General features: G+C 74.1%; 96 protein-coding genes, 1 tRNA gene and 3 rRNA genes (2 of these 100 cut by a window edge). 65 read left to right on the forward strand and 35 right to left on the reverse strand.

The annotated features are described in order from the left end of the window. From ACZCLJ_RS16665 to ACZCLJ_RS16700, 8 genes are all read left to right on the forward strand, one after another. Positions 1-512, forward strand: the 3' portion of a protein-coding gene (locus tag ACZCLJ_RS16665; protein WP_251150051.1) for a glycosyltransferase family 2 protein. 481 nt of this gene lie to the left of the window's left edge; 512 of the gene's 993 nt are visible here — the last part of the coding sequence; its start codon lies beyond the left edge, outside the window; the stop codon is at positions 510-512. A 23-nt stretch (positions 513-535) separates the two neighbouring features. Next, positions 536-1,345 carry an O-fucosyltransferase family protein gene (locus ACZCLJ_RS16670; protein ID WP_251150052.1) on the forward strand — a complete coding sequence of 270 codons (810 nt, stop codon included), beginning with the start codon at positions 536-538 and terminating at the stop codon, positions 1,343-1,345. Further along, positions 1,342-2,388 (forward strand): glycosyltransferase, encoded by a 1,047-nt coding sequence (locus tag ACZCLJ_RS16675; protein WP_463104562.1) that lies wholly within the window; start codon positions 1,342-1,344, stop codon positions 2,386-2,388. Before ACZCLJ_RS16670 ends, ACZCLJ_RS16675 begins: the two co-directional genes overlap by 4 nt. Beyond that, positions 2,366-3,871, forward strand: coding sequence for a lipopolysaccharide biosynthesis protein (locus ACZCLJ_RS16680; RefSeq protein WP_463104563.1), 1,506 nt, complete (start codon positions 2,366-2,368; stop codon positions 3,869-3,871). Before ACZCLJ_RS16675 ends, ACZCLJ_RS16680 begins: the two co-directional genes overlap by 23 nt. After that, positions 3,864-4,787 (forward strand): polysaccharide pyruvyl transferase family protein, encoded by a 924-nt coding sequence (locus ACZCLJ_RS16685; protein ID WP_463104564.1) that lies wholly within the window; start codon positions 3,864-3,866, stop codon positions 4,785-4,787. Before ACZCLJ_RS16680 ends, ACZCLJ_RS16685 begins: the two co-directional genes overlap by 8 nt. Next, complete coding sequence (locus ACZCLJ_RS16690) at positions 4,774-6,366, forward strand: tyrosine-protein kinase domain-containing protein (RefSeq protein WP_463104565.1); 1,593 nt, start codon at positions 4,774-4,776, stop codon at positions 6,364-6,366. Before ACZCLJ_RS16685 ends, ACZCLJ_RS16690 begins: the two co-directional genes overlap by 14 nt. 70 nt (positions 6,367-6,436) lie before the next feature. Continuing rightward, positions 6,437-7,753 (forward strand): UDP-glucose dehydrogenase family protein, encoded by a 1,317-nt coding sequence (locus ACZCLJ_RS16695; RefSeq protein WP_251150057.1) that lies wholly within the window; start codon positions 6,437-6,439, stop codon positions 7,751-7,753. Next, entirely contained in the window at positions 7,750-8,310 is a 561-nt protein-coding gene (locus tag ACZCLJ_RS16700; protein ID WP_463104566.1) for a CAP domain-containing protein, read from the forward strand. The genes ACZCLJ_RS16695 and ACZCLJ_RS16700 overlap by 4 nt, the downstream gene beginning before the upstream one ends. Before the next feature lie 34 nt (positions 8,311-8,344). Here the strand turns inward: ACZCLJ_RS16700 and ACZCLJ_RS16705 are convergent, their stop codons facing one another. The 4 genes from ACZCLJ_RS16705 to ACZCLJ_RS16720 all read right to left on the reverse strand — a co-directional run bounded on the left by ACZCLJ_RS16705 (position 8,345) and on the right by ACZCLJ_RS16720 (position 12,944). Beyond that, entirely contained in the window at positions 8,345-9,328 is a 984-nt protein-coding gene (locus ACZCLJ_RS16705) for a Gfo/Idh/MocA family protein (protein WP_463104567.1), read from the reverse strand. A gap of 103 nt (positions 9,329-9,431) precedes the next feature. Further along, positions 9,432-9,508 (reverse strand) — tRNA-Pro (locus ACZCLJ_RS16710). 173 nt (positions 9,509-9,681) lie between these two features. Further along, positions 9,682-10,617: a metallophosphoesterase gene (locus ACZCLJ_RS16715; protein WP_463106422.1), complete on the reverse strand. Its 936-nt coding sequence runs from the start codon at positions 10,615-10,617 to the stop codon at positions 9,682-9,684. Continuing rightward, positions 10,614-12,944, reverse strand: coding sequence for a transglycosylase domain-containing protein (locus ACZCLJ_RS16720; protein ID WP_463104568.1), 2,331 nt, complete (start codon positions 12,942-12,944; stop codon positions 10,614-10,616). Before ACZCLJ_RS16720 ends, ACZCLJ_RS16715 begins: the two co-directional genes overlap by 4 nt. A 203-nt stretch (positions 12,945-13,147) precedes the next feature. On the opposite strand from ACZCLJ_RS16720, the gene ACZCLJ_RS16725 reads away from it, so the two are divergent. Both ACZCLJ_RS16725 and ACZCLJ_RS16730 read left to right on the forward strand, forming a co-directional pair. Continuing rightward, positions 13,148-13,312: a hypothetical protein gene (locus ACZCLJ_RS16725; protein ID WP_021481786.1), complete on the forward strand. Its 165-nt coding sequence runs from the start codon at positions 13,148-13,150 to the stop codon at positions 13,310-13,312. Further along, a complete protein-coding gene (locus ACZCLJ_RS16730) occupies positions 13,312-13,800 on the forward strand; it encodes a RidA family protein (RefSeq protein WP_463104569.1) in 489 nt (162 codons plus the stop codon). The genes ACZCLJ_RS16725 and ACZCLJ_RS16730 overlap by 1 nt, the downstream gene beginning before the upstream one ends. A 118-nt stretch (positions 13,801-13,918) precedes the next feature. Here the strand turns inward: ACZCLJ_RS16730 and ACZCLJ_RS16735 are convergent, their stop codons facing one another. Further along, positions 13,919-14,596, reverse strand: a complete 678-nt coding sequence (locus ACZCLJ_RS16735; RefSeq protein ID WP_285821092.1) for a Crp/Fnr family transcriptional regulator — start codon at positions 14,594-14,596, stop codon at positions 13,919-13,921. A gap of 120 nt (positions 14,597-14,716) precedes the next feature. On the opposite strand from ACZCLJ_RS16735, the gene nth reads away from it, so the two are divergent. Further along, complete coding sequence (gene nth, locus ACZCLJ_RS16740; protein ID WP_463104570.1) at positions 14,717-15,457, forward strand: endonuclease III; 741 nt, start codon at positions 14,717-14,719, stop codon at positions 15,455-15,457. A 73-nt stretch (positions 15,458-15,530) separates the two neighbouring features. Here nth and ACZCLJ_RS16745 read toward each other — a convergent pair whose 3' ends face one another. Both ACZCLJ_RS16745 and ACZCLJ_RS16750 read right to left on the reverse strand, forming a co-directional pair. Further along, on the reverse strand, positions 15,531-16,469 hold the full coding sequence (locus tag ACZCLJ_RS16745) for an alpha/beta fold hydrolase (protein WP_463104571.1): 939 nt from the start codon (positions 16,467-16,469) through the stop codon (positions 15,531-15,533). Continuing rightward, a complete protein-coding gene (locus ACZCLJ_RS16750; protein WP_251150063.1) occupies positions 16,466-17,245 on the reverse strand; it encodes a winged helix-turn-helix transcriptional regulator in 780 nt (259 codons plus the stop codon). The genes ACZCLJ_RS16745 and ACZCLJ_RS16750 overlap by 4 nt, the downstream gene beginning before the upstream one ends. A 310-nt stretch (positions 17,246-17,555) precedes the next feature. Between ACZCLJ_RS16750 and ACZCLJ_RS16755 the strand changes: the two genes are divergently transcribed. The 3 genes from ACZCLJ_RS16755 to ACZCLJ_RS16765 all read left to right on the forward strand — a co-directional run bounded on the left by ACZCLJ_RS16755 (position 17,556) and on the right by ACZCLJ_RS16765 (position 19,423). Continuing rightward, positions 17,556-18,290, forward strand: a complete 735-nt coding sequence (locus ACZCLJ_RS16755; protein WP_251150064.1) for a hypothetical protein — start codon at positions 17,556-17,558, stop codon at positions 18,288-18,290. Beyond that, positions 18,287-18,784 carry a thioredoxin family protein gene (locus ACZCLJ_RS16760; protein WP_463104572.1) on the forward strand — a complete coding sequence of 166 codons (498 nt, stop codon included), beginning with the start codon at positions 18,287-18,289 and terminating at the stop codon, positions 18,782-18,784. The genes ACZCLJ_RS16755 and ACZCLJ_RS16760 overlap by 4 nt, the downstream gene beginning before the upstream one ends. Before the next feature lie 153 nt (positions 18,785-18,937). Then, a complete protein-coding gene (locus tag ACZCLJ_RS16765; protein ID WP_251150066.1) occupies positions 18,938-19,423 on the forward strand; it encodes a DUF4395 domain-containing protein in 486 nt (161 codons plus the stop codon). Positions 19,424-19,441: 18 nt separating this feature from the next. Here the strand turns inward: ACZCLJ_RS16765 and ACZCLJ_RS16770 are convergent, their stop codons facing one another. Further along, positions 19,442-19,840 carry a DsrE family protein gene (locus ACZCLJ_RS16770; protein ID WP_463104573.1) on the reverse strand — a complete coding sequence of 133 codons (399 nt, stop codon included), beginning with the start codon at positions 19,838-19,840 and terminating at the stop codon, positions 19,442-19,444. 255 nt (positions 19,841-20,095) lie between these two features. On the opposite strand from ACZCLJ_RS16770, the gene ACZCLJ_RS16775 reads away from it, so the two are divergent. From ACZCLJ_RS16775 to dtd, 8 genes are all read left to right on the forward strand, one after another. After that, the gene (locus ACZCLJ_RS16775; protein WP_463104574.1) at positions 20,096-20,692 is read left to right on the forward strand and encodes a heme-binding beta-barrel domain-containing protein; all 597 of its coding nucleotides are present in this window, start codon (positions 20,096-20,098) and stop codon (positions 20,690-20,692) included. A 57-nt stretch (positions 20,693-20,749) separates the two neighbouring features. Then, a complete protein-coding gene (ygfZ, locus tag ACZCLJ_RS16780; RefSeq protein ID WP_251150069.1) occupies positions 20,750-21,892 on the forward strand; it encodes a CAF17-like 4Fe-4S cluster assembly/insertion protein YgfZ in 1,143 nt (380 codons plus the stop codon). Positions 21,893-21,922: 30 nt separating this feature from the next. Then, the gene (locus ACZCLJ_RS16785; RefSeq protein WP_463104575.1) at positions 21,923-23,071 is read left to right on the forward strand and encodes an FUSC family protein; all 1,149 of its coding nucleotides are present in this window, start codon (positions 21,923-21,925) and stop codon (positions 23,069-23,071) included. Between the two features lie 69 nt (positions 23,072-23,140). After that, positions 23,141-23,452 carry a type II toxin-antitoxin system Phd/YefM family antitoxin gene (locus ACZCLJ_RS16790; RefSeq protein ID WP_463104576.1) on the forward strand — a complete coding sequence of 104 codons (312 nt, stop codon included), beginning with the start codon at positions 23,141-23,143 and terminating at the stop codon, positions 23,450-23,452. Positions 23,453-23,457: 5 nt separating this feature from the next. Then, positions 23,458-23,877, forward strand: a complete 420-nt coding sequence (locus ACZCLJ_RS16795) for a type II toxin-antitoxin system VapC family toxin (RefSeq protein WP_251150072.1) — start codon at positions 23,458-23,460, stop codon at positions 23,875-23,877. Positions 23,878-23,961: 84 nt separating this feature from the next. Further along, entirely contained in the window at positions 23,962-24,303 is a 342-nt protein-coding gene (locus tag ACZCLJ_RS16800) for a DUF2516 family protein (protein ID WP_251150073.1), read from the forward strand. A gap of 5 nt (positions 24,304-24,308) precedes the next feature. After that, positions 24,309-25,334 (forward strand): asparaginase, encoded by a 1,026-nt coding sequence (locus ACZCLJ_RS16805; RefSeq protein ID WP_463104577.1) that lies wholly within the window; start codon positions 24,309-24,311, stop codon positions 25,332-25,334. Further along, entirely contained in the window at positions 25,331-25,780 is a 450-nt protein-coding gene (dtd, locus tag ACZCLJ_RS16810; protein ID WP_251150075.1) for a D-aminoacyl-tRNA deacylase, read from the forward strand. The genes ACZCLJ_RS16805 and dtd overlap by 4 nt, the downstream gene beginning before the upstream one ends. A 6-nt stretch (positions 25,781-25,786) precedes the next feature. Here the strand turns inward: dtd and ACZCLJ_RS16815 are convergent, their stop codons facing one another. Further along, entirely contained in the window at positions 25,787-26,788 is a 1,002-nt protein-coding gene (locus ACZCLJ_RS16815) for a CorA family divalent cation transporter (RefSeq protein ID WP_463104578.1), read from the reverse strand. Next, positions 26,785-26,961 (reverse strand): hypothetical protein, encoded by a 177-nt coding sequence (locus tag ACZCLJ_RS16820; RefSeq protein ID WP_463104579.1) that lies wholly within the window; start codon positions 26,959-26,961, stop codon positions 26,785-26,787. The genes ACZCLJ_RS16815 and ACZCLJ_RS16820 overlap by 4 nt, the downstream gene beginning before the upstream one ends. Before the next feature lie 512 nt (positions 26,962-27,473). On the opposite strand from ACZCLJ_RS16820, the gene ACZCLJ_RS16825 reads away from it, so the two are divergent. From ACZCLJ_RS16825 to ACZCLJ_RS16835, 3 genes are all read left to right on the forward strand, one after another. Beyond that, positions 27,474-30,485, forward strand: coding sequence for a helix-turn-helix transcriptional regulator (locus tag ACZCLJ_RS16825; RefSeq protein ID WP_463104580.1), 3,012 nt, complete (start codon positions 27,474-27,476; stop codon positions 30,483-30,485). A 408-nt stretch (positions 30,486-30,893) separates the two neighbouring features. Continuing rightward, positions 30,894-32,852 carry a glycosyl hydrolase family 18 protein gene (locus ACZCLJ_RS16830; RefSeq protein WP_463104581.1) on the forward strand — a complete coding sequence of 653 codons (1,959 nt, stop codon included), beginning with the start codon at positions 30,894-30,896 and terminating at the stop codon, positions 32,850-32,852. A gap of 177 nt (positions 32,853-33,029) precedes the next feature. Continuing rightward, positions 33,030-33,782, forward strand: coding sequence for a hypothetical protein (locus tag ACZCLJ_RS16835; RefSeq protein ID WP_463104582.1), 753 nt, complete (start codon positions 33,030-33,032; stop codon positions 33,780-33,782). Between the two features lie 90 nt (positions 33,783-33,872). Here the strand turns inward: ACZCLJ_RS16835 and ACZCLJ_RS16840 are convergent, their stop codons facing one another. Together ACZCLJ_RS16840 and ACZCLJ_RS16845 are read right to left on the reverse strand one after the other, a co-directional pair. Further along, complete coding sequence (locus ACZCLJ_RS16840) at positions 33,873-34,559, reverse strand: peptidase (protein ID WP_251150081.1); 687 nt, start codon at positions 34,557-34,559, stop codon at positions 33,873-33,875. A gap of 312 nt (positions 34,560-34,871) precedes the next feature. Next, positions 34,872-36,719, reverse strand: coding sequence for a DUF4012 domain-containing protein (locus tag ACZCLJ_RS16845; RefSeq protein WP_463104583.1), 1,848 nt, complete (start codon positions 36,717-36,719; stop codon positions 34,872-34,874). A gap of 225 nt (positions 36,720-36,944) precedes the next feature. Here ACZCLJ_RS16845 and ACZCLJ_RS16850 point away from each other — a divergent pair, with 225 nt between their 5' ends. From ACZCLJ_RS16850 to ACZCLJ_RS16890, 9 genes are all read left to right on the forward strand, one after another. Then, positions 36,945-37,559, forward strand: coding sequence for a sigma-70 family RNA polymerase sigma factor (locus tag ACZCLJ_RS16850; RefSeq protein ID WP_353050402.1), 615 nt, complete (start codon positions 36,945-36,947; stop codon positions 37,557-37,559). A 64-nt stretch (positions 37,560-37,623) separates the two neighbouring features. After that, positions 37,624-39,174 carry a hypothetical protein gene (locus tag ACZCLJ_RS16855; RefSeq protein WP_463104584.1) on the forward strand — a complete coding sequence of 517 codons (1,551 nt, stop codon included), beginning with the start codon at positions 37,624-37,626 and terminating at the stop codon, positions 39,172-39,174. A gap of 312 nt (positions 39,175-39,486) precedes the next feature. Then, positions 39,487-40,737: an inositol-3-phosphate synthase gene (locus ACZCLJ_RS16860; RefSeq protein ID WP_463104585.1), complete on the forward strand. Its 1,251-nt coding sequence runs from the start codon at positions 39,487-39,489 to the stop codon at positions 40,735-40,737. Then, positions 40,734-41,672, forward strand: coding sequence for an SCO3242 family prenyltransferase (locus ACZCLJ_RS16865; protein ID WP_463104586.1), 939 nt, complete (start codon positions 40,734-40,736; stop codon positions 41,670-41,672). The genes ACZCLJ_RS16860 and ACZCLJ_RS16865 overlap by 4 nt, the downstream gene beginning before the upstream one ends. Beyond that, complete coding sequence (locus ACZCLJ_RS16870; RefSeq protein WP_463104587.1) at positions 41,669-42,592, forward strand: sugar phosphate isomerase/epimerase family protein; 924 nt, start codon at positions 41,669-41,671, stop codon at positions 42,590-42,592. The genes ACZCLJ_RS16865 and ACZCLJ_RS16870 overlap by 4 nt, the downstream gene beginning before the upstream one ends. Further along, entirely contained in the window at positions 42,589-43,314 is a 726-nt protein-coding gene (locus tag ACZCLJ_RS16875; protein WP_463104588.1) for an EboA domain-containing protein, read from the forward strand. Before ACZCLJ_RS16870 ends, ACZCLJ_RS16875 begins: the two co-directional genes overlap by 4 nt. Beyond that, positions 43,314-44,192: a TatD family hydrolase gene (locus ACZCLJ_RS16880; RefSeq protein WP_251150575.1), complete on the forward strand. Its 879-nt coding sequence runs from the start codon at positions 43,314-43,316 to the stop codon at positions 44,190-44,192. Before ACZCLJ_RS16875 ends, ACZCLJ_RS16880 begins: the two co-directional genes overlap by 1 nt. Position 44,193: 1 nt before the next feature. Next, the gene (gene eboE, locus ACZCLJ_RS16885; protein WP_463104589.1) at positions 44,194-45,501 is read left to right on the forward strand and encodes a metabolite traffic protein EboE; all 1,308 of its coding nucleotides are present in this window, start codon (positions 44,194-44,196) and stop codon (positions 45,499-45,501) included. Next, entirely contained in the window at positions 45,498-46,916 is a 1,419-nt protein-coding gene (locus tag ACZCLJ_RS16890) for an alkaline phosphatase family protein (RefSeq protein ID WP_463104590.1), read from the forward strand. Before eboE ends, ACZCLJ_RS16890 begins: the two co-directional genes overlap by 4 nt. Positions 46,917-47,507: 591 nt before the next feature. On the opposite strand, the gene ACZCLJ_RS16895 is transcribed toward ACZCLJ_RS16890, so the two are convergent. Further along, positions 47,508-51,134, reverse strand: coding sequence for a S8 family peptidase (locus ACZCLJ_RS16895; RefSeq protein WP_463104591.1), 3,627 nt, complete (start codon positions 51,132-51,134; stop codon positions 47,508-47,510). A gap of 279 nt (positions 51,135-51,413) precedes the next feature. Between ACZCLJ_RS16895 and ACZCLJ_RS16900 the strand changes: the two genes are divergently transcribed. Then, positions 51,414-52,109 carry a hypothetical protein gene (locus ACZCLJ_RS16900; RefSeq protein ID WP_463104592.1) on the forward strand — a complete coding sequence of 232 codons (696 nt, stop codon included), beginning with the start codon at positions 51,414-51,416 and terminating at the stop codon, positions 52,107-52,109. Positions 52,110-52,113: 4 nt separating this feature from the next. Here ACZCLJ_RS16900 and ACZCLJ_RS16905 read toward each other — a convergent pair whose 3' ends face one another. From ACZCLJ_RS16905 to pnuC, 7 genes are all read right to left on the reverse strand, one after another. Continuing rightward, the gene (locus ACZCLJ_RS16905) at positions 52,114-53,715 is read right to left on the reverse strand and encodes an acyl-CoA synthetase family protein (protein ID WP_463104593.1); all 1,602 of its coding nucleotides are present in this window, start codon (positions 53,713-53,715) and stop codon (positions 52,114-52,116) included. A gap of 29 nt (positions 53,716-53,744) precedes the next feature. Next, entirely contained in the window at positions 53,745-54,368 is a 624-nt protein-coding gene (locus tag ACZCLJ_RS16910; protein ID WP_463104594.1) for a hypothetical protein, read from the reverse strand. Then, positions 54,358-56,334 carry a hypothetical protein gene (locus ACZCLJ_RS16915; RefSeq protein ID WP_463104595.1) on the reverse strand — a complete coding sequence of 659 codons (1,977 nt, stop codon included), beginning with the start codon at positions 56,332-56,334 and terminating at the stop codon, positions 54,358-54,360. The genes ACZCLJ_RS16910 and ACZCLJ_RS16915 overlap by 11 nt, the downstream gene beginning before the upstream one ends. Beyond that, positions 56,331-57,620 (reverse strand): hypothetical protein, encoded by a 1,290-nt coding sequence (locus tag ACZCLJ_RS16920; protein WP_463104596.1) that lies wholly within the window; start codon positions 57,618-57,620, stop codon positions 56,331-56,333. The genes ACZCLJ_RS16915 and ACZCLJ_RS16920 overlap by 4 nt, the downstream gene beginning before the upstream one ends. After that, positions 57,617-59,224 carry a MoxR family ATPase gene (locus tag ACZCLJ_RS16925; protein WP_463104597.1) on the reverse strand — a complete coding sequence of 536 codons (1,608 nt, stop codon included), beginning with the start codon at positions 59,222-59,224 and terminating at the stop codon, positions 57,617-57,619. Before ACZCLJ_RS16925 ends, ACZCLJ_RS16920 begins: the two co-directional genes overlap by 4 nt. Before the next feature lie 672 nt (positions 59,225-59,896). Continuing rightward, positions 59,897-61,024 (reverse strand): AAA family ATPase, encoded by a 1,128-nt coding sequence (locus ACZCLJ_RS16930; protein WP_463104598.1) that lies wholly within the window; start codon positions 61,022-61,024, stop codon positions 59,897-59,899. Next, on the reverse strand, positions 61,021-61,647 hold the full coding sequence (gene pnuC, locus ACZCLJ_RS16935) for a nicotinamide riboside transporter PnuC (RefSeq protein WP_463104599.1): 627 nt from the start codon (positions 61,645-61,647) through the stop codon (positions 61,021-61,023). Before pnuC ends, ACZCLJ_RS16930 begins: the two co-directional genes overlap by 4 nt. 107 nt (positions 61,648-61,754) lie before the next feature. Between pnuC and ACZCLJ_RS16940 the strand changes: the two genes are divergently transcribed. Further along, a complete protein-coding gene (locus ACZCLJ_RS16940) occupies positions 61,755-62,198 on the forward strand; it encodes an OsmC family peroxiredoxin (protein WP_251150097.1) in 444 nt (147 codons plus the stop codon). A gap of 118 nt (positions 62,199-62,316) precedes the next feature. Here ACZCLJ_RS16940 and ACZCLJ_RS16945 read toward each other — a convergent pair whose 3' ends face one another. Both ACZCLJ_RS16945 and ACZCLJ_RS16950 read right to left on the reverse strand, forming a co-directional pair. Beyond that, the gene (locus ACZCLJ_RS16945; RefSeq protein WP_463104600.1) at positions 62,317-63,360 is read right to left on the reverse strand and encodes an NAD-dependent epimerase/dehydratase family protein; all 1,044 of its coding nucleotides are present in this window, start codon (positions 63,358-63,360) and stop codon (positions 62,317-62,319) included. Positions 63,361-63,401: 41 nt separating this feature from the next. Then, complete coding sequence (locus ACZCLJ_RS16950) at positions 63,402-64,073, reverse strand: TetR/AcrR family transcriptional regulator (protein ID WP_463104601.1); 672 nt, start codon at positions 64,071-64,073, stop codon at positions 63,402-63,404. Positions 64,074-64,246: 173 nt separating this feature from the next. On the opposite strand from ACZCLJ_RS16950, the gene ACZCLJ_RS16955 reads away from it, so the two are divergent. The 3 genes from ACZCLJ_RS16955 (at position 64,247) to ACZCLJ_RS16965 (ending at position 70,346) form a co-directional block, all read left to right on the forward strand. Then, positions 64,247-64,942: a hypothetical protein gene (locus ACZCLJ_RS16955; protein WP_463104602.1), complete on the forward strand. Its 696-nt coding sequence runs from the start codon at positions 64,247-64,249 to the stop codon at positions 64,940-64,942. Further along, on the forward strand, positions 64,939-67,077 hold the full coding sequence (locus ACZCLJ_RS16960; protein WP_463104603.1) for a YhgE/Pip family protein: 2,139 nt from the start codon (positions 64,939-64,941) through the stop codon (positions 67,075-67,077). The genes ACZCLJ_RS16955 and ACZCLJ_RS16960 overlap by 4 nt, the downstream gene beginning before the upstream one ends. Positions 67,078-67,379: 302 nt before the next feature. Further along, positions 67,380-70,346, forward strand: a complete 2,967-nt coding sequence (locus ACZCLJ_RS16965; protein ID WP_463106423.1) for an FAD-binding and (Fe-S)-binding domain-containing protein — start codon at positions 67,380-67,382, stop codon at positions 70,344-70,346. Between the two features lie 40 nt (positions 70,347-70,386). Here the strand turns inward: ACZCLJ_RS16965 and ACZCLJ_RS16970 are convergent, their stop codons facing one another. Both ACZCLJ_RS16970 and ACZCLJ_RS16975 read right to left on the reverse strand, forming a co-directional pair. Then, positions 70,387-71,412, reverse strand: a complete 1,026-nt coding sequence (locus ACZCLJ_RS16970) for an NADP-dependent oxidoreductase (protein ID WP_463104604.1) — start codon at positions 71,410-71,412, stop codon at positions 70,387-70,389. Between the two features lie 94 nt (positions 71,413-71,506). Continuing rightward, positions 71,507-71,893 carry a DUF1304 domain-containing protein gene (locus tag ACZCLJ_RS16975; protein WP_463104605.1) on the reverse strand — a complete coding sequence of 129 codons (387 nt, stop codon included), beginning with the start codon at positions 71,891-71,893 and terminating at the stop codon, positions 71,507-71,509. A 102-nt stretch (positions 71,894-71,995) separates the two neighbouring features. Here ACZCLJ_RS16975 and ACZCLJ_RS16980 point away from each other — a divergent pair, with 102 nt between their 5' ends. After that, positions 71,996-72,601 (forward strand): TetR/AcrR family transcriptional regulator, encoded by a 606-nt coding sequence (locus ACZCLJ_RS16980; protein WP_251150104.1) that lies wholly within the window; start codon positions 71,996-71,998, stop codon positions 72,599-72,601. Between the two features lie 10 nt (positions 72,602-72,611). On the opposite strand, the gene pdxR is transcribed toward ACZCLJ_RS16980, so the two are convergent. Continuing rightward, positions 72,612-74,168 (reverse strand): MocR-like pyridoxine biosynthesis transcription factor PdxR, encoded by a 1,557-nt coding sequence (pdxR, locus tag ACZCLJ_RS16985; RefSeq protein ID WP_463104606.1) that lies wholly within the window; start codon positions 74,166-74,168, stop codon positions 72,612-72,614. Between the two features lie 81 nt (positions 74,169-74,249). Here pdxR and ACZCLJ_RS16990 point away from each other — a divergent pair, with 81 nt between their 5' ends. Further along, a complete protein-coding gene (locus ACZCLJ_RS16990; RefSeq protein WP_463104607.1) occupies positions 74,250-75,233 on the forward strand; it encodes an aldo/keto reductase in 984 nt (327 codons plus the stop codon). 121 nt (positions 75,234-75,354) lie between these two features. Next, on the forward strand, positions 75,355-75,966 hold the full coding sequence (locus ACZCLJ_RS16995; protein WP_463104608.1) for a nitroreductase family protein: 612 nt from the start codon (positions 75,355-75,357) through the stop codon (positions 75,964-75,966). On the opposite strand, the gene ACZCLJ_RS17000 is transcribed toward ACZCLJ_RS16995, so the two are convergent. Further along, entirely contained in the window at positions 75,963-76,811 is an 849-nt protein-coding gene (locus ACZCLJ_RS17000) for a CofC family guanylyltransferase (protein ID WP_463104609.1), read from the reverse strand. The two genes, ACZCLJ_RS16995 and ACZCLJ_RS17000, sit on opposite strands and share 4 nt — an antisense overlap. Further along, positions 76,804-77,748 (reverse strand): 2-phospho-L-lactate transferase, encoded by a 945-nt coding sequence (gene cofD / locus ACZCLJ_RS17005; RefSeq protein ID WP_463104610.1) that lies wholly within the window; start codon positions 77,746-77,748, stop codon positions 76,804-76,806. Before cofD ends, ACZCLJ_RS17000 begins: the two co-directional genes overlap by 8 nt. A gap of 55 nt (positions 77,749-77,803) precedes the next feature. Here cofD and ACZCLJ_RS17010 point away from each other — a divergent pair, with 55 nt between their 5' ends. Both ACZCLJ_RS17010 and ACZCLJ_RS17015 read left to right on the forward strand, forming a co-directional pair. Further along, entirely contained in the window at positions 77,804-78,124 is a 321-nt protein-coding gene (locus tag ACZCLJ_RS17010; RefSeq protein ID WP_251150110.1) for an MTH1187 family thiamine-binding protein, read from the forward strand. Positions 78,125-78,251: 127 nt separating this feature from the next. Further along, a complete protein-coding gene (locus tag ACZCLJ_RS17015; RefSeq protein WP_463104611.1) occupies positions 78,252-79,712 on the forward strand; it encodes a restriction system modified-DNA reader domain-containing protein in 1,461 nt (486 codons plus the stop codon). A gap of 95 nt (positions 79,713-79,807) precedes the next feature. Here ACZCLJ_RS17015 and ACZCLJ_RS17020 read toward each other — a convergent pair whose 3' ends face one another. Together ACZCLJ_RS17020 and ACZCLJ_RS17025 are read right to left on the reverse strand one after the other, a co-directional pair. Then, a complete protein-coding gene (locus ACZCLJ_RS17020) occupies positions 79,808-80,641 on the reverse strand; it encodes an ABC transporter permease (RefSeq protein ID WP_463104612.1) in 834 nt (277 codons plus the stop codon). Then, the gene (locus ACZCLJ_RS17025; protein WP_463104613.1) at positions 80,638-81,708 is read right to left on the reverse strand and encodes an ATP-binding cassette domain-containing protein; all 1,071 of its coding nucleotides are present in this window, start codon (positions 81,706-81,708) and stop codon (positions 80,638-80,640) included. Before ACZCLJ_RS17025 ends, ACZCLJ_RS17020 begins: the two co-directional genes overlap by 4 nt. Before the next feature lie 130 nt (positions 81,709-81,838). On the opposite strand from ACZCLJ_RS17025, the gene ACZCLJ_RS17030 reads away from it, so the two are divergent. The 4 genes from ACZCLJ_RS17030 to rrf all read left to right on the forward strand — a co-directional run bounded on the left by ACZCLJ_RS17030 (position 81,839) and on the right by rrf (position 88,770). Beyond that, positions 81,839-82,864: a helix-turn-helix transcriptional regulator gene (locus ACZCLJ_RS17030; protein WP_463104614.1), complete on the forward strand. Its 1,026-nt coding sequence runs from the start codon at positions 81,839-81,841 to the stop codon at positions 82,862-82,864. Positions 82,865-83,434: 570 nt separating this feature from the next. Further along, positions 83,435-84,958 (forward strand): 16S ribosomal RNA (locus tag ACZCLJ_RS17035). Positions 84,959-85,442: 484 nt separating this feature from the next. Beyond that, a 23S ribosomal RNA gene (locus ACZCLJ_RS17040) occupies positions 85,443-88,550 on the forward strand. Between the two features lie 103 nt (positions 88,551-88,653). Further along, positions 88,654-88,770, forward strand: a 5S ribosomal RNA gene (gene rrf, locus ACZCLJ_RS17045). The 16S, 23S and 5S rRNA genes sit together here, the layout of an rRNA operon. Positions 88,771-88,865: 95 nt before the next feature. Here rrf and ACZCLJ_RS17050 read toward each other — a convergent pair. From ACZCLJ_RS17050 to ACZCLJ_RS17065, 4 genes are all read right to left on the reverse strand, one after another. Continuing rightward, complete coding sequence (locus ACZCLJ_RS17050; RefSeq protein WP_463104615.1) at positions 88,866-89,840, reverse strand: alpha/beta hydrolase; 975 nt, start codon at positions 89,838-89,840, stop codon at positions 88,866-88,868. 20 nt (positions 89,841-89,860) lie between these two features. Further along, positions 89,861-90,571, reverse strand: coding sequence for a maleylpyruvate isomerase N-terminal domain-containing protein (locus ACZCLJ_RS17055; protein WP_463104616.1), 711 nt, complete (start codon positions 90,569-90,571; stop codon positions 89,861-89,863). A 64-nt stretch (positions 90,572-90,635) separates the two neighbouring features. Beyond that, complete coding sequence (gene metX, locus ACZCLJ_RS17060) at positions 90,636-91,868, reverse strand: homoserine O-acetyltransferase MetX (RefSeq protein WP_463104617.1); 1,233 nt, start codon at positions 91,866-91,868, stop codon at positions 90,636-90,638. Between the two features lie 85 nt (positions 91,869-91,953). Continuing rightward, a complete protein-coding gene (locus tag ACZCLJ_RS17065; protein WP_463104618.1) occupies positions 91,954-93,291 on the reverse strand; it encodes a bifunctional o-acetylhomoserine/o-acetylserine sulfhydrylase in 1,338 nt (445 codons plus the stop codon). 468 nt (positions 93,292-93,759) lie between these two features. Here ACZCLJ_RS17065 and ACZCLJ_RS17070 point away from each other — a divergent pair, with 468 nt between their 5' ends. Then, positions 93,760-95,220, forward strand: a complete 1,461-nt coding sequence (locus ACZCLJ_RS17070; RefSeq protein WP_463104619.1) for a C40 family peptidase — start codon at positions 93,760-93,762, stop codon at positions 95,218-95,220. A 21-nt stretch (positions 95,221-95,241) separates the two neighbouring features. On the opposite strand, the gene ACZCLJ_RS17075 is transcribed toward ACZCLJ_RS17070, so the two are convergent. Beyond that, positions 95,242-96,231, reverse strand: a complete 990-nt coding sequence (locus ACZCLJ_RS17075) for an SDR family NAD(P)-dependent oxidoreductase (RefSeq protein WP_251150121.1) — start codon at positions 96,229-96,231, stop codon at positions 95,242-95,244. An 85-nt stretch (positions 96,232-96,316) separates the two neighbouring features. On the opposite strand from ACZCLJ_RS17075, the gene ACZCLJ_RS17080 reads away from it, so the two are divergent. After that, the gene (locus tag ACZCLJ_RS17080) at positions 96,317-96,874 is read left to right on the forward strand and encodes a TetR/AcrR family transcriptional regulator (protein ID WP_251150122.1); all 558 of its coding nucleotides are present in this window, start codon (positions 96,317-96,319) and stop codon (positions 96,872-96,874) included. 57 nt (positions 96,875-96,931) lie between these two features. Here the strand turns inward: ACZCLJ_RS17080 and ACZCLJ_RS17085 are convergent, their stop codons facing one another. Continuing rightward, positions 96,932-97,435 (reverse strand): inorganic diphosphatase, encoded by a 504-nt coding sequence (locus ACZCLJ_RS17085; protein WP_251150123.1) that lies wholly within the window; start codon positions 97,433-97,435, stop codon positions 96,932-96,934. A gap of 233 nt (positions 97,436-97,668) precedes the next feature. Between ACZCLJ_RS17085 and dacB the strand changes: the two genes are divergently transcribed. From dacB to ACZCLJ_RS17160, 15 genes are all read left to right on the forward strand, one after another. Further along, positions 97,669-99,081, forward strand: a complete 1,413-nt coding sequence (dacB, locus tag ACZCLJ_RS17090; protein WP_463104620.1) for a D-alanyl-D-alanine carboxypeptidase/D-alanyl-D-alanine endopeptidase — start codon at positions 97,669-97,671, stop codon at positions 99,079-99,081. A 211-nt stretch (positions 99,082-99,292) separates the two neighbouring features. After that, on the forward strand, positions 99,293-100,414 hold the full coding sequence (locus ACZCLJ_RS17095) for a zinc-dependent metalloprotease (protein ID WP_463104621.1): 1,122 nt from the start codon (positions 99,293-99,295) through the stop codon (positions 100,412-100,414). Between the two features lie 4 nt (positions 100,415-100,418). Next, the gene (gene tilS, locus ACZCLJ_RS17100) at positions 100,419-101,585 is read left to right on the forward strand and encodes a tRNA lysidine(34) synthetase TilS (RefSeq protein ID WP_463104622.1); all 1,167 of its coding nucleotides are present in this window, start codon (positions 100,419-100,421) and stop codon (positions 101,583-101,585) included. A gap of 11 nt (positions 101,586-101,596) precedes the next feature. After that, positions 101,597-102,151, forward strand: a complete 555-nt coding sequence (gene hpt / locus ACZCLJ_RS17105) for a hypoxanthine phosphoribosyltransferase (protein WP_251150127.1) — start codon at positions 101,597-101,599, stop codon at positions 102,149-102,151. Between the two features lie 175 nt (positions 102,152-102,326). Next, complete coding sequence (gene ftsH / locus ACZCLJ_RS17110) at positions 102,327-104,432, forward strand: ATP-dependent zinc metalloprotease FtsH (RefSeq protein ID WP_251150128.1); 2,106 nt, start codon at positions 102,327-102,329, stop codon at positions 104,430-104,432. Then, positions 104,432-105,073 (forward strand): GTP cyclohydrolase I FolE, encoded by a 642-nt coding sequence (gene folE, locus ACZCLJ_RS17115; RefSeq protein ID WP_463104623.1) that lies wholly within the window; start codon positions 104,432-104,434, stop codon positions 105,071-105,073. Before ftsH ends, folE begins: the two co-directional genes overlap by 1 nt. A 5-nt stretch (positions 105,074-105,078) precedes the next feature. Further along, positions 105,079-106,017 carry a dihydropteroate synthase gene (gene folP, locus ACZCLJ_RS17120; RefSeq protein ID WP_463104624.1) on the forward strand — a complete coding sequence of 313 codons (939 nt, stop codon included), beginning with the start codon at positions 105,079-105,081 and terminating at the stop codon, positions 106,015-106,017. A 156-nt stretch (positions 106,018-106,173) separates the two neighbouring features. Continuing rightward, positions 106,174-108,768 carry a 2-amino-4-hydroxy-6-hydroxymethyldihydropteridine diphosphokinase gene (gene folK, locus ACZCLJ_RS17125; RefSeq protein ID WP_463104625.1) on the forward strand — a complete coding sequence of 865 codons (2,595 nt, stop codon included), beginning with the start codon at positions 106,174-106,176 and terminating at the stop codon, positions 108,766-108,768. After that, positions 108,768-109,277: a DUF3180 domain-containing protein gene (locus tag ACZCLJ_RS17130; RefSeq protein ID WP_251150132.1), complete on the forward strand. Its 510-nt coding sequence runs from the start codon at positions 108,768-108,770 to the stop codon at positions 109,275-109,277. Before folK ends, ACZCLJ_RS17130 begins: the two co-directional genes overlap by 1 nt. Before the next feature lie 40 nt (positions 109,278-109,317). Further along, on the forward strand, positions 109,318-109,836 hold the full coding sequence (locus ACZCLJ_RS17135) for a PH domain-containing protein (RefSeq protein WP_463104626.1): 519 nt from the start codon (positions 109,318-109,320) through the stop codon (positions 109,834-109,836). Next, complete coding sequence (locus ACZCLJ_RS17140) at positions 109,833-111,446, forward strand: PH domain-containing protein (protein WP_463104627.1); 1,614 nt, start codon at positions 109,833-109,835, stop codon at positions 111,444-111,446. The genes ACZCLJ_RS17135 and ACZCLJ_RS17140 overlap by 4 nt, the downstream gene beginning before the upstream one ends. Beyond that, positions 111,443-112,453: a Rossmann-like and DUF2520 domain-containing protein gene (locus ACZCLJ_RS17145; RefSeq protein WP_463104628.1), complete on the forward strand. Its 1,011-nt coding sequence runs from the start codon at positions 111,443-111,445 to the stop codon at positions 112,451-112,453. Before ACZCLJ_RS17140 ends, ACZCLJ_RS17145 begins: the two co-directional genes overlap by 4 nt. Then, positions 112,450-113,472 carry a pantoate--beta-alanine ligase gene (gene panC, locus ACZCLJ_RS17150; protein ID WP_463104629.1) on the forward strand — a complete coding sequence of 341 codons (1,023 nt, stop codon included), beginning with the start codon at positions 112,450-112,452 and terminating at the stop codon, positions 113,470-113,472. Before ACZCLJ_RS17145 ends, panC begins: the two co-directional genes overlap by 4 nt. A gap of 53 nt (positions 113,473-113,525) precedes the next feature. After that, entirely contained in the window at positions 113,526-114,038 is a 513-nt protein-coding gene (gene panD / locus ACZCLJ_RS17155) for an aspartate 1-decarboxylase (protein ID WP_463106424.1), read from the forward strand. Next, positions 114,035-115,343 carry the 5' portion of an L-aspartate oxidase gene (locus tag ACZCLJ_RS17160; RefSeq protein WP_463104630.1) on the forward strand. It continues 371 nt past the right edge of the window, so the window shows 1,309 of its 1,680 coding nt (coding positions 1-1,309); its start codon is at positions 114,035-114,037; the stop codon falls past the right edge of the window. Before panD ends, ACZCLJ_RS17160 begins: the two co-directional genes overlap by 4 nt.

The following is a 115,343-nucleotide window of genomic DNA, read 5'->3' on the forward strand; positions in this document are numbered from 1 at the left end:
CGCGCCCTTCGATCTACACGTCGACCCTCGTCGCGCGCAGGGAGGTCGCGCTGCGGTCGCCCTGGCGCGAGGGTCTGCCGAGGCACCAGGACTGGGAGTGGCTGCGCTCCGTGCAGGCCTCCGGACACGTCGTGCGTCAGTCGGCGCACCTCGGTGCACGCATCCAGATGGGATCCGTCGGCTCCATCTCGGCGACGAGCGACTGGCGGACGTCCCTGGAGTGGGGTCGGAGCTGGCGACGGGAGGCCAGTCGCGCCGTGTACGCCGACTTCGTCGCCGGGCAGCCGTTGCGCTACGCCATGCAGGCGCGGTCGTCGGCCGGTGTCCGGGCCTGCGTGCGCGAGCTCTCGTCGGCGGGTGCCTGGCCCTCGCTCGGCACGCTGGCTCTGGGACTGGGCGGTGCGCTGCCTCGGGGCGTCGCCCTCCGGGCGGTGACGCTGGCGGCTCGCGTGCGCGGGCCGCGTGGTCGGCGAGCTGGCGTCCTGGCGACGGCGGAAGGGGTCTCGCCGTGACGGGGCCGGTGACCGTCCACGTGATGAGTGGTCTCGGCAACCGCATGCGTGCCCTGTGCGGCGCGGCCGTGCTCGCCGACCGGTGGGGTCGCCGGCTGGAGTACCGCTGGCCGGTCGGTCGTGGGTTCGAGCCGCGGTTGGACCAGCTGTGGACGACTCCGTGGACGCCGGTCGGACCCGCGCGCGCTCTGACGCGCCGGCTCGGTGGCGAACGGCACACGGAGCGTCTGGAAGCGCTCGACACCACGACGTCTCGCCCGCTGTACATCCGCACGAAGCACGCGCTCCGGCTGCCGGCCGGGTTCGACGACTGGGGGACGGCGCTGCGGCGGGCCGCCGTCGTGGAGGAGGTCGCGCGACGGGTCGAGACGACCTGGGCCGGCCTGCAGGCGGAGCCGTACGTCGGTGTCATGGTCCGGGCGCACGCGCTCGCGCACGACAAGACGAAGGACGCCTCACCGATCGGCTGGTACGTGGATCGTCTCCGCCGGATCCGGGAGGAGCATCCGTCGATCCCGTTCTTCGTCTCGACCGATGATCCGAGCGCCGTCTCCCTCCTGGCCGACGAGTTCGACGACGTGCGGGCTCAGGACGACAAGGGCCGGTACAACTCGGTGGAGGGTGTCCAGGCAGCGGTGGCCGACCTCTACCTGCTCGCTTCCTCCGCCCACATCGTGGGGCCGTACTGGTCGAGCTTCGTGACGATGGCAGAGAAGCTCGCGCCCGGTGTGGGCTCGGAGAACAGCCGAGGGCTGACGGGGCCCAGCATGCCGGGTCCGGGGGCGCTCACGCGCGCGGCTGATCCTCTGCGGCCCTGGGAGAGGGCCGGATGACGCCCGACCGACCTCGCACCCGTGTCCTCCTGTCCGCGGCACGTCCGGCATCGAGCGGAAATCCCTACGTGCGCCTGCTCGCCGAGTCGCTGCGTCCCGAGGCGGACGTCCGCTTCTTCGACTGGCGGGTCGCGCTCTTCTCCCGGTACGACGTCTTCCACGTCCACTGGCCGGAACACCTGACGCGGGGGGCCGGCTTCCTGCGGACCGCAGCCAAGAGTGCGTTGTTCGCCCTCCTTCTCGTCGTGATCATGTGCCGGAAGACCGTCGTCGTCCGGACCCTGCACAACCGGGCACCGCACGAGCAGGGGTCGCCGGTCGAGAAGCTGCTCCACCGGACGCTCGACGCGATCACGGGCTCGACCATCCACCTGGTGCCGCCGAGCGCAGACGGCATGGTGGGGTTGCGCGACGTCGTGGTTCCCCACGGGCACTACCGCTCCGAGTACCTGCCGGTGGAACCGCTCAGGAGGGCGACCGGCACGCTCCTGTACTTCGGCCATGTCCGCCCGTACAAGGGCGTGCCGAGGCTGTGCGCGCAGTTCAGGTCTCTCCGACGCGAGGACCTGCGTCTCGAGGTGGTCGGACGTCCCATGAACCGGCGGATCGCCGACGAGGTCCGAGCCGCGGCGGGTGACGAGCGACGGATCCGGTTGACGCTGGCGGAGCTCTCGGCCGACGACCTCTCGCGGGCTCTCCGCGACGCGACCCTCGTCGTCCTGCCCTTCGAGGAGTTCCACAACTCCGGTTCGGTCCTCCTCGCACTCTCGCTGAACCGCCCCGTCCTCGTCCCGAGGAGCGAGGCGAGCGTTCTCCTCCAGCGCGAGGTGGGCGCCGAGTGGGTGCACACCTTCACCGGTCCTCTCACGGCCGAGGTGATCGGGCGGACGTACGACGCGGTCGCCGACCACGCGGAGGAGCAAGGTTTCGCTGCCGTGCGCTTTGACGGCCGCGACTGGTCGGAGGTCGCCGCATCGCACCTCGACGTCTATCGGCACGCGGCCAGGGACGGGGAGGGACATGTCCGCTCAGACCATCCCTGACCGTGCCCGCCGCGCGGCGAGCGGCGCGCGAGCCGTCGCCCTCGGGCAGGCGTGCCGATTCCTGCTGCAGCTTGCCGGTCTGACCGCCCTCGCGCGCCTCTTGACGCCGGCCGACTTCGGCCTCGTCGCGATGGTCACCGCGGTCGTCGGCATCGGCGAGGTGCTGCGGGACTTCGGCCTGTCCTCCGCAGCGATCCAGGCGAGGCAGCTGAGCCGCCAGCAACGGGACAACCTCTTCTGGTTGAACGCCGGGATCGGCGCGGCCCTGGCGCTCGGGCTCGTCGTCTGCGCCCCGCTCGTCCAGAGCTTCTACGGGCAGGACGGGTTGTCGAGCGTCGTGATGATGCTCGCGCCCGCTGTGCTCCTCAACGCTCTCTCCACCCAGTACCGCGCCGGGCTGACGCGCGATCTCCGGTTCACCGCGCTGGCCGTGAGCGACGTCGTCGCCCAGGCGGTCGCCGTCGCCGTCGCCGTCACCGTCGCCCTCACGCGAGGCGACTATCTCGCTCTCGTCGGTCAGCAGCTCGCGCTCGCGCTGGCAGGCCTCGTCATGCTCGCCGTCTGGTCACGGTGGGTGCCGGGGCTGCCGAGGCGCGCCGACGGCACGTCGCGGCTCGTGCGCTTCGGCGGGAACGTCGCGGCGACGCAGCTCCTCGGCTACCTGAGTCGGAACGTCGACACCCTGGTGATCGGACGGGCGTTCGGCGAGGCCGCCGTCGGGCTGTACGGCCGGGCCTTCCAGCTGCTCATGCTGCCGCTCAGCCAGATCAACGGCCCCGCGACGAGCGTCGCCCTGCCTGTCCTGTCCCGCAGCCAGGACGATCCGGCCGACTTCCGCAGGATGATCCTCCGCAGCCAGACGGTGCTCCTGACGTTGGTGCTCGCGGCGATCTCCCTGTTGTTCACGACGGCTCCGCTCGTCGTCGCCACCTTTCTCGGGGACCAGTGGGACGCCGTCGTGCCCGTCATGCGCGTCCTCTGCCTCGGCGGCGCGTTCCAGGCAGCCGGTTACGTGTCCTACTGGTGCTTCGTCGCTCTCGGCCGCACAGGCTCGCACCTGCGCTTCACCCTCGTGAGCCGACCTCTCCTCGTCGGGGCGGTCGTCGTGGGGTCTGCGGGTGGTGTGCTGGGAGTGGCAGGCGCCTACGGGCTCGGAGTGATGGTGGTCTGGTTCGGCGGCCTGTGGTGGCTGCGGGCCGAGGCAGCCGTGCCCACACGACAGATGCTCACCGACGGACTGGTCCTCGTGACGGTCTTCGGCGTGAGCGCCGGGGTCGGTGCCGGGGTGTCGACGTCGTCCGGCCAGAGCGGTCTCGTGGCCGCCGCGGCACTCGGCGTCGGCGCACAGCTCCTCACCCTCGCCGTCGCGTACCTGACGGTGCGCAGGTTCCGCGCGAGCGCGCGTGCCACCGCGGAGTTCGTCCGCCTGGCCGTCCGACGCCCGCCCCGCCCGAAGAGTCCGAGGAGGACCGACGATGGTTGAGATCGTGCACTGGAACCCGGTAAGGCGCCGGCGGCGGGGCTTGGCCGGCCTCCTCACGCGCCCTCGCCCCGTCGACAACTTCGGGGATCTCCTGGGCCCGCTCGTCGTTCGGGAGATCGTGCGTCGCGGGGGCGGGGATCCCGAGGCGCGTCGGGACGGGCGACTCCTGACGGTCGGTTCGATCCTCTCGATGGCTCGGGCCGGCGACGTGGTCTGGGGAACGGGTGCGAACGGCAAGCTCCTCCACGAGGACTACGACCTGTCGCGGGTGGACGTCCGTGCCGTGAGAGGCCCGCTGACTCGCGCCTTCGCCCAGAGCAAGGGCGCCTCGGTCCCGGAGGTCTACGGCGACCCCGGCCTGCTCGTCGGACACCTGTGGACCCGAGCGGAGCTGGCCGGGGACCGGCCCGAGACGTCACGCCTCGTGGTCCCGAACTTCCACGACCTCGCCTCCGTCAGAGGTCGCCATCCGACGCTGTCGCCGCTCTCGCCCCTCGGGGACTGCCTCGGTGCGATCGCAGCGAGCGAGATCGTCGTCGGTTCGTCCTTGCACGGTGTCGTCATCGCCGACGCCCTCGGGGTGCCTGCCCGCTTCGTCAGATCGGCGACAGAGCCGGAGTTCAAGTATCGGGACTATCTCTCCGGGACGGGGCGGTCGGGCACCGCGATCGCCGACTCGGTCGACGAGGCGCTGGCGATGGGCCCGCACCCCGCTCCGTGCTGGGACCGGGACGCGTTGCTGAGAGCCTTTCCCGCCGGGCTGTGGGGGATCGAGACTCCGTCGCGGACGTCGGAGAGCCGGAGATCGGTCACGACGACAGGCGAGTCGGGTCTCGAACGGGGACCATGGGCAGTGCAACGCACCCACGAGACGTCCGGTGCGGAACAGGGGGCAGGATCAGATGGATCTTCGTGACTACGTCGCGCTTCTGCGCAAGCGGTGGGTCTCCATCGCGCTGATCGCCGTGACCGGTGCAGGGTGCGGCGTCCTTGCGTCGCTCGCGACGACGGCGACCTACGAGGCTCGCGCTCAGGTCTTCGTCTCCGTGCGAGGGTCGGACACGACGAGCGACCTGCTGCAGGGGTCGAACTTCACGGTGCGGCAGGTGAAGTCGTACACCGAGCTCGTGACGAGCCCGCGGGTGCTCGAGCCGGTGGTCGAGGAGCTCGGGCTGACCGACGACGCCGCCTCGCTCGCGGCACGCGTCCGGGCCGAGTCGCCGCTCGACACCGTGCTCATCGACGTCACGGCGACGGACGAGTCGCCGCAGCTGGCCGCGGCGATCGCGAACGCCACCGCCGGTTCGCTGGCGGACGTCGTCGGGGAGCTGGAGACGCCGGCCGCGGGGGGTGACTCGCCCGTCCAGATCAGCACCGTCCGGACCGCGACCGTGCCGTCGTCGCCGTCGTCGCCGAACGTCACGCTCAACCTCGCGCTCGGCCTCGTCGTCGGCCTGGCGCTCGGCGTCGGGCTCGCGGTCGCGCGCGAGCTGCTCGACACGCGCGTCCGGTCGACCGCCGACGTCGAGGCCGTCACCGACGCCCCGGTGCTCGGCGTCATCGGCTACGAGGAGGACGCGCCCGAGCACCCGCTCATCGTGCAGGAGTCGCCGCAGGCGCTGCGTGCCGAGGCGTTCCGTCGCCTGCGCACCAACCTGCAGTTCCTCGAGCTGGGCGAGCAGGCCCGCACCTTCGTCATGACGTCGGCCCTCCCCGGCGAGGGCAAGACGACGACGAGCATCAACCTCGCCATCACGCTCGCCGACGCGGGACAGAGGGTGGTCCTCGTCGACGCGGACCTGCGACGTCCGTCGGTCGCCACGTACATGGGCATCGAGGGCACCGTGGGCCTGACGACCGTGCTCATCGGCAAGGTCGCGCTCGAGGACGCGGTCCAGCCGTGGGGGAGCGGCGCGCTCGACGTCGTCGCCGCGGGCCAGATCCCGCCGAACCCGAGCGAGCTCCTCGGCTCCACCGCGATGTCGGAGCTCGTCGAGCGTCTCGGCGCGGAGTACGACGTCGTCGTCATCGACTCGCCGCCGCTCCTCCCGGTGACCGACGCCGCGATCCTCGCCCGGCGCACGGGCGGCGCCATCCTCGTGACGGGCGCGGGCACGGTGCACCGCCAGCAGGTCGAGGGGGCCGTCTCGGCCCTGGAGACCGTCGGCGCACGGCTCCTCGGTGTCGTCGTCAACCGCGTCCCGCTCACGGGGCCGGGGACGGGTGCGTACGGGTACTCGTACTACGAGTACACGAGCGAGGCACCGCAGGAGCCGTCCCGCACGCGGCGCGCGGAGCCCGCGCACGGGAGCAGGCGCAACGTCCGCGGGCTGCTGCGGGTCGACCGACCCGCGCCGACGGCGGCGCCCGCCCGGCCGGCCACGGCTCCGCGTAGTCCGGTCGAGGAGCCCGCGGCGGAGCGCGTGCCCACGGGGACACCGTTCGCGCCGGCGTCGACGTTCGACGAGGTCGTCGCGCCCCGCACCGGGCGCTGACGAACCGCAGGCCGCCTCGCGGCCCGTGCGGCGTGCAGGAGGCGCGCCGCGACGCACAGCAGGGGGAGACATGAAGATCTCGGTCATCGGGTGCGGCTATCTCGGCGCCGTCCACGCGGCGTGCATGGCGACGCTCGGCCACGACGTCGTCGGCGTCGACGTCGACGCGGCGAAGGTCGCGGCGCTCGCGTCCGGTCGCGCGCCGTTCTACGAGCCCGGCCTGCCGGAGCTCCTCGCCGAGGCTGGTGCGACCGGGCGCCTGAGGTTCACGACCGACGTCGCGGAGGCCGCCGACGCCGCGGTGCACTTCGTGTGCGTGGGCACCCCGCAGCGCGCCGACTCCTACGCCGCCGACCTCACCTACGTCGACGCCGCGTTCCGCGCCCTGCTGCCCCATGTCGCGCCCGAGGCGCTGGTGGTGGGCAAGTCGACGGTTCCGGTCGGCACCGCGGGACGTCTCGCGGCGGAGCTCGCCGCAGCACGGCCCGGGGCCGCGCTGGTGTGGAACCCCGAGTTCCTCCGCGAGGGCTTCGCGGTCCAGGACACTCTGCACCCCGACCGCCTGGTCTACGGCGTGCCGGACGACGGTGCGCGCGACCGGGCGGTCGACGTCCTCGACGAGGTCTACGCGGTCCCGATCGCGGAGGGCACGCCGCGGCTCGTGACCGACCGGTCGACGGCGGAGCTCGTCAAGGTCGCGGCCAACTCGTTCCTCGCGACGAAGATCTCGTTCATCAACGCGATGGCCGAGCTGTGCGAGGTCACCGGCGGTGACGTCACGCAGCTCGCCGACGCGATCGGCCTCGACGAGCGGATCGGTCGGCGCTTCCTCAACGCGGGCCTGGGCTTCGGCGGCGGGTGCCTGCCCAAGGACATCCGGGCGTTCATGGCACGCGCCGAGGAGCTGCACGCGGACCCCGCGGTGAGCTTCCTGCGCGAGGTGGACGCGATCAACCTGCGGCGTCGCGAGCGCATGGTCGAGCTCACGGTCGGCGTGCTCGACGGCCGGCCGCTCGCGGGTGCGCGCATCGCGGTCCTCGGCGCGGCGTTCAAGCCGGACAGCGACGACGTGCGCGACTCCCCGGCGCTCGACGTCGCGGAGCGCCTGCACGCCCGCAGCGCCCGCGTCGTCGTGACCGATCCCCAGGCGGTCGCGAACGCACGCCGCAAGGCGCCGCACCTGCGCTACGCGCAGACCGTCGAGGAGGCGGTCGACGGCGTGGACGCGGTCCTCGTGCTCACCGAGTGGCGCGAGTACCGCGACCTCGACCCCGGGAAGCTCTTCGGGCTCGTGGCCGCGCCGCGCGTCGTCGACGGCCGCAACGCGCTGGACGCGGACGCCTGGCGCGGCGCGGGGTGGACGTACCGCGCCCTCGGGAGGCCGTGAGCGTGTCCCGGTGGGCGTCGGTCCCGGCCGTCCTGTGCGTCGCGCTCGTCGGCGCCTGCGCCACGACGGCAGGGGACGAGACCGCGCCCCGGACCGGGACGACGCGCGCTGCCGAGACGCGTCCTGCCGAGACGGCGACGACGCCTGCTCCCGAGGAGCTCGTCCTCGACCCGACCGATCCCGCGGCCTACGCCGACCTGGTGGTCTCCGAGACCAACGCGCTCCGCGTCGCGGCCGGGCTCGGCGCCCTGGCGACGGACCCGTGCGCGGCCGAGTCCGCCACGGATCGTGCGGCGGTGCTCGTCGGGGGCCCGGAGCTCGAGCACGCCCCGCTGGACGACGTCATCGCGTCGTGCGAGCCGCCGTCGGGCGTGGCGGCGGAGAACCTCAGCCGAGCGGCGGCGAGCCCCGCGCAGGTCGTCGAGGCGTGGGAGGGCTCGCCGGGCCACCGCGCGAACCTGCTCGACCCGACCCTCACCCGCGTGGGCGTCGGGTGCGTCCTCGACGGGACGGGCGACGCCGAGCAGATGCTCTGCTCCCAGGTCTTCCTCGGCTGAGACGCCGTGGCGTGGGTGCCGCCGTCGCCGGTCGTCAGGCGTCGAGCGCCGTCCGCCACTGCTCGAGGAGGCGCGCCACGGCGCGGGTGTGCTCCCAGGGCATCTCGGGCGCCTCGGTCCGGCCGTCGGCGAGCGCGCGGGAGACGGCGTCCGCCTCGGCGGCGAACGGGTCCACGGGCGGTGACTCGACGACACGCTCGACGTCTCCCGTGTGCACGACGAACGACGCCGCCGAGCCGGCCCGGCTGCCGAACGCGTCGTCGAGCCGCAGGACGCCGAGCGTGCCCTCGATGACGGCGGACCGCGGCAGCTCCGCGACGATCGAGCACTCCACGGCGGCCGTGACGCCGTCGGCGGCGATCGTCGCCGACGCGTGCTCGTCGACCCCCGTCGGGCCGACGGTGCCCGCGACGTCCGTGAGGGCGAGCGCGGCGAGGTCCACGCCGGCCGCCGCGGCGATCCCGACGGCGAGCGACACCGGGTAGCCGCCGACGTCGAGGATCGCGCCACCTGCGAGGGCGGGGTCGAACAGCCGTCCCGTCCGCTCCGCGGCGGCGAACCCGAACGCCGAGGCGACGTGGAGCGGGGTGCCGAGCGTGCCGTCGGCGACGGTCGCGTCCAGGACGCGCGCCAGAGGTCCGAACCGGTGCTTGTACGCCTCGACGAACGGCATGCCGGATGCGGCGGCGGCGGCGAGGACACGGTCCGTCTCGGCGGCGGTCGGCGCCACCGGCTTCTCGCAGAGCACCGCCTTGCCCGCGGCGAGCGCTGCGACGGCAAGGTCGGCGTGCGTCGTGTGGACCGTGGAGACGTAGACGGCGTCGACGTCGTCGCGCGCCAGGATCTCGGCGTACGTCCCGGTCACGGGAGCTCCGTGGAGGCGGGCGAAGGCCGTCGCCCGGTCGTGGTCGCTGCTGGCCACGGCGTGAAGGGTCCCGTGCTCCGAGCGAGGGAGCGCCCGGGCGAACCAGCCGCCGATCTGCCCCGGGCCGAGGACCGCCCACCGTGTCGTCCGCATGCCGCGAACGTAGCAGCACGCGCAGCGCGGGGAGGCGACGGTCCAGCACACATGACGAGAGGCCCTCCGTCCAGCGTTTCCGCTGGTCAGAGGGCCTCTCGGCTGGTCGGGGTGACAGGATTTGAACCTGCGACCTCTTCGTCCCGAACGAAGCGCGCTACCAAGCTGCGCCACACCCCGGTTGCCCACCACGCGTCGTCGGGCACTGAGATCAGTGCTCGGTGGCCAGGACGGATCCCGACCTTCCGCGGGGGAAGCCTGCCCAGAATAGCCGACGAAGTGCCGTGCGACGAAACCGGCTCCGCGTGACGTGGCCGACGCCCCGTGATCGCCCTCCGTGGGACGGCGGGACCTCAGCGGGACGTCAGGGTGAGGAGCGTCGCCTCGGGCCGGCACGCGAAGCGGAACGGGGCGTACGGCGACGTCCCGGCACCGGCCGAGACGTGCAGCCACGTCGACGCCTCGCCGCCGTCCTCGTCCGGCCGCGCCCCGGGCCAACCGTGCAGGCCCTTTGCCCGACGGCGGTCGAGGTCGCAGTTCGTGACGAGCGCGCCGAAGCCCGGGACGCACAGCTGCCCGCCGTGCGTGTGACCGGCGATGATCACGTCCGACCCGTCGGCGTGCATCTGGTCGAGGACCCGGCGGTAGGGCGCGTGCGTGACGCCCAGGCGCAGGTCTGCGCCCATCGTCCGGGAGAGCTCGGTCTCCGGGAACACGTCACGGTCCAGGTGCGGGTCGTCGACCCCGACGAGGTCGAGACGCAGGCCCCCGACCTCGACGACGTCGCGCCGGTTCGTGAGGTCCACCCAGCCGGCGTCCCGGAACGCCGCGGCTAGCTCCGCGGCGGGGAGCTCGCGCGGCGGCTCGGACCGGGAGACGCGCGCGTCCGGGAGGAGGTAGCGCGCCGGGTTCTTGGGCGACGGGGCGTAGTAGTCGTTCGACCCCATGACGAACAGGCCGGGCGTGGAGTCGAGCAGGGGCTCGAGCGCGTGCAGGAGCGGGTCGAGTGCCTCGACGTGGGCGAGGTTGTCCCCCGTGTCGACCACGAGATCCGGCTCGAGCTCGGCGAGCGAGCGGATCCAGTCGATCTTGCGCTGCTGCGTCGGGACCAGGTGCAGGTCGGAGACGTGCAGCACCCGCAGGTCGCGCGCACCGGGGGGCAGGACCGGGACCGTCACCTCACGCAGCGTGAAGAGCTTCGTCTCGACGTGGGCGTAGGCCAGCGCGCCGACACCCGCGACGGCGAGCGCCCCGAGAGCCTGCCCGGCGACGCGCCCGCGGGCGCTCAGTCGTTCCCCCCGCCACCGAGGTCACCGAGGAAGTCCTCGAGCGCGTCGCGACCCTCGTCGTTCCCCCGGTCGCCACGATCACCCCGCCCGCCTCCGTCGGCGTTCGCCGGCGGCTGGGCGCCCTCCTGGGCGGGCGGCGGGGTGTCGCCACCCGCCGGAGGGCCGGCGGGCGTGGTCGGCGGGGGCGGGGGAGCGGGAGCGTTGACCCGGCCCCAGTCGGGTGCCGCGAACTCGACGGCAGGCTTCCCGGCGAGCGCCTGGTCCATGTAGGCCTTCCAGGTGGGCGCCGCGAGGTCGGAGCCGAACCACCAGCGCCGCGAGACGCCGTTGATCGTGAACCCGTCGCGCATCTCCACGTCCGACTCGGCGTTGCCGATCCAGACGGCCGTCGCCACCTGCGGCGTGTAGCCGATGAACCACGTGTGCTTGTTGAGGTTCGCCGTCCCGGTCTTCCCGGCCGAGGTCCGGCCCTCGAGCTGTGCCTTCTTGCCCGAGCCCTGCGTCATGACGGACTGGAGGGCGTACGTGACCGTGTTCGCGACGGCGGGGTCGAGCGCGTTCGGGTTGCAGCTCGCTGCGGGGACGGGCAGCTCCGCGCCCTCCGCACCGACGACCTTCGTGATCGCGATCGGGTCGCAGTACGTGCCGCCGCTCGCGAACGTCGCGTACGCGGCCGCCATCTGGAGCGGCGAGGAGTTCTGCGTCCCGATGACCATCGAGGGGTACATCGACACGCCGCCCTCCTGCTCCGCGAGGCGGGACGGCTTGTAGCCGATGGACTCGGCCGTCGCCTTGATGTCGCACAGCCGCAGCTGGCTCTCCATCGACGCGTACGCCGTGTTGATGGAGTTGTACGTCGCCTGCAGCACGGAGATCGAGCCCTTGTTGTCGATGCCGTCGGAGTTGCCCGGGCGCCACGGCTTCGACTCGTTGCGCACGTTCGCGCCGCAGAAGTCGAAGTCGGAGTTGTTCCACGACCGGCTGTTCGCGTTGACGTTCTGGTACAGGCTCCGGCCGCTCTTGAGCCATTCGGCGAGCACGAAGACCTTCCACGTCGAGCCGGGCGAGAAGCCGCTCGACGAGCCGTGCGCCTGGTCCACGTTGTAGTTCACCGCGGTCGTGTTCGGCGCGGGCTGCTCCGCGACGTCGTAGTCACGGTTCTGCGCCATGGCGAGGATCTTCCCCGTCCCCGGCTCGACGGACACGATCGCGTCCTCGATACCGGAGGGGTCCTCGGGCGGGACGGCCGCCTTCGCCTGCTGCTCGGCCGCGGTCTGCATCGCGGGGTCGAGGGTCGTGAAGATGTCCAGGCCGCCGCGGTACAGCAGCGCCTTGCGGTCGTCCTCGGTCTCCCCGAACGCCGGGTCGGAGATCATCACCTTCGTGACGTAGTCGCAGAAGAACGCCGCCCCGCCCGCCGCCTGGCAGCCGACCTCGACCGGCTTCACCTTGAGCGTGTCGGCGAGCGGTGTCGCGCGCGCGGTGTCGTACTCCTCCTTGGTGATGAACCCCTGCTGGTACATGGTGAGGAGCACGGTGTTGCGGCGGCTCTGCGACACCTCGGGGTTGCGCGTCGGGTCGTACAGCGACGGCGCCTTCGTGACCCCCGCGATGGTCGCAGCCTCGACCGGGGTGAGGTCCTTCGCGCTCTTGCTGAAGTAGTGCTGCGCCGCGGTCTCGACGCCGTACAGCGACGCCGCACCGAACTGCGCGATGTTCAGGTAGCCCTGGAGGATCTCCTCCTTGGTCATCCGCTTCTCGAGCGAGATCGCGAGCTTCGCCTCGCGGGCCTTGCGGCCCAGCGAGTTCTCCTTGGCCTCCCAGATCCCCATCGTGTCGTCCTCGCGGACGGCCTGCTCGATGAGGACGTTCTTCACGTACTGCTGCGTCAGCGTCGACGCGCCCTGCGTGTCCTTCTCGAGGAAGTTGTTCACCGCCGCGCGCGGGATGCCCTCGAGATCGATGCCCCCGTGCTGCCAGAACCGCTTGTCCTCGATCGCGATGACCGCGCTCTGCATCGCCACCGACACCTGGTCGAGAGGGACCACGATGCGGTTCTCGGTGTAGAACGTCGCGAGCTGCGTCGTGCCGTCGTTCGCATACACGCGCGACTGCTCCGCGAGCGGTCCCGGCTCGAGGTCCGCGGGCAGCTCGTCGAACACCTCGAGCGCGCTGTCCGTCGCCGTGTTGGCACCCGCGGCCAGCGGGACGACCAGTCCGGCCGCGAGGACGCCGCCGACGCCGGACACCAGCACGAACGCCAGGAAGAGCGCCACGAGCTGGTACGCGTTGATCTGTCGACCGCGAGGGCGCACAGGGGAAGCCATGGTGCCAACCCTACGGGAGCCCTCCGTGCCCGGGCCCGGGAAGCCCGGTCCGGGCGGTGTGCGGGTTGTGTGAGCATCCCGAGGAACCGCACCCGACGGGCCCCTGACCGGCCCGCGACCGGCCCGCGACCGGCCCGCGACCGGCTCGGCGGGGTGGCGGGCGACACCCCGCGGGCGCGACGCCGGACGGCTACGCTCGCCCCATGGCAACCACCTGGGAGTACGCGACCATCCCCCTGATCATCCACAACACGAAGGCCGTCCTCGACCAGTGGGGCTCCGACGGCTGGGAGCTCGTCCAGGTCGTCACCGGACCGGACGGCAACGGCCTCGTCGCCTACCTCAAGCGCCCGACCGGGGAGAAGTAGTGGTCGACGGCGCACCCGGCGCCGTCGCCGCGCGTCTCGCCGAGCTCGGCATCACGCTGCCCGACGTCGCCGCTCCCGTCGCCGCGTACGTCCCCGCCGTGCGCACGGGTCGGTACGTCTACACGTCCGGGCAGCTCCCGTTCGTCGACGGCGCCCTGCCCGCGACCGGCAAGGTCGGCGACGGCGAGGGCCTCGTCCCACCCGACGACGCCGCGCACCTCGCGCGCGTCTGCGCGCTCAACGCGCTCGCGGCCGTCCACGCGCTCGTCGGGAACCTCGACCAGGTCGTCCGGGTCGTCAAGGTCGTCGGCTTCGTCGCGAGCGACCCGTCGTTCACCGGCCAGCCCGCCGTGGTCAACGGCGCGAGCACCGTCCTCGCCGACGTCCTCGGCGACGCGGGCGTCCACGCGCGCAGCGCCGTCGGCGTGGCGGTCCTCCCGCTCGACTCCCCGGTCGAGGTCGAGCTGGTCGTGGAGCTCGCGGAGTAGGTCCGCAGGCCCGCGCCACGCGCGGTCGGTGAGACGGAAGCAAAAGGTGCGGGTGGGGGCGGCGCCCCCACCCGCACCCTTACCCAGGGCGACCCGACGGGGAGCCCTGTGGCGCGGCTCAGCGCGCGCGGCGCTCCAGGCGGTCCAGGTCCAGCAGCACGACGGCGCGGCCCTCGCGGCGGACCCAGCCGCGCGTCGCGAAGTCGGCGAGCGCCTTGTTGACGGTCTCGCGCGACGCGCCGACGAGCTGTGCGAGCTCCTCCTGCGTGAGGTCGTGCGCGACCCGGACGCCCTCGTCGGTGTCCTCGCCGAAGCGCGTCGACAGGTCGAGGAGCGCCTTGGCGACGCGACCGGGGACGTCGGAGAAGACGAGGTCGGCGAGCGTCTCGTTCGTGCGGCGCAGGCGGCGCGCGAGCGCGTTGAGCAGGTGCTTCGCGACGGTGGGGTGCTTCTCGATCCACTCGACGAGCTGGTCGTGGCCGAGCTCGTAGATGACCGAGTCGGCGACGGAGCTCGCGGTTGCGGTGCGCGGGCCCGGGTCGAACAGCGACAGCTCGCCGAACATCTCGCCGGGCCCCAGGATCGACAGCAGGTTCTCGCGCCCGTCGTTGGAGCGGCGGCCCAGCTTGATCTTGCCGCTCGCGATCACGTACAGGCGGTCGCCCGGCTCGCCCTCGCGAAAGAGCACGTCACCCCGGGAGAGCTCGATCTGCTGCATCGACTCGAAGAGGGTGCGCGTCTCGTCCGGGTCCATCGTCGCGAACAGGGGTGCGGAGAGCACAACGTCGTCGTCCACGCGGGGTGTCCTTCGTCTCGTCCTCGTCATCTTCCAGGCCCAAGTCTGCCCTACCGTCGCAACTCGGGTGTCGGCGGACCGCGCTAACGTGGCCGTGTGACCGACGCCGAGCAGGTTCCCGTGACCACTCCGAGCACGACGTCGCGAGGGGCCGGGCGCGGTTCGGCGTCGGGTGGTGAGTCGCGGCTCGGCCTCGTGCGGCGCGCGCGCCGCACGAACCGCGAGCTCGCGCTCACGTACCCGGACGCGCACTGCGAGCTCGACTTCACGACCCCTCTCGAGCTGCTGATCGCCACCGTGCTGTCGGCGCAGACCACGGACAAGCGCGTGAACCTCACGACGCCGGAGCTGTTCGAGACGTATCCCGACGCCGCGGCGTACGCGGCGGCGGACCGCGCCGAGCTCGAGGACATCCTGCGGCCCACGGGCTTCTTCCGGGCGAAGGCGCAGTCGGTGATCGGGATCGGGCAGGCGCTCGTCGAGCGGTTCGACGGCGAGGTGCCGGCTCGCCTCGACGACCTCGTGACCCTCCCGGGCGTGGGGCGCAAGACGGCCAACGTCGTGCTGGGCAACGCCTTCGGCATCCCCGGTCTCACGGTCGACACGCACTTCGGGCGGCTCGTGCGGCGCCTCGGCTGGACGACCGAGGAGGACCCGGTCAAGGTGGAGCAGGTCGTCGGCGGGCTGATCGAGAAGTCCGAGTGGACCATGCTGTCGCACCGGCTGATCTTCCACGGGCGGCGCGTGTGCTTCGCGCGCAAGCCGGCGTGCGGCGCGTGCACCATCGCGCAGTGGTGCCCCTCCTACGGCGTCGGCGAGACGGACCCCGAGAAGGCCGCAGCGCTCGTCAAGACGGGCTGAGCGCGACCGCCACCACGACGCGGTCGGCGTCGATCCCGACGGCGCCCGCGGTCGGTGGGACCCGCGGTCGGTCTCAGTCCCGGGCGACGCGCGGGAGCCAGTCGAGGAGGAGGCTCGTGACGTCGTCGGGCGCCTCCTCCGGCAGGTAGTGCCCGACGTCGGGCAGCACCTCGAACCGGAAGTCGCGCGCGAGCGCTGCGCCGTCGGCGTCGGCGAGCTCGCGGCGCAGCAGGCCGTCGCGCCCGCCGTGCACCTGCAGCGCCGGGACGCCGACGGGACGGCGCAGCGCGTTGAGGAAGCGGCGGCCGTCCGGGCGCGGGGTCGAGCGCACCGCCCAACGCAGCGACTCCATGGCGGTGTGCGCGGCGAACGGGATGCGCATGACCGTGCGGTAGGTGGCGACGACGTCGTCGTCGAAGGCTCGGGCGGCGCCGTCGGCCAGGACGCGGTCCACGAGGTCGCCGGACGTGAGTGCGCGCTCGGGAAGCGTCGGGACCTGGAAGAACGCGAGGTGGCGTCGCGCCGCCGGCGTGAGCAGGCGGCGCGACAACGCGTGCATGCGCGCGGGGTGGGGTGCGGAGAACGCGGCGACGCCCGCGGTCACCGCGGGCTGGAGGGAGGCCATCGCCCACGCGAGGCTCCCGCCGGTGCCGTGGCCCACGACGACGGCGCGGCCCGCGCCGAGCGAGCGGATCACCCCGGCGATGTCGCGGGTCCGGGTGGGGGCGTCGTACCCGATCGGCGGCTTGTCCGAGGCGCCGACACCGCGCAGGTCCATCGCGGCGACGCGGTACCCGGCTGCCGCGAGCGGCTCGACCTGGTGCCGCCACGCCCACCAGAACTGGGGGAACGAGTGGAGGAGCACGACGAGAGGCGGACCGGGGTCGCGGACCCCGCGGTCCTCGGGACCGGCGAGCGCGACGTGGAACCGCGCCCCGTTCGCCGGCACGAACTCGTGCCGCCAGGGTCCGTCGGGAAGGGCTGCCGTGAAGTCGGAGGTGTCGGCCGTCACCCGGACGAACCTACCGGTGCGCCGGCGCCTCCGTCCCGCGAGGTCCCGCGGGTTCCGCGCCCGTCGGCGTCCGCGGTGTCGTCGTCGGCCGCCGGGCGGCGGTCCTTGGGCGGGTCGAACCGGTAGCCCACGTTGCGCACCGTCCCGATGAGCTGTTCGTGCTCCGGGCCGAGCTTGGCGCGCAGGCGCCGCACGTGGACGTCCACGGTGCGGGTGCCGCCGTAGTAGTCGTAGCCCCACACCTCCTGCAGCAGCTGGGCGCGCGTGAACACGCGGCCCGGGTGCTGCACGAGGTACTTGAGGAGCTCGAACTCCTTGTACGTCAGGTCGATGGGACGGCCGCGCAGTCGCGCGGTGTACCCGCTCGCGTCGATCGCCAGCTCGCCTGCGGAGATCTCCTGCGGCCCGTCGTCCGACGGTCCCCTCGCCGACCGCTCGATGACGAGCCGCAGCCGTGCCTCGACCTCCGCCGGGTTCGCGGTCTCGAGCAGCAGGTCGTCGGCGCCCCACTCGGCCGTGACGACCGTGAGGCCGCCCTCGGTGAGGACGAGCACGAGCGGCACGGTGAGGCCCGTGGCGTGCAGGAGCCGGCACGTGGTGCGTGCGGCCACGAGGTCGCGCCGCGCGTCGAGCAGGACGACGTCCGAGTCGGGTGCGTCGACGAGCGCGGACGGCTCCATCGGCAGGACCCGGATGCGGTGGGAGAGCAGGCCCAGCGCGGGAAGGACCTCGACGGAGCCTCCGGTGGCAGGGGTGAGGATCAGCAGGTCGGCCACTGCTGGCACCTCCTTCCGGGGACGGGACGCGCGTGGCGCCCGCCTCGTCGCGTCTCGTGGTCTCGCGGTCCACGGTCCGTGGCGCGCGTCTCGTCTGGTGGCGGGACGTGCTCGGTCCGTGGATGGTTACCGTATCGCGTGGTGGCCCGGCGGGCGGCGACGTCTCACGACGGCGCACCGCGGGAACCTGCGGAGGGATACGCGCCGCCCGGGCTGCGACCGTCGTCTGCGACACGTGTCTGCGACACTCTGAGGCGTGCTGTGCGACTCGACGACCTCTTCGACCCCCCGATCGGGGCGCTGACCGCTCGTGGACCTCTCGACCCGCGCCGTCGTCACGGCCTGCCTCGCGGCGGGCATCGCCGTCGCCGCCTTCTTCGGCCCCGTGCCGCTCGCGGCGGCTGCCGCTGCCCTCGCGCTCGTCGTCGCGATCGGCTGGCCGCGGCTCCTCGACATCCCGGTCCACGGCGGCACCCGCATCGTCATCGCGGTCGCCGGGGTCGGGGCCGTCGCCGCGACGGTGGCCACCCAGGGCGAGCCCGCGCTGCGACACCTCCCGGTGGTCCTGGCGCTGTCCGTCGTGCTCGCGTTCGTCGCGGAGCTGCTCCGGCGCGACGGGCGTCCGCGCCTCGTCGAGTCCCTCATCGGCACGGTGAGCGGGATCGTCGTCGCGGTGTCGTGCGCGGGATGGATCGCGACGGGACGCACCGACGCCGGCGCGTCGCTCGTCGTGACGTGCGCGGTGGCGCTCGCCGTCGCGTCCGCCGTGTCCGCGCTCCCGCTCGGCGGGTGGACGATCGCGGGTCTCACGCTCGCACTCGCCGTCGTGGCCGGTGGCGCGGTCGGGTTCGTCATGCCGGACCTCGACCTGATCGACGGCGTCTGGTCCGGGGTCGTCGCCGGGCTGCTCGTCGCGTCGCTGCACGCCCTGTTCGACCAGCTGCCCGAGCTGCGGGGCCGATGGGGCGCGTTCTCGGCGACCGCGCTGCCGGTCGCCGTGGGCGGGACGCTGATCTTCGTGGTGGGCCGGGTGATCGTCGGATGACCGGAGGGCTCGGGGTGCCGGCGCTCGCACTCCTCGGCGTCCTGCTCGTCACCGTCGGGCTCGGCGTGTGGTGGCAGCGGCGCCAGGGCGTGGTCCGGACCGGTGCCCGACGCCGCGTGCCCGGCACGCGTGCCGTCCGGGTCGGCGGGGCCGACGAGGGAGACGCCCCGTTCGACTGGGCGGCGCACGGAGTGGACCTGGGCGCCCGCCGGACCTTCCTCCAGCTCTCCGCCGCGGTGTGCGCGCCGTGCCGGTCGACGGCGCGCGTGCTCGCGGAGGTGGCGGGGAGCCACGACGGGGTGCTGCATCGTGAGCTGGACGTGGACGACCACCTCGACCTCGTGCTCGCGTTCGGCATACTGCGCACCCCGACCGTCCTCGTCCTCGACGCGGACGGACGGGAGACGGCCCGCGCGAGCGGCGCGATGAACCGTCGCCAGGCGGTCGTGGCGCTGGCGGCCGGGGATCCGACGCCGGTCGTCCGCACGGGCTGAGCACCCCCGGTCCCGGCCCCGGGCCCCACGAACGACCCGGGACGCCTGGACGACCCGGGAACCGCACGAACGACCCGGGACGGCACGATCGACCCGGAACCCCGTGAACGACCCGACATCGGCGGCACACCGCCGGACCCCGAGGAGACCTCGATGACCGAACCCGTCGAGCCACCGGCGTCGCGCGAGCGAGCCGGCGCACCCGGTATCGACCCGCGCGGTCCCCGCGCCGCTGCGGGCATCACGGCGCTGCTGCTCGCGGTGACGATCCTCCTGTGGACGTCGACGGCGGCGCTGGTCCTCCTGGCCGTCGTGGCCGCGAGCTTCGCGGTCGGGGCCGTCGCGGGCGCGCAGCGGACGTGGCAGGCGTGGGTCTACCGCGTCGTCGTGCTGCCGCGCATCGGACCGACGGACGAGCGCGAGGACCCGGCGCCGCCGCGCTTCGCCCAGCTGGTGGGGTTCGTCATCACCGCGGTGGGCGTCGTCCTCGGTCTGGTGGGCGTGCTCCCCGCCGTGCCTCTCGCCGCGGCGCTCGCGCTCGCCGCGGCCGTGCTCAACGCGGCGTTCGGCCTGTGCCTCGGGTGCGAGGCGTACCTGCTGCTGCGCCGGCTCCGCGCGGGCTCGGCCCCGGCGCGCTGACCTTCGGACCTGCCGGGATCAGTACACGAGCGCCTGGGCGCCGTCGCGCAGGGCCTCCTCGACGAAGACCGCGGCGCCGGCGATGCGCACGCCCGGCAGGACGTCGCCGGGCGTGATGCCGCGGCGCGCCGCGCACTGCGTGCACACCGTGAGCGTCCCGGCGGCGAGGATCGCCTCGAGGAGGTCGGGCAGCGGCGCCGCGTGCTCGAGCTCGAGCTCGGCGGCGCGGCCCGGGAGACCGAACCATGCGGCCTCGCCCGTGAGCCACACGCTCACCTCGACACCCGCGGCGACGGCCGCCGCGGCGACGGTGAACGCCTGGTTGGCAGCCTCGGGGCGGTCGAGGCCCGAGGTGGCCTTGACGACGAGCGAGCGGACGGGTGCGGCGGACGGGCCCGCCGGGTGCACGGAGGTCACCCGGCCGAGCGTAGCGGGCGCCTCCTCCGGCGTGACCGGCGGCACGGTGCCGGGCGGCCGTCCGTGCGGGGACGGCTTGTAGGATCGGGCCCATGAGCCCGCACACTCTCGAGCTGATCTTCCTCGGCCTGCTCATCGCGGCCACCGTGACCATCACGTGGTTCGCCGGGTACGTCGTCTACAAGCTCTTCAAGGGTCAGCGCTGACCTCCCCGCCGACCCGGCCCTGACGTCCCGACCCCGGAGGTAGTCGCTCATGCCGTTCGAGTTCCCGGAAGGGCTCGCGCCCGAGGTGTACCCGCTCGCGTGGCTCGTGGGCCGCTGGCGCGGCGAGGGCGTCATCAAGTACCCGGGCGTCGACGAGACGCCCTTCGTGCAGGACCTCGTCTTCGACCACGACGGCGGTCCGTACCTGCGCTACGAGTCGACTCTGCGCGTCCTCGAGACCGAGGTGCCGTCGACCGTCCCCGGCGAGGGGGAGTGGCCGGAGCGCGACCCCGAGGCGCTCGACGCCGCGGCCGCCGACTCGACGGTGTGGTCCACGGAGACCGGCTACTGGCGCGTGTCGACGGACCGCCCCGAGGGTCTCGAGGACGACCGGCACCCGCTCGAGGTGCTCCTCGCCGACCCGGCGGGTCGCGTCGCGGTGTACCTCGGCGCGGTGGGCAACGGGCGCGTCGACCTCGCGAGCGACCTCATCGCGCGCACCGGGACCGCCGCCGAGATCGCGGCGTCCAAGCGGCTGTTCGGCCTCGTCGAGGGCCAGCTCCTGTGGGTCTGGGAATTGGCGGCCTTTGGTGAGCCGTTGCAGTCGTACGCGTCCGCGAAGCTGGACCGCCGTCCGGCGGTCTGACCGTCGGCGGGCCCGCACGGCCCCACCGGGCTGCGGGCGACGACCTAGGAGGACCCTGTGACCACCGGCTACACCAGCCCTCTGCTCTCCCGGCACGGCGCCGTCGAGGCGTCGGGCCCCGACGCGGGCGTCGCCTGGCACTACGGCGACCCCACCGGGGAGCAGCGCGCGCTGCAGACCGGGGGGGCCGTCGTCGACCAGTCGCACCTCGGCGTCGTCCGCGTCGCGGGACCGGACCGCCTCTCGTGGCTGCACTCGATCACGTCGCAGGACCTCACGAGCCTGGCCCCGCGCACGTCGACGGAGCTCCTCGTCCTGTCGCCGCAGGGCCACGTCGAGCACGCCGCGGCCGTCGTCGACGACGGCGAGGCGACGTGGCTCGTCACCGAGCGCTCGCACGCGCCCGGCCTCGCGGCCTGGCTCGACCGCATGAAGTTCATGCTGCGCGTCGAGATCGCCGACGTCACGGACGAGTACGCCGCGCTGGGTGAGCCCGTCGACGCCGAGGGCGTCGAGGGCGAGCCCGTCACGTGGCGCGACCCGTGGCCGCACGTCACGGGCGGCGGCACGCGCTACGGACCGCCGGAGGCCGAACACCCCGGCAGCGAGCGTCCGTGGCGTCTCGTCCTCGTCCCGCGCCCCGACCTGGAGGACGCCGTCGCCGCGCGCGAGGCCGCCGGGTGGCGGCTCGTGGGGACGTGGGCGAGCGAGGCGCTGCGCGTCGAGGCGTGGCGCCCGCGGCTGGCGACGGAGGTCGACCACCGGTCCATCCCGCACGAGACGGACTGGCTGCGCACCTCCGTGCACCTGCACAAGGGCTGCTACCGCGGGCAGGAGTCGATCGCGCGCGTGCACAACCTCGGCCGTCCGCCGCGCCGGCTCGTCATGCTGCACCTCGACGGCTCGGGCCACCTGCTGCCCGTCGCCGGCGCGGAGGTCACGCTCGACGGCCGCGCCGTCGGGGCCGTGACGTCGGTCGCGCGGCACCACGAGCTCGGCCCGGTCGCGCTCGCCGTCCTCAAGCGCAGCGTCCCGGACGACGCCGTCCTGCTCGTCGAGTGCGACGGCGGGGCGATCACGGCGGCGCAGGAGATCGTCGTCCCGGGCGAGGGCGTCTCGGTCGACCGGCCGGGTCCGCGCGGCCCCGTGACCCGGGGCCTCACGCCGCGTGGCGAGGGCGCGCCGTCGAGCATGCTGTGACCCCGGACGCGCCATGACCCCGGAGGCCCTGTGACGCCGGACCCGTCGAGGGACGCCGACGACCGTCCGGGCGCCGTCGACCTGGCGCGGACGGCGTGGCGCCGCCTCCTGCTCCGTGCGCGCGTCCGCCAGGGGGCGTCTCGCGTCCGGGTCGCGTTCTGGCCGATCCTCCAGGCGGCGGCCGCAGCGGGTGTCGCGTTCGGCATCGCGCGGTACGGGCTCGGTCACACCGCGCCGTTCTTCGCGCCCGTCGCGGCCTGGATCTGCCTCGGGTTCAGCCAGGACCGCCAGCTCCGGCGCGTCCTCGAGGTCGCCGTGGGCGTCGCGATCGGGGTGGGTCTGGGCGACCTCGTCGTGCACGTCATCGGGTCCGGCTGGTGGCAGGTCGCGGTCGTCCTCGCCGTGTCGGCGCTCGCCGCCCGCTTCATCGACCGCGGCGCGATGCTCACGACGCAGGCCGGCGTGCAGGCGATCGTCATCGTCGGCCTGCCGGCCGCGCAGGCCGGCGGGCCGCTCGGCCGCTGGACGGATGCCCTCGTGGGAGGCGGGGTCGCGCTCGCCGTCGCGGCGCTCACCCCGGGTGACCCGCGGCGTCGGCCCCGGCTCCTGGGTGCGGAGGCGACGACGGAGCTCGCCCAGGTGCTCGACGTCCTGACGCGTGGGCTGCGCAGCCGTGACCGGGCCGACCTCGAGGCCGCGCTGGTGCGGGGTCGGGCGTCGGAGGGTGCGCTCGAGGAGTGGCAGTCGGCGGCGAAGTCGGCGCGCGAGCTCGCGCGCGTCAGCGCCGCCGGCCGGCGGCACCGCGACGAGCTCGGGGACCACGAGCGCCAGTCCGTGCTCGTCGACCGCGCGATGCGCAGCGTGCGCGTCCTCGCGCGGCGTGCGCTGCCCGTCGCGACCGGGCCGGACGAGCACGACCTCGCACCGGTCGCCGACCTCGTGGCCCGCTTCGCCGCGGGGACCCGCGTGCTGGCGGAGGCGATCGGCGCGGGCCGTGATCCCGCGGTGGCACGCGAGGTGCTCGTGGAGGTCGCCCGGACCGCGGACCCGCACGCCGTCGGGGAGGGGGACTGGCAGGTCCAGTCGCTCGTCATGCTCCTGCGCTCGCCGCTCGTGGACGTGCTCGAGGCGTCCGGCGCGACGCCCGAGCAGGCGCGGACGGCACTGCCGGAGCTCTGACCCGCCGTGGGGACGGACCGGACGATCTTCACCCTGCACCGGGTGCCTCGCGGACGGTACGGTCGGGGGATGGAGGTCCCCGTCAGCGCGCTGCGCGCCGAGCTCAAGTCGTGGATCGAGCGGGCCCGGTCGGGGGAGGAGATCGTCGTCACGGAGCGTGGCGTCCCGGTGGCGCGGCTCACGGGCGTCGCCACGGCGGACCTCGTGACCGAGCTGACGCGCGACGGCGTCCTCAGCCCGCCGTCGACGGAGCGTCCGGTGCACGCGGTGACCGCGCCCGACGACGTGCCGTCGGCCCGGCCGGTCGGAGCGCCGGCCGCAGCGGCGCGGGGCACACGTCCGTCCGGCGTCGCGGCGCTCGTGCGGCGCATCAGGCGCTGACCGCCGTGGCCCTCGTCTACTTCGACGCGAGCGCGCTCGTGAAGCTCTGCGTGCCCGAGCCGGGCTCGGTCCTCGCGAGCCGCCTGTGGAACCGTGCGGACGTCGTCGTGACCAGTCGGCTGACCGACACCGAGCTGCGCTCCGTGCTCGCTGCCGGCCTCCGGGCCGGCGCGCTCGGCGCGGGCGGCCACGCGGACGCGCTGGGCACCTGGGAGTCGCTGTGGCCGGCACTGCACGTCGTCGAGGTCTCGAGCGACGTCGCGGCCCGCGCCGCGTCGCTGGTCGGGAACGCCTCGCTGCGCACCCACGACGCCGTGCACGTCGCGAGCGCCCTCACCGTCGCGCACGACGACGCGCTCGTGGCGGCCTGGGACCCGTTCGTGGCCTCTGCGGCGCGGGGCCAAGGACTGCGCGTCGTGCCGTGAGCAGTCACGTGAGCAGCCGCGTGAGCAGTCGTCTGAGCCGGCGCACGGTGCCGCTGCGGCCGACCAGACCGTAGGCTCGTCGTCGTGACCGGAATCGTCGGATCCCTCCAGTGGATCGTCTACCTGCTCCTCACCCTCCTGGTGTTCGGGGTCCAGCTGTTCGCCCTGATCGACGCGGTCCGGCGGCCCGCGAGCGCCTTCACCGCCGAGGGCAAGCTGACGAAGCCGATCTGGCTCGCGATCCTCGGCGTCGCCGCGCTCCTCGGCTTCCTCTCGCTGCCGTTCGGCGGTCCGAACCTCGGGTTCTTCGGGCTCATCGCCGTCGTCGCGGCGATCGTGTACCTCGTCGACGTGCGCCCCCGTCTGCAGCCGTACGGCAACGGCCGCCGCGGCGGGCAGGGTGGCGGGCGCCCGAACGGGTGGTGACGGGCGTGCCGGGGACCGTGACGAGCACGGCGGACGTGGCGCGCGGCGCGGTGCCGCTCGCGGAGGTCGTGCGCGGTGACCTCGTGGAGTCCGTGCACCTGGGGCACCTCGTGCTGCTCGACGGCGCGCACGACGCCGAGCCGGACCTCGTGCTCGGCGACGCGGACGCCGTGATCTGGCCGCGGTCGAGCGTCAAGCCGTTCCAGGCCGTCGCGATGCTGCGCCACGGGCTCGCGCTGCCGCCGCGCCTCCTCGCGCTCGCGGCGGCGAGCCACGACGGCGAGCCGGAGCACGTCGCGGGCGTGCGCGAGATCCTCGCCGGCGTCGGTCTCGACGAGTCGGCCCTGCGCAACACCCCCGACATGCCGCTGCACGCGCCCGCGGCGTTCGCGTGGCAGGTCGAGCACGGCGGGCCGTCGTCGGTGACGCAGAACTGCTCGGGCAAGCACGCGGCGATGCTCGCGACGTGCGTCGCGGCGGGCTGGGACACGCGGACGTACCTCGAGGCGGACCACCCGCTGCAGGTCGCGGTGCGCGAGGTCGTCGGCGAGCTGACCGGCGTCCCGGTCGACCACGCGACCGTCGACGGCTGCGGCGCCCCGCTGTTCTCGACGACGGTGCGCGGCCTCGCGCGCGGGTTCGTACGGCTCGGCGGGGCTCCCGCGCACGAGCCGGGTTCGGCGGAGGCCGAGGTCGCGCGGGCCATGTCCGCGTTCCCCGAGATGGTCGCCGGACCGCACCGCGACGCGACGCGCGCGATGCGAGCCGTCCCGGGTCTCGTCGCGAAGGACGGCGCCGACGGCGTGTACGGGGCGGGGCTCCCCGACGGCAGCGCGCTCGCGTTCAAGGTGCTCGACGGCGCGGCGCGACCCCGGCCCGCGGTGCTCGCCGCGGCGCTGCGTCGTCTCGGTGCGCCGGACGTGCCCGGTGCGGACGCCGCCGCGCTCCACGCGCTGGGTGACGTGACCGTGCTCGGCGGCGGCCGACCGGTCGGTGCCGTGCGCGCGGTCGGGATCGAGGAGTCGTCGTGAGGGCCGTGCTGCAGCGCGCGACGCGCGCGAGCGTCACCGTGGTGCGCGACGACGGGACGCGCGACGTCGTCGGGGCGATCGACCGGCCGGGGATCGTCGCGCTCGTCGGGGCCACCCACGACGACGGCCCCACGCAGGTCGAGACCGTGGCCCGCAAGATTGCTGACCTGCGCATCCTCGACGGCGAGCAGTCCGTGCTCGACACGGGCGCGCCGGTCCTCGTCGTCAGCCAGTTCACGCTCTACGCCGACGTGCGCAAGGGACGACGGCCGTCGTGGAACGGTGCCGCGCCCGGCGACGTCGCGCGCCCGCTCGTCGACGCGGTCGTCGAGGCGCTGCGGGCGCGCGGCGTCGAGGTCGCGACGGGCGAGTTCGGCGCGCACATGGAGGTCGAGCTCGTCAACGACGGCCCGGTGACGATCCTCGTCGACACCGGGACGGCCTGACCGCCGTCACCGCAGCCAGCCCCGCCGCCTGATGTACGCGAGCGGGATGACCGCGGCGACGAGCGTGAGCAGCAGCGTGAGCGTGAACCCGTACGGCCGGTCGAGCTCGGGCATGTGCGTGAAGTTCATGCCGTAGAACGACGCGATGAGCGTGGGCGGCAGGAACACGGCCGTGATGATCGTGAACACCTTGACGATCTGCGCCTGCTTGACGTCGAGCGACGTCATGATCGCCTGCTGGAGGTAGCGCACCTTCTCGTGCTCGAACCCGGCGTGCTCCTTGACGCCCTCGACGTCGGCGACGAGCGTCTCGACGAGCCCCGCGAGCACCGGGTCGGAGTCCGCGATCTCGCTGCGCAGGTGGCGAACGGCCCGCGCGAGCGAGAGCTGCGACTCCTGGGCGCGCGAGACGATCTCCTCGGCGCGGTTCATGCGCGTGATGGTCTCCTGCATGTCGCGGACGCCGATCTCGCGGCCGCGCGCGTCGACGCCGCGCGTGGCCTCGTCGATCTCGTCCGACATCTCCTCGAGCACGTCGCTCGCGTGCGCGACGACGCGGTCGGCCGCCTCGTTCAGCGCGTAGAGGAGCGCGTACGCGACCCCGTACGCCGAGCCGACGAGCCACGGCGTGCGGCGCATGCGCGCGATCGCCTTGTCGAACACCGGGTAGTGGCGCACGGGCTGCGCGGTCGCGACGACGTCGGGGGAGAGGGCGAGCACGATCCGCTCGTGCAGGACCTCGCCGCCCTGGCGCCGGGTCGCGGCGACCGGGAGGTAGACGTGCACGTCGGTCTCCCACACGCGGTCACCGGCCGTCGCGAAGTCGACGCCGTGCTCCGCGGCGCGGGCGGTGGCGTCGGCGTCGCCGGCCGGGACCTGGATCCACCGGGTGCGCAGGACGGCCGGGTCGAACCGCGGGGGCGCGGCCGTGACCGCGGGGACGGTCGCGTCCGCGCGGCTCGTCGTGCCCGCGTGAAGGGTCGCGCGCTCGGGCAGCAGGGTCGTCACGAGGCACCTCCGGCGGTGACGTGCGCGAGCAGCAGCGCGACGACGATGAACAGGTAGAGGCCGACCGTGAAGGAGATCGACTGGCGCTCGAGGTCGGGCCCTCGGCGTGTGCGGTCGTCCGGGCGGTGACGTGCCGGCGTCGACCGGCTGCTCGTCGGGGTGCGCGTGGTCATGGGTCGTCCTTCTCGACGGCGCGCGGGCGACCACCGACGTCGGGGGACGACGACGGGTGCCCGGCGGGGAGGGCGGGTGTGCGGGGCGCGCGCGCGGTGGCGGGCGCTCGGAGCGCACTGGCGGCCTCCCCGCGCGCACTCCGGACCGGGGTGACCGGGGCGGTGCCGTCGACGACCGGTCAGCGTGCCGGTCGAGGACCACGAGGGGTGAGCGCGCAGTGCGCGGATCTATGACTGCTGCCGTCCGGCACGGTGCTCACCTCGCTCTCGTGGCGGCGCCTCCGCCGTCGCGGGGCGCACCTCTGCCCGGTGCGCACGACGTGCGCGACGGGGGTAGGTCCGGGTCAGGGTAGACCGCCAGGTCGTCGCCGGCAAGGTGCCTCCGCGCGGAGCGCGCTCCGCTGGCGTGCCCGTAACGCCCGGGAAACGATGGGATCGCCCGCTGTTTACGGAGGGTTGTTAACATTTCACCCGGTCGTCGGGCAACGGTGCCCTCGGACGGAAGGGCCGACATGTCGGACAACGCGCTGGACCTCGTGATCCCGGAGCCCGCCCGGAGCGCGGACGCCCGTGCCGCACGGCGGCTCGAGCGGCTGTCGTCGCGGGCCCAGGAGACCGAGCTCGCCCTCGCGGCGGTCGTCGAGGGCCGGGGTGCGTTCGTGTGGACGGCCGAGCCGGGGATGGGCGCGAGCGCGACCCTCGAGCTCGTGTGCGAGGCGGTGGTCGCCGCGACGGTGGCCCACCCGCCCGTGGTCCTGCACTGCCGACCGCCCGCGGGCGTCTCGGTGCCCGGCGCGACGGTCGCCGCGCTCGTCTCCCAGGTCGTGCAGCTCTCCGGCCGCGCCGTGCCCGCGCGGCTCGAGCGCGCCCTCGACGTCACCGACCCGGCCTACGCCTGCCTCGCGGAGGTCGCCGCCGTCGCGCTCGCCGAGCTGTTCGTCGAGGCCTTCGAGGCGACGACCGTCGTGCTCGTGGCCGACGACCTGCACCTCCTCGACGAGCGCAGCCGCGCGGTGCTCGTCGCGCTCGTCGGGCACCGGCGGGCGCCCGTCGTCCTCCTCGCGACCGCTGCCGACGGCGCGCTCGACGCGTCGGTGACGCCGTTCGAGCTCCGCAGGGTCCCGCCGCTCGCCGCGGCCGACGCGCTGCACCTCCTGCTCGTGGAACGGCGGCTCGCCGTCGCGCCGCACGTCGCCGCGCACCTCGCGCGGCGGCTCGTCGGCAACGCGGCCGCGATCGTCCAGACCGCCGACCGCCTCACGCCCGAACAGCTCGCCGGCGGCGCGATCCTTCCCGACCCCCTGCCGGTCGTCCCGGCCGTACGGCGCCTGCTCGGGGACCGGCTCGCGCTCCTCACGGCGGAGCAGCGGCACGCGCTCCTCGTGGCGGCCGTCGCGGTCGTCGACCGGACCGAGCTCCTGCTCGCCGCTGTCGGCCAGACGATGGACGAGGTGCTCGACGGGCCCCTCGCCGAGCACCTCGCGCTCGTCGGCGGCAGGTTCGCATTCGTCGACCCCCGGGTGCGCGCGCTCGTGCACGGTGACGCCCGCCTCGCGGAGCGCACCGCGGCGCACTCCGCCCTCGCCGACGCCCACCGCCGTGCAGGGGAGGGCGACGTCGCCGTCTGGCACGGCGCGCTCGCGACTCTTGCCGGAGATCCCGCGCTGGTCCCCGGCCTGCTGCGCATCGCGCGGCGGCACCTCGAGCGCGGCGACGTCGTGTGGGCGCACGAGGTCGCGCGCGAGGCGGCGAGCCAGGCGGACGGCGACCATCGCGCCGAGGCGTTCGCCGTGGCGGGGATCGCGGCGCTGAAGTCCGGGCACGTCCAGGACGCGGCGGACTGGCTCCGCAAGGCGTCGCGCAGCGGGGACGACGCCCTGCGCGACCGGACCCTCGGCCCGCTCGTCGCCGCCCTCACGCTCGCCGAGGGCCAGGTGCCCGACGACGTCCTCACGCCCTACCTCCGCCCCGCGGGTCCGGAGGGGCCCGCGTCGGCGGCGCGCCCGGGGATCACGTGCGGCGTCGTCACCGCGGCGCGCCTGCACGCCGAGCGCGGTGACGGGGTGAGCGCGAGCCAGCTCCTCGACACGGCCGCCTACCTCTGCCCGTCCGGTGCGGACGCGGACCCGACGACGCTCGCCGAGCTCGCCCTCGGCCGGACCTGGGCCGCGACGTTCGGCGTGGGGGAGCGTCCCGCCCACGTTCCCGACGACGGCCTCGGACCCGACCACGAGGCGTACGTCCAGGTCTGCCGCGCCCTCGCCGTCGCCGCCGACGACCATCCGGACGTCGCCGCGCAGACGCTCGCGAGCGCCGTCGCGTCGCTCGCCCCCGTCCGGGACGAGGCGCGCTGGTTCGACGGGCCCGCGACCGCGCTCACGCCGCTCGCCGAGGCACACGTGCGCCTCGCCCAGGTGCTCGTCGACGTGTGGCGCGGCAACCTCACGCGAGCAGCCGACGAGATCGCCGACGCCGCGTTCCGGCTCCCGCTCGGCCTGCCCTTCGCCGGGCTCGGCGTCGCCGTGGCGCGGCGCGTCGACATGATGACCGCCGGTGTCGTGGGCAGCGTGGCGACGGCGCTCGAGGAGACGTGCGCGAGCCCCACGGCGCGCCCCGTCCGGCTCGGGCTCCTGGTCGACCGCGCGATGGGGGCCGCGTTCGCGCACCACGTCACGCAGGCCGCGACGCTCCTCGAGCTCGCCGCCGAGCGGGAACGGCCCGACAGCGCGCGCATGCTGCCGCTGCCCGGGCTCGACGACGTCGAGGCGTGGGTCGTCGCCGGGCGCGTCGACGCGGCGCACCGCGCGCTCTCGAGACGTCGCGTCGACGTCAAGGAGCTGCCGCCGTCGTTGCGCGCAGCCTCCCTCGTGCGGGCCGAGCTCGCGCTCGCGGCGCCCGAGGAGCTCGCCCAGCCCGTCGAGCGCGCGACGCGCGTCAACCGGACGACGGCCTCGCCCTACGAGCACGCGCGGACCGACCTGTGCGCGGCGCGCGCCCTCGTCCGGGCCGGCGAGCTGTCGCGTGCCCACGGGCTGTTCCTCTCGGCCATCGAGCTCTTCGCCGAGTCGGGGGCCGACGCCTGGGCGAACGCGGCCCGGGACGAGCTCGTCGACGTCGTGCGCCACCTGGGCGGGCACCACGACGACGACGTCGTCGACCGGTCGCCGACGGAGGCTGCGGGTGGACCCACCGCCGGGGCGGCGAGGACGTGGACCCGCCCGGGTGCGGCGGAGCCGGGCCCGCCCGTCGCGCGCGTGCCCGACCGCTGCCGTCTCGCCGCACGGGAGAGCGAGGTGTCCGACGACGCGCTCGCGGAGCTGCGCGTGCGGTGGGCGGACGAGCTCACGGAGCGCGAGCTCGACGTCGCGCTGCTCGTCGTGCAGGGCGGGTCGAACCGTGAGGCGGCCGACCAGCTCTTCCTGTCGGTCCGCACGGTGGAAGTGCACCTCGGCCGGGTCTTCCGCAAGCTCGGCGTCCGGTCGCGGGTCGAGCTCACGGTGCTCGCGCACCGCGTGGGTCGCTGATCCGCGCAGGGCGTCCCGTCTCGTCGTCGTGCACCGCGACGCCTCGTGGACGTACCGCAGCGCGCCGAACCCCGGGTCGTGCGTCGATCGGTGGCCGGAACGGCCGGCAACCCGGGGCTCGGCGCGTTGACGGGGCCGGGCAACCCGGGGTTCGGCGCGTTGGACGGGGGAAGTCCTCGCGGAGACGAGGGGCGCGCAACCAGCAGGCGATGGCGCCGGTTCGTCCGTTGTCGAGGTGTTCTGTCCTACGGGTTCTCCCCTACAGCGCGCGTAAGTTCAGATCGTGAACAATGTGGAGAGCGCGGATGTCCGGCGGACGGGTGCGCGCCTAGGTTCGTGACGACCCAGGTGACGACGCCGGCCGCGGAGGCCGGGTCGTCGCCCACGACACCACGTGAGGCAGGACCCATGGACGTGTTCACCCGAACCAGGCGGACGGGACGCCGACGCGGCGGCCCCGCCGTCGCGCTCGCCGCGACCGTCGCCCTCGTCGCCGGACTGGTCGGCGCCGCACCGGCCGGTGCCGTTCCCGCAGCCGTCCCCGCCGCCGAGACCGCCCCCGTCACCCGTCCCGGCGACAGCGACGTCAACGGCTACCGGAACGTCGGCTACTTCACGCAGTGGGGCGTGTACGGCCGCGGCTTCCCGCTCAAGAAGGTGCAGGACTCCGGGGCCGCGGCGGACCTGACGCACATCAACTACTCGTTCGGCAACATCCACCACCAGGACCTGACCTGCTTCATCGCGAACAAGGCCCAGGGCACCGGCCCGAACGGGTCCGACGGCGCGGGGGACGCGTGGGCCGACTTCGGCATGGGCTACACCGCGGCGAGCTCCGTCGCCGGGGTCGCCGACGCCTGGGACCAGCCGCTCGCGGGCTCGTTCAACCAGCTCAAGCAGCTCAAGGCCAAGAACCCGCACCTGCGCCCGATGATCTCCCTGGGCGGCTGGACGTGGTCGAAGAACTTCTCGAAGGCCGCGGCGACCGACGCGTCCCGCACGAAGCTCGTGTCGTCCTGCATCGACCTCTACATCAAGGGCAACCTGCCCGTGATCGACGGCCGCGGCGGTCCCGGCGCGGCGGCCGGTGTGTTCGACGGCATCGACATCGACTGGGAGTGGCCCGGCTCGCTCAACGGCGAGGTGGGCAACCACGTCGACGTCGTGAACGACGCGCGCAACTTCAAGCTCCTGCTCCAGGAGTTCCGCACCCAGCTCGACGCGTACGGCGCGCAGACGGGCAAGCACTACCTGCTGTCCGCGTTCCTGCCGGCGAACCCCGACGACATCGCCGCGGGCGGCTGGAACGACCCTGAGATCTTCGAGTACCTCGACTACGGCAACGTCCAGGGCTACGACCTGCACGGCGCGTGGGACCCGGCGCTCGCCGGGCACCAGGGGAACCTCTACGACGACCCGGCCGACCCGCGTGCGGCGAACCGGCAGTTCAGCGTCGACAAGGCCGTGGACGAGTACCTGCGCACCGGGATCGACCCGTCCCAGCTCGGCGTCGGGCTCGCGATGTACGGCCGCGGCTGGAAGGGCGTCGGCTCGGCCGAGCCCTGGTCCGCCGCGACCGGCGCGGCCCCCGGCACGTGGGAGGCCGGCAACGAGGACTACGACAAGCTCCGGACCCGTGGCCAGGACTACTACGACGCGGAGACCGTCTCGGCCTGGCGGTACGACGGCGACCAGTGGTGGAGCTACGACAACCCCCGGTCGGTCGCCGCGAAGGCGGAGTACGTCGCCGACGAGGGCCTCGGCGGCGGGATGTGGTGGGACCTGTCGGGCAACCACGACGGCTCGCTCCTCGGCGGCTTCACCGACGCCCTGCGCGCCGCGCCGGCCGGCCCCGTCGACGGGACCGACGGACCGACGGACCCCACCGACCCGACGGACCCGACGGACCCGACGGACCCGACCGACCCGACGGACCCGACCGACCCGACCGACCCGGGTGACGGGTGCCTACCCGCCTGGTCCGCCGCGGCGGTCTACACGGGCGGCGCCACGGCGTCGTACGAGGGGACGAACTACCGCGCGAAGTGGTGGACCCAGGGCGAGACACCGACCGCGGGCGGACCGTGGGAGGCCACGGGCCCGTGCGGCGACGACCCGACCGACCCGACCGACCCGACGGACCCGACCGACCCGACGGACCCGACCGACCCGACGGACCCGACCGACCCGACGGACCCGACCGACCCGGGTGAGTGCACCGCGGCCGCCTGGTCAGCGTCCGCGGTCTACACCGGCGGCGCGACGGTCTCCTACCAGGGCCAGAGCTACCGCGCGAAGTGGTGGACGCAGAACAACGTCCCCGGAGCGGAGCAGTACGGCCCCTGGGAGTCGCAGGGCGCCTGCTGAGCCGGCCCTGAGCGGCCGCGGGTACGGGGAAACCCGTACCCGCGGCCCTCGACCCGTGTGGATCTCCCCGATCTCGACGCCCCGCTGCGCTCGTCGGCGTGGACGGGCCGTCGAGGTCACCCCGCCGCCCTCCCCAGTGGGCTACGGGGTCGCTCCGATCGTGAAAGGCGAGTCACCGTGCACCTGCGTCGCGGCATCCTTCGTCCCCAGTCCGGCGGACGTCCCGCACACCCGAGGACGGAGGGGGCCGCGCCGCGGCCACCGCTGCCGGGTGCAGCGGCACGCTCCGGTCACGTCCTGGCGGTCGCGCTCGCCGTCGGCCTCCTCGCGTCGTGCACCGGGGCCCCGGGTGCGGGCAGCGGGCCCGACGGCGCACAGCCCACGGAGACGTCCGGCGCGGAGGCGTCCGACGCCGGCGGATCAGGCCCTGCCGGTGCGGGCGAGGACCACGCCGAGCACGGCGACCACGCGCAGCACGGCGGTCAGGTCGCCGTGGGGCCCCTCGTCCTGCCCGCCGCGGAGTACTGGTCCGTGATCCAGCCGGACGACGGCGTGACGCAGGTGCGTGCCGGGGGGTGCCCGGAGGGTGCCGTGTGCCCGAGCTTCGACATCCTCACCGGGCCGGCGCTCGACGGCGTCGACCCCGCCGCGGCGCACGTCCCCGACGGCGCGACCTGCCCCGGCGCGGACGCGCTCACGGCCCAGCCCGTCGCCGCGGCCGAGGAGTCGGAGGCGGTCGTGGGCGGCACACCCGCGACGCTGACCCGCTGGACGTTGTCGTGCGTCGACGGTTCCGGGACCGAGGTGCGCACCGCCGACCAGCTGCAGTGGTACGTCTCCGACGCTCCCGGCGGGCCGGTGCTCGTCGTCGACCGCTGGGCCTTCGAAGGTCTCGGGTCACGTCTCGCCGCCGGGTCCTGGCCGGCCTGAGGGCTCCTGCACGACGACCGGCTCCGCACCTCGCGAGGTGCGGAGCCCGTCGTCGTGGACCTGGGCCGTCCGGCTGACCGGACGAGCCGGTCAGCTCCTGCGCGTCCGGCGCGTCAGCAGCAGGATCGCCGCGCCGACGACCGCGAGACCGCCGGCGATCGCCGCGTACAGACCGACCGTCGCGCCGGTGTCCGCGAGGCCGGGCGCGTCGCTCGACGCGGACGTCACCGGGTTCGACACCTGCTGGGCGGGCGGCGGCGGGTCCTCCTCGCCGGGCGGGTTCGTCGCACAGTTCGGCGACGACGGCGGGTAGTCCACCGTGACGACGGTCTCGGGGTTGACCTCGAAGAGCACCTCGACCGACGGGCGGACCCAGTCGAACTCGTCGCCCACGACCCACTCGCCGTCCTCCAGGCGCCAGCCGGGCCAGTCGGCACCACGGCCGTCAGGACCGACCACCGCGCCCGGCCAGATGACCCGACCGCTGAGCGGCAGCCCGGACTCGACGACGTCGTCGCCGGAGGGGTTCTGCCACGTGATGGTGACGGTGTCGTTCTCCGTGCCCGTGACGTCGACCGCGTAGTCGAGGTACGGCACGTCGCCGTCGCAGACGGGGGCGAGGACCGTGAGGTCGATCGTGGGCTCCGGCGGGACGTACGAGTCGTCGGTCGGGGTGGCGGCCTGGGCGGCCGGCGCGCTGAGCAGGCCGGCGATGCCGACGGCTGTGATGACGGCGAGCGTCCGGCTCGCGCGGCGGAGCCCTCTCGAGCTGCTCATGGCTTCCTCGTCTCGGTCTCAGGAGGTGCGGTGCTGGAAGGAGGGAGCCGGCGAGCAGCGGCGCTGATACCCGGCCACGGCTGCCCTGCCACCCTCCCGGAAAGTCGGGCTGCGGCCACAGTATCGATGTCGGCGCTTCGAGTTGGACGATCGTCCGGGTGAAAAGAATGCCACCGGGGCATCGTTACCGGTCCGTGACGCGAATTCACCCTTCACGGCGGTGACGACGGCCGTCAGCCAACGATCGGGGCGTCGCACAGCGCTGCGCTCGGCGGCGGTCCTCGGCTCCGGTCGGAGCCCGCGGGACCGTGGTCAGCCGCAGACCGGGACCTCGACCGTCTGCAGGCCGGGCGTGCGCGCCGTCGGGGTCGTCCACACGTCGAGGAGTCCGGGCGAGGGGTCGGGAGCGGCGTCGTCGGCAGGGGCCGACGTCGTGGCGAACGTGACCGTCGTGGTCTCGCCGGGCGCGAGGTCCACCATGACCGACACGGCGGCGCGGTCGCCGACGGTCCCGGGCTGACCCGGCGCCGGACGGTCGTCACGACGGACGTCGGTGGCGCTCTCGCCGCGCGGGGGGTAGAGCACGACGAACGTCCGGATGACGCCCGGGGCGACGCCGTAGATCCCGCCGCCGGTCACGTACCACGGCAGGCTCGTCGCGGCGTCTGCCGGAGCGGTCGAGGTCAGGTCGGCCGCGAACGTGTCGACGCGGCCGTCGGCCGTGCAGCGGCTCCCCGTGTGCCGGACGGCGGTGTCGAGGTAGTAGCCCATCTTCCCGCCGGTGCCGTCGTTGAGGAACACCCCGACGGAGCGCGCGGCGCGGTCCGCGGTGTCGACGTCTCCGGCCACGACGGTGCCCGCGAGGCTCTCCTGCTCGTCGGCGTGGGCGGACCACAGCATCAGGCGGTGCTCGTCCGCGGCGCGACCGACGGCGTCGAGGGCCGTCGCAGGGTCCCCGCCGCCGCCGAGGAACGTGCCGATGACCGACGAGGCGACCGTCGCGAAGAACTCGTCGGTCGCCGGTCCGGGCTCGAGCTCCGCGTAGGCGTCCGAGAGGAGGGTGCGGACCACGGTCGTCGAGTCCACGGTCGTGCCCGCCACGTCGACGGGTCCCGTCGACTCGAGGAGATAGGACAGGGCGACGGGGTCGGTCGCGAGGACCCCGTCCACCTGCTCGCCCTGGGCCTGCGCCCACATCTCGGCGGAGAGCGCGGCCGCCGTCGGGAAGTCGGGCGTGAGCGTCGTGTCCTGGACGAAGCGCCCCACACGGTCGGAGTAGAGCTGCTCGACACCCGGGACGAGCGGCAGGACCGGCTCGTCGAACGGCGGCACGTCGCCGGTCGCCGCCTGTCGCTCGAGGACGACCCGGCCGTCGTCGACCGTGAGGACGGCGAGCGCCCCGGTGATGCCGCCGCCGGCGCGCAGCTCGGCGTTGCTGAGCGCGAGGACGAGGTAGCGGCGAGGGCCGTCGGCACCGAGCATCGCCGGTCCGAGCGTCGTGACGCGATCGGCGGTGCGCACGAGCGGGCGCAGCTCGTCGGTCGCGGCGACGAGCCGGTCGTACGGCTCCGCGACCTCCGCGTGCAGCGCCGTGCGGTCCACCTGCGCGTGGCGCGCGTCGATGTCGTCGAACGCGGCGGCCGCACGGGCCGTCAGCGGGGCCGCCGCCTCGAGCGGTGCGAGGTCGACCCTGCCGTCGGTGATCGTGACCGCGTCCCCGTCGACGACCGCGAGCACCTGGGACAGCGGGGGAAGGACGTCGGTGGCGAGGTCGTCGACCGTCGCCGCGGACGCCGAGTAGGCGCGCACGTCCTGCCCGACGACGGGAAGGTGGGCGGCGAGCGTCCAGAGGAACCCGTCGGTGCTCGCGCGCGCGGTCGCGGTGAGCGGCTGAACATCGGCGAGGAGCGCGGACGCCGTCTCGACGTCCCCCGCGCGCAGCGCCTCCTCCGCGGCCGGGACCTCGGCCATCGCCTCCTCGAGGGCGTCGCGTGCGGTCAGGGCGTCACGGACGAGGAGCGCGGCTCCGACGAGGAGGAGGACGCCGAGCGCGACGAGCGACCAGCCCACCCAGAGTCCCCAGCGGCCGCGGCGGCGTCGCGGTCCCTCCGGCGCGGCCTGCTGGTGCTCCGCCCCGCCGGCGGCGTCGGTGGCGCTCATGGTGCTCAGCGTAGGGCGTCGACGGTGGCAGGATCGTGCCCGGAGCGGGTGAGGTACGGGTGATCCTGGGGCCGCTCCCGTCCCGGGCGGTCGCCCGTCCCGCGGCCGGCCCAGGTGCTCGCGAAAGCCGACGACGCCGTCGTGCAAGGACCCGCCGGTCCGCGACACAGAGCGGTTGACGACAGCCGACGACAGCCCACGACAGCCGACGACACAGGAGCCGCCGTGACGACCGACGAGACGCCCGACGCGACGTCGGGTGCCGCGCGCGAGCACCTGCCGCACGACCCACCGCACCACGCACCGCACGACGCCGCGTGGTTCGCCGTGCTCTTCGGCGCGCACTCGGGCGCCCTGTACCGCTACTTCCGTCGCCGCCTGCCGACCGGTCAGGGCGCCGTCGGCCCCGACGCGGAGGACCTCGCCGCCGAGGTCCTCGCGACGGCGTGGCGTCGTCGCGAGGACGTGCCCGACGGCGCCGAGCTGCCCTGGTTGTACCGGACCGCCGGCTTCGTGCTGGCCAACCATCGGCGCAAGGCCCGGGCCGTCCCCGTCGCCGACGTGCCGGAGGAGTCGGACGCGGGTGCCGACGTCGAGCACGTCGTGGTGCAGGACGACGCGGTGCGGCGCGCGCTCGTCGCCCTGTCGCCGCGCGACCGGCGGATCCTGCTGCTCCACGCGTGGGAGGGGCTGACGGGCGACGAGCTGGCGGCCGTGCTCGGGGTGTCCCGCGGCGGGGCGGACGCCGCGCTGTCGCGCGCGCGGGCCCGGTTGCGCGCCGCGTGGGACGACGACGGGTCGGTCGCCGCGGCGCGTGCCCCGCAAGAGACCGGCGCCTGACGACACAAGCCCGGTGGACGACGCAACCGTCGGACCCGCGTCCTGCGCAGTACCTGGAGTCGACATGACCACGAACACCCCTGACGAGCCCACCGCGGCACCCGCTGACCGGACCGAGCGGGCCGGTGTCCCGGAGCCGGCGGACAGCACGGAGACGGTCCACGGCTCCGGTCCGGCCGGTACCGACGACGTCGTCCTGGACCGGCTGCGGGCCGCCGACCCGGCCGCCGGCGAGACGCCCGACCTCTCCGTGATCGAGGCGGCGGTCCGCGAGCGCGCTCCCGAGGCGTTCGCCGACACCCGCACCGGCACCGGCGACGCCGGTGCGGCGGCACCGGTCGTCGAGCTCCCGGTGGTGCCGGACGTGCTCGCCGCGCGCCGTCGTCGTGCGCCGCTGCTCGTGGCCGCGGCCGTCGCGGGCGTGCTCGTGGTCGGTGGGGGCGGTTACGCGCTCGGCGCCGGGACCGGTGCGGGGAGCGCGTCGGACGAGCAGGCCGCCAGCACCGCTCTCGCCCCGATCCAGCTCGGGTCGTCGGCGCAGGAGGAGTCGGCGGCGGCGTCCGACGCGGCGGGTGGCGGCGTCCAGAGCCAGCTCGAGGCCTCACGCGCCGCGACCGACATGGCCTACGGGGGGAGCTGGGGCGGGCGCACCGTGTTCCACCAGGACGGGCTGCCGACCGAGGGGGGTCGTGCCGACGCCTGGGCGTACGACGCGCAGGCCGTGTTCTCGGAGGAGACGGCACGCCGCGTCGCCGACGCCCTCGGGGTCGAGGGGGAGGTCCGCGAGGAGTACGGCGCGTACGCCGTCGGGTCGAGCGACTGGACGGGGCCGCAGGTCTCGCTCCAGCCCGACGGTCTCGCGAGCGTGTCGTTCAACGACCCGACGAAGGACCCGTGGGGCTGCGTCGTCGTGACGCCGATGCCCGCGGAGGAGGGCGGCTCCACCGACGGGGGCGACGGGACGTCGGCCGTCGACCCGGGGGCGTGCGTCGAGCAGGACCACGGCGCGCCGCCGAGCGGGGACGACGCGGTCGCGCAGCTGCGCGCCGTGCTCGGCGAGCTGGGCCTCGACGCCGGTGCGTTCGAGGTCGTCGCGGACGAGCAGCCCGCCGACCAGGGCGCCCCGCGGTCCACCACGGCGTCGGCGTACGAGGTCGTGGACGGTCGGCGCACGGGCGTCGCGTGGGGTGCGACGTTCTCCGGCGCGGGCATGTCGTCGCTGTACGGGTCGCTCGCCCCGCGCGTGCCGCTCGGCACGTACGACGTCGTGAGCCCGGCCGCGGCGGTCGAGCGGCTCGGCGACGCGCGGTTCTCCGGCGGGGGCCCGATCGCGTGGGCACGCGAGGACGTCGGGACGGCGGTCCCCGAGATCGGCGTCGCCCCCGAGGAGGCCGAGGTTCCCACGGTCCCGCCGACCGTCGCGGAGGGCAGCCGGTTCGCGTGGCCCGTGACCGACGTGACGATCACCGACGCGCGGCTCGGCGCGGCCGTCCAGCACCAGCCGGACGGCGCTGCGGTGCTCGTCCCGGCGTACGAGCTGACCGACGCCGGCGGGAGCACCTGGTCGGTGCTCGCCGTCGCGGACGAGCAGCTCGACTTCGCCGCCGCCCCCTGACCCGCCGCCCCCTTCTCCGCGCCGAACACGACCTGGCGGTCGTTCTGGGGCCCAGAACGACCGCCAGGTCGTGTTCGGCGGCGGACCGGGGCGGTCTCCGTCGCGGCTTTTGTCGTGCCCTGCGGCGAGTGCGAGCAGAACCGAACTGCTTTTGATTGACCACCGACAAAAGTGTGACTAGGGTCGCTGCAGGCCGTCGCCTCGGGCACACTCCCCGTGTGCTGCGGGCACCGGCCGGCGGTGGCAGTGAAGCCATCGTCGCGACACTTGGGTCCGCGCCCCGGCGCGTGCCCGACGGGAACGGGAGCAACGATGCACCACAACGCCTCTGGTCGGACCGGTCTGTGGCTCGTCGGGGCCCGCGGGTCGGTCGCGACGACCGCGACCCTCGGCCTCGCCGCGATCGTCGACGGCCGTGCCGCGCCCACCGGGTGCGTCACCGCGCAGGAGCCGTTCGCCTCCGCGCCGCTCCCCGCCTTCGCGGACCTCGTCGTCGGCGGTCACGACATCACCGACGTCTCCATGGCGAAGCACGCCGAGCTCCTCGTCGAGGCCGGCATGATCCCGCCGCGCCTGCTCGCCTCGACCCATGCCGCGCTGGAGCGGGCCGACGCCGAGGTGCGCCGGGGCTACGACGCCCGTCCGGGCGTCCTCGCGCAGGGGCCGCGCGAGTCCCAGCAGGCCGCGGCCGAGCGCCTCGCGGCCGACATCACCGACTTCCGCGAGCGCAACGGTCTCGCGCGCGTGGTCGTCGTCGACCTCGCGTCCACCGAGCCGCTGCCCGAGCCCGCGCCGGAGTTCTCCGACCGCGCGCTGCTCGAGGCGGCCCTCGCCGACCCGGACCGCGCCGTCCTCCCGCCCAGCTCCGTCGTCGCGTACGCGGCGCTGCTCGCGGGCGCGCCCTACGCCGGCTTCACGCCGTCGGCGAGCATGGACCTGCCCGTCCTCGTCGAGATCGCGCGCGAGCGCGGCGTGCCCGTCGCGGGCCAGGACGGCAAGACCGGTCAGACCTGGCTGCGCACGATCCTGGCGCCCGCGTTCGCCGCGCGCGGCCTGCGCGTGCTCTCGTGGGCCGGCGCGAACCTGCTCGGCGGCGGCGACGGTGCGACCCTCGCCGACCCCGAGGCCGTCCGCAGCAAGCTCGCGTCGAAGACGCGCGGCCTCCAGGACCTCACGGGCAGCCAGGTCACCCCGCTGCACATCGACAACGTCCCCGACCTCGGCGACATCAAGGTCGCGTGGGACCACGTGCACGTCGAGGGCTTCCTCGGCTCGCGCCTCACGCTCCAGACGACGTGGTCCGCGTACGACTCGATGCTCGCCGCGCCGCTCGTGCTCGACCTCGCGCGCCTCCTCGCGCTCGCGGACGCCGCAGGGTGCGCCGGTCCGGTGCCCGAGCTCGGGTTCTTCTTCAAGGACCCGTGGGGCAGCGACGTGCACGACTTCGCGACGCAGACCGTCGCGCTCGCCGACTGGGTGCGCGACGCCGGTGCCCGCGTCGTCGGGAGGGCGGGGATGCACGGCTCGACGGGCGACGTCGTCGCGCCCGACGACCGGGCGTGACCGTGTCGACCAGCCTGCCGACCAGCCCGCCGACCAGCCCCACCCTGCGCGACCACCTCGACCTCGTCCGCGCCCCTGCCGTCCTGTCCGTCGTCGGCGACACGCTCGCCGGCGCGGCGGCCGCCGGGCACCGGACGACCCCTCGTCGCGCTCTGCTGCCCCTCGCGTCCGCGTGCCTGTACGCGGGCGGCATGGCGCTCAACGACTACTCCGACCGGCACCTCGACGCGCTCGAGCGGCCCGAGCGGCCCATCCCGTCGGGCCGGGTCACGCCGCGCCGTGCGCTCCAGGTGGCGACGGGACTCACCGCGGCGGGGATCGGGCTCGCCGCCGTCGGTGGCGGACGCCGCGCGCTCGCCGTCGCCGTGCCGCTCGCCGCGAGCGTGTGGACCTACGACACGGTCGCCAAGGACCGTCCCGTCGGCCCGGTCGTCATGGCGGCGTGCCGCGGCCTCGACGTCCTGCTCGGCGCGGGGGTCGGGCACCTGCGCGCGGCGCTGCCCGCCGCGACCGCGCTCGCCGCGCACACCGCGGGCGTCACCGTGCTCTCGCGCGGCGAGGTCCACGGCACGACGACGCCCGTCGCCGCGGCCGTCGGGGGCGGCACGCTCGCCGTGGCCGCGGCGGTCACCGCGGGCGCGCTGCGCGGCGACGGCCTCGGGCGCACCGCGCGCGTCGCGGCGGTCGCCGCCGCCGGGGCGTACGTCGCGACGTGCCTTCCGCGCCAGACGGACGCCGCACTGACGCCGTCCGCGGCCAACGCGTTCGCCGCGACCAAGGCGGGCATCCGCGCGATGGTGCCGCTCCAGGCGGCCTGGGCCGCCCGCGGCGGCGGCCTCGCGTCCGTCGGGGTGCTCGCCGCCGTGGAGGTCGCCGGCCGGCTGCTCCGGCGCGCGGGACGGCGTCCCGGCCGGGCCGAGATGAGCGAGACGTGAGCGCCGGGGACGAGCCGGGCAGCGGCGTCGGGCAGCGCACGCTCCCGTTCGCGCTCGGGTACGGCACGAACGGCTTCACCGACCACCCGCTCGACGACGTGCTCAGGATCCTCGAGCACGAGGGCTACGAGGCCGTCGCCCTGACCCTCGGCTTCCCCCACCTCGACCCGTTCGCCCCGGGCTGGGGCGACCGCGTCGACGCGCTGCGGACGCGCCTCGGGGGGCTGCGCGACGGCGCGGGGATGCGCGTCGTCGTCGAGACGGGCACGCGGTTCCTCCTCGACCCGTACCGCAAGCACCGCCCGACCCTCGTCGACGCCGAGGCGGAGCCGCGACTGCGGTTCCTCGAGCGGGCCGTCGAGATCGCGGCGGGCCTCGACGCGGAGTGCGTCTCCTTCTTCTCCGGCGTCCTGCCCGACGACGCGTCCCCGGCCGACGGGTGGGCTCGCCTGCGCGAGCGGCTCCCGGCCCTGGTCGAGCACGCCCACGGCCTGGGCGTGCGGCTCTCGCTCGAGCCGGAGCCGGGGATGCTCGTCGAGACGGTCGCCGACGCGCTGCGGCTGCGCGACGACCTCGGCGACCCTCCCGGCCTGGGTATCACGGTCGACGTGGGCCACTGCCTCGTCGTCGAGCCCGACGGGGTCGAGGGCGCGCTGCGCGCCGCGGCCCCGTACCTCGCGAACGTGCAGCTCGACGACATGCCCTCGACGCACCACGAGCACCGGCCGTTCGGCGAGGGAGAGATCGACCTGCCCCTCGTGCTCGCGACGCTCACGGACGTCGGGTACACCGGCGTCGCGGCGGTCGAGCTGCCGCGCCACTCCTACGACGCCCCGGGCCTCGCGCGGCGCAGCATGACAGCGCTGCACGACGCGTGGCCCGCGGGCAACGCCCCCGCCCACCCCCAGGAGGTGCCATGACCGAGGACCAGACCCACCGGGTCGACGACGCGACCGGGAGCCCCGGCGAGCGCTGGCTCGCCGACGCGCTCGCCGAGGTGGCGCGCGACCCCGGTTCCGCCGCGCGCGCGTTCGCGCTCGCCGGCCGCAAGGTCGGGCGGTCCGCGCTGCGTCCGGACGGGGACCCCGCGGGCGTCCTGCACGGCACCGTCGACGACGCGGCCCGCGCGTCGCTGGTCGTGGCGCTCGCCGACGCGCTCGGACCGGACAGGGGTGCCGCGCTCGGTGCGCGGCTCGCCGACCTGTACCAGCACGGGGACACCGCGGAGCGGCGCGGCGTCCTGCGCGGGCTCGACGCCCTGACCGAGCGCGGGAGGCTCGACGCCGACGTCGTCGCCGTCGGGACCGAGCTCGCCGCCGACGCGCTGCGCACCAACGACCAGAGCCTCGTCGCCGCGGCGGTGGGCCCGTTCGCGGCCGCACACCTCGACCAGCACGCGTGGCGTCACGCCGTCCTCAAGCTCGTGTTCATGGGCGTGAGCCTCGACGCCGTCGCCGGTCTCGACGACCGTGCGGACGACGAGCTCGCGCGCATGGCCCGCGACTTCGCCGCGGAACGCCGGGCGGCCGGGCGCGTCGTGCCCGACGACGTCGCGCGCCTCGCGTCCGACGTCACCACCGGCCCGACCCGGCCCGACCAGACCACCCCCGGCACGTCGTCCACCACCGGAAGGAGCGCCTGATGCGCATCTTCGACCCGCACATCCACATGACGAGCCGCACGACGGACGACTACGAGGCGCTGTACGCCGCGGGCGTGCGCGCGCTCGTCGAGCCGGCGTTCTGGCTCGGGCAGCCGCGCACGAACGTCGGGTCGTTCCTCGACTACTTCGACTCGCTGCTCGGCTGGGAGAGGTTCCGGGCCGCGCAGTTCGGCATCCGGCACCACGCGACGATCGCCCTCAACCCCAAGGAGGCGAACGACCCCCGCTGCCGCGAGGTGCTCGACGAGATCCCGCGCTACCTGCTCAAGGACGGCGTGGTCGCCGTCGGCGAGGTCGGGTACGACTCGATGACGCCCGAGGAGGACGAGGTGTTCGCGCGCCAGCTCCAGATGGCGCGCTCCGTCGAGCTGCCCGTGCTCGTGCACACGCCGCACCGGGACAAGCTCGCGGGCACGCGGCGGACGCTCGATGTCGTGCGCGAGTCGGGGCTGCCGTCCGAGCACGTGCTCGTGGACCACCTCAACGAGACGAACGTCGCCCTCGTGCTCGACGCCGGGGCGTGGGCCGGGTTCTCGATCTACCCGGACACGAAGATGGACGAGGACCGGATGGTCGCGATCCTCCAGGAGCACGGGACCGAGCGGATGATCGTCAACTCCGCCGCGGACTGGGGCCGCTCCGACCCGCTCAAGACGCTCAAGACCGGGCACGCGATGCTCGCCGCGGGCTTCTCGGAGGACGACGTCGACCGGGTGCTGTGGCGCAACCCCGTGGAGTTCTACGGGCAGTCGGGCAATCTCGTGCTCGACCCGGTCCCGGGGTTCACGGCCGGGGAGCTCCCGACCCCGGGCGTGGAGTTCGAGGGCTCGTCCGTGCTCCGCGGCGTGCGGGCCTGACATGCTCCTGTCGTACTGCACCAACGTCCACCCGGCCGAGGACCTCGACGGCGTGCTCGACCAGCTCGCGCGCTACGCCGCGCCCGTGCGCGAGGCGGCGGGGCTGGACGTGCTCGGCGTGGGGCTGTGGATGCCGGCAGTGCTCGCGCACCGGCTCGCGGGGTCGCCGGACGACCGGGACCGGCTCCGCGTGGCGCTCTCCGAGCACCGGCTCCAGGTCCACACGCTCAACGCGTTCCCGTACGGCGGGTTCCACGCCGACGTCGTCAAGCTCGACGTGTACACGCCCACGTGGGCCGACCCCGAGCGGCTCGCGTACACGCTCGAGTGCGCGGAGGTCCTCGCGGACCTGCTCCCCGACGGGGTCGACGGGTCGATCTCGACGCTGCCGCTCGCGTGGCGCGAGCCGTGGTCCGAGGCCGACGACGCCACGGCGACCCGCGCGTTCGCGGAGCTCTCGGCGGGGCTCCGGGACCTGCGTGAGCGCACGGGCAAGGTCGTGCGCGTCGCGGTCGAGCCCGAGCCGGGGTGCGTCCTCGACACCGTGGAGGACGTCGTGGCGTGGCTCTCCGCGCGGTCCGGTGCGGACCTGCCCGTCGAGCGGCGGATCGACCCCGAGCACGTCGGCGTGTGCCTCGACACGTGCCACCTCGCGGTGTCGTTCGCGGACCCCGCGGGCGCGGTGCGGCGGATCGCCGACGCCGGGCTGCGCGTCGTCAAGGTCCAGGCGTCGGCCGCGCTGCACGTGGCCGACCCGTCCGGCGCGGCTGCCCGCGACGCCGTGGGCGGGTTCGTCGAGAAGCGCTACATCCACCAGGTGCGCGAGCTCGCCGCCGACGGCACCGTGCTCGCCGCCGACGACCTGCCCGACGCGCTGGGTGACGGCCCGGGTCCTGACGCGGGGGGCGACGTCGGGCACGACGCGGGGGGCGGCGTCGGGCACGCGCTCCCGGCGGAGGGCCCGTGGCGCGTGCACTTCCACGTGCCGCTGCACCACGAGCCCGAGGCGCCGCTCGCGGCGACGACGGACGTGCTGCGCGCCGCGGTCGCGGCCGTGCGGGAGGTACCGCACGGCGACGAGGCGCACCTCGACGTCGAGACCTACACGTGGTCCGTGCTGCCCGAGGGCGCCGCGACCGACTCGCTCGTCGCCGGCATCGCGGCCGAGCTGCGGTGGGCGACGACCCACCTCATCCTCGCCGAGAACGACCTGAAGGACGTCACGACGCCGAGAACGACCCCCATGTCGGGTTCGGCGGCGACCGATGACGTGCTCGGCACCGAAGGAACGACCAGGAGGACCGCATGAAGCCCGTGCTGCTGCTCGACGTCGTCGGGCTCACGTCGACCGCGCTCGCCCACATGCCTCGGCTGCGCCAGCTCGCCGCGGGCGGCTGGCAGTCCGAGCTCGCGACGGTGCTGCCCGCCGTGACCTGCTCGGTGCAGTCGACGATGCTCACGGGACTGAGCCCGGCCGAGCACGGGATCGTCGGCAACGGCTGGTACTTCCGCGAGCTCGGCGACGTGTACCTGTGGCGCCAGCACAACCGGCTCGTCGAGGGCGAGAAGCTCTGGGAGGCGGCGCGGTCGGCGCGCTCCGGGTACAGCAGCGCGAACGTCTGCTGGTGGTACGCGATGGGCATGTCGACGGACGTCACGATCACCCCGCGCCCGATCTACCACGCCGACGGTCGCAAGTCTCCCGACGCCTACGTGCGCCCGCCGGCGCTGCACGACGACCTCGTGGAGCGGTTCGGCGAGTTCCCCCTGTTCACGTACTGGGGCCCGACGGCGTCCATCGCGTCCTCGCGCTGGATCGTCGACGCGACGCGGCACGTCCTGCGCACCCACGCTCCCGACCTCACCATGACGTACGTCCCGCACCTGGACTACGACCTGCAGCGGTTCGGGCCGAACGACCCGCGGGCCCACGCCGCGGCGGCCGAGCTCGACGCGACGCTCGCGCCGCTGCTCGACGACTGCGCGAACCAGGGCGTCACGGTGCTCGTCGTGTCGGAGTACGGCATCGCCGACGTCGACCGGCCGGTGCACCTCAACCGCATCCTGCGGCGCGAGGGCCTGCTCGAGGTCTACGTCCAGGACGGCAAGGAGCAGCTCGACCCGTGGGCGTCGCGCGCGTTCGCCGTCGCGGACCACCAGGTCGCGCACGTCTACCTCGGCGACCCGCAGGACACCGCGCTGCAGCGCAAGGTCGCCGACCTGCTCCGCGCGGTGCCCGGCGTCGACGAGGTGCTCGACCGCGAGGCGCAGGCCCGCTACGGGCTCGACCACGAGCGGTCCGGCGAGCTCGTCGTCGTGGCGGAGCCCGGAGCCTGGTTCACGTACTACTTCTGGCTCGACGACGACCGCGCTCCCGAGTACGCGCGCGGCGTCGACATCCACCGCAAGCCCGGCTACGACCCCGCCGAGCTGTTCTTCGACCCGGCGGACCCGCTCGCCAAGGCGAAGGCGGGCCTCAACCTCGTGAAGAAGAAGGTCGGCCTGCGGTACGCGATGAGCACGGTGCCGCTCGACGCGTCGTACGTGAAGGGGTCGCACGGTCGCCTGCCGACGTCGTCGGCGGACACCCCGCTCGTCCTGTGCTCGGACGCGGAGGTTCCCGCGTCGATCGCGGGGATCGTCGCCTCCGACGACGCGCAGGTGCCCGCGGCGGCGATCAAGGGTCTCGTGCTCGAGCTGCAAGGCCTCGGCGCCCGCGTCTGACCGCGGCCGCGCGAGGTAGTACCGGGGTAGCGCGAGGTAGTACCGGGGTAGCGCGAGGTAGTACCGGGGTAGCGCGAGGTAGTACCGGGGTAGCGCGAGGTAGTACCGGGGTAGCGCGAGGTGGTACCGCGGTCGTGCCCGACGGCGCGTGGTCGCCCTGGGTGTCGGGGCGGGTGGGGCGCCGCGTCTACCATCCGCCGCTCGTTCCTCGCGGCTCCCGCCAGACCCACCACGACGCGGCGCCCCACCCACCCCTCCCGGGGTCGTCTCGCCCTGGTCCTCGCTCGCCCGGCGCCATCAAGCCTCATCGGCACCGGACCGGGGAACTGTTTCGCGGCCACCGGTACTACTTCGCCTGACCGCGGTACTACTTCGCGTGACCGGGGTACCGCGGACCGGGGTACTACTTCGCGTGGCCGGGGTACTACCTCGTGCGACCGGGGTACTACCTCGCGTGACCGGGGTACTACCCCGCGTGACCGGGGTCTACCTCGTGAGGCAGCGGGGCTTCGTCGTGCTGCTGTGGACGCCGACGGCGCCCGGTCCGTGGGGACCGGGCGCCGTCGGTGAGCCGTGATCGTGCCGTGCAGCCTACGAGCAGCTCAGCGCCTCGAACGCGGCGTCGTACGACGTCGTGACCTCGGCCCCGTCGATCTCTGCGGTGGCGTCCACGGTCACGGAATCCGCCTCGACCGACGTGTCGCGGACGGCGAACGCCTGGTACGCGTTCTTGCCCTCCTTGACGTTGTTGAACGTCCGGTCTCCGTACGGCGTGCTCACCGCGATGTCCGCCCGTGCGCCGGACTCGTTGAGCACGCGGACGGCCACGTAGGCCTTGCCCGCGAGGCAGCGGGACTCGGCGGTCACCGCGACGTCCACGGCGGCGTCGGACGTCGTGACGTCCACGGTCTGCCACCGCTTGCCCGGCGTCGCGTTGTGCAGGTGGAGCAGCAGGAGCTTCCCGCTGCCCTTCTCCGCAGCGGCCTCCGACCGGTGCACCGTGACGGGTGCGTCGTCCGCGCCGAGATAGACCAGCTCGTCCTCGCCGTCGAACCAGTAGGCGGGGTCGTACGGGTCGCCCGTGAACGTGTCCGTGGCGTCGACGAGCTGGTCGGCGCCGGAGGCGTACGGCGAGTAGGTCCGCACCTGGAACGTCGGGACGGTGCCCTCCTCGATCCCCAGCGAGCCGATGCCCACCGGGATCACGACGACGTTGTTGTCGAACACCGAGGTGTCGACGTCGCCCCAGAGCGAGTTCACCGGCTGGAGGTCGATGTTGTCGCCGGCCTCGTGCTCCGTGCCGTCCGGAGCCGTCCAGTCCTTGAGGGTGAACGTCGCCGCGAGGGTCAGGTCGGTCTCGCTGTTGTACTTGATGACCGCGACCTCGAAGTCCGAGGACCCGTCGGAGTCGACGTCGACCTCGACCGAGGGGCTCGCGACCGAGCCGAGGCTCGCCCACGGGCCGTCGACCGCGACGCCGATGCCGATGGTGCCGTCGGCCGGGTCGTCGCCAGCGGCCTCGAGCTGCGGTGCGGTCGAGGAGAACCCGACCGCGCGGATGTCCGCCGAGGCGATGGCCGTCGCCGACGTGCCCTCCGAGGCGTCGGCCTCGAGACGAGGGCTCGTCGCCTTGAGCTCGAAGGGCGCGAGCAGCGAGAACCAGCCGCCCGAGGCGACGCCCCGGCCGTCGAGGTCGAGCTCGGCGGTCTCCGCCTGCGCGCCGAAGGCGACCGGCTTGGCGGTGAGGTCGCTGACCAGTCGCGGCGACGCCTGCACCGGCACGCGGAGCTCGCTGCTGCCGTCGGTCGGCGTGAGCACGACGCGTCCGCTCACCGAGGACACGAAGTCGCGCGGGACGCCGACGCCGGAGTCGGCCGACGACGTCGGGTCGAGCTCCTTCTCGAGCGTCGCCGGGTCCGCGGTGAGGGTCACCGTGACGACCGTCTGCTGCCCGGCCGGGACGGTGACCGTCGCGGGCGCGACGGAGACCGCCGCACCACCGGCCGTGCTCGACGACGTGAAGCCCGTCGCGTACGTGACCGGGGTGTCGCCCGTGTTGCGCACGGTGACGGCCTGGCGCTTCGTCACGGTCGCCGCGCTGACGTCGACGACGCCGAACGCGACCGACACGAGGTCGGACGCCTGCGACGCGTAGGCGAGCGTCGTGTTGCCCACCGCCTCGAGCGCGTCCACGCGGCCGGAGCCGATGCGCTCCGGGCCGTAGGCCGTTCCGGTCCCGGACGGGCCCGTGAACACGTCGTGCGTGGCGGTGTTCATGACGGACGTCTTGATCTCCTGCGGGCCCCAGCCGGGCTGGGCCTGCTTGACGAGCGCCGCGATGCCCGTGACGTGCGGGGCCGACATGGACGTCCCGGACTTGATGCCCGCACCGTCGAGGCGACCCGAGGCGGCGGAGGCGATGCCGGTTCCCGGAGCCGCGACGTCGGGCTTGACGACGCCGAGCGACCCGTGGACGCCGCGCGACGACCCGCTGTTGAGCGTGTCCGCGATCTCGGGGATCTCGACGAACGACGCCATCGCGTACGACGGCCCGATCGTCATGACGACCGTGCCCGCCTCGATCGCCGGGCGCAGCGCCGCGTGGCTCGGACCGGTGAGCTGCGCACCGGGGATGCCCTGGTTGCCCGCGATCCCGGCGACGAACGACTGGAGCTCGGACGACAGGAGCACGCCCGCCGCGCCTGCGGCCTCGGCGTTGTTGAAGCGCGCGGCGCTGCCGCACGCGCGCGTCGCGTCGTCGTCGTCCCAGAAGAGGAACGCGATCTTCCCGGCGACCGCCGCGGCCTGCTCCGGCGTGAACGCCTGGCAGCCGGAGAAGTCGTCGGCGACGAACGCGACCGGTGCGGTGACGTCCTCCTCGCCGCGGTACTCGACGGAGTTCTGCGCCGCGTACGTGCCGGCGAGCTCTGCGGGCTCGACGACCTCCACGGCGTCGAACGTCTGGGTGTTCCCCACGGAGTTCGCCACCGTGAGGGCCGAGCGCGAGTTGCCCGGCGAGCCGCCGACGTCGGTCACGTCGCCCGAGTTGCCCGCCGAGTTGACGGACAGCGTGCCGAGGCGCGAGAGCTGGTCGATGAAGAGGTTCTCCGGGTCGTCCGCGGGGGAGCCGGCCGAGCCGAGGGAGAGGTTGACGATGTCGAGACGGTCGGACAGGTCGCCGTCCTGGTCCGGGTCGGCCGCCCACTCGAGCGCGTCGACGACCACGCCGGTCGAGCCGCCGAGGTCGCCGAACACCTTGAGCGCGTACACGCCCGCCTCCGGCGCCGAGCCCGGCCCGACCTTCCATTCGGAGATGTCGGTGAGCGTCGAGTAGTCGCCGTCGAACGTCGTGCCGTCGGCCGTGACGCCGTAGCCGGCGGCGGTGCCGGCGACGTGCGACCCGTGGCCCGAGCCGATCGTGTCCAGCGAGTCGATGGGGTTCTCGTCGGGAGACGGGACGAGCGTCGTGCCCTCGACGGTTCCCGAGGCGTCGTAGTCGTAGCCCGCGAAGTCGTGGCCGCCGAGGTACTTCACCTCGTCGTACGTCCCCTCGGGGACGGGGCCGTCGCCGCGCTCCCCGTACGCCTCGTCGTAGGCCTCCTGCGTGCCCGGGCCGCCGAAGTCCGCGTGCGTGTAGTCGATGCCGGTGTCGATGATGCCGATGCGCACGCCCTCGCCGGTGAGGCCCGTGCTCTGCCACGTCTCGGCGGCGCGCGTGAACAGGTCGGTGCCCTTGTTCGTGCGCTCCTTGGGGATGATGCGGTAGACCGTGACCACCTTGTCGTCGCGCGCGAGGTCGCGCACGCGGTCCGCGTCGCCCGTGACGACGACACCCGAGACGAGCGTGCTCGTCACCGAGACCTGCTGGGGGCTGCGTGCACCGGCGCTGCGCGCGGTCGCCTGCTGCGGGACGACGTCGTCCGCGAGCGTGGCGACCTCGGTCGCGTTGTCCTCGACCTCCTGCGGGCTCGCGCCCTGCGCGGCGAGGTCGACGCCCGACGGCGCGTCGAGCTGCACGAAGGCCGTCACCGTCCCGCTGGCGGCGGCGAGCGACGGCGCGACCTTGGTGGTCGGCTCGAGCCCGGCGTCCCGCTGGACCGCCAGACCGCCGGGTTCGTCCGGTGGTGGGGCGGCGACGGCCGGGACGGCGGCCGCGGCGACGACCGCGAGCCCCGCGGCGGCCGCGGTGAGGGACACGGGCAGAGAACGGTGCTTCATCGACACTCATTTCCCCGGCTGGACCGGTGGGTGGAGGGGAGCGTAAGTGGGCCCTGCGGGAAGGCGCCGACCGGTCGGACGGGTGCCCCCGTTGCACGGTAACCTCCCGGCGCCCTGGTTGCCCAGGGACAGCGTCGACCCGGTCGCGACAGGACGGCTGCCGGAACCTAGGATTCCGCCCGGGGGCACGGGACGACGCTGTCCCGTGGGAGGCCCCTTCCCGCGTCAGGTCCACGGGTGCGACACACCGGGGGCGTGGCCCACGCAGAAGGAGAAACCATGCAGCGACGCCCGTCCCGCTTCCTGTCCGCCGCGCTCGCGTCCGTCCTCGGCGCCGCCGTGGCCCTCGCCGTCCCGGCCGTGGCGTCGGCCGTGGAACCCGACCTGACCGTGAAGACGTGGGAGCGCCCGGCGCCCGGCGCCGCGCCGTCCTCCGACGAGGTCTGCACCGCGCAGGCGCAGCCCGTCGTCGCCGGGCAGGACCCGTCGCTCCTCCCGCCGTCGCTCGTCGAGTGCTTCGACACGCTCGAGGACGCGCTCGCCCACGTGACGGGCAGCCCCGTACCGGCGGCCGAGGGCGTGGTCGCGGACGACCGTGCCGCCGTGCGCGCCGCCGTGGACTCGGCGAACGCGCGCAGCTCGGCCGACGCGCGCACCACCGCCGCCGCCTCCTCGCTCGTGCTCGGGCTGATCCACCGCGACGCGAGCTACCGGGGCAGCCAGACCCTCCTGTGGGGCAAGGGCGGCAACGGGTGCTTCACCGGGTCGACCTACGGCTTCCCGAACATGGCGAGCTTCCTGCAGAACAACGTCATCAGCTCCGCCGAGTCGGTCGCGGGGTGCTGGAGCACGTTCTACGACGCGTACAGCTACGGGGGCGACCGCCGGAACTGCACGCCGAGCTGCGCGACGATGGGGTCGATGGACAACCGGGCGTCGTCGATCGTGTACCGCCCGAAGGGTCAGCTGGGCTGATCCGTCACGCCGCGCCGCCGGGCACGTCGCTGGACCAACGGCGTGCCCGGCCGTCGCCGAGCCGGGCCGGGCTCACCTCGTGCACGGTGACGGACCGTCCGAGCAGCTGCCCGACGGCGGCGCCCGCCTCCTGCGCGGCGCTCGCCCCGGCGGCGCCCGGCGCGTCGGGGACGACGTCGAGCACGACGCCCCCGTCGGCGTCCTGGTGGAGCTGCCACGCCGCCATGCCGTTCGCCTGCAGGTGCTGGGCGGCGTCGACCGACGGCACCCACGCACCGTCGGGCCTCAGGTACCGCACGGGGGAGCGGCCCTCGAGGTCGTGGAGCTCGACCCGCCCGTCACGCCGCACGATCCGGGCGTGGTCGCCGGTGCGGTAGCGCAGGAGGGGGAGGTACGGGTTCTCGTCGACGGTGACGACGACCTCGCCGCGGCCGCCGTCGGTGACCGGGGTGCCGTCGTCGGCGAGGATCTCGACCCACACGCGTCGACCGGTCACGACGACGAACGGCCCGCCGTCGACGCGTGACGCGACGGCTCCCGTCTCGCGCAGGCCGTAGAGGTCGACGACGGGGACGTCCCACGTGGCGCGCAGGCGTGACCGTGCGACGTCGGACAGGTGCGCGGCCCCGCTGACGAGCGCGACGGGGTGCAGGTCGAGCCCGGCGTCGGCGAGGCGTGCGAGCGCGAGCAGCGGGAGCGGCGAGCTCGACACGACCTGCGGGTCCTGCGCCGTGAGGAACGCCTCGCGGTCGCCGGGGCGCGTCCACGCGCCGGGGTCGAGGTTGACGCGCGCCATGCTCGGCGCGGAGACGCCCGGACCGCGCCGGAAACCCGTCATCGCCGACGCGTACGTGAACGCCTGCCGCTGGTCCACGAGGTTCATCAGGCCCAGCCGGCCGGGCTCCGGCGCCCAGGCCGCGCCCGCGCCCGCGACGAGGTGCTGCAGGAGCACGAGGTCCGCCGCGACCGCCACGGGGTGCAGCGGGATGCGGATCGCCGCTCCCGTGCTGCCCGAGCTCGACCCCTCGAGCACGCGGCCGAGCGGCACGTCGACGGGCACGAACGCCGCGACGTCGTGCCGCAGGTCGTCGCGCGTGACGGGAGCGACGGCGGCCAGGGGTGAGGTGGCGCCGCTCTCGCCGCGGTCCCGGGCCCGCCGGTAGCGCGGCACGACGGCGTGCGCCCGGGCCACGAGGTCCCGCACCCAGCCGGGCGGTTCGGTGTACGGCCTGCCGGGCGTGACCCTGTCCGCGGCGTCGGAGGACCGCGCGGTCCCGTCCGGCTCGTCGGGTGACCCCGAGGCGAGGCGTGCCGCGACGTCGTCGAGGAGGGGCAGGTCGTCGGTGCGCAGCCGGTCTCCGGTGACGTGGACCCAGACCGGGGCGGCGGGATCACGGCGCACGGCGTCGAGGGCGTCGCGGCCGGCGGCGTCGATCGTGGGCCAGCGCTCGGCGTCGGTGAGCGCGACGGCGCCACCCGGGGCGTACTCGCCGAGCGCGAGGCCGTCGTCCGGCGCGACGGCCGGGGGTGGGTCCGTGCGTGCGGCCGGGAGCGCGCCCGGGCGCGGCTCGTCGGGCGTGCCCGCGGTCCCGGGTCCTGTCGTCACGTCTCCTCCGTCGTTCGTCGGCTCGTCGGTCAGTAGTTCGCGTACTGCGCGGCGGCCTCCTTGGCCCGCTTCTCGGCGAGCTCGCGCGCGAGCTGCTCGGCCCGGCGCGCCTCCTCGGCCATCTCGCGCGCGATGCGCCGCTGCTCGGCCGTGCTCACGGCCGTCCACCGGTCCTGCGCGACCTCCGGGCTCTCGCCCGCGGGCCGCAGCCCGAGCTCTCGCAGCACCGCACGCGCGAGCTCCTCGCGCGCCGCCGGCTCGTGGACCCACGCGGCCGCGGTCCGCAGCGTCGCGAGCTCGGGCACGAGCCGGGACACGAGCCCGACGAGCGCAGCGGGCGTCGCGGCGGCCCGGAGACCGGGGGCGGAGAGCAGGTGCTCGTCGCGCAGGAGCCAGCACACCGTCCCCGCGAGCGCCGCGTAGGGCGCGATCGCGCACAGCGCGTCCACCTCGCGCCGTGGGTCCCCGCGCAGGACGTCGACCGCGTGCGCCCCGGCGAGCAGGTCGGCGGTGTCGGCGACGAGGGCGCCGACGGCGACCGCGGGGTCGAGCACGTCCGGGGGCGTGTCGGCGAGGCGCCGCACGACGTCGGCGAGCGGCGGCCCCTCGACGGTGGACACCTCGGGCCGCGGCCAGGTCTGGTCAGGGGACACGGCGTGCTCCTCCCGGCCGGTCGGCGCCGGACGAGGCACCTGTCGTCGCGCCGTACAGCTCCCGTGCGAACGCCCGGGCGAACGCGACGAGGTCGCCCTGGGTCCGCACGGCGTGGACCCGGTAGCCCACGGCGTAGTCCCGCACCTTCTCGGCGTACGCGTCCGACACGTCGAGGACGAGAGTCCCCCCACCACCTGCGGCGGCGACGGCACGGGCCGCCGTGCTCTCGTGCGGCAGGACGAGCTCGGCGTCGGGCCGCCCGCCCCAGCGGTGGCGGACGACGTCGTCGAACATCGAGACCACGCCGTCGTCGGAGATGACGGCGACGTGGCACGGGCGCGTGCGCGTCGGCGGGGCGCCGTTCCGTGGGTCGCCGAGGTGGGTGCGCTCGAGCAGCGGCACGGGGAACGACGTCCCCCCGCCGAAGTGCGCGACCACCGCGTCGAGCACCCGGTCCTCGTCGCGCACGAAGCCGTCCGTGCCGGCGAGCTGCTGCGGGCCGCTCCACGTCGTGGCCTGCACGCGCGCCCCGGCGCGCAGGGCCGAGAGGGCGAGGACGGCGCCCGCGAGCGCGATCGGCGCGACGCGCCGCGACGGGTCGGGCATGGACCCCGACGAGTCGAGGTACAGGTCGAGGTCGACGGGCACGCGGTCGGGCTCGTCGCCCGCGTCCTCGTCGACGGAGCGCCGCACGGTCGTGAAGCCGGGCACGACGACGGGCGAGCGCAGCAGCGAACCCGTCCAGTCCACCTCACCCAGGTCGTCGCCGACGTCCCACTGCTCGTGCGCGCCGAGCAGCGGCTCCGACGCGCGCACGTGCTCGCGCACGGGGAACGGCACGAGCAGCGGTGCCGCGTGCTCGCGATACCAGCGTCGCGCCGACGCCGCGGCGTCCGACGTGAGTCCCAGCAGCCGCAGCGTCGCGTCGTAGTCGGCGGGCGCGAGGCTCTGGCCGCCCGCGTCGTGCGCGCCGGTGCCGTCCCCTCCCTGGCCGGTGGACGAGACCGACCCGGCGTCCGGCGCCTCGGGGAGGCCGTCGTCCGGGCCCAGGCCGAGGTCGCCGACGACGCGCGGGTCGAGCGCAGGGTGCTGCACGGGCGCGACCGCCCGCGGGTCGGTCGCGAGGCCGCCCGGCACGGCCCCGGCGACCTCGTCCTGCCCGCAGACCACGTGGGGCAGCGAGCTCCGCCGGCGCTGCAGGTGTCGCCGACGCGCCTCGCGATCGCCGTGCTCGGGTCGACCCTGGCGCCGCGCGTCCCGCGAGGTGGCGTCCGGCCCCGCCTCCGACGCGAGCAGCGTGCGCAGCAGCGCGGCGAACCCGGCCGCGCCACCGACGGGGTCGTCCGCGTACGCCCGAACGAGGCGCGCGACGAGCACCGCCTCGCGCTCGCCCACCGGGACGTCGGCCGAGGTCAGGTCGCCGCGCGGCAGCCCCCACAGGATCTCGTCCGCGCGCAGCACGGTCTGCATGACGACGCTCGTGCCCGGCCCGAGCGCGCGCCAGAGACCGGCCAGGTCGATCCCCGCACGGCGCTGCAACCGGTCGTTGATGAGCAGGTCGCTCCACAGGTTCGCGGTGAGCGACGCGAGCTGGTCCTGGTCCACGAGCCCGGCGCGCGTGCGCGCGACGAGGAGCGCGCTCGTCGTGAGGTCGCCCGGCGACAGGACGTGGTGCCCGACCTCGTGCGCGAGGACCGCGACGGCGTGGTCCTGGATCCCCAGCGCGACGACATCTGACAGGTCCACGTGCACGCTCACGCGCGTCGTCGAGAACCAGGCGAACGAGCCCACGTCCGCCGGGGTCGTTCCCGGGCCGTGCAGCGTCGGGGCGCCGAGGCGCGTGAAGCGCCCCCAGGCGGCGAGCGCCTCGGGCCACGCGTCCTGCCAGCGCTGCCGCAGCACACCGATCTCGTCCGTCACACGGTCCGGGGGCGCGCCGTCCGCGGACGCCGCGGGCCCGCTCACCGCGGCCACCGCACGAGAAGCACGTCGTACGACCCGGTGCGGCTCAGCAGCATCAGCCGGCCCGACGGTGTGTCGACAGACGCCGAACCGCTGAGGTCCGCCAGGTCCTCCTCGCGCGCGGGTGCCGGAGCCCCGCTGCCCGCGCAGAAGACGCCGCCCGGGTCCAGGTGGGCGACCGGCTCCTCGGCTCGCGGTGCCCGGGCGACGAAGGACCCGTGGACGTCGGCGACGAGCGTCCAGTCGACCGTCCCTGAGCCCTCGGGGGCGAGCAGGAGCCATCGCAGGCCCGGGTGGCGGGCGTCCGCGCCCACGACGACCGCCGGGGAGAGCCACGGGCCGCCGAACCCGCGGAACCCGCCGAACCGGCCCAGCGCCTGGGCGGGTCCGTGCACGCCTCGCAGCAGGACGGTCGGCGCGGCGCTGTCGCCGCTGCTGCGGTCCGGCCACCACCACGGGTCCGCGGCGTGCCGGTCGAGGACGGCCAGCAGCTCTGCGTCGCCCGGTCCGACGACGCTCGGTCCGACGTCGCCCGGCGCGGCGGGCCCGGTGGTGTCGTCCGCGGAGCCGGCGAGCGACAGCGCGGCGCGCGCGACCTCGTCCGGCAGGCGTCGTGCGGCGTCGAGAGCGGCGGCGCGGTAGCGCACGAGACCGCTGCGCCACGCGGCGACGAGCACCGCGCCTCGGATCACGTCGGCCGGTCTCGGGCTGGTCGTGCCGGTCGGGCTCGTCGCGCCGGTCGGGCTGACCGCGTCGCCCGCGAGCGGCGACCGCGCCGTCGCGTGCGAGGCGTCGACGACGCGCCGCCCCCATGCGGTGACGTCGCCCCGCGAGCCCGGACCGCCACCCATCGCCCGTGCGGCGTCCACGACGGCCGCGACCGTCACCCCGGGCGCCGTCGCGAGCCACGGCGACAGGCGCGGCACGACCTCCAGGACGGCCGCCCGCTCAGGACCGCCGGTGCGCCAGCGGCGCGCCGCCACGAGCCGCGCGGTGACGTCGACGAGCGCGTCGCACGTCGCGGCGAACGCGTCCGGGTCGAGCTGTTCACCCAGGGGCTCCGCGGCCACCGCGACGTCGCGCACGGCGTCCGCGAGCACGTCCCGGTCCGCACCGTGCGCGAGCGCGCGGCCGAGCACCGCGTCGTACCGGTCCCGGGCCGCGAGGGCGCGGCTCGCGAACGCCGGGCTCGTGGTGGTCGCCGGGCTCGTGGTGACCGCCGGGCTCGTGGTGACCGCCGCGGTAGGGGTGGCGGACGCGGGCGACCGGGCGGCGTCGGGCAGGGTCACGTGCCGCTCCAGCGCAGCCACGTGAGGTAGTTGGTGTACCGCTGGTGGGCGTACTTGAGCGCGAGAGCGTCCTCGTAGACGTGCCCGTGGAGCTTGGCGTGCTGCTGCCAGGACGCGAGCACGGTCTCGATGCGTGCGAGGCGTCGCAGCACGTCCGCCTCGGGCAGTCCCTCGAGCCCCGCGCCGACCTCGCGCAGGATGTCGCCGACGTCGTCCCGGTCGTCGAGCCCCGTGGCGTCGTACTGGCGGCACGCGGTGTCGAACAGGTCGCGGATCCACGACACCCGGTCCGAGCGCAGCGGCTCGCGGTCGCGGTCGTCGAACGGCGCGGACTGGAGGTCGGGCAGCAGCTTGTCGTGGAGCACGAACGGGAGCACCGCGCGCAGGTCGGCGAGGTCGACCTCCGCGTTGCCGCGGAAGTACGCCATCGCCTTCGCGTACGCGACGAGCGACTGCAGCGCGCGGACCGACAGCCCGTTGAGCGTCTGCGCTCCGACGTCGCCCAGGCGGTCGCGGCCCGTGTCCGACGTCGCGACGAGGTGCGGGTCGACGCCCGCGACGCGCGCCGTGTCCTTCGTCCGGTACTCGAACTGCCACCCCGCGCGTTCGAGCACCTCGAGCTGGCTCGCGAAGAACTCGAGCCGGCGGCGCACCGGCTCCGGGAGCGGCACGGCGAGGATCGCGGCGTGCAGCGCGGCGTGCTCCGCGGCGTCGAACACGATCTCCGGCGGCACGTTCTCCTCCGGCCGCACGCGCCGCTCCGCGCGGGCCACGAGATCGCCGAGGAAGCGGTTGTTGAACGGCATCGCGTGCACGACGACGTCGATCCGGTCCCGCAGCGCGTCGACCACCTGGTACGTGCCGCCGCCGGCGTCGTCGTTCGCGGTGAGGTACCAGGCGGCGTCGCCCGTCTCGTAGACCTGGTCGTACACCTCGACGTACCCGTCCGCGAGGACGGTGAGCAACGCCGACTGGGTGCGCGTCGGGATGCGGTTGTACTCGTCGACGATCTTCACGCGCATGCCGAGCCACGACCGCCACGCGACGTCCACGTCCGCGAGGCTGTCCGCCTGCACGAGGTCCTTCGGCAGCGGCGTCCCGAACAGGTCCGACACCGTGAGCTGCGGGTGCCCGTGCTGCATCGCGCGCCGCACCTCGCGCACCGGGTAGCCCGCGAGCACGCCCATGAGCACGGCGCTCGCCGTCTTGCCGCGACCCGGCCCGCCGATCATCAGGCACCGGCCCCGCACCGCGAACGTCAGCAGCGGGAGCAGCACGAAGCTCGAGTACGACTGGTCGCTCGGGAGGTTCAGCAGCGCCTTGGAGTCGCCGAGCCGAAAGCTCGTCTCCGCGGCGCCCGGTGCCGAGAACTCGACGTCGTAGTGCGGGCTGATGATCGCGTGGTTGACGACCCAGAAGTACGCCTGCCGCAGCTTCTCGTCGAGCGGCAGCCCCGTACGGGTCCCGCCGTCGCCCCCTGTCGCGTCCGCGACCGGCGTGCCGAACAGGTCGTCGACGCCCAGGGCGAACGGGTCGCGGCCGTCCGTGCCCCCCGAGGGCTGCGGGCGCGTCGGCGCGGAGGACACGTGCTCGAGATCGGTCACGGGCCGATCCTGCCATCCTTCGTCGGCGGTGAGCAGGTGGTCCACAGGTCGTCCCTGCGGTGCGGGTCCGCGAGGTTCCCGGGTGTGGCCGTCCGGCCCGCTGAGCCGGCCGCAGCATCCGGCGGCGACGCCCGTCCTGGACCGGCTACCGTGGCGCAGGGACTTGTAGCATGCGCGGAACGACGACGAGCAAAGATCGGCGTCTCTGTCCGAAGGTCGGTCGGTGCATGGGGACGAGGAAGCCGAACGGGAGCTCGACGTCTGGCACCGGAACGTGAACCCGTCGCGACGGCCCCTCGAGGTCGTGCGGTGGGGGACCGCCTTCTCGATGTCGGTGGTCTTCGCGATCGGTGCTGCGCTCGTCGACGCTTCCTGGTTCGTGGCGTTGATGATCCTTGCGGGTGTCCCTGGCGGCCTCTTGTCGTTCACCGCCCTCGTCCATTCGCGAGCGCGGTCGCCACGCGGACGGCTGGGCCTCGGGTGGTCGGTCGCGGCGCTCGTGCTGAGCCTGACAGCGGTGCTCGTGAGCGCCTTCTTCTTCGGCCCATGGGCCACGCTCGCCCTCGGGGCACTCGTGTGGGGCTCTGAGCTCCTCGTCGCTCAGGAACGGGCCGCTCGCGGGGCAGGACGTGTACCGGCGAGCGAGACGAGTGCTCCCCGAGCCCGACGCGATCAGTAGGCGTCGGTGCCGGCCTGGGGGAGCGGGTCGGCGACGTACCGCGGGGTCGTGAGCAGCGGTACGACGCCGGCCAGCGCGTCCGCGAGCCGGGTCGCCCGGTCGCCGCGCACCTCGAACCACGGGACGCCGGGGTGGTCGCCGTCCGCGGAGGGCAGCTCCGCCGGGCCGAGGTGGTGGACGACGTCGGCCGGCTCGGCCAGGCGCGGTCCCGTCGCGGCGAGGACCTCGCGGAACCGGTCCTGCATCGCGTGGCGCACGTGCTCGCCGTCGCGCAGGCCGTCCTGGACGAACGGGATCTCGTCGCCCGTCAGGACGTAGAGGTCGGGGCGTCGGGTGGCGGCCAGCGCCTCGACGCTCGGGGAACGGTCGCCGACGTAGCGCTCGTGCCACAGCGTCGTCGCGAGGACGTCGGTGTCGCAGACCAGCAGCGGGACGGGCGCGGCCGCGGCGGCGTCGTCCTCGCGTCGTGCCTGCTCGCGCGCGACGAGGTCGAACTCCGCGGTGTGCCACGGCGCCGTCGGTCCGCCGGGTCGGTCCACGGACCACTCGCGGCCGAACTCGAGGACGGGGTCGAGGCCGAGGTGCCCGGCGAGGTCGGTCGCGAGCGTGGTGGAGCCCGTGGACTCGGCCCCGAGCACGACGACGCGCCGCACGTACCAGGACCGCACCGGCGCGGGCAGCGCCCACCAGTGGGCCGCGGGGTCGGCGCGGACCGCCGAGCCGGACACGGGCAGGTTCCGGCGGTCGGGATCCACCTGGACCCACGTGGCGTCGAAGCGCCGCGCGAGCTCGACGCCGTACCGGTCGGAGGTGAGGACCGCGTCGACGGGCGGGTCGTCCGGGTCGAGGAGGGCGCGCATGACCTTGACGTGCTCGTCCCACGCGTGCGGGTCGGCGTAGTCCACGGGCGCGTCGTCGAGCCCGTGCACGACGCGCGCCCCCGGGGCCTCGGCGCGCAGCCAGTCGGCGCGCAGCGCGGCGGGGATCGACTCGCGCGTCGACGCGAGCACCTCGACCGTGACGCGCTCGCACCGGGCGAGCGCGGTGCGTACGAGCTGGAGGTGGCCCGCGTGCGGCGGGTAGAACTTCCCGATCACGAGACCGTGGGCGAACTCCCTCACCGGGCCGACCCCGCGTCGTCGGGCACGACGAGACCAGCGGGGACGCCCGGCGTCTGCTCCGGACCCGGCACGCGCCGCGCCGCCGACCACTCCCGCAGGCCCTGGACGCACAGGGCGACGAACCCGACGTAGAGCACCGCGGTGAGCCACAGCCCCTGGCTCGCGTAGAGGCCCACGAGCACGACGTCCGTGGCGATCCACACCCACCAGTTCCCGATCCACTTGCGGCCGAGCATGGTCTGCGCGAGCAGGCTCGACGAGGTGGTGAGGGCGTCCCAGAAGGGCACGGTCGAGTCGGTCCACGCGGTGAGGACCGCGAAGAGCGCGACGGTGCACGCCGCCGCGGCGAGCAGTCCGACGACCCACGCGGCGCGCGGCGTCCGGTGGACCACGAGCCCGCCGCGGTCAGGGCCTCCGCGCAGCCACCAGTACCAGCCGAGCGCGCCGAGCACGAGGTACACGACCTGCAGGCCGGCGTTGGCGTACAGGCCCGTGCCGGTGAAGAGCACGAGGAACACGACGTTGTTGGCCAGCCCGACCGGGAACGTCCACACGTTCTGCCGCACCGCGAGCCACACGCAGGCCGCGCCCGTGACGAACCCCAGGATCTCCTCGACGCTCACGGGCGCTCACTCTACGAGGCCGGGATGCCCGACGGCGCGGGGCCGGGTTACGGTCGGGACGAACCCGGGCGCGTCCCCGGGACCCTCGACGTCGAAGGAGCACCCGCATGCCCACTCGTATCGCACGCACCGCCTGGAACGGCGGCCTGCAGGACGGCCAGGGCCAGGTCGAGCTGTCGAGCTCGAAGGTCGGCACGTACGACGTCTCGTGGCCGCGTCGTGCCGGCGACGACGCCGGCGGCGTCACGAGCCCCGAGGAGCTCATCGCCGCGGCGCACTCGTCGTGCTTCGCGATGCAGTTCTCGGCCGTGCTCGCCGAGGCGGGCGCGACGCCCGTTGCGCTCGAGGTCACGGTCGAGGTGGAGTTCGGCCCGGACCCGGCCGGCGGCTTCAAGATCCCGTCTATCGCCATCACGGTCCGCGGCGAGGTCGAGGGCATCGACGAGGCCGGGTTCCAGCAGGCGGCCGAGACGGCCAAGGCGACGTGCCCGGTCTCGAAGGCGCTCGCGGGCGTCGAGTCGATCACGCTGGACGCCGCGCTCGAGGGCTGAGCCCCGGCGCCGTTCCTCTCGCCGAACCCGGGGTTGCCGGGTGCTCACGTCCGTGGGTGCCCGGCAACCCCGGGTTCGGCGCGTCCGGGCGCGAGACGTCCCGGCAGGACGTCCCGCGTCAGCGCGGCACGAGCGGCGGGGTCGACGTGCCGGCGCCGTCGCGGATCCCCGTGACGAGCTCGGCGAGCGTGTCCTTCGCCTCGTGGACCGGCGCCCAGCGCAGCAGCTCGTTCGCGAACGTCATGTCGAGCACGGGGACCCGCATCGCCATGTCCAGCCAGCCCTCGCCGACCGGGACGAGCCGCGCGCGCCACGCCGCCGCCAGTGCGGTGCGCGCCGTGCCGAACGGGACCTCGCGCCACGAGCCGTCCGCGACGACGTCGGCGACGTCCTGCGGGGTGAGCACGGTGGGGTGGGCGACGTTGAACGGGCCGGGGTGGCGCCCGACGACGATGCGCGCGTAGGCGTCGGCGAGGTCGTCGGCGTGGACCACCTGGAGGCGGAGCCCGCCGGGGAGCGGCACGGTCGGGAGGGGCTCGCGGCGCAGGGCGCGCGTCCCGAGCGGGCCGAGGAAGTACCGGGAGATCTCGGAGGCGGCGTCGCGCTGGAAGACCAGGGCCGAGCGCACGCGCGAGACGACGAGGCCGGTCTCGCGGTCCACGTCGTCGAGCAGCGCCTCGACCGCGGCCTTGTCCTCGGAGTACGACGACCCGGGCACGCCGTCGACCGGCCACGCCTCGGAGACGGGCGTGTCGCGCGCCTCGCCCGCGTAGCGCGCGGGGGAGTAGGCGCCGACGGAGGAGGCCACGACGAGGTGCTGCACACCGGCGCGCCGCACCGCGGCGACGACTCGACGCGTGCCCTCGACGTTGACGCGACGCAGGTAGCGCCGGTCGTGGCTCGGCTGGATCGCCCACGCCAGGTGCACGACCACGTCCGCCCCGGCGAACGCGGCGTCGAGCCGCTCGTCCGCGTCGGACGCGGCGACGTCGGCGTAGCGCCAGGTCGCGGCGTCGTGGGGGAAGCCCACGGTGCTCGACCCGTCGGCACGCGGCACGCGCCGCGCGACCGCGACCACGGACGTCACGGCGGGTTCCGTCGCGAGGCGGCGCAGCACCGCCGTCCCGACGTTCCCGCTCGCCCCGACGACCACCACGCGCATGTGCTGCCTCCCGCTCTCGGCCGGTCCCACCTGCCCCGACGCTAGCCCGCCGAGCCGGAGTTCGCGCGGGCGATGCCGAGCACGACGCCCCGCGCGGGCTCGCTGAGCTCGGGCACGAGGACGATGGTGCTCGCGAGCACGAGCCGCTCGATCTCGGCGCGCGTGAGGTCGCTGCCGCCGAGCCAGGCCGCGGTGACGTTCTCGACGAGAGCGACCCAGCCGCCGACGAGCAGGTCCCAGCGCGACGTCGGCGTGGCCCCGACGGTCGCGGCCGTCGTGGTCATCCGCAGGACGAGGCCCGCACGTACCGCGGCGAGGGCTTCCTGGGTGGCCGGGTCGTCGCCGAGCGTGCCGCGCCACAGGTCCTGCCAGACCCGGCGGCGCGACTCGACGGTGTCGAGGAACGCCGCGACGGCGAGCGCCGGGCGGTCGGCGAGAGGACGGTCGTCGGGCGCGACGGTCGCGCGCTCGAGCTCGGCGACGGCCTCGAGCACGACGGCCCGGCGCAGCCCGGACGTGGAGCCGAAGTAGTGGAAGACCAGCGCCCTGGACGCCCCTGCGCCGGACGCGACGGCGGCGGGCGTGAGGGCGTCGAGACCCTGCTCGTCGGCGAGGCGGGCCGCGGCGTCGAGAAGCTCGCGCCGTCGATCGGCCGGTTCGCGCCGCGTGCGGCTCTGCGGCGAGTGCCCGCCGGCCGTGGGGGACGTGGTCATGGCACTGTTCTACGCGGCTGTTGACTGGAAGTCAATACGGCTCGTACCCTTGTTGACAAGAGGTCAACACGCGACGGCGGGCGGCACCGGGCATGCAGCCGGGAGCCCCGGTGGCGCAGGCGGGCGGAGGCGCGCACCGGTCGGTGCCGTCGCCGCAGGAAGGATGTCCCGAGGTGCAGATCACCCTGACCGGCGTGCGCGTCGACGGGCGGCGCGAGCCGATGCTCGAGCCGGTGGACCTGGTGTGGAGCACGGGCGAGACCGTGCTCGTCGCGGGGGAGCCGGGCCACGGGCACACCGCGCTCGCGCTCGTCGCGACCGGCCGCTTCGCGCCGAGCGCGGGCGAGGTCCGCCTCGAACCCACGCCGCGGGGCGCACGCACGGAGCCCGGCCCCGCGCGGGCCGCCGACCTGCGCGCCGTGAGCGCTGTCGTCGACGTGCCCGGCGTCAGCGAGCCCGACGACGCGCTGACCGTCGCCGCCGTCGTCGCGGAGGGCCTCGCGCTCGCCGGGCGACGAAGCCTTCCGACGGACGTGTCGCGGTGGCTCGCGGAGCACTCGTTGACCACCGACCGGGGACGGCGGCTCGACCAGGTCCCCGGCGTGGTCCGGACGGCGCTCCTCGCGGCGCTCGCGGCCGAGCGCGAGGGCGTGCGGTTCCTCGTCCTCACGCTGCCCGACCGGCACGGCGGCGAGCCGAGCGGGTGGTGGGAGGTCGCGCAGACGCTCGCCGCGTCCGGCCTGGGCGTGCTCGTGCAGTGCTCCCGCTCGTCCGCGCGGGACCTCGGCGTGGACCTCCCGCCCGCGCACGGCTCGTTCGCCGTGCCGCCGGTCGTGGCGCTGCGCTCCGCACCGGAGGTGACCCGATGACCGCCGTCCGCCTCGGGCTGTCGGAGCTGCGACGCCTCGCGTCGGGAACGCTGCCGCGCCTCGCGATCCTCGCGATGGCCCTCATCCCGACCCTCTACGCGGGGCTCTACCTCTTCGCGAACCACGACCCCTACGGCCGCCTCGACGAGATCCCGGCCGCGCTCGTCGTGCTCGACGAGGGCACCACGACGACCGATCGATCGACTGGCGGAGCGACCGGCGAGCCTGTCGAACGCGACTTCGGCCGCGACGTCGCGGACCAGCTCCTCGACGACGGCGGCTTCGGCTGGGTCGAGACGTCCCAGGTGGACGCCGAGTACGGCGTGCGGTCGGGACGCTACGACGCGGCGCTCGTCATCGGCCCGACGTTCTCGGCGGACCTCGCGTCGGCGGGCGAGTTCGCGCCGCAGCAGGCGAGCCTCACGCTCGTCACGAACGACGCGAACAACTACCTCGCGCGCACCATCGCCGACCAGATCGTCGGGAAGGTGCGCGACTCGATCGCGGAGCAGGTGGGCACCGAGGCGGCGGACACGTTCCTGCGCGGCTTCGCGTCGATCCACACGAACCTCGCCGACGCGGTCCACGGCGCCGGCCGGCTCCTCGACGGGTCGACGCAGCTCCGGGACGGCCTGGTCACCGCGGACGACGGCGCGCACACCCTCGCCGACGGCGCGGCACAGGCCGCCGACGGCGCGGAGACCCTGCGCTCGAGCGTCGGACCGCTCGCGGACGCGGCCGAGCAGCTCGACGACGGCGCGGACCGGCTCGCGACGGGTCTCGCCACGCTGCGCGACGGCACGGCGACGCTCCCCGACGAGACGCGCCGGCTCGCCGACGGCGCGGCCCAGGTCGCGGACGGCAACGCGCAGGTCGCGCAGTACGGGCAGCAGGCCGCGGGCGCCGCCGCCCAGGTGCTCCCGGCGCTCGACACGGTCCGCGACGACGTGGGGACTGCGCTCGACGACCGTCTCGGCGACCTCGTCGACCAGGGCGTCCTCACGCAGGAGCAGGCCGACGCGGTCCGCGCCGACGTGCAGGCGCAGGTCGCGCCCGTCCTCGACGCCCGGCGTGAGCAGGTCCAGGGCGCGGTCGACCAGGTGGAGGGCGCGTCCGCGCAGCTCGACCGGCTCGCCGACGGCTCGCGCCAGGTCGCGGACGGCGCGAGCACGCTCGCGGCCGCGACGCCGCAGCTCACGTCGGGCATCGCGACCGCGGCCGACGGCTCGGCGACCCTCGCCGACGGGACGGGGCAGCTCGCCGCCGCGACGCCGGCCCTGGTCGACGGCGTCGGTCGGCTCGCGGACGGGACCGCCCAGGTGTCCGACGGCGCGACGAACCTCGCGGACGGCACGGCGCAGCTGCGCGACGGGTCGGGCGAGCTCGTCGACGGCGTCACCCAGCTCCGGGACGGGCTCGCGGAGGGCCTCGGCCAGGTGCCCGACCTCGACGAGCAGACGCGGCAGGACACCGCCGAGACGATCGGCAACCCGGTGTCCGTGCACAACGAGGCGCTCGCCTCCGCGGGCACGTACGGAGGCGGCCTCGCGCCGTTCTTCCTCTCGCTCGCGACCTGGATCGGCGCGTACGTGCTCTTCCTGCTCGTGCGACCGCTCTCGACCCGCGCTCTCGCGGCGGGGCGCTCGGGGCTCGCGACGGCCCTGGGCGGTTGGCTCACCCCGGCCGCGATCGGCGTCGTGCAGGTCGCGGCGATGTTCACGGTGACGAAGTTCGCGCTCGACATCGACCCGGTGCACGGGGTCGGCACGGCCCTGTTCCTCGTGCTCGTGTCCGCGACGTTCGTCGCGATCCTCCAGGCGCTCAACGTGTGGCTCGGCGCCGCCGGCCAGTTCCTCGGGCTCGTGCTGATGCTCGTGCAGCTCGTCACCGCCGGCGGCACGTTCCCGTGGCAGACGATCCCGCAGCCGCTCCAGGGGATGCACCGGTTCCTGCCCATGACGTACGCCGTCGAAGGCCTGCGCCAGCTGCTCTACGGCGGGAACCTGGCGACGGTCGCGCGCGACGTGACGGTCCTCGCCGTCGTGCTGGCCGGGGCGCTCGCACTGACGACCGTCGCCGCGCGCCGCCAGCGCGTGTGGACGGTGACGAAGCTCCAGCCCGAGCTCGTCCTCTGACGCCGAGGTGCTTCCCCGGTCCGCTGAGGGTCGCACCGAGGTCCGCGAGGTAGAACGGCGGGTCGCGAGGTAGAGCTCCCGGAGCTCTACCTCGCGACCTGCGGTTCTACCTCGCGTGGCGGCGTGGCGGTCGGTCACCGGGCGGACCGTTCGACGGCGCGCCGACGGACAGTGCGAGAATCACCGACGTGTCCGCTGAGATCGACGCCACCCCGACCCCCGCCCGGCAGCACGACGGGAACGGCTCGCGGCGGTCCGGCTCCGGCGCCGTCACCGCCGCCGAGGCCGAGCACGCCGCAGCGCTGCGCGAGGCCGAGCGCGCCGCCGACGCTGCCCGCACGGCCCTCGCCGACGCACTGCGCACCGTGACGCGCGGCGACGTGGACCCGTCGTCCCGTCGCCGCGCCGAGTACTCCACGGACGCCTCCAACTACCGCGTGCTGCCCGAGGTCGTGGTGCTCCCGCGGGACGTCGACGACGCGGTCGCCGCGCTCGACGTCGCGCGCGAGCTCGAGGTACCGATCACGGCCCGCGGTGCGGGGACGTCGGTCGCGGGCAACTCGGTCGGCCCGGGCGTCGTCCTCGACTTCTCGCGGCACGTGCACCGCGTGCTCGACGTCGACCCCGAGGCGCGCACGGCCCGCGTCGAGCCGGGGGTCGTCATGTCGTCGCTGCAGCAGGCCGCGGCGCCGCACGGGCTGCGCTTCGGCCCGGACCCCTCGACGCAGAACCGCGCGACGCTCGGCGGCATGATCGGCAACAACGCGTGCGGCCCGCACGCCGTGGCGTACGGCCGCACGGCCGACAACGTGGTCGAGCTCGACGTCGTGGACGGGACGGGCCGGCGCTTCACCGCCGGGAAGGGCGACCCGACGTTCGCCGCGGTCCCCGGCCTGGCCGACCTCGTCCGCGAGAACCTGGCCCTGATCCGCACCGAGTTCGGTCGCTTCGGCCGCCAGGTGTCGGGGTACTCGCTCGAGCACCTGCTGCCGGAGAACGGCTCCGACCTGGCGAAGGCGCTCGTGGGGACCGAGGGCACGCTCGTGACGATCCTCGAGGCCACGGTCCGCCTCGTCCCGGTGCCGTCCAAGCCGACCCTCGTCGTCCTCGGCTACCCGGACATGCCGTCGGCCGCCGACGACGTCCCGACCTTCCTCGGCCTGAGCCCCCTCGCGGTCGAGGGGCTCGACGCGCGCCTCGTCGACGTCGTGCGCCGGGCCAAGGGCGACGCCTCGGTCCCGCCGCTGCCGCCCGGTGCCGGGTGGCTCATGGTCGAGGTCGGCGGGGCGACCCCCGAGGAGGCGATGGCGAACGCCGAGGCGATCGTCGCGGCGTCGGGCAGCGAGGCGACGCTCATCCTGCCCGCCGGTCCCGAGGCCACGAAGATGTGGCAGATCCGGGCCGACGGCGCGGGCCTGGCCGGGCGCACGCCGTCCGGGGAGCAGGCGTGGCCGGGCTGGGAGGACTCCGCGGTCCCGCCGGAGAAGCTGGGCGCCTACCTGCGCGACCTCGACGAGCTCATGGCGCGCTACGGCGTCGACGGCCTGCCGTACGGGCACTTCGGCGACGGCTGCGTGCACCTGCGCATCGACCTGCCGCTCGAGGCGTCGGGCTCGGTGCTGCGCACGTTCATGCTCGAGGCCGCCGACCTCGTCGCGAAGTACGGCGGCTCGCTGTCCGGCGAGCACGGCGACGGCCGTGCGCGGTCCGAGCTGCTCCCGGTCATGTACAGCCCGGAGGCGATCGCGCTCCTCGAACGCTTCAAGGCGCTGTTCGACCCGCAGGACGTCATGAACCCGGGCGTCGTCGTGCGCCCGCGGGCGATCGACGACGACCTGCGCCGCCCGCAGGCCCACCCCGTGCTCTCGGCGGTCGGCGGTGGGGGTGACCCGGGCACGACGGCGCCCGTGAAGGTCTCGAAGATCTCGCGCCGTGCCGGGTACCAGGGCTTCTCGTTCGCGCACGACCACGGTGACATGACGCAGGCCGTGCACCGTTGCGTGGGCGTGGGCAAGTGCCGCGCCGACACCAGTGCCGCGGGCGGGTTCATGTGCCCGTCGTACCTGGCGACGAAGGACGAGAAGGACGTCACGCGCGGTCGTGCGCGCGTCCTGCAGGAGGCGGTCAACGGGACGCTCGTCGGCGGTCTCGCGGCGCCCGAGGTGCGCGAGTCGCTCGACCTGTGCCTGTCGTGCAAGGCGTGCTCGAGCGACTGCCCGGCGGGCGTCGACATGGCGCAGTACAAGTCCGAGGTGCTCCACCGCACCTACCGCGGGAAGCTGCGCCCGGTCGACCACTACTCGCTGGGGTGGCTGCCGGTCTGGGCGCGGCTCGCGACGGGCATGCCGCGGTTCGTCAACAAGCTCTTCGGCATCCGTCCGGTCGCGAAGACCGTGCTCTGGGCGGGCGGCATGGACACGCGGCGCTCGATGACGACGTTCGCCGAGGTCCCGTTCCGCACGTGGTGGAAGCGCGGCGGCGCGAGCCAGGGCGTGCCGGGGCTGCGCATCGGCCAGGTGCCGGGACGTCCCGTGCGCGACGAGCGCCCCAAGGTCGTCCTGTGGACCGACTCGTTCAGCGACAACATGTCGCCGACCGTCCCGCAGGCGGCCGTCAAGGTCCTGACCGCCGCGGGGTACGACGTCGTGGTCCCCGAGCAGGAGGCGTGCTGCGGCCTCACGTGGATCAGCACGGGCCAGCTCGACGGCGCGCGCAAGCGCCTCGAGAACCTGCTCTCGGTCCTCGGCCCGTACGCCGTCAACGGCATCCCCATCATGGGGCTCGAGCCGTCGTGCACCGCGGTCCTGCGCTCCGACCTCGTCGACCTGTTCCCCGACGACCCCCGCGCGCAGGCCGTCTCGCGCGCGACGCGCACGCTCGCCGAGCTGCTCACGTCGGTGGACACGGCACCCGGCACGGACTCCGGGTGGCGCGTGCCCGACCTCTCGGACGTGACCGCGGTCGTGCAGCCGCACTGCCACCAGCACTCGGTGATGGGCTTCGCCGCCGACGAGCGCCTGCTGCGCGACGCCGGCGCGACGATCAAGGTCCTCGCCGGGTGCTGCGGGCTCGCGGGGAACTTCGGGATGCAGAAGGGGCACTACGAGACGTCCGTCGCCGTCGCGGAGAACGCCCTGCTGCCCGCGCTGCGCGACGCCGAGCCCGGCGACGTGTACCTCGCCGACGGGTTCTCGTGCCGCACGCAGGCCGACGACCTCGCCGGGGTGCAGGGCAAGGCGCTCGTCGAGCTCCTCGCCGAGCGCCTCTGACCCGCGGCCGGACCAGGGCCGCCCGGCCGACGGCCTGCGACTACCGCGCCGCGGGGTCGACGCGCACGACCATCTTCCCGACGTTGCCGCCACGCATCATGTCGAGGAACGCGTCGACCGCATGGTCGATCCCGTCGACGACGGTCTCGTCGTAGGCGATCTTCCCCTCGGCGAACCAGCCGCTCATGCGCTCGCGGAACTCGCCGGCGAGCCCGAGGTAGCCGCCGAGCGTGAAGCCCTGCATCGTCAGGCCGCGCGTGATGAGGTTCGCCAGGTTGTCCGGTCCGGGGGCGCGGTCGGTCGCGTTGTACCCGGCGATGGCCCCGCACAGGGCGACCCGTCCGCCGTCGTTCATGACGTCGAGCGCGGCCTCCAGGTGGTCGCCGCCGACGTTGTCGAAGAACACGTCGACGCCGTCCGGCACGAGCGAGGGGAGCTGCTCGCGCACGGGCGCGGCCTTGTAGTCGAGGGCCGCGTCGTAGCCGTAACGCGACGTGAGGAGCTCGACCTTCTGCGGACCACCGGCGGAGCCGACGACGCGCGACGCGCCGAGCAGGCGCGCGATCTGCCCGGCCGCGGTCCCGACGGCACCCGCGGCACCCGAGACGAGGACGGTGTCGCCGGGCTTCATCCCGGCGATCGCGGTGAGGCCGACGTAGGCCGTGAGCCCGGTCATGCCCAGGATCCCCAGGTGGACCGACGACGGGTGGCCCGGGATCTCCGGCACGACCCGGAACCCGGACGCGTCCTCCTGCACGACGTCGCGCCAGCCGTGCTGGTGGAGCACGAGCGCCCCGACGGGCAGATCGTCGACCGTCGTCTCGACGACCCGGCCCACCGCGCCTCCGGTCATCGTCTCGCCGAGGGCGAAGGGAGGGGTGTAGCTCTTCACGTCGTTCATGCGGCCGCGCATGTAGGGGTCGACGGACACGAACTCGTTGACCACGCGCACCTCGCCGGGGGCGAGGTCGCCGTACTCGACGGTGACGGTGCGGAAGTCGTCGTGCGTCGGCCAGCCCTCGGGACGGGTGGCGAGCTGGACCTGGGTGCTGCGGGCGGACGTCATGCGGAGGGCCTCCGGTGGGGTCGGGTGTGACGGCTGCTGGTGGGTGGTGGGCTCGGTCCTGCGAGCCGCGGCGTCGCGCGGCGGGACGCGGCAGTCAGGCTGCGAGGGCGACGACGACCGCCAGGACCGCCAGGAGCGGTAGCGTCCCCTGCTTGACCGCGGCCGCGCGGTGCGCGCGGGAGGAGAGGAGCAGGACGAGCGCCGCCGCGAGCATCGAGCCGGTGCCGGTGAGCACGAGGGTCGTGCCGACGGTCGTCTCGCCCGCGACGTGGAGGACGACGCCGAGCACGGTGACGATCGCGAGGAACAGGTTGTAGAACCCCTGGTTGAACGCGAGCGACCGCGTGGCCTCGGCCTCCTCGGGCGTGGTGGCGAACGTGGCGCGGGCCCGGGGAGAGGTCCACGCGACGGACTCCAGGTAGAAGATCACGACGTGGAGCGCCGCCGCGGCGGTGGCGAGCACGAGTCCGACGACGATCACGCGACCACTTCCTCTCTGCCGCCGACGTCTGGTCGGCTTTCTGGACTGAGCGTTACACAACATATACTGGACTGCACGGTTCACAAAAAGCGAGGAGCACCCGTGGGCAGGCCGCAGTCGTTCGACACGAGCGCCGTCGTGCGCGCGGCGCGCGCCGCCTTCTGGGAGCACGGCTACGAGGACGCGTCGCTGCCGCTGCTCGAAGGTGCGACGGGGCTGCGCCGGTCGAGCCTCTACCACGCGTTCGGGAGCAAGCGCGGGCTGTTCGACGCCGCGGTGACGAGCTATCTCGACGAGGTCGTCCGCCCACGGCTCGCCCCGCTCACGGTCGCCGACGTGCCGCCGGACGCGGTGGTCGACTACTTCGTCGGGCTGCGCGCCGCCCTCGCCGCGCCGGGCACGGTCCAGGCGGACAGCGGCTGCCTGCTCATCAACGCCGCGGGAGCGCCGATCGGGAAGGACGTGGTCGTGCGCGAGACCGTGGCCGCCTACCGGGCCGAGCTGCGCGCCGCGATCCGGGCCGGCGTCGTCGCCCGCTTCCCCGACCGTGACCCGGCCGAGCACGACCGCGTCGCCGACCTGTGCACCGCGCTGCTGGTCTCGGCGTTCCTCCTCACGCGCGTCGACCACCCGCAGGCGCTCGCGAACCTCGACGCCGCGCTCGACCTGCTCGCCGCCGACAGGGCGCCGGCCCCGGCGTCGGCATAGAGGGGACCCGCTACCTCGCGGTGGCGGCGTCGACGGCGTCGGCGAGCCGCTGCACCGCCTCGTCGACCCGCGCGTCGGCGAGGTTGCCGTACCCGAGCACGAGCGTGGTCGAGCGTGCGCCGGGGGTGACCTGGTAGCGGCGCAGGTCCACGACCGCCACCTCGCGCGCCGCCGCCTCGCGCACGACGTGGGCCGCGTCGGGTGCGTCGTCGCCCAGGTCGAGCAGCGCGTGCATCCCGGCGGCGAGGCCGCTCACGGTCGCGCGAGGCAGGTGACGGCCGAGCGCGGCGAGCACCGCGTCACGACGGGCCCGGTAGCGACGCCGCGCCGCGCGCAGGTGCCGGTCGTACGCGCCTGCCGTGACGAGACGCGCGAAGGCGAGCTGCTCGACGGTGGACGGTCCCGCCGTCGGGCCCGCCGCGCGAGCGACGGCCTCGCGCCAGCGCGCCGGCACGACCATCCACCCGAGGCCGAACGCGGGGGAGATCGTCTTGCTGATCGAGCCGAGCAGCAGCACCCGGTCCGGGTCGAGGCCCTGCAGCGCGGCGACGGGGCGGCGGTCGTAGCGGAACTCGGCGTCGTAGTCGTCCTCGACCACGAGGCCGTCGACGTCGCGCGCCCAGGCCACGACGGCCTCGCGGCGCTCGGGCGTCAGTGCCGTCCCGGTGGGGAACTGGTGCGCCGGTGTGAGGAGCGCTGCGCGGGCGCCCGTCCGTCGCGACGCGATGACGAGCGCGCCCGTGTCCACGCCGTCCGCGTCCACGGGGACGGGCACCGGTGTCAGCCCGGCGCGCGTCGCGACGTCGCGCAGCACGGGCCAGCTCGGGTCCTCGACGAGCAGGTGCGTGTGCCCGGCGGCGGCGAGCGCGGCGGCCACGCGACCCATGCCGTCGGTCGCGCCGTGCACGAGCGCCACGGCGTCGTCGGGCGCGGCGACGACGCGCGCGCGGCGGAGATGGCCCGCGACGACCGCCCGCGCCGTCGGGTGCCCGCCCGGAGCCGGCGCGCCGAGGTCGTCGTTCGACGCCGTCCCGGACGACGAGCCGAGGACGTCGCGCGTCGCGCGCACCCAGTCGTCGCGCGGGACGTGGCGCAGGTCGGGCACGCCCGGCGCGAGGTCGAACCGAGGTCGCACCGGAGGGGGCTGCCTGGCGGGAGGGACGGCGCGCGCGGGTCTACCATCCGCCGCTCGTTCCTCGCGGCTCCCGCCAGGCCCACCACGACCCGCGCGCGCCGTCCCTCCCGCCACGCTCGTACCGCGCCGTGCCGCGCCCGCCGCGGAGACGCGCGTGGCGGAGCCCGTGCGGGCTTCGAGGAACCCCTCGGCGACGAGCTGCCCGTAGGCCTCGGTGACGACCCACCGGGAGACGCCGAGCGTCTCGGCGAGCTGCCGGCTCGGCGGCAGCGCGGAGCCCGCGCCGACGCGGCCGGAGCGGACGGCGTCGCGGATCGCGCGCTCGAGCCGCTCCACGCGCGAACCCGGCCCGGTGCCCAGGTCGAGCAGAGCCTCCCAGGCGAGGGCCGTCGTCGGGCCCGGAGCCGGAAGATCGGTCTGGTCGATGCTCATGGGATCGGACCGTACACCCATGCCGATCGCTCTCTAGCGTGGAGATGTCACCAGGAACACCCACGAACGGGAGACCGCATCATGCGCTACCGCACCATCGGCGACGGACGCACGACCTTCGACGTCTCGACCCTGTGCCTCGGCACGATGAACATGGGCACCCTCGTGGACGAGGACACCTCGTTCGCGATCCTCGACCGCTACCTCGAGGCCGGCGGCACGTTCCTCGACACGGCGAACAACTACAGCTCCTGGGCCGGCGGCTACGGCCGGGACAGCGAGGACCTGCTCGGCCGCTGGCTCGCGACCCGCGGCGTGCGCGACGAGGTCCGCCTCGCGACCAAGCTCGGGGCAGCGAAGAAGGACCCGGCGCTGCCGCTGCAGAACGTCGCGCCGACGAACTACCAGGGGCTGGCCGCCGACGTCGTCGAGCGCGAGGCGCACGAGAGCCTGCGCCACCTCGGCGTCGACCACCTCGACGTCCTGTACGGGCACGTCGACGACCTCGACACCCCGCTCGCCGAGACGGTCGGCGCGTTCGGCAAGCTCCAGGCCGAGGGGGTGGTGGGGATCACGGGCATCTCGAACGTCGCGGTGTGGCGCGTGGTGGAGGCGCGCGAGGAGGCGCTGCGCCAGGGGATCGCGCCCTACGGGCTCGTCCAGCAGAACCTCACCTACGTCTACCCGACGCCCGAGCCGGGGCGGCACAACTGGGCGTCGTACGAGCTGCTCGACTACGTGGCGTCGACCGGGACGCCGGAACGTCCGCCGCTCGCCGTCGTCGCGTACTCGCCGATCCTCCAGGGCGCGTACGTGCGCCGCGACAAGCCGCTGTGGGACGGCTTCGACCACCCGACGACGCGCGAGCGCGTCCGCACGCTGCACGAGGTCGCAGGCCAGACCGGCGCCACGCCGAACCAGGTCGTGCTCGCGTGGCTCCTCGGCGGCGAGCACCCGGTGATCCCGGTGATCGGGCCGAGCACGGTCGAGCAGCTCGACGAGCTCCTCGGCGCGGCCGACCTCGACCTCGACCCCGAGATCCGGGCGCGCCTCGACGCCGTCTGAGGCCTCGTGTCAGGGCGACAGGTCAGCGGGGTGACCTCTCGCCCTGACACACCACAGGACGTCGCGTCGTGTCAGGGCGACAGAACACCCGGGTGACCTCTCGACCTGACACGATCGGGGCATGGAGTTCCAGGACGTCGTGCGACACCGCCGCATGGTCCGGCGGTTCACCGCCGACCCTGTAGACCCCGCCTCGGTGGACCGCGTGCTGCGCAACGCCGTCCGCGCCCCGAGCGCCGGCTTCGCGCAGGGCTGGGCGTTCGTCGTCCTGACCGAGCCCGACGACGTCGCGCGCTTCTGGGCAGCCTCGACGCCCGCGGACTCCGAGCGGGACATGAGCGCGTGGCTCGAGGGCATGCGCACGGCCCCCGTGATCGTCCTCGTCCTCACCTCGAAGGACGCCTACCTGCGGCGGTACGCCGAGGACGACAAGGGCTGGGCCGACCGCGACGAGAACCGGTGGGCCGTGCCGTACTGGCACGTCGACGCCGGCATGGCGTCGCTGATCATGCTCCAGACCGCCGTCGACGAGGGGCTCGGCGCGTGCTTCTTCGGCGTGCAGCCCCGTGAGGTTCCGCGGCTGCGCGAGGCGTTCGACATCCCCGACGAGTACGCGCCGACGGGCGTCGTCGCACTCGGCCACCCGGGCGACACCGGCCCGAGCGGGTCGCCGCGCCGTCGGGCCCGCAAGCCGCTCGACGACGTCGTGCACCGGGGCCGCTGGGGCGGTTAGCCGGCAGCGCCGCCGGCGTGCAGACCGGGTACGTGCTGCCCGACGGCGGCCCGCACCTCCGCGGGCAGCTCGCCCCAGTCGTCGATCGTGTCGAGGTCGGTCGCCGTCCCGGGTCGCTGCACGACGGCGGCCCGCAGCCCGCGCGCGGCGGCCTCCGAGAGGTGCGAGGCGAGGCTGTCGACGCCGAACCGGAACCGGAACGCCTGTCGAGCACGACCCTGCGGTCGCTCTGCGGCGGAGAACGGCTCTGAGGTCGTGCTCGGCGGGACCGACGCGTCCCCGGAGAGGACGAGCAGGTTCGTCCCCGACCGGTGCCGGTCGGTCGCCACGACGACCGGCGCGTCGTCGGCGAGCAGCGCGGCGACGTCGTCGGTCGTCAGCGCAGGGAGATCCGCGTGCGCGACGAGCAGCCGCACGGGGCCGTCCTCGACCGCGATCTCACGCCCCACCTCGACCGCCTCGTTCAGCCCCGGTCGGTCCGCGGGCTGCAGCACGATGCGGAGACGGTCGGCGTCGTCGGTGAGCAGCGGAGGCCCCTTCCCGTCTCCGGCAGTGCTCGACGCCTCCACGACGACGTCCCGCAGCGCGCGCCACGTGAACCGCGGGTCCGACGTCACGACGACCACCCGCTCCACCGCCTCGGACGCGAGAAGCGTCGCCACGACGTGCCGCGCCAGGACGGCGACGAGCCGGCTGCGCGCGGCCGGGTCGAGCACGTGCGCGAGCCGCGACTTCCCGGACGTCCCGTCGCGCAGCGGCACGACGGCGACCACGCGCCCCGGGCGACCCGACCCCGCCGGGCGGGCCGCGCCGTCGGGCACGACGGCTCCGGACCGGTCAGCCACGCGCCGCCGCCAGGATCTCCCGAGCGAGGCGCTCGCGGCCGTCCGCGCCGCCCATGACGGTGTCGGTGACGAGGACGCGCAGGCCGAGCGCCGCGACGTCCTTTGCGAGGTGCGCGTCGCGCTCGTCGACCACCATGTGGTCGACGAGCCCCGTGTAGAGGCGCGCGACGCCCAGCGCGGACACCTCGTGGCCGAGCGTCGCGAGCATCTGCGCCGCGGGCCCCTTGATCGCCCGTCCACCGACGATCGGGCTCACCGCGACGCGGTGCGCGCGCGACCCGACGAGCGCCTCGCGGACGCCGGGCACGCCGAGGACGGGCGCGACGGACAGGAACGGGTTCGACGGCGCGACGACCACGACCCGCGCGTCGCGCACGGCCTCGACCACCCCGGGCGCGGGGCGCGCGGCCTCGATGCCGTCGTAGACGAGCCCGACGACGTCGTCGGCGTGCTGACGACCCACGAAGTACTCCTGGAAGCCGAGCCGTCCGCCGGGCGTGTCGACGAGCGTCGCCACACGGTCGTCGGTGACGGGCACGACGCGCGCCCGCACGCCGAGCGCGCGGCTGAGCTCGGCGGTCACCGCGGACAGCGGCGCCCCGGCCCGGAGGCGGGCTGTCCGCACGACGTGCGTCGCGAGGTCCTTGTCGCCGAGCGTGAACCACGTGTCCTCGCCGAGCCGGCCCATCGCCTCGAGCGTCGCGTACGTCTCGCCGACCACGCCCCAGCCGCGCTCCTCGTCGGCGAGACCGGCGAGCGTGTACGTCACGGTGTCGAGGTCGGGCGAGATCGCGAGGCCGTGGAGCTCGACGTCGTCGGCGACGTTCACCACGACCGTGAGGTCCGCCCCCGCGCGGTCCATCCCGTGGGCGAGCCGCGCACCCCCGACACCTCCGGCCAGCACGGTCACCGCGTCGGTCGCCACGCCCTCAGTCACGGACCGAGCCTACGTCGGGGGCGAGCACGGTCGGCGACGTGCCACCATGGGCCCCATGGCCGTCTTCGCCTTCTCCGTCGCCCCGCTCGGTGCCGGCGAGTCCGTCGCGGACTCCGTCGCCGAGGCCGTCCGCATCGTGCGCGAGTCCGGCCTGCCGAACCGCACCACGTCGATGTTCACCGAGATCGAGGGCGACTGGGACGAGGTCATGCCCGTCATCCAGCGGGCCACGGAGGCGGTCGGGGCCGGCGGTCACCGGGTGTCGCTCGTCGTCAAGGCCGACATCCGGCCCGGCCGGACGGGCGAGCTCACGGGCAAGGTCGAGCGCGTCGAGGAGCGTCTCGCGGCCGACGAGCAGGAGTCGGGACACGCCTGACCTGCGGGTTTCCCGACGCCCGAACCGTACCGGTTCGGGGTGTTCGCGGGACTTGACCGCCGACGTAGGCTAAGCCGCAAACGCCCCCGCCCCGGACGCGTTCCGCAATGCAGCAGGAGACCCCCCGATGCCCCTCTTCGAGGTGGACGCCGAGCGTCCGTTGCTCGTCCAGCCGCCCCAGCCGGCCGGCGCCTTCGGGACCGACGCGCAGCGCGTGGTCGACGGCAACCTCGACAGCCTGCTGGGCGAGCAGATCTTCCCCGTCAAGGAGGGCGCGTCCGACGACGAGCCGCACCTCCTCGCGCTGGACGCGGCCGGGCTGCCGGTGGTCATCGAGGTCACGGCCGAGCTCACCGAGAGCGCCCTGACGGCCGCCCTCAACCACGCGGGCCGGGCCGGGCGCCTCACGCGCGCGGAGCTCGCCGCCCGGTACACGGGTGGGGCGTCACGCTTCCAGCAGGACGTCGCGGCGTTCTACGACAACGTGCCGCTCACGCGGTCGCAGGCCACGGCGCGCACCACGGGCGCACGGCTCATCGTCATCTGCTCGAGCGCCGCGCCGGGGATCGAGGACGCGCTCGACTTCCTGCGCCAGCCCGGCTCGCCCGTCGCGGTGCTGCGCCTCGGCGTGGTGCACGGCGCCGACGGTCGCCGCTTCGTGGACGTGTCGCCGCTCGCGGTCGGCCGTCCCGAGACGCCCCCGACGCCGGAGCGCACGCCCGTGCGTGCCCGGGAGGCGGCGCCCGCCTCCGACTTCGCGGACGGCGTCGCCGTGGGCCGAGCGCTGACCGGCAAGTTTCCCGTGGTGACGCAGCACGCGCGCTCGCGCGCCGAGCGGCGCCGCGAGCTCGAGTCGAGCACGACGTACGGGTCGACCCCGCCGTCCGCCGACGTCACCGGGCAGCTCGCGCCCGTGCCGCTCGAGATCCCTCTCGGTGGGCCCGCCGCGGAGGACGGGCTGCCGGTGCTGGACTTCGTGCCCGTCGAGGACCCGTCGACGGCGCGTCCCGCGCCCGAGCAGCGCACGTGGTCCGACGAGCCGAGCACGTGGGCCGACCGCCGGCCCGCCGGCAGCGGGGACGACGCGCGCGTGCCGCGGACGTCGATCCTCACGCGCGAGTCGGTGCGCACCCGTGAGTCGTACCGGACGCGCGAGTCGATCCTCACGCACGAGTACGCCGCGCAGCACTCGCCGGCGTCGGAGCGCTCCTACGACCCGCTGTCCTACCAGCCGCCGGCCGGGCTCGAGCCCGACCCCCTCGTCGGTCGGGAGGTCGCCCCGGTGCCCGCGCCCGCCGTCGTCGACGTGCCGCTCGGTCCCGACGACGACCCGGACCTGGTGGCGCTCGCGCGCACGCTCGGGAGCCCGCGCCACCTCGTGTGGTCGCGTCCGCGCCGCGGCCAGCGGTTCGAGGCGGTCCTGCAGCCCGACGGCTTCATCGAGCTGGCCGACGGCGCCCGTTACCGGCACCCCGACCTCGCCGCCGTCGCGGTCTCGGGGACCGCGACGGCGGACGGGTGGAGCGTCTGGCGCCTCGGCGACGACGGCCCCTCGCTCACCGACGCGTTCCGCGCCCACCACGCCTGACCACCGGTGCGCGTGCTCACGAGCCCGGGCAGCGCGGTGGCCCGGGCCGTCGAGACGGTCCGGGCCACCGGCTGAGGCGTCGCCGCGCCGCGCCGTCAGTCCGCGGACGTGACCATCGCACGGATACCGACGACCAGGCCGACGACCGCGGTCGCGAGCGCGGCGACCCAGCCCCAGGCGACCGCGGTCGCGCCGAGGTCGCCCGCGAACAGCGCGCGCTCGGCGTCGACCACGTACTTCAGCGGGTTGACCGACGCGGCGACCTGCATCCAGTGCGGCCCCGACTCGAGCGGCAGCAGCATCCCGGACAGGAGCATGAGCGGGAACAGCACCGTCTGCTGGACCATCCAGAACATCCAGTCCTGCTTGCGCACCGCGAGGGCGAGCGCGTAGGACAGCGCGCCGATCCCGACGCCGAGCACGGCGAGCAGCGCGAGCCCGAGCACCGCGCCGGCCGCGTGGAGCTCGAACCCGAACGGGAGCATGACGAGCACGACGATCACGGACTGCGCGACGATCGGCACCATCTCCTTGAGCGCACGGCCCACGAGCAGCGACGACCGCGACAGCGGCGCGACGAGCATGCGCTCGTGCGCGCCGGTCTGGAGCTCGAACAGCAGGTTCGCGCCCGTCGCGGACGTGCCGAACAACGTGGTCATGACGAGGATCGACGGGACGAACCACTGCCAGACGCTCCCCCCGAGCACCTGGGTCCCCCCGAGCGATCCCACGAGAAGCGGGCCGAACAGCACGAGGAAGACGATCGGCTGCACGAGGCCGAACACGACGGAGAACGGGTCGCGCACCACGGGCCGCAGCTCGCGCGCGAGGACGATGCCGGTGTCGCGGACGACATGGCGTCGCGACGGCGCACGTGCCGGTGCGGGCGGGGTCGCGGGGACGTCGGTGCGGGTGTCGACGGCGCTCATGCTGCGGTCCTCTCGGTAGGCCGGGTCGTCGTCCCGGCGGTGTCGGTGGTCGGTGCGTCGCTCGTGCCGGGGTGGGTGGCGCCGGCCTCACGGAGGCTGCGGCCGGTGAGGGCGAGGAAGACGTCGTCCAGCGTCGGGCGGTGGACGTGCGCCGTCGCGACCGGGATCCCCGTGGCGTCCGCCGCGCGCAGGAGGCGGGGAAGGTAGGCGTCCCCACGCTCCGCACGCACGGTCACCTGCGACCCGTCCCGGGCGAGCACCTCGCGGAACCCGTCGACTCGGGCGGCGACCTCGACGAGACGAGCGACGACGTCGGCCCCGCCACCCTCCACGGTGACGACGACGCGGTCGCCCGCGAGCTCGGCCTTGAGGTTCGCGGCGGTGTCGTCCGCGATGACCTCACCGTGGTCGACGACGACGACGCGCTCGGCCATGGAGTCCGCCTCGTCGAGGTAGTGGGTCGTGAGGACGACGGTCATGGGCGCGCCCGTCGTCGCGACGGCGTCGGCGCGCATCCGGCCGACGTGCTCCCACAGGTTCGCCCGGTTGTGGGGGTCGAGCCCGGTCGTCGGCTCGTCGAGGAAGAGCAGCGCGGGGGAGTGGACCAGGCCCATCGCCACGTCGAGGCGACGTCGCTGGCCGCCCGAGAGGTCGGAGACCTTGCGCGTCCTCTGGGCGGTGAGCTCGAGCACGTCGAGCAGCTCGTCGGCGCGGCGCCGGGCGCCACGACGGTCGAGACCGTGGATGCGCGCCTGGCTCACGAGCTCGTCGACGGCGCGCTGACCGTGGCCGGCCGCGTTCCCCTGGCCGACGTAGCCGATGCTGCGGCGGACGGCGTCGGGCTGCGCGACGACATCGAGACCCGCGACGGTCGCCGTGCCCGACGTCGGGCGGATCAGCGTCGTGAGCATGCGCAGCATGGTCGTCTTGCCGGCGCCGTTGGGGCCGAGGACGGCGACGAGCTCGCCGGGCGCGACGTCGAGGTCGATGCCGCGCACGGCGTGCACGGTCCTGCTCGCGTCGCGCCCGACGGGGAAGTCCTTCGTCAGGGCTCGGGTACGGATCACGGTGTCCTCCGGGGCGTGGTGGTCGGTGGTCTGGGGGATCGGTGGGTGACGCCGGTGCGGCACCGGCTGAGACCACTCTTCCCGGTGTAGCGGTCAGGTTCTGGCCTCTACTGCGTGCGATGCTGGCGGCATGCTCGAGACCTCGGGACGACTGCTCACGCTGCTGTCCCTCCTGCAGGCCCGCCGCGACTGGCCGGGCCCCGCGCTCGCGGAGCGCCTCGCCGTCAGCCCGCGCACGGTCCGACGCGACGTCGACCGGCTGCGCGAGCTCGGCTACCCGGTACAGGCCACGAAGGGACCGGACGGCGGGTACCGCCTCGACGCGGGCGTCGACCTGCCGCCCCTGCTGTTCGACGACGAGCAGGCGGTCGCCGTGGCGCTCGCCCTGCGCACGGCGACGCTCCCGGGTGTCGAGGACGCGGCGGCCCGTGCGCTCGCCACCATCCGCCAGGTGATGCCGGCGCGGCTGCGCGGCCGGATCGACGCGCTCGAGGTGACGGCGGTCCCGCGCGCTCGGGAGTCGGGCCGTCCGGCGGTGCGCCCGGACGTCCTCGTGGCGATCGGCACCGCGGCACGGGAGCGGCGCGTGGTGCGCTTCGACTACGACGGAGGGTCGGGGGACGTGCTGCGTCCGGCGCACGCACCGGACGCTGCCGGCTTCCGGCCCCCACGGCGCGTCGAGCCGCACCACCTCGTCACGTGGGGCGGCAGGTGGTACCTCGTGGCCTGGGACCTCGAGCGCGACGACTGGCGCACGTTCCGGGTGGACCGGATCACGGTGCAGTCGGGCGACGGCCCGCGGTTCCGGCCGCGCGACCTCCCGGCGCCCGACGTCGCGACCTACGTGTCGCAGGCGTTCTCCCGTCCGGCGTGGCCGGTCCGCGGCACGGCCGAGCTGGGTGCGGGCGCGGACCACGTCGCGCCGTGGGTGGGGGACGCCGCGATCGTCGAGGCGCTCGGCGAGGACCGGTGCCGCGTCACGGCCGGCTCGTGGTCCTGGGGTGGGCTCGCCGCCTGGTACGGCATGTTCGACGTCCCCGTGACGGTCGTGGGGCCGCCGCAGCTGCACGACGCCGCGCGGCAGGTCGCGGCACGGCTCGCCGGTGGCCCGAACGGGCCCGCGGAAGCACCGGTGGGCGCACCGGAGGTGCGGTGAACGCGGTGAGCGGGGTCACCACGAGCGGGTTTGACCGCGCGCCCTGCGCCCCGTAATGTTCTCGAGGTCGCCCGGCAGGGAGGAACAGACACCACGGCGTAGCTCTTCGGAGCAGACGCGAAGTGGCTGGTCCCGCAGGCGAATCCCCTTCTTCAGATCGTGAGTGCAGCGTGCTGCGCCTGCGGTACTGTTCGGGGGCCCGATTCAGATCATTCTGAGCGAATTTCCGGTTTCGACCGGGTTCGGGACGAAGGTCTGGGTCTGGTAGGCTAGAGAACGAAGCCCCGCGCAAGAGTCGGAAACGACTGGAGGCGGTGTGTGTCGGTTGTTTGAGAACTCAACAGTGTGCTTGTTAGTCAATGCCAATTTTTGTCCCTTGTGGGCGTGGCTGGCTGGGTTGTCCCGTTCGGGGTGGCTGGTTGGTTGTGTCTGGGGATGTTTTTGGTTGATTTCGGAGAATGATCGTCAGATTGTTTTTCGTTTGTAGGCCAGTTTTGTGAACCTTTCGGGGTTCGCTTCGTATGGATTGTTCGCTGCCGGGTCTTTGGGTCTGGTGGTGGGCGTTGATCATTTACGGAGAGTTTGATCCTGGCTCAGGACGAACGCTGGCGGCGTGCTTAACACATGCAAGTCGAACGATGATGCCCAGCTTGCTGGGTTGATTAGTGGCGAACGGGTGAGTAACACGTGAGTAACCTGCCCTTGACTTCGGGATAACTCCGGGAAACCGGGGCTAATACCGGATATGAGCCGTCCTCGCATGGGGGTGGTTGGAAAGTTTTTCGGTCAGGGATGGGCTCGCGGCCTATCAGCTTGTTGGTGGGGTGATGGCCTACCAAGGCGACGACGGGTAGCCGGCCTGAGAGGGCGACCGGCCACACTGGGACTGAGACACGGCCCAGACTCCTACGGGAGGCAGCAGTGGGGAATATTGCACAATGGGCGAAAGCCTGATGCAGCGACGCCGCGTGAGGGATGACGGCCTTCGGGTTGTAAACCTCTTTCAGCAGGGAAGAAGCGCAAGTGACGGTACCTGCAGAAGAAGCGCCGGCTAACTACGTGCCAGCAGCCGCGGTAATACGTAGGGCGCAAGCGTTGTCCGGAATTATTGGGCGTAAAGAGCTCGTAGGCGGTTTGTCGCGTCTGGTGTGAAAACTCGAGGCTCAACCTCGAGCTTGCATCGGGTACGGGCAGACTAGAGTGCGGTAGGGGAGACTGGAATTCCTGGTGTAGCGGTGGAATGCGCAGATATCAGGAGGAACACCGATGGCGAAGGCAGGTCTCTGGGCCGCAACTGACGCTGAGGAGCGAAAGCATGGGGAGCGAACAGGATTAGATACCCTGGTAGTCCATGCCGTAAACGTTGGGCACTAGGTGTGGGGCTCATTCCACGAGTTCCGTGCCGCAGCAAACGCATTAAGTGCCCCGCCTGGGGAGTACGGCCGCAAGGCTAAAACTCAAAGGAATTGACGGGGGCCCGCACAAGCGGCGGAGCATGCGGATTAATTCGATGCAACGCGAAGAACCTTACCAAGGCTTGACATGCACGGGAAGCCACCAGAGATGGTGGTCTCTTTGGACACTCGTGCACAGGTGGTGCATGGTTGTCGTCAGCTCGTGTCGTGAGATGTTGGGTTAAGTCCCGCAACGAGCGCAACCCTCGTCCCATGTTGCCAGCGGGTTATGCCGGGGACTCATGGGAGACTGCCGGGGTCAACTCGGAGGAAGGTGGGGATGACGTCAAATCATCATGCCCCTTATGTCTTGGGCTTCACGCATGCTACAATGGCCGGTACAAAGGGCTGCGATACCGTAAGGTGGAGCGAATCCCAAAAAGCCGGTCTCAGTTCGGATTGGGGTCTGCAACTCGACCCCATGAAGTCGGAGTCGCTAGTAATCGCAGATCAGCAACGCTGCGGTGAATACGTTCCCGGGCCTTGTACACACCGCCCGTCAAGTCACGAAAGTCGGTAACACCCGAAGCCCATGGCCCAACCGGTTCGCCGGGGGGAGTGGTCGAAGGTGGGACTGGCGATTGGGACTAAGTCGTAACAAGGTAGCCGTACCGGAAGGTGCGGCTGGATCACCTCCTTTCTAAGGAGCTTCAACGCACGCCTCTTCGGGGGTGTGTGGTGGCCACGGCCCACGCCGTTCGCGTGTGGGGGTGGTTGCTCATGGGTGGAACATTGACGAAAGAGCGTCGGTCTCGCTGGTGTCAGTACCTGCGTCGCCTGGTCTGCTGGGTTCTCCTTCGGGGGGTTCGGTGGTGTCCGGGGGGTGTGGTGGAACATCGCGGGTGGGGTCCGGGGCTTGTCGAGCACACTGTTGGGTCCTCAGGTCGCCGGCCACTTCGGTGGTGGTGCCTGGTACGGGTCGGTCCGTGGATCGCGAACCGCTCGCCGAGCTGGTCTTGGTGGGTAGGCGGGTCTGTGCGGGTCGGGGTCGTTGGTTGTTTGAGAACTGCACAGTGGACGCGAGCATCTTTGAAGTGATCAAGATGCAAAAAGTACGGGTGTGCCCTTCGGGGTGTGTCCGTGGTTTTTGTTCTTGGTCTCTGCGAATAGATTGTAGTGTGTGTGTCGAAGTTTTTAAGGGCACAGGGTGGATGCCTTGGCACTAGGAGCCGAAGAAGGACGTCGTAGCCTGCGATAAGCCTCGGGGAGCTGGCAAACGAGCTGTGATCCGAGGGTTTCCGAATGGGGGAACCCCGTACGAGTCATGTCGTGCGACCTGCACCTGAATATATAGGGTGTGTGGAGGGAACGCCGGGAAGTGAAACATCTCAGTACCGGCAGGAAGAGATATTCCGTGAGTAGTGGCGAGCGAAAGCGGATGAGGCCAAACCGGGCGCGTGGTAAAGCTGTCAGGCGTTGCGTGTCCGGGGTTGTGGGACCCTTCTGGTGGATCTGACAGTCCACCGGGGAGTCAGAAAGCCGTGTCATAGTCGAACCGCATTGAAAGGCGGACCACAGACGGTGCGAGTCCGGTAGACGAAATGGCGCGGCCTCCCGAAGGGGATCCCAAGTAGCACGGGGCCCGTGAAATCTCGTGTGAATCTGGCAAGACCACTTGCTAAGCCTAAATACTACCTAGTGACCGATAGCGGACCAGTACCGTGAGGGAAAGGTGAAAAGTACCCCGGGAGGGGAGTGAAATAGTACCTGAAACCGTGTGCCTACAATCCGTTGGAGCCTCCTTGGTTGGGGTGACAGCGTGCCTTTTGAAGAATGAGCCTGCGAGTTAGTGCTCAGTGGCGAGGTTAACCCGTGTGGGGAAGCCGTAGCGAAAGCGAGTCCGAACAGGGCGTCCATAGTCGCTGGGTCTAGACCCGAAGCGAAGTGATCTAGCCATGGGCAGGTTGAAGCGCGGGTAAGACCGCGTGGAGGACCGAACCCACCAGGGTTGAAAACCTGGGGGATGACCTGTGGTTAGGGGTGAAAGGCCAATCAAACTTCGTGATAGCTGGTTCTCCCCGAAATGCATTTAGGTGCAGCGTCACGTGTTTCTTGCCGGAGGTAGAGCTACTGGATGGCCGATGGGCCCTACAAGGTTACTGACGTCAGCCAAACTCCGAATGCCGGTAAGTGGAAGCGTGGCAGTGAGACTGCGGGGGATAAGCTCCGTAGTCGAGAGGGAAACAGCCCAGACCACCGGCTAAGGCCCCCAAGCGTGTGCTAAGTGGGAAAGGATGTGGAGTTGCACAGACAACCAGGAGGTTGGCTTAGAAGCAGCCACCCTTGAAAGAGTGCGTAATAGCTCACTGGTCAAGTGATTCCGCGCCGACAATGTAGCGGGGCTCAAGTACACCGCCGAAGCCGTGGCATCTGCGCGTAACTCAGGCCTTCGTGGTCCAGAGGCGCAGGTGGGTAGGGGAGCGTCGTGTGGCCGGTGAAGCCGCGGGGGAACCCAGCGGTGGAGGCCACACGAGTGAGAATGCAGGCATGAGTAGCGAATGACGGGCGAGAAACCCGTCCGCCGAATGACCAAGGGTTCCAGGGCCAGGTTAATCCGCCCTGGGTAAGTCGGGACCTAAGGCGAGGCCGACAGGCGTAGTCGATGGACAAGGAGTTGATATTCTCCTACCGGCGAAGAACCGCCCATACCGAGCCCGGTGATGCTAACCGCCCAAACCTGTCCACCGACCCTTCGGGGTCACCGGACAGGGGCGCGCGGGACCCGAACCGGTAGTAGGTAAGCGTATTAACAGGGGTGACGCAGGAAGGTAGCCCGGCGTGGCGATGGTAGTCCACGTCCAAGGCTGTAGGCCGTCGGGTAGGCAAATCCGCCCGACACGAGGCTGAGAGCTGATAGTGAGCGCGTATGCGCGAAACGGGTGATCCTATGCTGCCAAGAAAAGCCTCGGCGCGAGGTTCTAGCCGCCCGTACCCCAAACCGACTCAGGTGGTCAGGTAGAGAATACCAAGGCGATCGAGCGAATCGTGGTTAAGGAACTCGGCAAAATGCCCCCGTAACTTCGGGAGAAGGGGGGCCCGAAACGTGAACCGACTAGCTCGGGGAGCGTGGACGGCCGCAGAGACCAGGGAGAAGCGACTGTTTACTAAAAACACAGGTCCGTGCGAAGTCGCAAGACGATGTATACGGACTGACGCCTGCCCGGTGCTGGAAGGTTAAGAGGACGGGTCAACCCCTCGTGGGTGAAGCTCAGAATTTAAGCCCCAGTAAACGGCGGTGGTAACTATAACCATCCTAAGGTAGCGAAATTCCTTGTCGGGTAAGTTCCGACCTGCACGAATGGCGTAACGACTTCTCCGCTGTCTCAACCGCGAACTCGGCGAAATTGCACTACGAGTAAAGATGCTCGTTACGCGCAGCAGGACGGAAAGACCCCGGGACCTTTACTATAGCTTGGTATTGATGTTCGGTGCGGCTTGTGTAGGATAGGTGGGAGACTGTGAAGCCCGCACGCCAGTGCGGGTGGAGTCAACGTTGAAATACCACTCTGGCCGCTTCGGATGTCTAACCTCGGTCCGTGATCCGGACCAGGGACAGTGCCTGGTGGGTAGTTTAACTGGGGCGGTTGCCTCCTAAAATGTAACGGAGGCGCTCAAAGGTTCCCTCAGCCTGGTTGGCAATCAGGTGTCGAGTGCAAGTGCACAAGGGAGCTTGACTGTGAGACTGACAGGTCGAGCAGGGACGAAAGTCGGAACTAGTGATCCGGCGGTGGCTTGTGGAAGCGCCGTCGCTCAACGGATAAAAGGTACCCCGGGGATAACAGGCTGATCTTGCCCAAGAGTCCATATCGACGGCATGGTTTGGCACCTCGATGTCGGCTCGTCGCATCCTGGGGCTGGAGTAGGTCCCAAGGGTTGGGCTGTTCGCCCATTAAAGCGGTACGCGAGCTGGGTTTAGAACGTCGTGAGACAGTTCGGTCCCTATCCGCTGCGCGCGCAGGAAACTTGAGAAGGGCTGTCCCTAGTACGAGAGGACCGGGACGGACGAACCTCTGGTGTGCCAGTTGTTCCGCCAGGAGCACCGCTGGTTGGCTACGTTCGGAAGGGATAACCGCTGAAAGCATCTAAGCGGGAAGCCTGCTTCAAGATGAGGTTTCCATACCCTCAGGGGTGAGAGGCACCCAGCAGAACACTGGGTAGATAGGCCGGACGTGGAAACGGGGACCAACGACCCGTGCAGCTGACCGGTACTAATCAGCCGACAACTTCAACACCCATCACACTCTCATGCGACGCGTCCACTGTGCGGTTCCCGAACCACCAACCCCACCACCCCCACACGACGGGGGCGGCACCCGGGAAAGTGTTCGACAGAGTTACGGCGGTCACAGCGAAGGGGAAACGCCCGGTCCCATACCGAACCCGGAAGCTAAGCCCTTCAGCGCCGATGGTACTGCCCTGGAGACGGGGTGGGAGAGTAGGACGCCGCCGGACAACCCTTCACCGAAGGCCCACCCCACCACGGGGTGGGCCTTCGGCATTTCACGGGCACGACCGGCGGGTCACGACCGGCGGGTCACGACCGGCGGTCACGACCAGCCGTAGGACGCGACCCAGCGCACGATCTCGGCGAAGTACACGGCGCGCGGGCCCGGGGCCGACAGGGCGAGGTCGTGGATCCCGCCGGGGATGCGCACGACCGTGACCACGCGCCCGAGGTTCGGGGCGCGCCGGGCGAGTGGCTCGACGTCGAGCACGATGTCCGCGCTGCGCATGTTCTCCGTCCAGCGCGTGCTGAACAGCGAACGCTCGGCCAGGAGCACCAGGACCGGGCAGTCGATCGACAGTCCGCCCGCCACCTGCGCATGGCCGGCGATGACGGCGCGCAGCCATCCCGCCCGCACGGGGAACGAGGGCACCGGGCGCCACGCGTCGTCGATCGCCCACGCCCCGTCCTCCCGGTCGCGGAGCGTGCGCGCGTAGTACCCGGGGTCGATGCTGGGCAGCGGAGCGCGAGGCTGGAACCGCGCGAGCTGCCGGATCGCCGGGCCGGACACGGTGCGTGCGACGGACGACCCTTGGAGCTCCAGCCAGGGACTGTTGAGGATCAGCCCGCGCACCCGCCCGGGATGGCGGTGCGCCCACAGCGACGCGACGAGCCCCCCGGTCGAGTGACCCATGAGCATCACCGCGGCGCGCGCGCCGAGCTCTTCGTGGACGACGGCGAGGGCAGCCTCCAGGTCCGCGTCGTAGACGTCGAGCGAGTCGGCGTAGCCCGGTGTCTGGTGCGGCCGCAGGCTCCGGCCGTACTTGCGGAGGTCCAGCGCGTAGAACGCGACACCCTGGGCGTGCCAGAGCGCGGCGAGCTCCGTCTGGAAGAAGTAGTCGCTCCAGCCGTGCAGGTACAGCACGGCGCGGGCCGGCCGCACCGCCTCGGGCGCCGGCGGGGCGTAGCGGACGAGGGTCGCGACGACCGGTCCCTCGTCGTCGTCGTCGAGCTCGAGGGTGCGCCGGGCGAAGCCGTCGCCCAGGACGTCCGGCTCCCAGTCGTGCACGTCGGGCACGGGCCCCCTCCCCGGCGTGGTCAGAGAAGCGGCAGCATGCGGCCGAGGTCGGGCACTGCCTCGGACGTGTGCACGGGTGCGAGGGCCTTCGCGAGCCGGTCGACGTCGTACCGTTCGCGGCCCGTCGCGAGCCGCACCCAGAGCAGCGGGTCGTGCACCTCGAGGCTCCAGCCACCGCGCACGACCACGACGTGCAGCAGCTCGGCCGCGACCGCGTCGAGCGCGCCCGGGTGGACGGGGGAGTCGTGGACCTCGGGGAACGACCGCGACAGGTCGTCGGCGTGCACGACGAGCTCGACGACGCGGGAGACCACCATGTCCTGGAGCGTGATCGGGCCGCGGCGCGCCTGGACGACCCGCTCGCCGTCGAGCTCGTCGAGCCGGGCGAAGGCCTGCGCGGCCAGGGCCTCGACCCCGCCGAGCCGGTCCGGTGCGAGCTCGGCGTCCAGGGTCCGCGTCGCCTCCGCGATCTCCTCCGCGCGGTCGGGATAGGTGCCGAGGTACTCGGCGAACGAGAGGGGCACCGTTCCCGGCTCGACGGGCCCGCACCGCGCGAGTGCCTCCATCACGCGGCCGAGATGGGAGACGAGCTCGCCGACAGACCATTCGTCGAGGACGCTCGGACGGTCTGCCGCGCGTCCCAGCTCAGCCCCGAGACCACGCAGCCAACCGTCGAGCCGGTCCCACTGGGCGCGAAGGTGGTCGGCCGCGGCGTCGACGTCGATGCTCATGCGTCCATCGTGCCCGCTCGGACGGTCGCGACGCACGCCAGGTGGCGCGTCGACCGGGGCCGTCTCACTCGTGCGCGCGAGAGGGCTCGGGGAGGAACTCCGCGACGAGCGGCCCGAGCTGGTGGTGCTCGACGAGGAACCCGTCGTGGCCGAAGTCGCTGTGCAGGGTCCGGAGCGGCTCCGCACCCGGGATCCCCGCGGCGATCCGTGCGCAGTCGGCAGGGAGGAAGAGGCGGTCCGAGTCGACGGCGACGACCAGGGCCCGCGCGGTGATCGAGCCGAGCGCGGCCTCGACCCCGCCGCGGTCCCGCCCCAGGTCGTGCGTGAGCATCGCCTGGGTGAGCACGAGGTAGGAGTTGGCGTCGAAGCGGCGGGCGAGCTTGTCGCCGTGATGGTCGAGGTAGGACTGCACGGCGTAGCGCCCGTCGGTGATCGGGTCCTCGCCGCCCTGCGGGATCCGGCCGAACCGGGTGTCGATCTCCAGGGCCGAGCGGTAGGTGGCGTGCGCGATCTGCCGCGCGATCCCGAGGCCGACGTGCGGGCCGTCGCCGTCGGCCGCGTCGTAGTAGTCGCCATCGCGGAACCGCGGGTCGGCTCGGATCGCGCCGATCTGCGGGTGCGCCCACGCGATCTGGTCGCCGGTGGTCTGGGCGCCCGTCGCGATCGCCGCGAGCGACTCGACGCCGATGCCGGCCTCCGGGCCGAGGATCGCCCACTCGAGCACGCGGTGACCACCCATGGAGGCTCCGACGACGAGCGCCCACGACGTCACGCCGAGCGTGCGCGCGAGCTCGATCTCGACGGCGACCTGGTCGCGTGTCGTCACGCGCGGGAAGCGTCCGCCCCACGGCGCGCCGTCCGGTGCGGTCGACGCCGGTCCCGTGGTGCCCTGGCACCCGCCGAGCACGTTCGGGGCGACGACGTACCACCGGTCCGTGTCGATGGGCGCGCCCGGACCGATCAGGTCCTCCCACCAGCCCGCGGTGCGGTGGCCTGCGCCGGCCGGGCCACTGACGTGCGAGTCGCCCGTGAGGGCGTGCAGGACGAGGACCGCGTTCGAGCCGTCCGGGGCGAGCGTCCCCCACGTCTCGTACGCGACGCGCACGTCGGGAAGACGCGCCCCGGACTCGAGGTCGAAGGTGCCGACGTCCGCGAAGAGGCGACGACCGACGTCGTCGCCGTCCCGCCAGGCGCTGCTCGCCGGGACCGCCGTCGTGGCACGAGGGCGCGACGAGGGGACCGCGCTGCGCGGGGGCGCGGGGCGGGTCGGGCGGGTCGGGGGGAGCTCGTCGGTCACGGGATTCACCGTCGGCCACTGTACGGCCGGGGCGCCGGTGGCGCCCCGGCTGTCCGGATACGTCATCGTGCGCTCGTCCTCCCCGTCACGCGTCCCGCGCGGACTTGGCGGCGGTGAAGCCGAGCTCGAGGTCCGCGAGGATGTCGTCGACGTGCTCGATCCCGACGGCGAGGCGCACGAGGCCGGGGGTCACGCCGGACAGCGCCTGCTCCTCGGGCGTGAGCTGGCTGTGCGTCGTCGACGCCGGGTGGATGACGAGCGAGCGGACGTCGCCGATGTTCGCGACGTTCGAGTGGAGCTGCAGGGCGGAGACGAAGGCCTGGCCGGCCTCCGCGCCGCCGTCGAGCTCGAACGCGAGCACCGCGCCGGCGCCGCGCGGCAGGAACTTCTGGGCGTTCGCGTGCCAGGGGCTCGACGGCAGTCCGGCGTAGTGCACCGTGCGGACGTCGTCGCGGGCCTCGAGCCACTCGGCGACCCTCTGGGCGTTCTGGACGTGGCGCTCGACGCGGAGCGAGAGCGTCTCGATCCCCTGCGCGATGAGGAAGGCGTTGAACGGCGAGATGGCCGACCCGAGGTCGCGCAGGAGCTGCACGCGCGCCTTGAGGACGTAGGCCAGGTTGGCGCCGAGGATGCCGTTCACGCCCAGGTCGCGCGCGTAGACGAGCCCGTTGTAGGAGGGGTCCGGCGTGTTGAACCCGGGGAACCTCTCGGGGTCCCGCGCGAAGTCGAACGTCCCGCCGTCGACGACGACACCGCCGATCGCCGCGCCGTGGCCGCCGAGGTACTTCGTCGCGGAGTGCACGACGACGTCGGCCCCGTGCTCGAGCGGGCGCAGCAGGTAGGGCGTGGCGACGGTGTTGTCGACGACCAGCGGGACGCCGACCTCGTGGGCGACCGCGGCCACCGCCTCGATGTCGAGGACGTCGGCCTGCGGGTTGGGGATCGTCTCGCCGAAGAAGAGCTTGGTGTTCGGCCGGACGGCGTCGCGCCACGCCTGCGGGTCGTGCGGGTCGGTGACGAACGTCGTCTCGACGCCGAGCTTGGCGAGCGAGTAGCGGAGCAGGTTGTACGTGCCGCCGTACAGGCTCGGGGAGGCGACGACGTGGTCGCCCGCCTCGGCGACGTTGAGGATCGCGAACGTCGTCGCGGCCTGGCCGGACGCGAGCAGCAGGGCCCCGACGCCGCCCTCGAGCGACGCGATCCGGTTCTCGACGACCTCCTGCGTCGGATTGCCGATGCGCGTGTAGATGGGGCCGAGGTCCCGGAGCGCGAACCGGTCGGCGGCGACGGACGCGTCGGGGAAGACGAAGGACGTGGTCTGGTAGATGGGCAGCGCGCGCGCCCCGGTGGTGGGGTCGGCGGCCTGGCCGGCGTGGACCTGGCGGGTCTCGAAGGACCAGGCGGGTGACTGCTCGGTGCTCATGGTCTCGCTCCTGCGGGTGTCGGTGGCAGTGCCGTTCGGGTGCCGTTCGGGTGCCGGTCGGGTGCCGGGCTCGGCGGGCGCGGGTGCGCCGGGGACGGCCGCAGGGGTGGGTGCTCGACCCGGCCGCGGCGGGAGGGGCAGCGCACGGGGACGTGGTGCCCGGTCGTCGCGGGTACCGCCGTCGTCGGCGGCACCGGCCACAGGGCAGGCGAACGTGCGCTGAGGTCAGCAACACATTCGACGGGTCATGGACCGACAGTAGGCACGCGTGCCGTGAGCCGGAAGGCCTGTCTCGTGATGCGAGACCACATGCTGAGAAGACCGGTCGATCTCGGATCGCGCGTCCGCGGACCGCCGGGCAGACTGCAACGGGCGGCGCGTCGTCTGTCAACGCGACGCGCCGCGCAGGGCGGAGCGGGTTCCAGGGCTCGCGCCGCAGGACGACGTCGCACGACGGGAGGGACGGGCATGAGCGGATCGACGCGCGGTCGTGCGGTCGCGACGAGCGCCGCCGCGACCCTCGCCCTCGCCCTCGGCCTGGGTGTCGGGTTCGCGCCCGCTGCGACGTCGGACCCCGCTTCCCCCTCGACGTCGGACCCCACGCCCGCCTCTGACGAGGACGTGCGCTCCGCGCACGAGGACGTCGATCGCGCGAGCGGCGACGTCGCGGCGATCGAGGCCGATCTCGCCGCGCTGCGGGACCGCCGGTCGAACGCCCAGGTCGGTGTGCAGAGCGCCGCGGAGGACTACGCGGCCGCGCAGGCCGTGCTCACGGAGGCGGACGCGGAGCTGCGCACCGCGCGCGAGGACCTGGTCGTCGCCGAGGCGGCCGAGGACGAGGCGCGCGCCGCGCTCGGCGCGCTGTTCCGCGCGTCGCGCCAGGGCTCGAGCGACCTCGACGCGCTGCGCGCGGTGGTCGAGGCCGACGGCGTGGCGGAGGTCGTCGAGCGGGAGCAGGCCGGGCGGGTCGTCGGGCGCACGGCCAGCCGCGCGGTCGACGAGCACGCGACGGCCCGCGCCGTGGCCGACACCGCCCGGGCGCGCGCGGACGCCGCCCTGGTGCACCAGGAGGAGGTCTCCGGGCGGGCCCGCGCGGCGCTCGCGACGGCCGAGCGGGCGGCGGCCGAGCTCGACGCCGCGGTCGCCGACGCGGCAGCGCGCCGCGAGGGCCTCGTCGCCGAGCTGGCGCGGGCCCGCGAGACGAGCGTCGAGGTCGAGCGGCAGCGGCAGGACACGCTCGACGCCGAGCAGGCCCGGGCCGACGAGGAGCGGGCGCGCGAGCGCGTGGGCGCGGGTGAGCCCGCGCCGTCGGGCACGGCCGGCGCGGCGGTGAGCCCGCCGACCCCTGCCGCCCAGCCGCCCGCCCCGTCGACCCCTGCCGTCCAGCCGCCCGCCCCGACCACACCCCCGGCACCGCCACCCGCCCCGGCACCGCCACCCGCCCCGGCACCGCCACCCGCCGCTGCGCCCGCACCCGCGCCGGCCCCCGCACCGCAACCGACCCCGGCACCCCGGCCCGAGCCGCCACCTCCGGCGGCCCCGCCCGGCACGTCGGTCGGGAGCGCGGCGCAGGGCCAGGCCGCCGTGGCGTGGGCGCGGACGAAGATCGGTTCGCCGTACGTGTTCGGCGGGACGGGTCCGGGCTACGACTGCTCGGGCCTGACGTCCCGGGCGTGGTCCGCGGCGGGCGTGGAGATCACCCGCACGTCACGGTCGCAGTACCAGCGCGTCGCGAAGATCCCGTACGCGCAGCTGCGCCCGGGCGACCTGATCTTCTACGCGAACGACACGTCGGACCCGTCGACGATCCGGCACGTCGCGGTCTACGCGGGCGGCGGCAGGATGGTCGAGGCGCCGCAGCCCGGGGTGGACGTGCGCGAGGTCCCGATGCGCTGGACCGACGCGATGCCGTACGCCGGCCGGCCCTGATCGACGCCCGTCCGCGGCGCGTCAGGCCCGGCTCCCGTCAGCGCCGGCCCCGGTCAGGCCGGGCTGCCGTGGGGACTGCCCGGAGGCGACGGGGACGACGTGCCCCGCGAGCCGCTCGAGCTGGTCCCACACCGCCGCGAGCGCGTCGGGCGCGGGTGAAGCGGTCAGCGCTGGGGGGCGTACCGGCACCGGGAGGCCCCGTGGTCCGTCCGCAGGGGCGTAGACCTGCCCGCCGCGGGCGTGCGGGTCTGTGAGCGCGCGGACCGCCGACCACGCAGCGGTGTCCTTGCCCTGCGCCCAGGGCGTGAACGGGTTGCGCTGCACGGGGATCGTCTCGTCGCGGATGCCCGCCCGCTGCGGCGTTCGGGCGTCCACGCCGACGCCTGGCCGCGCGACGATGGACTCCACCGGCACCCCGGCCGCGTCCAGCCGCCGTGCCAGCTCGAGCGCGAAGACCTCGGTGACCGCCTTCGCCCGGGTATAGGCGACGACGCCGACCCGGGAGGTGCGCAGCACGTCCGTCACGGGCCGCCGGAGCCGGTCGACGAACCCCGACGACGTGTGGACGATCCTCGCCGCCCCGTGCAGCGCCCCGGTGCGGGCCATCGCCGGGAGCGCGTGCGCGACGAGGGCGACGTTCGCCACGACGTGCGTCCCGACCAGGGTCGGCAGCCCGTCGGCCGTGCGGTCCGTGGCGCGGAGAGCCATCGACCCCCCGTTGAGCAGCAGCCCGTCGAGCCGGTCGTACGCGGCCAGTGCGGCTCCCGCGGCGCGGACCGAGGCCGACGACGCCAGGTCGACCACGAGCCGGTCCGGCGACGCGCCGGGGACGTGCTCGCGGATGCTCGACGCCGCGACCGTCAGCCGGTCGGGCGAACGCCCGGCGAGCACGACGTGGGCACCGGCCGCGGCGAGCTGCTCTGCGGCGAAGTAGCCGATGCCCGACGTGGCTCCTGTCACGACCACCGTCCGCCCGCTCTGGTCGGGAAGGTTCTCCGGGTCCCATGCCATGGCACGCTCCTCTCATGCGGATGAAGTATCCGGATCACCGTAGCGCATTTGGATGAGCTATCCGCTTCCGGGATATGCTCGTGCCATGAGCTCCCGCCGCGCCGACGCCGTCCGCAGCCGTGAGCGCATCCTCCGTGCCGCCGCCCGGGCGGACCCGAAGAACCTGCGGCTCAACGAGATCGCCCGCGAGGCGGGCGTCGGCGTCGGCACGGTCTACCGCCACTTCGCCACGGCTCACGCTCTCGTGGAGGACCTCACCCTCGACGCCCTGACGGCCCTGGGCGACCTCGCCCGGGCGGCGTCGGCGGACCCCGACCCGTGGCACGGCTTCGAGGCAGCGCTCCGCGGTGTGGTGGACCTGCACGTCGAGGCCGGAGGGCTGCAGGCCGTGCTGCTCGCCCCGGAGGACGCGAGCCCGGAGGTCGCCACGCTCAAGGCCGAGGTCCTCGGTGCGCTCGGCGACGTGCTCGCGCGCGCCCAGCGGGCGGGTGCGGTCCGGGACGACGTGACCGTGGCGCAGGTCGAACGGCTCGTGTGCGGCGTCGAGCACGCCCTCCGCCTCGGCTCGCCGGACGACGACCGGGATGTCGTGGTCGGCGTCCTGGTCGACGGGCTGCGGGCGCGGGGGACGGACTCCCGGTGACGCACGACGGCGCCCCTCACCACGCGGGTGAGAGGCGCCGTCGGGCGGCGGTGCGGATCAGTGACCGGGCGTGTGGTACCCGGTGTCGATCGCACGCTGCAGCGAACGCTCGATCTCGGCCTCGGCCTCCGTGCGGCCCACCCAGTGGGCGCCCTCGACCGACTTGCCGGGCTCGAGGTCCTTGTAGACCTCGAAGAAGTGCTGGATCTCGAGGCGGTGGAAGTCGGACACGTCGTCGATGTCCTGGCGCCACGCCGCGCGCTGGTCGCCCGTCGGGACGCACAGCACCTTGTCGTCGCCGCCGGCCTCGTCGCGCATGCGGAACATGCCGAGCGCGCGGCAGCGGATCAGGCAGCCGGGGAACGTGGGCTCCTCGAGCAGCACGAGGGCGTCCAGCGGGTCGCCGTCCTCACCGAGGGTGCCCTCGATGAAGCCGTAGTCGTCGGGGTAGCGCGTCGACGTGAAGAGCATCCGGTCGAGACGGATCCGGCCGGTCGCGTGGTCGACCTCGTACTTGTTGCGCTGGCCCTTGGGGATCTCGATCGTGACGTCGAACTCCACTGCTGTCCTCCAGTCGTACCGGCACCGCGGTTCTCGGGCGGTGGCTGGTCGGGTTGGTCGACGGACGACGCCGTCGTGCGGCTCCTAGTGTGACACGGGCACCCCCGTCGGACGGGCCCAGCGGTGCGGGTGAACGCTGCCCGGTGAGTGATAATGCGCACGTGCTCGCGCCCGGTCCCGTCCTCGCCGACGCCCGGCACGTCCGCACCGAGGGCCACGAACGGGGGAGTCGCATGGGTTGGGGAACGCGCGCGGGGGTGACCCTCGGCGTCGTCCTGGCGCTCACGGGGGGCTACCTCGTGGCGGACGCCGCGGACGTCGTCCCGGGCCTGCTCACGACGGACCCGCTCCCGCCCGAGGCGGCACCGTTCCCCGACGCGCCCGGCGCGGTGGCCGCGCCTCCGCTCGTCGCCGGGCTGCCCGTGCTCGACGACGCGGCGCCGGTCCCGGCCACGGGGACCGTCCAGGAGCTCACCGACGCGCTCGTGGCGGACCAGCGCCTCGGCCCCCGCGTGGGCGCGCTCGTGCTCGACGCGACGACGGGCGAGGTGCTCGGAGAGTCGGGCGCCGGGACGGGCCACGTGCCGGCGTCGACGATCAAGGTGCTCACGGCGGCGGCCGCGCTCACGTCCCCCGGCCCGCACACGACGCTCACCACGCGCGCGGTCCTGGAGGGCCAGGACACGGTCGTGCTCGTCGGCGGGGGCGACATGATGCTCGCCGCCGGGGCCGGCGACCCCACGGCGGTCAACGGCCGCGCCGGGCTCGCGGACCTCGCCGCGCAGGTCTCCGAGGAGCTGCGCCTCACGGGCCGCACGACCGTGACCCTCCGCCTCGACGACACCTACTTCACCGGCCCCGCGGTCAACCCTGCCGTGTTCCCCGGCAACGTCCCGGCGGGGTACATCGCGCCGGTCGCGGCGCTCGCCGTCGACATCGCGCGGCTGGAGGACGAGGAGTACGCGCGCCGGTCCGAGGACCCGGCTCTCGCCGCGGCCCAGGCGTTCGCGACGGCGCTCGGCGAGCAGGGCATCACGGTGTCGGGGGACCCGGTCCGTGCGCCCGCCCCCGACGACGGTCGCGTCGTCGGCGAGGTCGAGTCCGCACCTCTCGGGGACGTCGTCGACTACCTCCTGCAGCACTCCGACAACACGATCACCGAGGTCGTGGGGCGCGTCGTCGCGATGGACGCGGGTCTGCCCGGCTCGGCGGAGGGGGCGACGCAGGCCGTGCGTGCCGCGGTGGAACGGCTCGGCGTCGACCTCTCAGGCGCCGTGATCGCCGACTGCTCGGGGCTCGGTGACGGCTCGTCGCTGACCCCGCGCCAGCTCGCCGACGTCGTGCGCCTGCTCGCCGACGCAGGGCACCCGCAGCTGCGCACCGCGGCCGTCGGGCTGCCCGTCGCGGGGCTCTCGGGCACGCTCGACGACCGCTTCCTCGACAACGCGGGCCGCGGCGTCGTGCGCGCGAAGACGGGCAGCCTGCCCGACGTCACGTCGCTCGCGGGGACCGTCGTCACCGCGGACGACCGCCAGCTCGTCTTCGCGCTCATGACCGACGCCGTGCCCGACGGCGGCACGTACGGCGCGCGCATCATCCTCGACGACTTCGTCGGCTCGCTCGCGGAGTGCGGCTGCACCGGCTGACCCGCCCTGCCGGCTCAGCGGGCGCCCGACGCCCCGTCGTCGGCCAACCAGTCCTCGACCTCGAGGCCGGGCGCCCGGGAGAGCTCGCCGACGGTGCTCGTCACCATGACGAGCCCGAGCGACCGCGCGTGGCCGGCGAGGAGCGTGTCGTAGGGTCCGCCCTCGGCCTGCCGGAGCCGTGGGCGGGGCGCGTCAGGGATACCGTGGAGCGGTGACGCTCGTCGAGAAGCCGGACAGCCCGCCCGTCGGGCCGTCCATCGTGGACTGGTCCGCCGCCGCGCAGGTCGCCGGGCGCCTCGCGCGCCCCGGCCCGCAGGCGACGCGCGACGAGCTCGCGGACCTCGTCGACGGGCTGCGCGACGCCGCGGCGCGCGCCGTGCCGCACGTGCTCGACGTGACGCGCATGACCCCTGCGGGGGTCGCGCGACCGGCCGAGCTCGGGTCGGTGTTCGTCGTGGACCGGGCGCGCTGGGCGCAGGCCAACACCGAGATCATGGCGTCGCTCACCGCGGGGGTCGCGGACGCGCTGCTCTCCGACGGCTCCGAGCGTCCGCCGCGCGTGCCGCAGGCGACGGCGCTCGTCGGTGCCGCGCAGGTCGGTTCCGTGCTCGCCGTCCTCGCGAGCCGCGTGCTCGGGCAGTTCGACCCGTACAGCGCCGCGTCCGGCGGACCGGGCCGCCTCGTGCTCGTCGCGCCCAACGTGCTGCAGGTCGAGCGCGCGCTCGACCTCGTCCCGGCCGACTTCCGGCTCTGGGTGTGCCTGCACGAGCAGACGCACGCGCTGCAGTTCGCCACGGCGCCCTGGCTCGCGACGCACCTGCGCGACCGCGCCGGTCGCCTGCTCACCGACCTGTCCGCGTCGTCGCGCCGGCTCGCCGAGGCGCGGCTGCGGGAGAAGCTGCGGACCGTGGGCCGCGCGGTGCTCGACGCCGTGCGCGGTGAGGGCGGCACGCTCGTCGACGGCTTCCTCACGGACGACGAGCGTCGGCAGCTCGAGGACGTGTCGGCGGTCATGGCGCTGCTCGAGGGGCACGCCGACGTCGCGATGGACGCCGTCGGGCCGCGCACCGTCCGCACGGTGCGCAGCATCCGCCGGAAGTTCGAGGCGCGGCGCGACGGCTCGGGCGCGTCGGGTGCCGACGTCGTGCTGCGCCGCGTGCTCGGCATGGACGCCAAGATCGCGCAGTACCGCGACGGCGCCGCGTTCGTGCGCGCGGTCGAGAAGCTCGTGGGCCGCGACGGCTTCAACGCCGTGTGGGCAGCGCCCGAGAACCTGCCGACCGCCCGCGAGATCGCCGACGCGCGCGCCTGGGTGCGCCGCGTCCACGGCTGAGCCCGTGGGCGGTCCGGCGCCCGTCGTCGCGGACGCGCGCCGCGCGGTGCGGACGGCGCTCGCCGACCTGGGCGACGGCGACCTCGTGCTCGTCGCGTGCTCGGGCGGCGCGGACTCGACGGCGCTCGCGGCGGCGGCGGGGTTCGTCGCGCCGCGCCTCGGCCTGCGGGCGGGTGCGGTCGTCGTCGACCACGGGCTCCAGGAGGGCAGCGCCGAGGTCGCGGCGGCCGCGGCGGCGCGCTGCCGCGGCCTCGGGCTCGACCCGGTCGAGGTGCGCCGCGTCGTCGTGCCCGCGTCCGGCGCCGGTCCGGAGGCCGACGCCCGCGCCGCCCGGTACTCGGCGCTCGACGCCGCGGCCACCGCGCTCGGCGCCGCGGCGGTCCTGCTCGGCCACACGCTCGACGACCAGGCCGAGACCGTCCTGCTCGGGCTCGCGCGCGGCGCCGGCGCGCGGTCGCTCGCGGGCATGGCCCCACGTCGCGGGGTCCTGCGCCGCCCGTTCCTCGGGCTGCGCCGCACCGACACCGAGGCGGTGTGCCGGACGCTCGGCCTCGACTGGTGGGACGACCCGACCAACCACGTGTCAGGGCCACAGGTCACCGGGGCGGCCTCTCGTCCTGACACGGGGACGACGGCGCGCGCCGCGTCAGGGCCACAGGTCACCGGGGTGTCTCCTCGCCCTGACACGAGCGCGCCGCTGCGCTCGCGCGTGCGGGCCGCCGTCGTCCCGGCGCTCGTCGAGGTGCTCGGACCGGGCGCGGTCCCCGGGCTCGCGCGCACCGCCGACCTGCTGCGCGACGACGCCGACCTCCTCGACGCGCTCGCCGTCGGTCTCCTCGACCGTGCGCTGGTCGTGCCCGACGCCGGCCCCACGGTCGCCCCCGTGGAGCTGGACCTCGCGGTGCTCGCCGCGGCGCACCCCGCGCTGCGGCGACGGGCCCTGCGATCCGCCGCGCTGCGCGCGGGCTGTCCGGCGAGCGACCTGTTCGCGGTGCACGTCGACGCGCTCGACGCGCTCGTCGTCGGCTGGCGCGGGCAGGGTCCCGTGCACCTGCCGGGCGACCTCCGGGGCAGCCGGTCGTGTGGCAGGCTTGCTCTGGGTCCTCCGGGGCCACCCCTCCGCACGGACCCGGCACCCACCACCGCCCCCACCCCTGCACCCCAGACCTAGGAGCGTCACCCGTGGAAGCATCGGACGTCGCAGGCGACCTCGAGAACGTGCTGCTCACCGAGGAGCAGCTCGCCCAGAGGCTCGACGAGATCGCCGCGCAGATCGACCGGGACTACGCGGGCAAGGACCTGCTGCTCGTCGGCGTGCTGAAGGGAGCGGTCATGGTGATGGCCGACCTCGCGCGCCGCCTGAGCCACCCCGTCGAGATGGACTGGATGGCGGTGTCGTCGTACGGCTCCGGGACCAAGTCCTCCGGCGTGGTGCGCATCCTCAAGGACCTCGACGCCGACCTGACGGGCCGCAACGTGCTCATCGTCGAGGACATCATCGACTCGGGGCTCACGCTGTCCTGGCTCCTGTCCAACCTGCGCTCGCGCGGCCCGGAGTCGGTCGAGATCGCGGCGATGCTGCGCAAGCCCGACGCCGCGAAGACCGACGTCGACGTGCGCTACATCGGGTTCGACATCCCCAACGAGTTCGTCGTCGGGTACGGCCTGGACTACGCCGAGAAGTACCGCAACCTGCCGTTCGTCGGCACGCTCGCACCGCACGTCTACTCGAGCTGAGCCGCGCCCGCGCCCGACGCCGCGCGGTCGCCCTCGTGGACGGCCGTGCGGTGCGCCCGTCCACGCCCTGGGCGAACAGGGCCGCGAAGCACAGCGGACGCCAAGGTCCAGCGTGTAGTTTCGAGCCCGAACACTTGCGCGAGCGGAGGGATCCGGGGCGCGCGCCCCGTCGCCGATGAACATCAAGAAGATTCTCAGTGGGCCGATCGTCTGGATCGTGCTCGGCCTCGTCATCCTCTGGATCGCGTTCACGACGCTGTCGCGGCCGACGGTGCAGCGCATCGACACGTCCGCGGGCCTCGAGCTCCTGACCGGCGACACCGTCGACCAGGCGCTCATCGTGGACGGCGACCAGCGGGTGCGCCTGACGTTGTCCGAGAACTACGTGACCGACGAGGGCACGGACGACGAGCACGACTACGGCACGAACGTCGAGTTCTTCTACGTCGCGCCGCAGGGCGAGGCCGTCGTGGACGCCGTCGTGGCCGCCGAGCCGGCGGACGGGTACAACTCCGAGGTCGCCCAGCCGTCGTTCTGGTCGTCGCTGCTCGGGCTGCTCATCCCGTTCCTCATCATCGGCGTGCTGTTCTGGTTCCTGCTCTCGCGCATGCAGGGCGGCGGGTCGCGCGTCATGGGCTTCGGCAAGTCGCGCGCCAAGCTCGTCTCGAAGGACACCCCGCAGGTCACGTTCTCGGACGTCGCGGGCGCCGACGAGGCCGTCGAGGAGCTCCACGAGATCAAGGAGTTCCTCGCCGAGCCCGACAAGTTCCAGGCCGTCGGCGCGAAGATCCCCAAGGGCGTCCTGCTCTACGGGCCTCCCGGGACGGGCAAGACGCTGCTCGCGCGCGCCGTCGCGGGCGAGGCCGGCGTGCCGTTCTACACGATCTCCGGCTCGGACTTCGTCGAGATGTTCGTCGGCGTCGGCGCGAGCCGCGTGCGCGACCTGTTCACCCAGGCCAAGGAGAACTCGCCGGCGATCATCTTCGTCGACGAGATCGACGCCGTCGGCCGGCACCGCGGTGCGGGCATGGGCGGCGGCCACGACGAGCGCGAGCAGACGCTCAACCAGCTCCTCGTCGAGATGGACGGGTTCGACGTCAAGACGAACGTCATCCTCATCGCGGCGACGAACCGCCCCGACATCCTCGACCCGGCGCTCCTGCGCCCGGGCCGCTTCGACCGGCAGATCGCCGTCGAGGCGCCCGACCTCAAGGGCCGCGAGGCGATCCTGCGCGTCCACGCCCAGGGCAAGCCGATCGTCCCCGAGATCGACCTCGCCGCCGTCGCGCGCCGCACCCCCGGTTTCACGGGCGCCGACCTCGCGAACGTGCTCAACGAGGCCGCGCTGCTCACCGCGCGCAGCGGCGCCCAGCTCATCGACGACCGCGCGCTCGACGAGGCGATCGACCGCGTCGTCGCCGGCCCGCAGAAGCGCACGCGCGTGATGAACGTCAAGGAGCAGAAGATCACCGCGTACCACGAGGGCGGCCACGCCCTCGTCGCCGCGGCGATGCGCTACACGGACCCCGTCACGAAGGTGACGATCCTGCCGCGCGGCCGCGCCCTCGGGTACACGATGGTCATGCCGACCGAGGACAAGTACTCGACGACGCGCAACGAGCTGCTCGACCAGCTCGCGTACGCGATGGGCGGTCGTGTCGCCGAGGAGCTCGTGTTCCACGACCCGACGACGGGCGCCTCGAACGACATCGAGAAGGCCACCGCGATCGCGAAGAAGATGGTCACCGAGTACGGCATGAGCGAGCGCGTCGGGGCGATCAAGCTCGGCACGGGCTCGGGCGAGCCGTTCATGGGCCGCGACATGGGGCACACGCGCGACTACTCCGAGTCGGTCGCGGGCACGGTGGACCACGAGGTGCGCAAGCTCGTCGAGGCCGCGCACGACGAGGCGTGGGAGGTGCTCACGCAGTACCGCGACGTGCTCGACGCGCTCGTGCTCGAGCTCCTCGAGAAGGAGACGCTCAACCAGGCAGAGCTCGCCCGCGTCTTCGAGCCGGTGACCAAGCGCGACCCCCGCGACGTGTGGCTGTCGAGCGAGCAGCGCTCCGTCTCGCAGCGCGGACCCGTCCTCACCGACGCCGAGCGAGCCGCGCAGAACGGCCACCCGGTGATCCCGCAGGACGAGGCCGCGGCGGCGAACGACGAGCTCCCGCCCGAGCGCATCGGCGAGGTACCGGCGGACTCGCCGCTCGACCGTGCCCTCGGTCGTGCCGAACCTGGTGACGGCGTGTCCGACGTCGCCGGGCCGGGACAGGCCTGATGACGGCGGACGGCGCCCCGAGCGGCATCACGCGCTCGCGGTCGGCCGAGGACCTGCCCGCTCCCGCGGACGTGCCCCCGTACGACGCCGAACGGGCCGAGGCCGCCGTGCGCGAGCTGCTGCTCGCCGTCGGCGAGGACCCGGAGCGCGAAGGGCTGCGCGAGACGCCGGCCCGGGTCGCCCGGGCCTACCGCGAGATCTTCGCGGGGCTGCGCCAGGAGCCGGGGGACGTCCTCACCACGACGTTCGACCTCGGCCACGAGGAGATGGTGCTCGTCAAGGACATCGAGGTGTACTCGACGTGCGAGCACCACCTCGTGCCGTTCCACGGCGTCGCGCACGTCGGGTACATCCCGAACGTCGACGGACGGATCACCGGCCTGTCGAAGCTCGCGCGGCTCGTCGACGTGTACGCGCGGCGGCCCCAGGTCCAGGAGCGCCTCACGTCGCAGGTCGCCGACGCGCTCGTCGAGCACCTGCAGCCGCGCGGCGCCATCGTCGTCGTGGAGTGCGAGCACCTGTGCATGTCCATGCGCGGGGTCCGCAAGCCGGGGTCGCGCACCGTCACGTCCGCGGTGCGGGGGCAGATGCGGGACGCCGCGACCCGCGCCGAGGCGATGAGCCTCATCCTGGGCCGCTGACCCGTATGACTCCCGACCGCGCGCCGCGCCCGTCGCGCTCGCGCCCGGTCGCCGGCCTCGAGGAGCTCGCCGGTCTGGACCGGACGCTCGTCATGGGCGTCGTCAACGTCACGCCCGACTCGTTCTCCGACGGCGGCGAGTGGTACGAGCCCGACGCCGCCGTCGCGCACGGTCGCGAGCTCCTCGACGAGGGAGCCGACATCCTCGACGTCGGCGGCGAGTCGACCCGCCCGGGGGCGAGCCGCGTCCCCGTGGAGGAGGAGCTGGCGCGCGTCCTGCCGGTCGTCGCCGCGCTCGCGGCGGACGGTGCGGTCGTGTCGGTCGACACCACGCGCGCCGTGGTCGCCGAGCAGGCCGTCGCGGCGGGGGCCCGGATCGTCAACGACGTCTCGGGCGGTCTCGCCGACCCGGACATGGCGGGCGTCGTCGCGCGCACCGGGGCCGCCTACGTGTGCATGCACTGGCGCGGTCACGCCGACGTCATGGACGACCTCGAGGACTACGACGACGTCGTCACGGACGTGCGCTCGGAGCTCGCCGCCCGGCTCGATGTGCTGCACGCGGCGGGGGTGCGGCGAGAGCAGGTGGTCCTCGACCCGGGCCTCGGGTTCTCGAAGTCGGGGGCGTCGAACTGGCCGCTCCTCGCGCGACTGGGCGAGCTCGAGGACCTCGGCCTGCCGGTGCTCGTCGGGGCGTCGCGCAAGCGGTTCCTCGGTCATCTCCTCGCAGGCCCGGACGGGCAGGCGGTCCCACCCCTCTCGCGCGACGACGCGACCGCCGCGGTCACGACGCTCGCCGCCGCGGCCGGGGCGTGGTGCGTCCGTGTCCACGCCGTCCGCGCGTCGGCTGACGCGGTCCGCGTCGTCGCGGCCTGGGACCGGGCGCGCGCCGCCGGTCCCGGTGCTGCGGTGGACGGGGACTCGACGGAGCGGCCCGCGACCTAGCAGGATGGGCGGCGGCGGCACGACACCGCCGCGAGACAGCGATCGACAGCGATCGACAGCAACGGCACGAACGATCGGCACGACCGATCGCACGAGACAGCGGAGCACGACCGTCCCCGGACGCCTCGTGCTCCCACGTCAGGACGGGAGCACGACGTGACCACAGCGTTCGCAGGAGCGGTCCTCGACGCGGACGGCCGGCCGTTCGACCGGATCCGCCTCACCGGGCTCAGCGCGACCGGCCACCACGGCGTGCTCGAGCACGAGAAGGCCGAGGGGCAGCTCTTCCGCGCCGACGTCGTGCTGCACCTCGACACGCGCGAGGCCGCGCGCGGGGACGACCTCGCGGACACGGTGAGCTACGCGGGGGTCGCGGAGGACGTCGTCGCCGTCCTCGAGGGGTCGCCGGCCGACCTCGTCGAGACCGTGGCCGAGCGCATCGCCGCGACGATCCTCACGCATCCCGACGTCGTGGCGGTCGACGTGGCCGTGCACAAGCCGCAGGCGCCGATCACCGTGCCGTTCGAGGACGTCGAGGTCGTCATCCGCCGTGACCGCGTCGTCGTCCCGGTCGTGGCGCCCCTCGCCCGCCGGCAGGACGCGCGCGAGCAGCAGCCCGTCGCCCCGATCCCCGTCGGCTCCGTGGCGCCGGCCCTGATCCACGGCGTGGAGACCGTGCGCGACCCGGAGCCCGAGCCCGTGCTCGCCGAGGCCCCGGCCGTCATGCCGCCGAGCATCCCGCCCACGGGCGCGGTCGAGCGACCGACCGAGCCGGAGCCCTTCACCGCCGTGCCCGACGTCGAGTCCCCGACCGGGTCCTCGGTCACCGGTTCGCCCGAGGCCGGGTCCTCGGACGACGGACCGGCTGCGGCGGCGCCCACCACCGCTCCGACGGCCGCGGCGGTCGACGCGCTCGGCCACCCTGCCGGGGCCGTGCCGGCACCGAGCGCGAGCCCCGAGGCCGTCGAGGACCTGCCCCGGCCGGTGACCGACGACCCTCAGGTCGGCTCCGGTCCCCAGGACGAGGTCGGCGACGCCGCGCACCGGCCCACCGACGACGACGCCGAGCACCCGGCGACCGACGCTGCGTACGAGCCGGCCGCCGACGCCACGCGCGAGGCGCCCCCCGTCCCGGCGCAGGAGGCCGCCCTGCTCCACGAGGCGGTGTCGGCGCAGGAGCCGGTCCCGGCTCAGGACCGGGCCGGTCAGGACGTCCCGCCGGTCCCGCTGCCGGTCGGCGACACCGCGCCGGTGGAGACCCCGTCCGGGAACCCGGTGTCCGTCGCGGACGAGGTCGCCGACGGTGCGGCCGCCGGGTCCCCGACCGCCGGAGCGCCGGTCGACGAGGAGGTGCGCGAGCGGGACCGGATGGACGACGTCCCTGCGGACTTCGTCGAGGTCGTCCTCGCGCTCGGTGCGAACCTCGGCGACGCGCAGCAGACCCTGCGCGACGCGATCACCGACCTCGACCGCATCTCGGGCCTCGAGCTGACGGAGGTGTCGCCGCTCGCGCGCACCGCGGCCGTGGGCCCGGAGCAGCCCGACTTCCTCAACGCCGTGGTGCTCGCGCGCACGCGGCTGTCCGCCCGGGACCTCCTGCAGGCGTGCCAGGCGGTCGAGCGGTCGCACGGGCGCGTCCGGCACGAGCGCTGGGGGCCGCGCACTCTCGACGTCGACCTCATCGTCTACGGGTCCCTGACGGCGGTCGCCGACGACCTCGAGCTCCCGCACCCGCGTGCGCACGAGCGCGCGTTCGTGCTGGAGCCGTGGTCGCAGATCGACCCCGGCGCGGTGCTGCCGGGCCTGGGCGGTGGCCCCGTGGCCGCGCTCGCCGCGACGGCACCGGACCGTGCAGGGATCCGCTGGCTCGCGCTCGACTGGCTCACGGAGGGCGCGCCGAACCCGACGGGCGCCGTGCCGATCGCGAGCCCGGCTCCCGCGACGCCCGACGGCGGGGCGCCGGCTCAGGTCGCACCTCCGGTCCCGGTCGTGCCGCCCGCGCCGACGCCAGCGCCCGCGGTCGTCGCACCCGCACCCGCACCCGCACCGGCACCCGCACCTGCGCAGACGGCCCCGGCCGAACCGCCCGTGCCGCCCGCCCCTGGCGCACCGCCCGCCCCTGTCGCACCGCCGGCCCCGGGTGCGCAGGCCGGCCTGTCGGCTCCGGCCGCCCCCGCTGCAGGACCGGAGACCGTGCGCGACACCGAGGAACCGTCGCCGTTCCCCTTCGACCCGCCGTCGCCTCCCCGGCAGACGTCGCACCCGGCGTCGCACGCGACGTCCTCCCCGCAGGGTCAGCCCTTCACGCAGACCTCGCCGTTCCCGCCGATCACGGCACCGGCTCCGGCTCCGGCACCGGCACAGGCACCGGCCGAGCCGCTCGTCGCGGTGCCGGTGTTCAGCCCGGTGCACCCCGACGAGCCGGAGCACCGCCACCCGGGGGAGCCGTCGTGGCCGGGGGAGCCGTCGTGGTCGGCCGGGGCGGCCGAGCCGGAGCGCGGTGAGGGGATCATCCGCGGGGTGCCGTTCGCCCCGGTGAGCTCGCCGTTCGGGGCCCGCGGCGACGCGCCGACCGGCGCACCGGTCGCCGCCCCGGGGCCGCTCGCGGACCCCGCGCTGCACCAGGTGGTCCGTCCGGTCACGCCCCTGCCGCCCGTCCCGGCAGAGCCCGCCCAGCCGGTCCCGCCGGGGACCGAGCACTGGTCACCGTTCCCGCCGGTGTCCACCCCGCCGTCCGACCCCCAGCGCTGATGCGCCGCTCGTCCGTCCGGACGCTGCTGCTCGTCGCGGTCGTGACGGCGGTGGTGGGCTGGCTCGTCGTGCGGTTCGTCGAGGGCCGCGGCACCTACCTCCCGGCGGTCCCGTGGGTGGTCGACGTCGCGATCGTCGCGCTCGCGGCGGGAGTCTTCTGGGCGGGCTGGGCGGTGCGCGCGTACCAGAAGGGCCGCCGCCCGGGCCTCGACCCGATCCGCGCGGCGCGGACCTTCGTGCTGGCGAAGGCGGCGGCGCTCACGGGCGCGCTGCTCGCGGGCTGGTACGGCGCGCAGGTGCTCGCCGCGCTGCCCGACCTCGCGATCGAGGCCCGACGTGACCGCGCGGTCGCGGCCGGGATCGCGGTCGCGTGCGCCCTCGTCCTGGCCGCGGCGGGGCTGCTCGCGGAGCGGTTCTGCCAGCTCCCGCCCCCGGGGGACGACGACGAGCCGGGCGCCGAGCGCCGCAGGACGGCCGAGGCCGACGGCGAGGCCGGCGCCTCGGCCTGACCTCGACCCGGTGGCGTCCGCCGGATGGGAGAATCGAGACATGACCGACTCCGACCGAGCCCTGACGCGCGACGCCGCGGGTCCGTTCGACCCGCCCGGGATCGTGTGGTCGGGCGTGTCCCCACGGCTGATCACGGCGCGCCTCCTCTCGACGGCGATCACGCTCGCCGTCCTCGCGGTCCCGGTGGTCGTCCTCGCGATCCTGTTCCCGCACTGGTGGCAGTGGCTCGTCCTCGGCGTGCTCGCGCTGATCGGTCTCTGGACGGTGCTGCTGGTGCCGCGCCAGGTCCGTGCGATCGGGTACGCCGAGCGCGACGACGACCTGCTCATCCGCAAGGGCATCATGTTCCGCTCGCTCGTCGTCGTGCCGTACGGACGCATGCAGTACGTCGACGTGCAGGCCGGTCCGCTGGCCCGCAGGCTGCGCATCGCGCAGATCCAGCTCCACACGGCGTCCGCGTCGACGGACGCGACGATCGACGGCCTCGAGCCCGCCGAGGCGGACCGCCTGCGCGACCGCCTCGCGTCGCGCGGCGAGGCTCGTCTGGCGGGCCTGTGAGCGGCGAGGTCCCCGGCCCGGGTGCGCCGGCCACGCCGGACGCGTCGCAGCACGAAGCCTCGGCGACGGCGCTCGACTGGCAGCGCGTGCACCCCGTCACGCCGCTCGTGCGCGGCTGGACGGTCATCGCGGTGCTGCTCGTCGTCGTCGGCCAGCAGACGCTCAACGGCCTGCCCGAGGGGCAGAACCTGCTCGAGGGCGACCGCTGGTGGCAGGTCCTGCTCGGCGTGCTGGCCATCGGCCTCGTGGGGCTCGGCTACTCGGCGCTCGCGTGGCGCATGACGAGCTACGCGGTCGACGACGAGTCCGTGCACCTGCGCACTGGGGTCCTCTTCCGCCAGCAGCGGCGCGCGCGTCTCGACCGCCTGCAGGCGGTCGACGTCGTCCAGCCGCTCCTCGCCCGGTTCTTCGGGCTCGCCGAGCTCAAGCTCGAGGTGGCGGGCGGCGGCGACTCGGGCGTCAAGCTCGGCTTCCTCAAGCAGGACGACGCGGACCGGCTGCGCGTCGAGCTGCTCGCCCGCGCCGCGGGCCTGCGCGTCGGGGCGGCGCCGTCGAGCCCGGCCGCCCCGCACGTGCCGGTCGGCCCCGCGGGCCAGCAGGGGCCCGGCACCACCGACATGTCGGCGCAGGACGGGACGGCCACTCTCCCCGCGCCCCTGCAGGAGGCGCCCGAGCAGCCCGTCACCGCGCTCCAGCCGGGCCGTCTCGTCGCGTCGCTCCTGCGCTCGGGCGCGACCCTCGGCCTCGTCCTGGGCATCCTCGGCATCGTGGGCGTCGTCATCGGCACGCGCGAGATCGGCATCCTGTTCAGCGCGCTGCCGGCCGTCCTGGGCTTCGGCGGCTACCTGTTCCAGCGCTTCACGGGCGAGTTCGGCTTCCGTTCTGCGATCTCGCCCGACGGCATCCGCCTGCGCCACGGCCTCCTCGAGACACGCTCGCAGACCATCCCGCCCGGCCGCGTCCAGGCGGTGCGGCTGCTCCAGGGTCCGTTCTGGCGAGGTCCGGACTGGTGGCGTGTCGACGTGAACGTCGCCGGGTACGGGCCGAGCGCCGACGGGTCCCAGACGAAGAGCGTCCTGCTGCCGGTCGGGTCGCGCGACGAGGCGCTCGCCGCGCTGTGGCTGGTCCTGCCGGACCTCGGCACGGCCGACCCGCGCGCGCTCCTCGACGAAGGCCTGTCGGGCCGTGACGCGGGCGAGCACTTCGTGGCGATGCCGCGCAGGGCACGGCTCCTGGACCTCGTCTCGTGGCGGCGCAGCGGGTTCGCGGTGACTGACCGCGCGCTCGTGCTGCGCAGCGGGCGCGTGTTCCGCAGCCTCGTCGTCGTGCCGCACGAGCGCACGCAGTCCCTCGGGCTCGAGCAGGGTCCCCTGCAGCGCCGGTTCGACGTCGCGACGTTCGCCGTGCACTCGACCCCCGGCCCGGTCGTCCCGAAGGTCTACCACCTCGACTCCGCCGACGCCGCGCGCCTCCTCGACACGCAGGCGGCCCGTGCGCACGAGGCCCGTGCCCACCAGGGCCCCGAGCTCTGGATGCGGCGCGACGAGGTCCCGCTCGAGGCTCCGGCCGACCCCGTGCCCGACGGGCAGGACGTCGGGAGCGACGCGTGAGCGCGCCCGACGCCCGCCGCCCCGGACGGCTCGGCGTCGGCGTCGTGGGCGCGGGCCGCGTCGGCGCGGTCCTCGGCAGCGCGCTGCGCGCGACGGGGCACGCGGTCGTGGGCGCGAGCGGCATCTCCGAGGCGTCGCGCGACCGCATCGACGCGCTCCTGCCGGGCGTGCCCGTGCTCGAGGTGCCGCAGGTCGTGGAGCGCGCCGAGCTCGTGCTCCTCGCGGTGCCCGACGACACGCTGCCCGGTCTCGTGCGCGGCCTCGCCGACGTGGGGGCGTGGCAGCCGGGGCAGATCGTCGTGCACACGTCGGGGCGCTACGGCGCCGCGGTCCTCGACCCGGCGCGGGCGGCGGGCGCGATCCCGCTCGCGATCCACCCCGCGATGACGTTCACCGGGACCTCGCTCGACCTGTCGCGCCTCGAGGGTTCGACGTTCGCCGTGACCGGTCCGACGCCGGTCCTGCCGATCGGGCAGGCGCTCGTCGTCGAGATCGGCGGCGAGCCGGTCGTGGTCGCCGAGGAGTCCCGCGGCCTCTACCACGCGGCGCTCGCGCACGGCGCGAACCACCTGGTCGTGCTCGTCGCGCAGGCGGCGCAGGCCCTCGAGGCGGCGGGGGTCGAGCAGCCGGGACGCGTGCTCGCGCCGCTCCTGTCGGCCGCGCTCGACGGCGCGACCCGGGCCGCAGACCGCGGCGCGGAGTCGGGCACCGGGGGAGCGGCGGGCGCGATCTCGGCGCTCACCGGGCCCGTGTCGCGCGGCGACGTCGGGACGGTCGTCGAGCACCTCGCGGCCCTGCGCGCGCTCGCGGCGACGAGCGACGCGGCCGACGTGCCGCCGTCGTACGTCGCCCTGAGCCGCGGGGCGGCGGTCCGGTCCCGCGCGAGCGGGCGCATCGACGGCTCCGCGGAGAAGGCAGTGCTCGACGCGCTCGCGGCCGTCCCGGACGAGGCGCCGGACCTCGCGCACGACGACGACCAGGACGGCCCTCAGGAAGGACGACGATGACCCCGGACCGCCGTGCGGACCCGATCGACGACGGCTCGGGCACGGCCGACCACGGCACGGGACCGGCGGCCCCGCGCGTCGCCACGACGCGAGCCGACCTGCGCGCCGCTCTCGCCCGCAGCCGGCGCCGAGCGGTCGTCATGACGATGGGCGCGCTGCACGCGGGCCACCTCGAGCTCGTGCGGCGCGCGCGCGAGGCCGTGGGCGCGGAGGGCGAGGTCGTCGTCACGGACTTCGTGAACCCCCTGCAGTTCGGCCCGGGCGAGGACTACGAGCGCTACCCGCGCGACGTCGAGGGCGACGTCGCGCTCCTCGCGTCGGCCGGACCCGACGCCCGCGTGGACCTCGTGTTCGCCCCGGACGTCGAGGAGATGTACCCGGGCTTCGGGCAGGGCGGGGACGCGCCGATCGTGCGCGTGACGTCGGGCCGCATCGGGACCGTGCTCGAGGGCGCGTCCCGGCCGGGGCACTTCGACGGGGTCCTCACGGTCGTGCTCAAGCTCCTGCACCTCGTGCGGCCGGACGTGGCCGTGTTCGGCGCGAAGGACGCCCAGCAGCTCCTCGCCGTACGGCGCCTCGTGGCCGACCTCGACCTCGGCGTGGAGATCCTCGGCGTGCCGACGGTCCGCGAGAGCGACGGGCTCGCGCGCTCGTCCCGGAACGCGTACCTCACGCCCGAGGAGCGCGAGCACGCGCTCGCGCTGAGCCGTGCGCTGCGCGCGGGGGCGGACGCGGCGGACGGGGGCGCGGACGCCGTCGCAGTCCTCGCTGCGGCGCGGGGAATCCTCGACGGGACCCCTGGCGTTGACGCGGACTACCTGGTGCTCGTCGACCCGGCTACCGTGGAGGACCTGGCGCCCGGCGCCGTCGGCCCGGGACTCCTCCTCGTGGCCGCGCGCGTGGGCACCACCCGACTCATCGACAACACGGCCGTCGAGATCCGTGCAGCCGCCGGTGCCCGAGACCCGGGCTCCCCGACGGCCGACGACCGTGCCCAGCACCCTGGAGGAACCGCGTGACCGCGCCGACCCCGCGCCCCGCCGAGCGACGCCCGGCATCGCTGCAGCGACCCATGATGATCGGCAAGATCCACCGCGCGACGGTGACCCAGGCCGACCTGCACTACGTCGGGTCGATCACCGTCGACGCCGACCTGCTCGACGCGGCCGACCTGTACCCGGGCCAGCAGGTCGACGTCGTCGACGTGACGAACGGCGCGCGGCTGACCACGTACGTGATCCCGGGCGAGCGCGGCGCGGGCCAGATCTGCATCAACGGCGCCGCGGCGCACCTCGTGGACCCGGGCGACGTCGTCATCCTCATCGCGTACGGGACGCTGTCCGACGAGGACGCGCGCACCTACCTCCCGCACGTCGTGTTCGTGGACGAGCGCAACCGCATCGTCGAGCTCTCGGACGAGCCGGGGCTCGTCCCGGACGTCCCGGCGGCGCGGGGCCTGGAGCCGAGCGGGCTGGCCTTCGCGGCCGTCCGGGCGGGTCACGACACCGGCCACGACACCGCCCCGGGCGCGGTGCGCGACGGCGTGCCCACCGGCCGGCCCGACGGCGCGGCGCACCGCGGGTGAGCGCGCTCGCCCGCTCCCTCGCCGCCCCGGAGCCCGGCTGGACGACGACGGCCGACGCCATCGTCGTCGGCTCCGGCATCGCGGGACTCACCGCGGCGCTCGAGCTGCGCACGCGCGTGCCCCGGGTCCTGCTCGTCACGAAGGGCGAGCTGTCGTCGGGCTCGACGGTCTGGGCGCAGGGCGGCATCGCCGCGGCGCTCCACCCGGAGGACTCGCCGGAGGCGCACCTCGCGGACACGCTCGTCGCGGGCGGCGGGCTGTGCGACCCGGTCGCGGTCGAGGTGCTCGTCACGGAGGGTCCGGCCCGCGTGCGCGAGCTCGTGGCGCTCGGTGCGCGGTTCGACCGGGCCGCCAACGGCGACATCGCTCTCACGCGCGAGGGCGGGCACCACGCCGACCGGATCGCCCACGCGGGCGGCGACGCGACCGGTGCCGAGATCTCGCGCGCGCTCGTCGCGCAGCTCGACGCCGTGCGCTCGGACCCGGGCATCGAGGTCATCGAGAACGCGCTCGTGCTCGACGTCCTCACGACCGCGCCCGGCTCCGACGGCGACCCGGCCGGACGGCCCCGGGCGTGCGGCGTGACCCTCCACGTGAAGGGTGAGGGCACGCGGGACGGCGTCGGCGCGGCCCTGGCCCGGGCCGTGGTGCTCGCGACAGGGGGAGTGGGCCAGGTCTTCCGGTCCTCGACGAACCCGCCCCAGGCGACGGGCGACGGGATCGCGGCGGCCCTGCGCGCGGGCGCCGCGCTCGGGGACCTCGAGTTCGTCCAGTTCCACCCGACCGTGCTGTGGCTCGGGCTGGGCGCCAAGGGCCAGCTCCCGCTCATCTCGGAGGCCGTGCGGGGCGAGGGGGCGATCCTCCTCGACACCGACGGGCACCGCTTCATGCCCGCGCAGCACGCCATGGCCGAGCTCGCGCCGCGCGACGTCGTCGCGCACGCGATCGTCCGACAGATGGCCGCTACCGGGTCCGACCACGTGCTGCTCGACGCACGGCACCTCGGCGCCGACTTCCTGCGCTCGCGCTTCCCGACGATCACCGGGCGGCTCCTCGACAACGGCATCGACTGGACCGAGGAGCCCGTGCCCGTGGCCCCCGCCCAGCACTACCACTCGGGCGGGGTGATCACGGACCTGCACGGGCGGTCGTCCCTGGACGGCCTGTACGCGATCGGCGAGGTCGCCTGCACCGGCGTCCACGGCGCCAACCGGCTCGCGTCCAACTCGCTGCTCGAAGGGCTCGTGTTCGCCCACCGCGCGGCGCGCGAGATCACGGGGCGCGTCGCCGCGGGCGACCTCGTCC

Source organism: Cellulosimicrobium sp. So1_17 (assembly GCF_055181235.1).

Coding starts and splice junctions, on each gene's coding strand:
- ACZCLJ_RS16670 (WP_251150052.1), top strand. CDS start 536: ATGAGTGGTCTCGGCAACCGCATGCGTGCCCTGTGCGGCGCGGCCGTG.
- ACZCLJ_RS16675 (WP_463104562.1), top strand. CDS start 1,342: ATGACGCCCGACCGACCTCGCACCCGTGTCCTCCTGTCCGCGGCACGT.
- ACZCLJ_RS16680 (WP_463104563.1), top strand. CDS start 2,366: ATGTCCGCTCAGACCATCCCTGACCGTGCCCGCCGCGCGGCGAGCGGC.
- ACZCLJ_RS16685 (WP_463104564.1), top strand. CDS start 3,864: ATGGTTGAGATCGTGCACTGGAACCCGGTAAGGCGCCGGCGGCGGGGC.
- ACZCLJ_RS16690 (WP_463104565.1), top strand. CDS start 4,774: ATGGATCTTCGTGACTACGTCGCGCTTCTGCGCAAGCGGTGGGTCTCC.
- ACZCLJ_RS16695 (WP_251150057.1), top strand. CDS start 6,437: ATGAAGATCTCGGTCATCGGGTGCGGCTATCTCGGCGCCGTCCACGCG.
- ACZCLJ_RS16705 (WP_463104567.1), bottom strand. CDS start 9,328: ATGCGGACGACACGGTGGGCGGTCCTCGGCCCGGGGCAGATCGGCGGC.
- ACZCLJ_RS16720 (WP_463104568.1), bottom strand. CDS start 12,944: ATGGCTTCCCCTGTGCGCCCTCGCGGTCGACAGATCAACGCGTACCAG.
- ACZCLJ_RS16725 (WP_021481786.1), top strand. CDS start 13,148: ATGGCAACCACCTGGGAGTACGCGACCATCCCCCTGATCATCCACAAC.
- ACZCLJ_RS16760 (WP_463104572.1), top strand. CDS start 18,287: ATGACCGGAGGGCTCGGGGTGCCGGCGCTCGCACTCCTCGGCGTCCTG.
- ACZCLJ_RS16765 (WP_251150066.1), top strand. CDS start 18,938: ATGACCGAACCCGTCGAGCCACCGGCGTCGCGCGAGCGAGCCGGCGCA.
- ACZCLJ_RS16775 (WP_463104574.1), top strand. CDS start 20,096: ATGCCGTTCGAGTTCCCGGAAGGGCTCGCGCCCGAGGTGTACCCGCTC.
- ACZCLJ_RS16790 (WP_463104576.1), top strand. CDS start 23,141: ATGGAGGTCCCCGTCAGCGCGCTGCGCGCCGAGCTCAAGTCGTGGATC.
- ACZCLJ_RS16820 (WP_463104579.1), bottom strand. CDS start 26,961: ATGACCACGCGCACCCCGACGAGCAGCCGGTCGACGCCGGCACGTCAC.
- ACZCLJ_RS16825 (WP_463104580.1), top strand. CDS start 27,474: ATGTCGGACAACGCGCTGGACCTCGTGATCCCGGAGCCCGCCCGGAGC.
- ACZCLJ_RS16830 (WP_463104581.1), top strand. CDS start 30,894: ATGGACGTGTTCACCCGAACCAGGCGGACGGGACGCCGACGCGGCGGC.
- ACZCLJ_RS16840 (WP_251150081.1), bottom strand. CDS start 34,559: ATGAGCAGCTCGAGAGGGCTCCGCCGCGCGAGCCGGACGCTCGCCGTC.
- ACZCLJ_RS16845 (WP_463104583.1), bottom strand. CDS start 36,719: ATGAGCGCCACCGACGCCGCCGGCGGGGCGGAGCACCAGCAGGCCGCG.
- ACZCLJ_RS16855 (WP_463104584.1), top strand. CDS start 37,624: ATGACCACGAACACCCCTGACGAGCCCACCGCGGCACCCGCTGACCGG.
- ACZCLJ_RS16860 (WP_463104585.1), top strand. CDS start 39,487: ATGCACCACAACGCCTCTGGTCGGACCGGTCTGTGGCTCGTCGGGGCC.
- ACZCLJ_RS16875 (WP_463104588.1), top strand. CDS start 42,589: ATGACCGAGGACCAGACCCACCGGGTCGACGACGCGACCGGGAGCCCC.
- ACZCLJ_RS16880 (WP_251150575.1), top strand. CDS start 43,314: ATGCGCATCTTCGACCCGCACATCCACATGACGAGCCGCACGACGGAC.
- eboE (WP_463104589.1), top strand. CDS start 44,194: ATGCTCCTGTCGTACTGCACCAACGTCCACCCGGCCGAGGACCTCGAC.
- ACZCLJ_RS16890 (WP_463104590.1), top strand. CDS start 45,498: ATGAAGCCCGTGCTGCTGCTCGACGTCGTCGGGCTCACGTCGACCGCG.
- ACZCLJ_RS16895 (WP_463104591.1), bottom strand. CDS start 51,134: ATGAAGCACCGTTCTCTGCCCGTGTCCCTCACCGCGGCCGCCGCGGGG.
- ACZCLJ_RS16900 (WP_463104592.1), top strand. CDS start 51,414: ATGCAGCGACGCCCGTCCCGCTTCCTGTCCGCCGCGCTCGCGTCCGTC.
- ACZCLJ_RS16940 (WP_251150097.1), top strand. CDS start 61,755: ATGCCCACTCGTATCGCACGCACCGCCTGGAACGGCGGCCTGCAGGAC.
- ACZCLJ_RS16945 (WP_463104600.1), bottom strand. CDS start 63,360: ATGCGCGTGGTGGTCGTCGGGGCGAGCGGGAACGTCGGGACGGCGGTG.
- ACZCLJ_RS16950 (WP_463104601.1), bottom strand. CDS start 64,073: ATGACCACGTCCCCCACGGCCGGCGGGCACTCGCCGCAGAGCCGCACG.
- ACZCLJ_RS16960 (WP_463104603.1), top strand. CDS start 64,939: ATGACCGCCGTCCGCCTCGGGCTGTCGGAGCTGCGACGCCTCGCGTCG.
- ACZCLJ_RS16970 (WP_463104604.1), bottom strand. CDS start 71,412: ATGACGTCCGCCCGCAGCACCCAGGTCCAGCTCGCCACCCGTCCCGAG.
- pdxR (WP_463104606.1), bottom strand. CDS start 74,168: ATGAGCATCGACCAGACCGATCTTCCGGCTCCGGGCCCGACGACGGCC.
- ACZCLJ_RS16990 (WP_463104607.1), top strand. CDS start 74,250: ATGCGCTACCGCACCATCGGCGACGGACGCACGACCTTCGACGTCTCG.
- ACZCLJ_RS16995 (WP_463104608.1), top strand. CDS start 75,355: ATGGAGTTCCAGGACGTCGTGCGACACCGCCGCATGGTCCGGCGGTTC.
- ACZCLJ_RS17010 (WP_251150110.1), top strand. CDS start 77,804: ATGGCCGTCTTCGCCTTCTCCGTCGCCCCGCTCGGTGCCGGCGAGTCC.
- ACZCLJ_RS17015 (WP_463104611.1), top strand. CDS start 78,252: ATGCCCCTCTTCGAGGTGGACGCCGAGCGTCCGTTGCTCGTCCAGCCG.
- ACZCLJ_RS17020 (WP_463104612.1), bottom strand. CDS start 80,641: ATGAGCGCCGTCGACACCCGCACCGACGTCCCCGCGACCCCGCCCGCA.
- ACZCLJ_RS17030 (WP_463104614.1), top strand. CDS start 81,839: ATGCTCGAGACCTCGGGACGACTGCTCACGCTGCTGTCCCTCCTGCAG.
- ACZCLJ_RS17055 (WP_463104616.1), bottom strand. CDS start 90,571: ATGAGCATCGACGTCGACGCCGCGGCCGACCACCTTCGCGCCCAGTGG.
- ACZCLJ_RS17065 (WP_463104618.1), bottom strand. CDS start 93,291: ATGAGCACCGAGCAGTCACCCGCCTGGTCCTTCGAGACCCGCCAGGTC.
- ACZCLJ_RS17070 (WP_463104619.1), top strand. CDS start 93,760: ATGAGCGGATCGACGCGCGGTCGTGCGGTCGCGACGAGCGCCGCCGCG.
- ACZCLJ_RS17075 (WP_251150121.1), bottom strand. CDS start 96,231: ATGGCATGGGACCCGGAGAACCTTCCCGACCAGAGCGGGCGGACGGTG.
- ACZCLJ_RS17080 (WP_251150122.1), top strand. CDS start 96,317: ATGAGCTCCCGCCGCGCCGACGCCGTCCGCAGCCGTGAGCGCATCCTC.
- dacB (WP_463104620.1), top strand. CDS start 97,669: ATGGGTTGGGGAACGCGCGCGGGGGTGACCCTCGGCGTCGTCCTGGCG.
- ftsH (WP_251150128.1), top strand. CDS start 102,327: ATGAACATCAAGAAGATTCTCAGTGGGCCGATCGTCTGGATCGTGCTC.
- folE (WP_463104623.1), top strand. CDS start 104,432: ATGACGGCGGACGGCGCCCCGAGCGGCATCACGCGCTCGCGGTCGGCC.
- folP (WP_463104624.1), top strand. CDS start 105,079: ATGACTCCCGACCGCGCGCCGCGCCCGTCGCGCTCGCGCCCGGTCGCC.
- ACZCLJ_RS17130 (WP_251150132.1), top strand. CDS start 108,768: ATGCGCCGCTCGTCCGTCCGGACGCTGCTGCTCGTCGCGGTCGTGACG.
- ACZCLJ_RS17135 (WP_463104626.1), top strand. CDS start 109,318: ATGACCGACTCCGACCGAGCCCTGACGCGCGACGCCGCGGGTCCGTTC.
- panC (WP_463104629.1), top strand. CDS start 112,450: ATGACCCCGGACCGCCGTGCGGACCCGATCGACGACGGCTCGGGCACG.
- panD (WP_463106424.1), top strand. CDS start 113,526: ATGATGATCGGCAAGATCCACCGCGCGACGGTGACCCAGGCCGACCTG.